The organism is Sandarakinorhabdus limnophila DSM 17366 (assembly GCF_000420765.1).
GTDB classification, from domain to species: Bacteria; Pseudomonadota; Alphaproteobacteria; order Sphingomonadales; family Sphingomonadaceae; genus Sandarakinorhabdus; species Sandarakinorhabdus limnophila.
Genome location: NZ_ATVO01000008.1, coordinates 1 through 112,506, shown reverse-complemented (window position 1 = coordinate 112,506; position 112,506 = coordinate 1). Strand labels below are relative to the sequence as shown.

Sequence of the window (112,506 nt, the reverse complement as noted above, 5' to 3'; positions counted from 1 at the left end):
CGACCGAGGCCTTTGCCGCCGATGTGGCGCACGAACTCAAGAACCCGCTGGCCTCCCTGCGCTCTGCCGTGGAAGTGCTGGACCGCGTGGAGAAGCCCGAACTGCGCGCCCAGTTGCTGGCGGTGATCCGCGACGATGTTGGCCGCATCGATCGGCTGATCACCGATATCGCCGATGCCAGCCGGCTGGATGCGGAACTGTCGCGCACCGGCTTTCAGCCCATCGACGTCGCCGCGCTCGCCGATGGCCTGGTGGCGGCCTATGGTATTGCGGCCACCGCCTCCAACCGGTCGCGCACGGTCAGTGTCGAGCGCGCCGGCCTGGCCGGGCCGGTGCTGATCGAAGGGGACGCCAACCGCTTGGCGCAGGTGCTGCGCAACCTGATCGACAACGCCATCAGCTTTTCCCCCGATGGCGGCCGGGTGACGCTGGCGCTGGCCAGCCGCGGCGATCAGGTCGAGCTGGCGGTGAGCGATCAGGGCCCCGGCGTGCCGGCCGCCAACCGCCGCGACATTTTCCGCCGTTTCTATTCCGAACGCCCGGAAGGCGAGGATTTTGGCCGCCATTCCGGCCTGGGCCTGTCCATCGCCGGCGCCATTGTGGTCGCGCACGGCGGCCAGATCATCGTGGAGGATGCGCCCGGCGGCGGCGCGGCCTTCCGTGTGCTGCTGCCGGCGGCCTGAGCCGTGGAGACGATCCACGCCACTGCCGTTGCCCTCGATGGCCGGGCGGTGCTGTTGCTCGGGCCGTCGGGTGCCGGCAAATCCGATCTGGCGCTGCGGCTGGTGGCGGCCGGCTGGCGGCTGGTGGCGGATGATCGGGTGGTCGTCACACCGGAGGGTGGGCGCATCATTGCCAGCGCGCCGCCGCGCCTGGCTGGCCTGCTGGAAGTGCGCGGGGTGGGCATCGTGCCCGAACCGACCGCGCCGGCCCCGGTTGCACTGGCGCTTGATCTGGCGGCCACAGCTGATCGCCTGCCCGATCCCGATCTTTTGGTACTCGCCGGGCAGACAGTGCCGCGGCTTGCGTTTGATCCGTTCGGGGAATCTGCGCCGCAGCGTGCCGAACGGGCTCTGGAAGTCCATGGCTTGGCAATGCACGGCCTTCCCGGCACAGAAGGCGCGATGAATCCGCCGATTTTGATCATCTCCGGCCTGTCCGGTGCCGGAAAATCGACCGTGCTGCGCGCGCTCGAAGATGCCGGTCATGAAGTGGTGGACAATCTGCCGCTGTCCCTGTTCGACGCGCTGATCGCTGGCGCCACCAGCCGCCCGCTGGCGCTCGGCATCGACAGCCGCACCCGCGCCTTCGATGCCGCCGCCTTGGGCCAGCGCGTCGCTGCCCTGCGTGATTCGGGCCGCGATGCCCGGCTCATCACGTTGGAATGCAGCGATGATGTGCTGATCCGGCGCTTTTCCGAAACCCGCCGCCGCCACCCGCTGGCACTGGACCGACCGGCCATCGATGGCATCCGCGCCGAACGCGAATTGCTCAGCCCTTTGCAACGCTGGGCTGATCTGGTCATCGACACCACCGAATTGTCGGTCACCGATCTGCGGATGCGCATCGCCGAACGCTTTGGCGGTGGCTTCTCGCCTGGCCTCACCGTTACCGTGCTCAGCTTCGGTTTTTCCGCCGGCCTGCCGCGCGATGCGGATCTGGTGTTCGACATGCGGTTCCTGAGCAATCCGCATTGGGACATCACGTTGCGCCCGCTGACCGGCGAGGATGAACGCGTTGCGGCGCATGTTGCGGCCGATCCGCTTTATGCTCCTACGCTCGACAAGATCGACGATCTGGTGACCAGCCTGCTCCCCGGCTATGCCCGCGAGGGCAAGGCCTATCTGACCATCGCCATCGGCTGCACCGGCGGCCGCCATCGCAGCGTGGCCGTGGCCCGCGCACTGGCCGCGCGGCTGCAAGCGGCTGGCCAGAATGTGGCCTTGGTGCATCGCGATGTCGCTAAACAGGCGGGCGATGCGGCCGTGGTCGCAGGCGACCCATTGACAGAATCGGCAAAAAGGCGTGACGGCGGCGGGCAATGATTGGACTGGTGTTGGTAACGCATGGGCGTCTCGCGGCCGAGTTTGTCGCGGCGATGGAGCATGTCGTCGGCGCACAGGACCGTGTCGAACCGATTTGCATTGCCGCCGATGACGACATGGAGCTGCGCCGCGCCGATATCGCGGCCGCCGTCGCCCGCTGCAACGCCGGCCAGGGTGTCATCATCCTCACCGACATGTTTGGCGGCACGCCGTCCAATCTCGCCATCTCGCTGCTCGGGCCGCAGGTGGAAGTGATCGCCGGCGTGAACCTGCCGATGCTGATCAAGCTGGCCAGCGTCCGCAAGACCGGCACGGTGGAAGCCGCCGTGCAGGCCGCGCAGGATGCTGGGCGCAAATATATCGCGGTGGCCAGCCGCATGCTGGGCGAGGCCGCTTGAGCGAGACGGCCGGTCCTGTCGAGGTCCCGATCACCAACCGGCGCGGGCTGCATGCGCGCGCCAGTGCCAAGTTTGTGACGGTGGCCTCCAGCTTCGATGCCGAAGTGACGGTTTCGCATGATGGCTCATCGGTCACCGGCACCTCGATCATGGGCCTGATGATGCTTGCGGCCGCCATGGGCGAAAGCATCACCATCAGCGCCACCGGCCCGGAAGCCGAAGCCGCTGTGTCCAAGCTGGCCGGGCTGGTGCTCGACAAGTTCGGCGAGGATTGACCGACTACACGTTCGGGTCTCTTCTGCCCCAATGCGCCACATCCTCCTCGCCGCCGCCGTCCTTGCCGCCCCGGCGCTCGCCAAACCTGATGCCGACACCAAGGCATGGCTGGCCCGCACCGCCGAACTCAGCAGCGATGCGATGGAAGGCCGCGATGCCGGCAGCCCGGGACATGCCCGCGCCATCACCCTGGTGGAAGGCTGGTTCAAGGCCGCGAAACTGCAACCGGCGGGGGATAACGGCACATTCCGCCAGACCGTGCCGCTGCACGAAGTGGCGGTGACGGCGGCCGATATGCGCGTGGTGGCACCAGATGGCAGCGCCGCTCCACTGAAGTTCCTGCACGACATCACGCCGCGCCCGGCCACCGATCTGCCGGCCAGCCTGTCGGCCCCGATGCGTTTCGCCGGCTATTGCAGCAAGGCGGAAGCCGGCCCCGAACTGAAGGGCAAGATCGCCGTGTGCTACGGCAGCCGCCGCGCTGGCCGCGCCCAAGGCGCCGAACGGCTGGCGGCGGTGACGGCGGCGGGCGCGGTGGCGCTGCTCACCATCGATGATGTCGGTTTCACGGTGGAACCGCCGCGCTGGCCCGATGCCTATGCCCGCGCCGTGGCGCATGAAGGCACGGCGCTACCAGGCGATGCCCCCGCCGGCCTGCCGCAATTCCGGCTGAACGGCGCAGCGCTGGAACGGCTGATGGCCGGCACCGGCCGACTGGCCGCCACGCTGCTGACCGAAGCGACCTATCACCGCGATCTGGAGGCTTTTGATCTTCCCGGCCGCTTCGAGGCAAAGCTGACCACGGCGCAGCGCCGCTTCACCAGCCAGCAGGTACTCGGCCTCCTGCCCGGCACCGACAAGAGCAAGGCCGGCCAGGTGATGCTGCTTGGCGCCCATATCGATGGCTATGGCTTTGGCGAACCGGTGAACGGCGATGGGCTGTATAATGGCACGCTGGACGACGCCGGCTATGTGGCGCTGATCAGCCAGTTGGCGGCACGACGCAAGGGCAAGGGCTTTGCCCGGCCAGTGTTGTTCGCCGCGTGGACGGCGGAGGAAAAGGGCCTGCTCGGCGCGCGCTGGTGGCTGCAGCACCCAACGGTGCCCAAGGAGCAGCTGGTGGGCGTGATCAACCTCGATCAGTTGCGCCCACTGTTCCCGCTGAAGGCGCTCACCCTGCACGGGCTGGACCAGAACACGCTGGCCGATACGGCGAAATCCGTCGCGCAAAGCCTGAAGATCGAGATCCGCCCCGATCGCGAGCCGGAACGCAACTTGATCCGCCGGGTCGACTCATGGCCGTTCATGGAAGCCGGCATCCCGGCGGTGAACTTCGTCTTCGCCTATAACCCGCGCACCGAGGAAGAGCGCATCTACCGTGACTGGTACCAGCGCCGTTACCACCGCCCGCAGGATGATATTTCGACGCCGATGGACCTCGACGCGGCGCGGGATTTCAATCGGTTTTTCTCCACGCTGGTGGAGACGGCGGCGAATGCGACGGCTAAGCCGGTGATGAAGGCAAAGCCCACCCAGCCGTAAGCAGTCTCACTCCCCCGGCCGGTACATCTTCTCCACATGCCCCTGCAGCTGCGCATCGGTGAAATAGACCTTGCGAAAATCATGCGTCCGATACCGCTCCGCCTGGTCGCGGAAGTGCGGGCTGGCCGGGTTGCTGGAGAGGCCGCCGGCGTGGACGGCGCGGGCTTCCGGGCCATCCTTGCCGAAGCGGACGACGGCGACGAAGCTGTTGCCGTAATCGCCATACCAGCGCTTGGTGCCCTCACGCTGGCGGGCGCCGAAGCTGGCGAGGCTGCCCCAGTTGCCGCTGGCAAAACCGATCGGGGTTGAGGGCAGCTTGTCGTCATAGGACTGGTTGATGTTGGCGGTCAGGCGCTGGAATCGGTTGATATGGCCCCACGGCACATCCCAGCCGCCGAAATCGCCGGCCAGTTTGCCAACGGCGGCATCGAGTGCGGCCAGGCGTTCGGCATCGGGCACCTTGGCGCTGGCCAGATAGGGAACGATGGCTTCCTCATCCAGCTTGGCGACCGGGCCGAAGCGTTTGACCATGTCATCACCCCAAAGCATCGCCAGAGACGTGGGGATCGAGGTTTCACTGGCGCGATAATCCCAGGCCTTCAGCGCGGCGACGGGCGCTGCCAGCCGCACCTTTTGCGGCCCATCCGCCAGCGCGTCCCACGCCTTCACCAGCGGCGGGATGGTATCGGCAAAGCCCTGCAGGAACGGATCATAGGCGGTGGTGAGCAGGGCGGAGAGATCAAACTTCCGGTCGCCGCTCAACAGGCGCAGCGCGTTGGGGCCGCGCGGGTTTTCGCCGGCGGCGTCCATGTACTTGGCGAACGCGGCCTGCTTCGGGCTGTCCGGGCCCGCAGCAGTCCACGGCCAGTTGTTGACGTTGAAGGCAAAGCCGCTGCCCGGGTTCATCACGCTGGGCAGTTGATCAAGGCTGTGTTCGCCCTGCCAATCGGTGGCGGGATCGCTGCCGTCCACTGGCTTGCGCCAATCGAACTTGGCATCACGGATCGGCACGAACTGCGGGTGGAGATAGGCGATCTCGCCCTTGCTGCTGGCAAACAGCGTGGCGTTGGACGAATTGGCGCGGCGTGTCGCGACCTTCAGATAACTGGCCAGATCGGTCGTCTTGGTGCGCAGGAAGCTCTGCTCCAGCGCGGCAACCGGCCGGTGCATCAGGGCGACCGCGATCCACTTGCCGTTTTCAGCGCGGATCACCGGGCCGTGGTGAGAGCGCCACGTGGTGAAGCTGCGGCTCTTCATGCTGCCATCGGCTGCGCGGTAGGGCACAGTGATGCTCTTCTCGGCCAGCGGGCGCCAATTGGTGCCGTGTAGATAATGATATTTGCCGCCCTTCTTCTCCACGGTCAGCGCGAACTCATCGATATTGTCGACGCCCGACGACGTGTGCATCCAGCCGGTGTTCCGGTTGAAGCCCTGATAGACGAAGAACTGCCCCCAAGTGCTGGCGCCATAGGCATCAAGGCCCTGGCCGCTTTCGACCTTGGCTTCGCTGCGGAAGTAGAAGCTGGTGTGCGGGTTGATGAGCAGCAGGGCGTCGCCCGACGTGCTGCGGCTTGGCGCCAGCGCCATGCCGTTGGAGCCGGCGGGTTCGAGCAGTTCGCTGCCCAACTCTACCGCCGTGAGTTTCACGGCCTGACCGGTGTAGAAGGACTCCAGCTTGCCGAGGTTGATGCTCTCGATATCGCCGCCGATGCTGCCTTCGGAGAAGCTGAGCGCCATCCACGGTTCGAAGCGGGTGATGACGCGGGGTTTCACCGCCGAGTGGCTGGCGAGATACGCGTTCAGCGCGTCGGCCCAGGCGGTGCACAGCGATTTCAGCCAGGCGGGGCTGGCGACATATTGCGCCTTCAGTTCCGCCGGATCGATGAACAGCTTCATGCGCAGATCGCGCCAGATGGCGCTTTCGCCTTCGGTTTCGGCGAGACGGCCTTGCGCGTTGATGAAGTTGGTTTCGACGCGGTTGAAGTCGTCTTCGGCCTGGGCGTAGATCATGCCGAACACGGCGTCGGCGTCGGTCTTGCCCTTGATGTGCGGGATGCCGAAATCATCGCGGGTGATGGTGACGGCGGCCTTGTGCTTGTCCCAACGGTCAGTCTCTGGGGAGGCCAGGGCCGAGGTGGAGATGAGGGCGGCGAGGAGGGTGAGGCGCAGGATCATGCGCCAACGCTAGAACCCGCTCCCTCCTTCGGCAAGAGCGCCAACCCTATCACAGAGACCAGCGCGGCGCCGGCCAGATACCAGCCGACCGCGCCGATGCCATAGCGCGCCGAGAGCGCCGCGCCGATGACGGGCGTAAGGCCGCCGCCGATGATGCCGCCCAGATTGAAGGCGACCGACGCGCCAGTGTAGCGCACGCGCGCCGGAAACAGACCGGGCAGGAAGGCCCCCAATGGCCCGTAGACAAAGCCCATCACGAACAGGCCCAGCGACAGGAAGGCGAACACGCCGCCAGTGCCGGCCTGCATGAGCGGGCCCATGGTGGCGCCGAGCACAACGCTGGACAGGCTGCCCAGCATCAGCACGCGCTGCGGGCTGGTGCGGTCAGAAAGCCAGCCGGCAATGAGAATGCCGGCGGCGAGAAACAATATGGCGCCCAGTTGCAGTTGCAGGAAGGCTTCGCGGCTGTAGCCCAAAGCGGTGGTGCCATAGCCGAGCGCGAAAGCGGTCGCGATGTAAAAGATGGCAAAGCAGGTGACGGCGGTCGCGATGCCGCAAAGCGTGGCGCGGCCATGATCGCGTACCAATTCGGCCAGCGGCACCGCCGGCGGCTTTTCATGCTTGACCATGGCGGCGAAGGCCGGGGTTTCGAGGATGGTGAGCCGCACCCACAGGCCGATGCCGACCAGCAGGATCGAGCCGGCAAACGGCAGGCGCCAGCCCCAGTTGAGGAATTCGCCATCGTCGAGCCACAGCCCGAGCGCCAGGAACAGGCCATTGGCGGCGATGAAACCGACCGGTGCACCCAATTGCGGGAACATGCCATAACGGCCGCGCCAGCCGGGCGGGGCGTTCTCCACCGCCAGCAGCGCCGCGCCGCCCCATTCGCCGCCCAGGCCAAAGCCCTGGCCGAAGCGGAGCAGGCACAGGATTGCCGGCGCGGCGACGCCGATGGCGGCATAGGTGGGCAGGAAGGTGATGGCGAAGGTGGAGCCGCCCATCAGCAGCAGCGAAGCGACGAGCGTGGATTTGCGGCCCAGCCGGTCGCCATAATGGCCGAACACCAGCGCACCGATTGGTCGGGCGACGAAGGCGACGGCGAAGCTGGCGAAGCTGAGCAGCAATTGCAGATCGGCATTGTCGGACGGGAAGAACAGAGGCCCGAACACCAACGCCGCGGCGGTGGCGTAGATGTAGAAATCATAGAATTCCACCGCCGTGCCGACGAGGCTGGCGGTGAGGATGCGGCTGGCGGAGGGTGGCTTTAAAGCCACGGTGCCTTCGCATCCAGCGCCAGCATCGCGGCGGGCTGGTTGCGCTGGGAAACGATAGCCCAGTCATCGCCCTTCACCATCACTTCGGGCACCAGCGGCCGGGAATTGTAGGTGCTGGCCATGGTGGCGCCATAGGCACCGGCGGTCATGAAGGCGACGAGATCGCCAGACTGCACATCTTCGATCTCGCGGTCCTCGGCGAAGGTATCGCCGGTCTCGCAGATCGGGCCCACAACTGTTGCGACGGTGCGCGCATCCTTGGGCCGCACCGCAAGAATATCGTGCCACGCGCCATAAAGCGACGGGCGCAGCAGATCGTTCATCGCGGCATCGACCACCACGAAATGCTTGGAGGCGCCGTCCTTGGTCAGGATCACTTCGCTCACCAGCACGCCGGCATTGCCCACGATCATGCGGCCGGGTTCGAACATCAGCTGCCACGGCCAACCGGCGGTGGCGCGGGCAACCATGGCGGCATAGTCGGCCGGGCTGGGCGGCGCCGGCTGGTCACGGCGATAAGGCACGCCCAAGCCGCCGCCGACATCAACGCGCTTGATCTTGTGGCCCAGCGCTTCCAGCTCGCGCGCCAGATCGCCCAGCTTGCGAATGGCGTCTTCCACCGGGCCTAGATCGGTCAACTGGCTGCCAATGTGCGCGGCGAGGCCCACGGGGCGCAGATTGGGATGGGCGGCGGCCTGCGCGAAGGCGGCGGGCAGGCGTTCCCATGGGATGCCGAACTTGGCGTCAGCACCGCCGGTGCTGATCTTGCCATGCGTTTTTGGATCGACCGCCGGATTGATGCGGATAGCGATCTCGACGGTCGCGCCTTTGGCGGCAGCGACTTGCGCCAGCATGTCGATCTCGGCTTCGGATTCGACGTTGAACTGCAGGATGCCGGCTTCGACACCCGCGGCCAGTTCGGCGCGGGTCTTGCCGACGCCGGAGAACACGATGCGTTCTGCCAGCACGCCGGCAGCAAGCGCGCGCGCCATCTCGCCGCCCGACACCACGTCGGCCCCGGCACCCAGTCGCGCCAGCGTCGCCAGAACGGCAAGGTTGGGATTGGCTTTTACCGCAAAGGCCACCAGCGGCGTGCCGTTGCCGAGACCGGCGACAGCGTCGCGGAACACGGTGAAATGCCGCTCCATGGTGGCGCTGCTGTAGCAATAGAAGGGCGTGCCAACCGCTGCGGCCAGCATTTCAAGGTTGATGCCCTCGGCGTGCATCACGCCGCCCTTGAACTGGAAATGGTCCATTCGTCAGTTCCTGGGGGGCGGCAGGTTGAACGGATCGTTGCCGCGTTCGGGAAGCGGGCCCTGGTTGTCGTCCACCCGCGTCGGCACGGCCTGCGGATCGAGCTTCAGCATTTCCTGCGGGGTGGCGGCGCGGGTCTGCGTTTCACTGCGCACCGGTGCGGGGCGGCCGGCCTTCGGCTCCAGCGCGCCCTGCTTGCCGCAGGATGCGAGCAGCAGCAGCAGCGCGGCCAAGGCAATCGCCCGCGTCACAGTGCCTTCCGAGCCGCCGTAATGGCAGCGCGCACATTGGCGGGGGCGGTGCCGCCAAAGCTGGTGCGGCTGGCAACGCTGGCTTCGACGGAGAGCACGTCGCGCACAGCCTTGGTGATGCGCTTGTCGATGGCGCTCAATTCCGCGTCGGTCAGGCCATTGAGATCAGTACCCTTGGCTTCGGCGGCCTTCACGCATTTGCCGGTGATCTCGTGGGCCTCGCGGAACGGAACACCGCCGGCGCGCACCAGCCAATCGGCCAGATCGGTGGCGGTGGAGAAGCCACTGTTGGCCGCTGCGCGCATCTTCGCCTTGTTGAAGGTGATGGTCTGCACCATGCCCATCATGCTGGCGAGGCACAGGCCCAGATCGTCATGCGCGGCAAACACCGTCACCTTGTCGTCCTGCATGTCCTTGGAATAGGCCAGCGGCAGACCCTTCATCACCACACTCAGGCGCGTGAACGCCGCCAGGAACTGGCCGGCCTTGGCGCGCACCAGTTCGGCGGCATCCGGGTTGCGCTTTTGCGGCATGATGCTGCTGCCGGTGGACCAGGCATCGGGCAGGGTGATGAAGCCGAACGGCTGGCTGGCCCAGATGATCATTTCCTCGGCCAGACGCGACAAATGGAGCCCGGTCATGTGGGTGGCGCTGAGATACTCCAGCGCGAAATCGCGATCCGACACGCTGTCGAGGCTGTTGCGCGTCGGCCCGCCGGCAAAGCCCAGCGCCTTGGCGGTCATCTGGCGGTCGATGGGGAAACTGGTGCCGGCCAGCGCGGCGGCGCCCAGCGGGCATTCGTCCATGCGCTTCATCGCATCGGCAAAGCGGCTGCGATCGCGGTTCAGCATCTCGACATAGGCCATCAGATGGTGGCCTAGCGTCACCGGCTGCGCCACCTGCAGGTGGGTGAAGCCCGGCATGATCGTATCGGCATGTTCCTCGGCGCGGGCCAGCAGCGCGGTGATCAGGCCCTTCAACGCCAGATCGGCTTCGGCACAGGCAGCCTTCACCCACAGGCGGAAATCCACCGCCACCTGATCGTTGCGGCTGCGCGCGGTGTGCAGCCGGCCAGCAGCCGGGCCAATGATCTCTTTCAGGCGGGTTTCGACATGGAGGTGGATATCCTCCAGCGCCAGATTCTCGACCAGCTTGCCGGCCTCATATTCGGCGGCGATCTGCTGGAGGCCCTTGTCGATGGCGGCGACATCTTCGGCCGAAACGATGCCCTGCTTGCCCAGCATGGCGACATGCGCGCGGCTGCCCTGGATGTCCTGGCGCCACAGCCGTTTGTCGACGCCGATGGAGGCGTTGATTTCTTGCATGATCGCCGAAGGGCCGGCGCCGAAGCGGCCGCCCCACAGGCTGTTTGCGGTGCCGGCTGGCGTTGTCGGGTCGCTGCTCATGGTGGTGGCCGATAGTGGATTGCTGCCGCCCCCGCAACCAGCCGCGACCGCGCCGCCCAGTGCTGCCAACTTGATCGCGTCACGCCGTGAAACCGTCATCGTCTTGTCCCCTTTGCGGGGCTTGGTGCCACAGTGGGTTGGCAGTCGCCACTGCGCTGTTTATCGGGGCGACAACGAATGAAGGACTTTGACATGCGCAAGACCCTGCTGCTGCTTACCACGCTGGCGCTGGCCGGCTGCAACCAGGCCGCCCCCACGGCGCCCGAAAAGCCCGCTGCCACCGCTGCAAAGCCGGGCGAAGCGCCGATCAACACCATCGATCGCAGCCACGCCGGCGAACCCGGCCCGGCGGCGGTGACGTGGGAAATGAAGGGTGGGACGAAGCAGAAGCTGGCTGACCACAAGGGCATGAAGATGCTGGTCAATCTGTGGGCGACGTGGTGCGCGCCGTGCATCGCCGAGATGCCGGCGCTCGACAAGCTGGCCGGCGAAGTGCCGGTGATGGTGCTGCCGATTTCCGAAGACATGGAAGGCTGGCAGGCGGTCGACAAATTCTGGGGCAAGGACAAGTTCAAGAATATCGAATCTGGCCTGGACCAGCCGGGCAGCTATGCCGAGGCGATCAAGGCCAAGGGGCTGCCGGTGACGATCCTGTATGATGAAGAGGGCAAGGAGATCTGGCGGGTATCGGGGACGCTGGATTGGGGATCGGCTGAGGTGCGGAAGGCCATCACTGGCTGATTGTGTGCTGGCTGGCGCGGCCGGCGGCGGAGCCGCCGAGTCCGCTTGGGGTGCCGAAGTAAGTGGAAGGAAGTGCGTGGCGGAGCCACGCCGTCAGACGAATCAAAAAGGGCGGCCTGTTGGGGCCGCCCTTTTCGTTCGCTGGCCGAAGTTCGGCGAGTCTGGAAATAGCGCCGCTATTTCCAGCCGCCTCACTTGTTCATCGCATTGAAGAAATCCGCGTTCGTCACCGAATCCTTCATCTTGTCCATCAGGAACTCGATCGCATCGGTCGAGCCCATCTGCATCAGGATGCGGCGCAGCACCCACATCTTGGACAGCGTCTCCTTGTCCACCAGCAGCTCTTCCTTGCGGGTGCCGCTCTTGCCGATGTCGATGGCCGGGAAGACGCGCTTGTCGGCGATCTTGCGGTCAAGGACGATTTCGGCGTTGCCGGTGCCCTTGAACTCTTCGAAGATCACTTCATCCATGCGGCTGCCGGTATCGATCAGCGCGGTGGAGATGATGGTGAGGCTGCCGCCTTCCTCGATGTTGCGCGCGGCGCCGAAAAATCGCTTGGGGCGCTGCAGGGCGTTGGCGTCGACACCGCCGGTCAGCACCTTGCCGGACGACGGCACCACCGTGTTGTAGGCGCGGCCCAGGCGGGTGATGTTGTCGAGCAGGATGACCACGTCGCGCTTGTGTTCCACCAGGCGCTTGGCCTTCTCGATCGCCATTTCGGCGACCTGCACGTGGCGGGTGGCGGGCTCGTCGAAGGTGGAGGAGATCACCTCGCCCTTCACCGTGCGCTGCATGTCGGTGACTTCTTCGGGGCGCTCGTCGATCAGCAGCACCATCAGGAAACATTCCGGATGGTTGGCGCTGATCGCCTTCGCGATGTTCTGCATCATGATCGTCTTGCCGACGCGCGGCGGGGCGACGATCAGGCAGCGCTGGCCCTTGCCGAGCGGCGCGACGATGTCGATCACCCGGCCGGTCTTGTCCTTCGACGTCGGATCGCCGAGTTCGAGGTTCAACTTCTCATCGGGATACAGCGGGGTGAGATTGTCGAAATTCACCCGGTGGCGCACGGCCTCGGGATCGTCGAAATTGATCGCCGTCACCTTGTTGAGGCCGAAATAGCGTTCGCCGTTCTTGGGCGAGCTGATCTCGCCTTCCACCGTGTCACCGGTGCGCAGGCCATAGCGGCGCACGATCTGCGGGTTGACATAGATGTCGTCGGGCCCGGCGAGATAGCTGGCATCGGCCGAGCGCATGAAGCCGAAACCATCGGGCATCACCTCGATGGTGCCAGCGCCTATCACTTCGGTGCCGGCTTCGGCGGCGGCCTTCAGGATGCCGAAAATGATGTCCTGCTTGCGCAGGGTGGAGGCGTTCTCGACGCCCATTTCCTCAGCCATGGCCACCAGTTCGGCGGGCGGAGTTTTCTTGAGTTCTTGGAGGTGCATGTCAGTCTTTCGGCTTCGCGGCGACGAGCGCGTGGCTCAGATACGCGGCGATGATGTGGTGAAGCCTGCCGCACGCCAGGACGGGTGCGAGCGAGAGGTGAATAAGCCCGCAGCTGCGCGGACGCAAGAAATCTCTGATCAGCGCTTCTTGACGAACTCGGCGCGCAGCACGAGGCCCTTGATGCCGTCGAACTTGCAGTCGATCTCCTGTGGGTCGCCGGTGAGGCGGATCGACTTGATCAGCGTGCCGCGACGCAGCGTCTGGCCGGCGCCCTTCACGTCGAGATCCTTGATCAAGGTCACCTGGTCGCCATCGGCGAGCAGATTGCCGACGGAATCGCGCACTTCCACCACGTCGGGATCGGCCGCCGGCGCCCGCGCCCGCAGTTCGGCGGCGGGCAGCCATTCGCCGCTGACCTCGTCATAGACATAATCTTCGTCGCTGGAATCGGCAGACATGGTGTTGATCCTTGCAGGCAGGTCTTGCCGGTTGCGGCAGTGGTGATACGAACAGGCGGAAATCGCGTGGGAGCCTTTAACATGCCGGTCGAAGCCTTGGGCAGTTATGACGAAAATAACATCTTCGCCCGCATCCTGCGCGGCGAGATCCCGTGCAAGCGCGTGCACGAAACCCCGCACGCGCTGGCCTTTCACGACATCAACCCGCAGGCGCCCATCCATGTGCTGGTGATCCCCAAGGGGCCGTATCGCAGCTGGGCGGATTTTTCGGCCACCGCGAGCGAGGCGGAAATCGCCGGGTTCGTGCGCGCGGTGGGGGAAGTGGCCAAGCTGCTGGGGCTGGAAGAGCCGGGCTATCGTCTGCTCGCCAACGCCGGGGTGAATGCCCACCAGGAAGTGCCGCATCTGCATGTGCACATCTTCGGCGGCAAGGCGCTGGGACCGATGCTGGCGCGCTAACTCTGCGCGTGCGCCTCGCCCATGCGCCTGATCGCGGCGATCTTGGTGTGGAGCGGTGCCCAGTCGTCACGCTCGGCGATGGGTGCCCACAGGGCTTCCACCTCGTCGATCAGCATGGTGCAGGGGGCTTCGTCTGACCAGTAAGTGTGTGACGGCGCGCCGGCCGCGAAATCGGGGATGAGCGCCAGGAAATCCGTGAAGCCGTCGTGGCTGTAGTGCGGGTCGGCCACGGATGCCCCGCGCCGCACGCCGCCGCGCCAATCGAAGAAGAAGCGATCCGGGTCCATCTGGGTTGTGACCAGTGCCTTCTGGATGGCTTCCACTAGCACTTCGTCCTCACTCGGCCCCAGCCGCTTGACCCCCAGCCGGCCCAGCACCGCGTCCGACAGCGCCGCGCGATAGCGTAGGGGATAGGTTTCAAGCGGGCCTTTCAGCTCGTCGGTCTCGGCGATCAGCCGCAACGCGCTGCCCAGCTGATACAGGTTCCACTGCAGGGCTTCGGCCTGGCGGCCAAAGGCATAAAGGCCGGAATGGTCGAAATAGGCGGCGGTGAAGCCGGCATCCCAGGCCGGGGCAAAGCGCCAGGGGCCGTAATCGAAGCTTTCGCCCGTGATGTTGATATTGTCAGTGTTGAGAACGCCATGGACAAAGCCGGCGGCCATGAACTGCGCCGCCATGCGCGCCGCGCCTTTCACCGCATGATCGATCAGCGCTGCGACCGGCGTGGGGCCGGTGGCGTCCGGGGCGAGGTGGGTGAGGCCGTAATCGACCAGTTTTGTCAGCCCCTCGCGGTTCTGGTGGAAGGCCTGGCGCTGGAAGCTGCCATAGCGCACGTGGCTGTGATTGAGGCGGACCAAGACGGCGGCGCGGGTGGGCGATGGTTCGTCGCTGCGGATCAGCTTTTCGCCGGTTTCGATGACGCTGAACGTGCGGCTGGTGGCGACGCCCAGCGCCTCCAGCATTTCGGTGGCAAGGATTTCGCGCACTGCGCCTTTCAGGGTCAGGCGGCCATCGCCCATCCGGCTCCATGGCGTGGTACCGCTGCCCTTGGTGCCAAGGTCCATCAACCGGCCTTGATCATCGCGGCACTGCGCGAACAGGAAGCCGCGGCCGTCGCCAAGATCGGGGTTATAGGTGCGGAACTGGTGGCCGTGATAGCGCAGCGCCAGCGGCCCGGTCAGGCTGCCGGGCAGGGGGGCGAAGCGGCCGAAATGCTGCAGCCACTGCTCGTCACTCAGCCCGGCCAGCCCCACCTGTTCGGCGGCGCGGTCGTTGCGGAACCGCAGGATGGTCTGGGGAAACGGGGCGGCTTCGACCGGATCGAAAAACTCTGCGCCCAGTTCGAGGATGGTGGTTTCAGGGGTGAATTCGGCCATGGCGCAAATCTATGGCCGCAGCCGGCACCTCAATCCAGTGGATATCCGCTGGCGGCGCGGATGTAGCGCACGGTCTCGCGCTCGACGCGGTCCGCCTCTTCCGGGGAAGCAGCGCACAGCCAGCGATCAATGGCATCGCCAACGACATGGTGGGTGAAGCTGGCGGCGATCTCGATGTCCACACCGGTCACGCCGCGCTTGCCCAGGGCCGCCTGCATGTGGCGCTTGATCCAGTCGGTCGTCACCGCCTTGGCGGCATGATAGAAGGGTTCGGCATCGGGGTTGGAGGCCATCGCTGCCTTTGGCCCGCAATCGGCGCATTCGGCTTCCGCGCCTTCCCAGATCATGTTGTCGCGCACGAAACGCAACACGCGCGGGACGGTGATGCCAGGTTCCAGATCTTCGAGTGTGTAGCCCTCTTCCATGGCGGCGATCATCGCTTCGCCATGGCGTCGGCCCAATTCCTGGAGCAACGCCTTTTTGGAGCCGAAATGATAGAAGATCGAGCCTTCCGAAACGTCGGCTTCGCGGGCAATGTCGGCGGTGCCGGTGGCGGCAAAGCCCTGGCGGGAAAACAGCATGTGGGCCGCAGCCAGCACCCGTGCCTTGGTTTCGGTCGGGTCATACCGGCGGGCCCGCATGTCGGCCACGCCTGATGCGGCACGCGGGGAAGCGCGGCCACCGGTGCGGGCCGTGCTGGCATTGGAACCACGAGAATCGAGCGCGCGCGTTGCCACTTTAGCTGTTCTTCCTTACCCCCACGGTAATGGCTTCCTATAACAAGAGAGTTGAGTCAGAGTCAAAATATGGCCGTCGCCCCCCTCTCTGCTCCGGCTTCACGGCCCGAACCGGCGCCCGGCTGGCAGAAAGGCTATGCGTTCACGGGCGATAGCGTGCGGCTGTGCTGGCACGAACATCATGATCCTCGCGTCCCGGTCGATCGCCCGGCGCTGCTGTGCCTGGCCGGCCTCACCCGCAACGGCGCCGATTTTGCCCCGCTCGCCGAATCGCTGGGAGCCGATTGGCGCCTGATCGCGCCCGATCTGCGCGGTCGCGGCGAATCGGGCTGGGCGCGCGATTCGCTCACCTATGTCTCGCTCACCTATCTGCGCGATCTGTCGCTGGTGCTGGATGCGGCCGGGGTGGATCGCTTCGTGGTGATCGGCGCCTCGATGGGCGGGCTGCTTGCCTTGCGGATGACCACCGCACACCGCGCCCGCATGGCCGGCGTGGTGCTGAACGACATCGGCCCCGCGATCGAGCCGGCGGGCCTCAAGCGCTTGCAGGCCAATGTGGGGCGCGGCGGCAACTGGATGACCTGGGTGCATGCCGCCCGCGAACTGGGGGTGCGCAACGCGGCCATCCACCCCGATTGGGGGCTGCATCAGTGGCTGGCCTTTGCCAAGCGCCTGTGCCGGGTGGGGCCGCAGGGCCGTATCATCTTCGATTATGATCCACGCATCGCCGAACCGTTCCGATTGCCGCACGGCGATGCCGGCGCCGATGATTGGGCCGCGTTCGACAGTCTCAAGGGCCTGCCGGTATTGTCCTTGCGCGCCGAATTGTCGGACGTGTTTTCGGCGGCGACACAAGCCCAGATGCAGCGCCGCCTGCCCGGTGCGACGGCGGTGACGGTGCCGGGCGTCGGCCATGCGCCCACGCTGATGGAGTCGGTGGCAGCCGCCGCACTTCGGGATTTTCTGGACGACATCAAACGGGGAGAGGCATGATGATACGCAAGGTATGGAAACTGGCGCGCCGGCCGGTGGGCGATATCGCCGACAGCGATCTGGAACTGGTGAACGAAGCTCTTCCGGAGTTGGCCGATGGCCAGTTCCTCCTTGCCGTCATCTACATGTCGCTCGATCCCACCAACCGCATCTGGATGAGCGATCAGGAACAGTATATGCCGCCTGTGGAACTGGGCGCCCCGATGCGCGCCGGCGTGTGCGGGCGGGTTGTGGCCAGTCGCAAGTCCGGGGTCGAACCGGGCCAGATCATGGCGGGCCTGGGCGAATGGGCCGATCACATCATTTCCGATGGCAGTTTCATGTCGCCGCTTCTGCAATTGCCGGGCGTGCCGCTGGCGGCCAGTTACGGCACGTTGGCGCTGGTTGGCCCCACGGCCTATTTCGGCCTGCTCGATATCGGCCAGCCCAAGCCGGGCGAGACGCTGGTCGTTTCCGCTGCGGCTGGCGGTGTGGGCCAGATCGTCGGCCAGATCGGCAAGATCAAGGGCTGCCGCGTCATCGGCATCGCCGGCGGCAAGGCCAAGTGCGATTATGTCGTGAACGAACTCGGCTTTGATGCCTGCATCGATTACAAGAACGAAGATGTCGGCGCCGCGCTCGATCGGCTGGCACCAGGCGGCATCGACATCAATTTCGAACAGGTCGGCGGGCCGATCATGGTCGAAGTGATGAAGCGCATGAAGCTGTTTGGCCGCATTTCGCTGTGCGGGATGATCTCCAGCTACAACGACGTGACGCCCACCGAACCGCCGGGTTTCTGGACGATGATCCTGATGCGGCGACTGCTGATCCGCGGCTTCATTGTCACCGATTTCGCGCCGCGCTTTGGCGAAAGCGGCATGGCGCTGGCCGGCTGGATGCTGGGCGGCCAGCTAAAAACGCGTCAGGACATTCGCCCTGGCCTCGAAAACGCCGTAAGCGCGGTGAAAGAGCTCTACACTGGCGGCAATTTCGGCAAGCTGCTCATCGAGGTATCGAAGCCATGACGATCAATCGCACCCTGGACGAGGCCGAACTGGCCGTCGCCCGCACCCTGTTGGCCGAATTCAGGGCGCGCATTGACGAAGCGGCGGGAGAGGACGAGCGGCTGCGCTTTGCCCTCAACCGCAAGATCTACAAGGAATTGACCTATGACGAGCGCGGCAAGCCCAACGCCCGCCAGTCGCTGAAGGCACGCACGGCCAAGGCGCAGAACGGCCAATGCGCCATCTGCGCCAAGCCGTTGCCGGAGCATGACACCGTGCTTGACCGTCTGGCCTCCGAGAAGGGCGATGTTGATGGCAATGTGCGGGTGCTGTGCCGGCCGTGCGACCTGACCATCCAGCGCGAGCGCGGCTACGCCTGACGGGCTCTATCCCCAGCCGGGAAAGGGCAGGATCGGCGCGAGCCGCGCCAGCGTTTCGTCGTCGTTCCTGGCCCGCGCCCGGAAGGCATGTTCAACGATGCAGGCCTGTTGTTCGATGCCGTAGCGGTGGAACGGCTTGCCCGGCGTGATGGCATAGCCATAGCGCGCAAAGGGCGGCCGGCGCAGCGCCAGGTGCCCGCCGGTCTGAACCTGCCAGACATGCACCAGTTCGTGGATGAGATGCGCCTGGGCCGAAACCGGCTCGGCTGCATAATCGGCTGCCCAGTTGAAACCATTGGGATGGCACCAGACATGGCCATCGGGCGCCATCGTCACCCACCACGGGTGCAGCGCCCAGAACTTGGCGCGCCGCACAGTGACCGCAGCCACATCCAGCGCCGGCCCGAACACGCTGGCGGCCAGTTCAATCTCGGCGCTGGTCAGCGCGCGGATGGTCGCAGGGTGGGGATTCGACATCACCTGTGCAGTTAATCGCATCGCCGCCGTCTTGCAGCCCCGGAATCGCTTCCTATATCGCCGTTACGACATTCATCGGTCGGGGCACCGGCCAACAGCATCAACCGGGGACGGACCGTGCCGCGCTGCCTTCATGGGGCGCTTGGGGTTCGGGCCCACAGAACAGGAAGTGACAGACCATGGCGAAAGTTATCGGGATCGATTTGGGCACCACCAACAGCTGCGTGGCCGTGATGGAAGGCTCTGCGCCGAAGGTGATCGAAAATGCCGAAGGCGCGCGCACCACGCCGTCGCAGGTCGCGTTCACCAAGGATGGTGAGCGCCTTGTGGGCCAGCCGGCCAAGCGCCAGGCCGTCACCAACCCGTCCAACACCGTCTTTGCCGTGAAGCGTCTGATCGGCCGCCGTTTTGACGATCCGCTGACCACCAAGGATTCTGGCCTGGTGCCCTACACCATCGCGCGCGGCACCAATGGCGATGCCTGGGTGAATGCCGGCGGCCAGGATTATAGCCCGTCGCAGATTTCCGCCTTCATCCTGCAAAAGATGAAGGAAACGGCTGAAGCCTATCTGGGCGAAACCGTGACCCAGGCCGTGATCACCGTGCCGGCCTATTTCAACGACGCCCAACGCCAGGCCACCAAGGACGCCGGCAAGATCGCCGGCCTTGAAGTGCTGCGCATCATCAACGAGCCGACCGCCGCTGCGCTGGCTTATGGCCTCGACAAGAAGAACGACGCCAAGACCATCGCCGTCTATGACCTTGGTGGCGGTACCTTCGATATCTCCATCCTCGAACTGGGCGATGGCGTGTTCGAAGTGAAGTCGACCTCCGGTGACACCTTCCTGGGCGGCGAAGACTTTGACGCCAAGCTGGTGGAATTCCTGTCGGCCGATTTCAAGAAGGCCGAAGGCATCGACCTGACCAAGGACAAGCTGGCTCTGCAGCGCCTGAAGGAAGCCGCGGAAAAGGCCAAGATCGAGCTGTCGTCCTCGGCCGCGACCGAAGTGAACCTGCCCTTCATCACCGCCGATCAGAACGGGCCGAAGCACCTCGTCAAGAACATCACCCGCACCGATCTGGAAAAGCTGGTGCTCGACCTGATCGAGCGCACCCGGAAGCCGTGCCTGGATGCCATCAAGGAAGCCGGCGTGAAGGCCGGTGATCTGGATGAAGTCATCCTGGTGGGCGGCATGACCCGCATGCCGCGCGTGCGCCAGTTCGTGAAGGACTTGTTCGGCAAGGAGCCCAACACCAGCGTCAACCCGGATGAAGTGGTGGCCATGGGCGCCGCCATCCAGGCCGGCGTGCTGCAGGGCGACGTGAAGGATGTGCTGCTGCTCGATGTGACCCCGCTGTCGCTGGGCATCGAAACGCTGGGCGGCGTGTTCACCCGCATGATCGATCGCAACACCACGATCCCGACCAAGAAGAGCCAGGTCTATTCCACCGCCGACGACAATCAGTCGGCCGTGACCATCCGGGTGTTCCAGGGTGAGCGCGAAATGGCGGCGGACAACAAGATCCTTGGCCAGTTCGATCTGGTTGGCATTCCGCCCGCCCCGCGCGGTGTGCCGCAGATCGAAGTGACCTTCGACATCGATGCCAACGGCCTTGTTTCGGTCAACGCCAAGGACAAGGGCACCGGCAAGGAACAGCAGATCCGCATCCAGCCGTCGGGCGGCCTTTCCAAGGACGATATCGACAAGATGGTGCGCGATGCCGAGGCCTTTGCCGAGGAAGACAAGAAGCGCCGCGCCGCCGCCGAAGCCCGCAACCAGGCCGACAGCCTTGTGCACTCGACGGAACGCCAGCTGGTCGAGCACGGCGACAAGGTTGGCCCGGATGTGAAGGCCAGCATCGAAGCCGCCGTCGCTGATGTGAAGGCGGTGCTGGATTCGGGCGATGCCGATGCCATCAACGCCAAGGTGCAGGCGCTGGGCCAGGTCGCCATGAAGCTGGGCGAGGCCGTGTATCAGGCCGAGCAGGCAAATGCCGACCCCGCCGGCAGCGAAGCCAAGCCGTCCAGCGACGACGTGGTGGACGCTGAGTTCACCGACGTGGACGAGAACAAGAAGTAAGTCAGTCGCCGGAGTGCGCCCGCAGCGATGCGGGCGCACTTCTGCGTTTGTTGTGGGGCGACTGAAGCATGGCCACCGAAATCGACTTTTATGAACTCCTGGAGGTGGAACGCGGTGCCGACGAGGCGGTGCTGAAATCCGCCTATCGCCGGCTGGCGATGAAATGGCATCCGGACAAGAACCCCGGCGATGCCACCGCCGAGCAGAAGTTCAAATCGATCAGCGAAGCCTATGACGTGCTGAAGGATCCGCAGAAGCGGGCCGCGTACGATCGCTTTGGCCATGCTGCTTTCCGGCAAGGTGGGGGCGGCGGTGGCGGCGCTCAGGATTTCGGCGGTTTTGCCGATATCTTCGAAAGCGTGTTCGGCGAATTCATGGGCGGCGGCGGTGGCCGTGGCAGGCGTGGTGGGCCGACGCGCGGCAGCGATCTGCGCTACGATCTCGAAATGTCGCTGGAGGAGGCCTATAATGGCCGTCAGGCGACACTGACCATCGATGTCGCTGCAGCCTGCAAGCCCTGCGGCGGCAATGGCGCCAAGCCCGGCACCTCGGCCCGCGCCTGCACCACCTGTGGCGGCAATGGCCGCGTTGGTATGCGCCAGGGCCTGTTCATGGTGGAACGCACCTGCCCAGCCTGCCACGGCCAGGGCCAGGTGATCGCCGATCCGTGCGACAGCTGCGGCGGCGCCGGCCGGGTGGAACAGCAGAAGACCATCAACGTCAACGTGCCAAAGGGCGTGGACGACGGCACCCGCATCCGGGTGGCGGGTGAAGGCGAGGCCGGTACGCGCGGTGGCCCGGCGGGCGATCTCTATATCTTTGTCCACCTGAAATCGCATGACGTGTTCAAGCGCGACGGCACCACGCTTTATGCCATCGCGCCGCTGTCGATTACCCTGGCCGCACTGGGCGGCGAGATTGATGTGCCCAGCCTTGACAAGCAGCAGACGACGATCAAGATCCCCGCCGGTACCCAGACCGCCAAGCAGTTCCGCGTGCGCGGCAAGGGCATGCCCAGTCTGAACGGCGGCGGCGCCGGCGATCTGGTCATCCAGGTCGAAGTGGAAACCCCGGTCAAGCTCACCGCCCGGCAACGCGAACTGCTGGAAGAATTCCGCGCCATCGAAGGCACCGAAGGCGGCCGCAACACGCCGAAGAGTCAGGGCTTCTTCGACAAGCTCAAGGGCGTGTGGAGCGAACTGACCGAATAGGGCTGGCCGTCACGCCGCTGGCTGCGCTAAGCCGCCAGCATGAGCCATCGACTTTCTGACCGCCGCTATCTCATCACCGGGGCCGCCCGCGGCATCGGCCTCGCCATCGCCACGCGGCTGGTCGCCGAAGGCGCGCGGGTGATGCTGGCCGATGTGCTGGCAGAAGGCGGGGAGCGGGCTGCCGAGCTGGGCGAGGCGGCCGCCTTCATCCATTGCGACGTGACCAGCCGCGATCAGATCGAAGCGGCCATCACCGCCACCGTGGAGCGCTGGGGCGGCCTTGATGGCCTGATCAACAATGCCGGCATCGCGGTGAAGGGCGACATCCTCACCGAAACGCCCGAGCAGTTCGACCGCGTCATCGCCACCAATCTCACGGCCGCCTTCCACGCCACGCAACTGGCCGCACCGCACCTGATCGCGGCCGGCGGCGGCGTGGTCGTCAACATGTCCAGTGTGAATGCCGTGCTCACCATCCCGGCGCTGCTGGCCTACAACGTCGCCAAGGGCGGGCTGAACCAGTTGACGAAGAACACCGCCATCGCGCTGGCGCCGCACAATATTCGCGTGGTCGGCATCGGGCCGGGCACCATCCTTACTGATCTCGCCAAACAGGCGGTGATGGCCAGCGAAGAAGCTCGCCGCCAGATCATGTCGCGCACGCCAATGGGCCGCGCCGGTGAGCCGGAAGAAATCGCCGCCATCGCCGCCTTCCTGTTGAGCGACGACGCCAGTTACATTACCGGCGAGACCATCTATGCGGACGGCGGCCGGCTCGGCCTCAACTACACCGTGCCCGTTTCTGGAGAATGATGCGTGATTGATGCCGAATGGTGGGAATATGACGACGCCGACGAGATGGCCGAGGCCGTAGCCGGCGACATCGCCTATATCATCGGCCAGGCGCTGGAAGCCCGAGGCCGGGCGCTGGTCGCGTTTCCCGGTGGTGCCACCCCGCTGCCGGCGCTGAAGCTGCTGGCCGACATGAAGATCGAATGGGCTGATGTGACCATCCTGCCCACCGATGACCGGCTGGTACCGGTGACCGATCCAATGTCCAATGCCGGCGCGCTGGCACGCCTGTTCCTTCCGAAAAAGGCCCGCGTGGTGCCGTTGACGGCTGGCGAGAAGGATCCGGTCGCCGCTGGTCGCGCAGCGGACGAACGCATCGCCGAATTCGATTGGCCGCTCGATGTGGCATGGCTGGGTATGGGTGAAGACGGCCACACCGCCTCCATCTTCCCCGGCCCGGATTTCGATGCCGCCATTGCTGGTCCCAAGGCGCGTCGTGCGCTGGGCGTGCGCCCCGATCCGCTGCCCGCTAACGCCCCGGTGAATCGCGTGACTCTTACGGGCCCCACATTGGTGACGGCCCGCACCGTCACGTTGGTGCTACAGGGCAAGGCCAAGCGCAAGGTCGTGGAACAGGCGCTGAAGCAAGGCGCGAGCAGCACGCTCCCGATCGGCCGCCTGCTGGCCGAGCTGGACATGGACATCGACATCCACTGGTGCCCCTAACGGCGCTCACCGCACCGTCACCCGCACCCGGTCATAGGTTGTCCGCCCGTCGGTCAGACTGATTTCGTGCCGGCCCGGCACCGGTGCCGAGCGCGCCTTTTTCCTGTCACGCTGGCCGGCTAGGGGTTAGGAATGATGCGCATGATCCTTGCTCCGCTAATGGTGTTGCTGATGGCTGCTGCCCCCTTGAAACCCGCGCCCGTTCCGGTTGGGCCGCCAGCCCCGCCGATCATCATCGCGCATCGCGGCGCCAGTGCCGAGCGGCCGGAACACACGCTGGCCGCCTATGAACGCGCCATCGAACAGGGCGCCGATTTCATCGAACCGGACCTTGTGCCGACCAAGGATCATCAGCTGGTGGCCCGGCACGAGAACGAGATCAGTGGCACCACCGATGTGGCCACCCGGGCGGAGTTTGCTGCCCGCAAGGCGACCAAGACCATCGATGGCGAAGCGATGACCGGCTGGTTCACCGAGGATTTCACCTTGGCCGAACTGAAGACGCTGCGGGCGAAAGAACGCCTGCCGCAGTTGCGCCCGGCCAATGCGGCGTTTGATGGCCAGTTCGAAATCCCCACGCTGGCCGAGATCATCGCGCTGGCCAAATCCGCTTCATCTCGCACTGGGCGGACGATCGGCATCTATCCGGAAACCAAGCATCCGACTTATTTCCGCGCTATTGGCCTGCCGCTGGAGCCGGTGCTGCTGCGCGAACTGGCCGCGGCCGGCTGGACCACGCGCGAGGCGCCCGTGTTCATCCAGAGCTTTGAAGTCGACAATCTGAAGGCCCTGAAAGGCCAGACCGGCGTGCGGCTGATCCAGCTGATGGGATCAACCGGCAAATCAGCTGATGGCTATGACTATGCCGCGCTGGCCAGTGCCGAAGGGCTGAAGGCAGTTGCGGCTTATGCCGCTGGCATCGGCCCGGAACGGGTGATGATCATCCCGCGCGGGCCCGACGGCCGGCTGGCCCAGCCCACAAGCCTGGTGCGCGATGCCCATGCGGTGGGGCTGGAAGTGCATCCCTGGACGTTCCGTCCGGAGAATTATTTCCTGCCCGAAGGCCTGAAATCCGGCCCCGATCCGCGCGCAGCGGGCGATGTGGACAGTGAAATCCGCACCTATCTCGCCACCGGTATCGATGGCCTGTTCAGCGATTCAACCGCAGCGGCGGTCAAGGCACTGGCCCAGCCTCAACGCTGACCAAACGAAGGTGGGTGCAGGGGCTCAGCCCCTGCCCGCCGGAGGCCTTCTTCTTCTGATTGGTCAGCGCTCCGGCCAATCCAGCACGAAATTGATGTGCGCCGCCGCGATCGGCTTGTCGCGGCTGCCCTGCCAGGCTTGCGCATGCACATTCACCACGCGGCGGCCCAGCTTGGTGATGCTGGCGGCCGCGCGGGTTTCCACGCAAGCGCCTTCGCGCATGAAATCAACGGTGACGGTGACAGGGCGCACGCGCGGCAGGGCTTCGCCTTCCGGCTGGGCGGCGATCACGGTGAGCAGACCCGCCAGTTCCAGCAGGCCGCCGATGGAGCCGCCGTGCAGGCGGCCGGGTGATCCGATCAGGGTTTCGGCAAAGGGCATCACCAGCTGCAATTCCTCGCCCACCCGTTCGAACGACAGATCGAGCAGGGCGGCATAGGGCAGCAGATCGAGCCGGCCGCTCGGCAGACGGAGCAATGTGGCAAGCGCGGGGCTGGTCATTGCCAGCCTCCGGTCAGTTTCGAGGCGGCAAACATGAAGGTGCCTGTTACGTGCGCGATCGGATCAGCCAGGTCGCCATCATGGGCCAAGCCGCGCACGAAGGCGATCTGGCGGGTCATCCGGTAACATTCGCCGCGCGCCGTCACCGTGGCTTCGGCCTTGGGGCTGCGCACATAATCGGTACGCAGATCGAGCGTGGCGTGCGGTTCAAAGGCGCCGCGGGTGAGCATGGAGGCCATGCCGACGCACGTATCCATCAGCGTGATGATCGGGCCGGATGCCCAGATGCCGTGATCAGGATCGACCAGCAGATGCGGCGCATAGGGCAGTTGCAACTCCACCCAATTGTTGCCGTTGGCCATGAAGCGCAGGCCCAGTTGCTTGTTGTGCGGCACGCGGCCCAGGAACGGCCCCATGAACTGGCTCACCTGATCGGCAAATTCGCTCATGCGGCTTCCCCAAGAGCCTGCTTCGCCAGCGCGTCGATGCGACCGATCATGGAGGCGAGGCCCTGCGTGCGGTTGGAGGAGAGATGCTTCGACAGGCCGAGGCCATCCAGCCGCGCCTTGATTTCGGCGGCATCAATCGCGGCCGGGCGGCGTCCATCGGCCAGCATCAGCACCAGCGCCACAAGACCCTTTACGATTGCGGCATCGCTGTCGGCGGCAAAGCGCAGCAGGTCGCCTTCACGGCTGGGGTGCAGCCACACCTGGCTGGCACAACCGCGCACCTTGTTGGCGTCGGTCTTCAAGGCCGGGTCCATCGCCGGCAGGGCTTGGCCCAGCGCGATGATCAGCCGATAGCGGTCGTCCCAATCGTCGAAGGCTTCGAATTCCGCCTCGACATCATCGAAAGTGGTGATTGCCATGACCGCAGCCCATGAAGGGGCAAATGGGCTGCGGTCAAGGTTACAAATCAACGCCTGCGGCGATGGCTTCCAGCTTGCGGATGCGTTCCTTCAGGTCGGCAAGGTCGATGCGCTGGCCAACGGCGGGCAGTTCGGACTGCTGCGGCCGGGCTTCGATCTCGCGCAGCTTCAGGCGCAGCCAGCCCGACCAGCCCCAGGCGGCAAGGCCACCGATGAGGGCCAGGCCGGTGAGGGCGGCAGTGGACAGGATCAGGAGGGAATCAGCCGGGGGCATGGTGTGTCTCCTCTCGCTCAATCGTTCTTCAGGGATTCGATTTCATCGGAAAGCCGCTTGGCCGGATCGGTGGCCAGGCGCTCCAGCACGCGGATGCGGTCGTTCAGCCGGGCGACTTCGGATTGCAGGCGCATATTCTCACCGCTGTCGGCCGCCGGCAGCTCGCCCTTGGAGGCGCGGCGCTGATCCTTGCCGCCGTAGCGATTGGAAAGAACTCTCCCAATCGTGACGATGGCCACGATCAACACCACCATTTCAAACGGATTCATCTTTGTTTTCCTCCCAAAACCAGCTGGGGGCGTGGCTGGTGTCGTTTAACTCAATTCAATTGCTTGGTTTTCAGGCCGTCGATTTCGGCGGCCAGCATGCTGGGCTTGTCGGTGGCGATGCGTTCCAGCACCGCCATGCGATCCTTCAGGCTGCCCAGTTCGGCGCGCAGCTGGGCGTTTTCCTGGCTGATCAGCCGGATGCGCTCCATCGCTTCGCCGCCGCCGTTGGGATACATCGGCTTGCCCCAGCTGTTTTCCAGCGGATAGCCGTTCTTCACCTTCAACCAGGTAGTGACCACCCATGCGCCCATGCCGGCGAGCACGGCAGCCACGCCCACCGGTGCAATTGCTTCGATAACAGAGGGGTCGAGAGCCATGCTATTCAGCCTTTCAATTCAGCTTCTTGGGTTCATCGCGCAGCGCTTCGATCTGCACGGCGAGGCCCTCGTTACGATCAGTGACGATGCGATTCAGCACCGCCACCCGTTCTTCCAGCACCGCGATCCGCCCTGCATACTGAGCGGCCTGTTCGGCGGTGGCCGAAGCGGTGTTCTGCAGCTGCTTTTCCTTCAGATCGGCCCAACGCCGGAAACCGGTGAGCAGGATGCCGAAGATCGGGATGGAAATGCCCAGGATCGGGATCAGGGCAAAAATGGCGTTTTCGCTCATCGATTGATCCTCAACGCAGCTTTTCGATTTCGTCAGCCAGTTGCCGGCTGTCGCTGGTCAGGTGATATTCCAGATCGCGCAAGCGGCGATCGGCGTCGCGGAACTGGGCGTTCACATCGCGCAGGGTGCGCTTGGGCGCCACCCGCACGTCGCGCCAGAATTCCACGCGTTCCGGGCTTTGATCATACAGCGTGTTCGGCTTGGCATTGGCGATCCAGCCGATGGCCAGATAGGCCAGGATGGTGGAACCGCCGCCCATGATGGCGCCGATGGCAAAGCCGATGCGGACGAGCGTGACATCCCAGCCGAAATAATCGGCGATGCCGGCGCAAACGCCCATGATCTTGCCGTTGCGTTTGTCGAGGTAGAAGCGGGTGCGGCTTTCAGACATTTCGATTTTCCCTGTTGGCCGGCGCTGACGAAGGCGCCGGGGAGGCGGGTCAATAGGTTGACGGCGCGATCAGCGCGATCAGCAGGTACAGGATCACCGGCGAGCCAAAGCCGAACACGGCGGCAGCGACAAAGCCAATGCGAACTATCGTGGCATCCCAGCCGAAATAATTGGCGATGCCGGCGCACACACCGAGGAACTTGCCTTCGGTTTTGTTGACGAGAAACTGGCGGCTCATTTTCTTGGCCCTCCTCAGGGGGAATATTGGGGGTCCGGTTGCTGGTTCAGCGCAGCTGGCGGCGTTGATCGGACATGTCGGTGATCCGGCTGTCCTTCCAATTGGGGTTCTCGGCGGCCATGATGCGTTCGACGGTTTCGATACGCTGGTCGAGCCGGCGGGCGAGATCGTGGAGTTCATCGAGCAGGGCTTCGTCCTGCTGGCTGATGCCGGTCTGGCTCTTCCACTTGGTGACATAGTGCATGATCAGCCAGGGCAGGCCGATGACCGGCAAACCGATGCCGAGGCAGAGGGCAATGACTCCGGTGACATCCATGAGATCAGCCCTCCGTCTTGCCGAGACGCGCCTTCATGGCGGCGATTTCGGCATCCACTTCATCATTGTCCTGCAACGCGGCGAATTCGTCGGCCAGGTTGCGGGTGCCGGTGCCATCGGCCAGGCCCAGCGCGTCGGCGCGGCCTTCGGCCATGTCGGCACGGCGTTCCAGCACTTCGAAACGGCTGAAGGCCTCTTCCACACGCGGCCCGCGGATCATCTCGCGCAGCTTCGAACGCTGGGTGGCGCTCTCGATGCGGTTGATCAGGGCGTTCTGGCGGTTGCGGGCTTCGCGCAGCTTGCTTTCCAGCTTGGCGATGTCCGCTTCGTTCAGGGCGAGCGTTTCGCCCAGCAGATCAATCTCCACCTGGGTGGTGTCGATGAAGCCCTTGGCCTTGTTCTTTTCGACCAGCGCGGCCTTGGCCAGGTCTTCGCGACCCTTGGACAGCGCCAGTTCGGCCTTGTCCTGCCAATCCTGCACGGCCTGGGTGGCCTTGATCATGGCGCGCTTCATTTCCTTCTGATCAGCGATGGTGCGGGCCGCAGACGCGCGCACTTCCACCAGCGTTTCCTCCATCTCCATGATGATCATGCGGATCATCTTGGCCGGGTCTTCAGCCCGGTCGAGCAGGTCGGTCACGTTGGCAGCGATGATGTCGCGGGTGCGGGAAAAAATGCCCATTGGTCTGATCTCCAGAAATTCGAACTTGGTCTTCGTCAGCGTGTGGGCTGATGTTTTGACTGGGGCCGGTTCCACCAAGAGGGGGCGGGCGAGGGGAACCAGGGCCCCAGTCATTATCGCTTTGTTCACGCAATGATATCGTTGTTCACGGCCGGCGTCACCATGGCAGGGCCAGTGGCGGCGGCGACGAAGGTGGTGCCGATCAGCAGGGCGGCCATCAGGGCCATCACGTTGCGACCGAAGCTGTTGTAAAGGGTGCTCATTGTGTTTCTCCTGTTGTGTGGCGGCAGGGGGTGCCGCTCATGCCAGTTGTATTGCATGGGTCGTGCCAAGTGCCGATGTCGCTCCAACATATTGAAATTATTCAATTCCAAGTGGCCGCGCAATTTTTTTGATAGCCAAGAATTGCCAAACATTGGGGAAATGTGCCAACTCATCGCATGGCCGCGCCAGCCCAGATGATCGGCTCTTCGTTGAGCTTCCTCGATGCCGTCGAACGCGCCTCGGCAGCGGCGGCGTTGAACCGCCCGGTGCTGGTGATCGGGGAGCGCGGCACCGGCAAGGAACTGATCGCCGATCGCCTGCACCGCCTGTCTCCGCGCTGGTCGCAAACTCTGGTCAGCCTCAATTGCGCGGCGCTGCCGGAAAATCTGATCGATGCCGAATTGTTCGGTTATGAACCCGGCGCCTTCACCGGTGCGCAGCGGGCGCGGGCTGGCCGATTCGAGGATGCCGATGGCGGCACGCTGTTCCTGGATGAAATCGGCACCCTCTCATCACAGGCACAGGAACGCCTGCTCAGGGTGGTGGAATATGGCGAGCTGACCCGGCTGGGATCGAACAAGCCGATCAGTGTCGATGTGCGGCTGGTTGGCGCCACCAATGAGGATCTGCCCGGTCTGGTGGCGCGCGGGCGTTTCCGCGCCGATCTGCTCGACCGGTTGAGCTTCGAGGTCATTACCCTGCCGCCGCTCAGAGAGCGCGCCGAGGATATCGACATATTGGCACTGCATTTTGCCCGCCGCATGGCTGCCGAACTGGGCTGGCCACGCTTCCCTGGCTTCACGTCGAAGGTGCAGGAACAGCTGGCCACCTGGGCCTGGCCGGGCAATGTGCGCGAGTTGAAGAATGTGGTCGAACGCGCGCTCTATCGCTGGGGCGATGCCGAAACGGCGGTGGGGCAATTGGTGATCGATCCGTTCGAATCGCCGTGGCGGCCAACCTCCAGCCATGTTCTGCCTCACGCGATGCCCGCACCGAGCCCCGCGCCCAGCATCAGCCCCGTGGACACTGCCGCCGCCATGCCGGCACCGCGACTGGAGAGCATCACCGATCTGCGCGGCGCCGTTTCGGCCTATGAAAAGGAAATCTTGGAGTGCGCGCTTGAAAAGCACCGCCATAACCAGCGCCGCACCGCCCCCGCGCTCAACCTCACCTATGACCAGTTGCGCCATGCCCTGAAGCGGCACGGGTTGTTGGGGGAATGACGATCAATCCAGTTTCAGGCCATGTTTGGCCAGCAGTGGCCCCTGGGCGAGGGTGAATACGAAGATCGCCACGGTGACGCCCCACACCTTGAAGCTGAGCCAGTCATCATAGCCGAGCATGCGCCGCGCCGTTTCGTTGGCGATCAGCAGCGCGATGAAGAAGATCGCCCAGTTGCGGGTGAGCAGGCGCCAGCCCGTGTCGGTCAGGCCGGGCAGCGCATCTTCCATCACCAGCTGCAGGGTCGGCCGGCCGCTGGCGAGGCCGCCGAACAGCAGCAGGGCGAACACGCCGTAGATGATGGTGGGCTTCAGCTGGATGAAGGCCTTGTCCTGCAGCCAGATGGTGAGTCCGCCGAACAGCACGACAATCACCGTTGTGAAGATCATCGCGGCCGGCAGATGGCGCGTCTTGCCCCAATGCCACAGCGCCGCGATCAATGTGGCGACCACGAACACCGCCGTGCCAACAACGGCACTGGCCACTTCGGCATCGGCCAGACCGGGCAACTGGCCGCGTTCGTGCAGCGCCTTGCCCAATTTGCTGGCGCCGAAGAACAGCAGCAGGGGCCCAAAATTGATGGCCATGCGGGCGGTGGTTGAAAGTTGCGGGCGGTCGGGGGTGGGGGGCATGGCGGCAGTGATAGCCAAGAACCGGGCATACGTCACCTCTTGGGGGTGACGAAGCCCGACGGAGCCATTAAGCCGGGGCCGTGGTGGATGCGCTCGTGATCGATAATCTGGCCTGCCGGCGCGGCGGGCGGCTGTTGTTCGAGGCTGTCTCGGCGCAGGTGGCGCCGGGCGGCGCGTTGCTGCTGACCGGGCCGAACGGCGCCGGCAAATCATCCTTGCTGCGGCTGCTGGCCGGGTTGCTGCGCGCCGAAGCCGGCAGTGTGAGCGGCGGCGGTCGCCGCGCCTTTGCCGGGCATGACGTGGCGCTGAAACCGCGCCAGAGTCTGGGCGCGGAGCTGGACTATTGGGCGCGGCTGGATGGCGGGCGGGATCGCCTGCAAGGCGCGCTGGCGGCGATGAACCTGGCCGGGCTGGTGGATGTGCCGTGCCGGCATCTTTCATCGGGCCAGAAGCGCCGTGCCGCCATCGCCCGGGTGATTGCTGCAGGCGCGGAATGCTGGTTGCTGGACGAGCCCACCGCCGGGCTCGATGCGGCATCCGCCGGCCTGCTGGCGGCCGCAATGGGCCAGCATCGGGCAGCAGGCGGCCTCATTGTGGCAGCGGTTCACGGCGATATCGGCCTGGCTGATGCGGCGACCTTGCGGCTCGGCTGATGTTCGTCACGCTCCTCCTCCGCGATCTTTCGCTCATCGCCCGCTCCCCAGCACTGTGGCTGCCGGTGATGTTCTTCGTGCTGGCCGCCGCCCTTTTTCCCTTCGCCGTCGGTCCCGATGCCCGCCTGCTGGCCCGCATCGCGCCCGGCATTATCTGGGTTTCCGCCTTGTTGGCCAGCCTGTTGCCGGTGGAAACCCTGCTGGCCCCCGACGTGGAGGATGGCAGCATCGATCAGTTGATCGCGCGCGGCATCGCGCTGGAACTCGTGTGTGCAGCGCGCATCATGGCCCACTGGGTGGGCTTTGCGGTGCCGTTGCTGGCAGCGCTGCCAGCGGCGGGCGTGTTGCTTGGCCTTTCAGCGGACGATGGCACCCGCATCGCCATCGCCTTGGCGCTCGGCACCCCGGCGCTGGCCAGCCTCGCCGTGGTGGCCGCTGCGCTCACGGCGGGCCTGAAGGGCGGGGGCGCGTTGGCCGGGCTGATCGTCCTGCCGCTAGCGCTGCCGGTGCTGATATTTGGCGTGGGCAGCGATGTGGCGGGTGCGTTCCGGCTGCTGGCAGCGGCCAGCCTCGTGGCGCTGGCAGTGTCGCCATTCGCGGCGGCGGCGGCGCTCCGTCCCGAATAGGCGGCTGCTGGTCGCCATTCATTAGCTAGAAACATGACGTTGTGGTAATCTACTGCTCCCTGCATTTTGCAAAGGAGCATTGCCCCATGCGCGTCTTCACCCTGTCCGGTTTCACTCTGGTGGCCCTGCTCACGACGGCCTGCGGCGGCGCTGACAAGCCCGCTGAAACGCCGGCCGCCGAGACGCCGGTGGTGGCAGCACCGGTTGCACCGGCAGCAGAAGCCCCGGCGCCGGCAGCAGAGCCTGCCACTGTTGCTGCAGCCGCTCCTGCTCCGGCGGCCGTTACCTACGCCTCGCTCACCGGCGATGCCGCCAAGGGTGAAAAGCTCTTTGCCCAGTGCAAGGCCTGCCATGTCGCCGAGGCTGGCAAGAACCGTGTCGGCCCGTCGCTGTGGGCCGTGGTCGGTCGCACTGCCGGCAGTATCGCCGGTTTCAATTACAGCAAGGCCAACAAGGAAAGCGGCGTGACCTGGAGCGAGGACGTGTTGTTCACCTATCTCGAAGCCCCGGCCAAGTTCATGCCCGGCACCCGCATGGCGTTCGGCGGCCTGAAGAACCCGCAAGACCGCGCAGATGTGATTGCCTATCTGAAGACAAAGGCCTGAGCCTTCTGGCGGCGGTCCCGCGCTGGGGCCGCCGTCTCAGAACGGCCCGTTCAGTTCCACGATCGCCCGGTTCAGCATTGCAGCAAAACTCACCCACGCCAGATAGGGCAGCAGCAGCGCCGCCGCAGGGCGGGAGATGCGCCACAGCACCACGATCAGCGCGGCGATGCTGCTCCACAAGATGCCGACTTCCAGCGCCGCATAATCAGGGCGGTGCAGACGGAAAAACAGGAAGCTCCACAACAGGTTGAGGAAGCCGTTGAGGGCAAACAAGCCAATGATGGCTTCGAACGCACCGGTGCTGCGTGCCGCCAGCCAGGCTGTGGTGCCGGAAAACGTGCACAGCATGAAAATGATTGTCCACGCCGGACCAAACAACCAGATGGGCGGCGCCCACTCGGGCTGCTTCAACGCCAGATACCACGGGCCGATATCGGTGATGGTGGCCCCCACGGCCGCCGTGAAGGTCGCGGCCACCGCAGCGATGGCGGCGGGCAGTACCCAAGGGGACTCGGCAAATCGCGACATCGCTCTCGTTCTTCCTGGGCCGCCCTTGGCGTTGCGGCCGGTCAGACCTGCGCCCGCTTGCCGGCGCTGTCACCTTCACGCACACCGCCGCCCGACAGGATGCCGGTGATCAGCTGCACGCTGTCCTTCAGGAAGATCTTCACATGGGCCAGCGGCTTCTTGCGCGCCAGTTCCTTGTTCATATAGGCTTCCCAGGTCAGCTGCTGGATGTCCTTGTCCATGCACAGCTTCACGAACTTTTCGCGCATCGTGTCGCTGCGGTACCACCACCATTGCATGATGCCGAGCACGCGGAAAACGGTGCCGTGCGCCTTCAGGAAACGCTTGCGGGCCAGGCCCAGCTTGGCCGGATTACCGCTGGCCAGCGCTTCGGCGGCGGCCTTGGCAGCTTCGCGGCCGGCGGTCATCGCATAGAAAATGCCTTCACCGCTGGCCGGGGCGACGCAACCGGCGGCGTCACCCGCCACCACGACATCCTTGCCATTGTCCCACTTCTTGCGCGGGCGCAGCGGGATGGGGGCGCCTTCCACCCGCACCGTCTTGCAGGTGTCCTCGGTCATGCCCAGTTCTTCGCGCAACTTGCCGACGGCCTTGCGCAATTCAAAGCCCTGCACGGCGCTGCCGGTGCCGATGCTGGTTTTGGATCCATGCGGGAACACCCAGGCATAGAAATCCGGGCTGTGCTTGCCTTGGTAGAACACGTCGCAGCGATCACCGGCAAAGCCCTTGAAGCCTTCGGGTGGACTGTCCACCACTTCGTGATAAGCGGCAACGAAGGGCAGTTTCTCGTCGGGCAGGGCCGCGCGGGCCACGGCCGAATTGCAGCCATCGCAGCCGATCAGCATCTTCGTCATCACCCGCACCGGCTCGGAACCACGTGAAGCGCCCTTGGGGCGATACGTCACGACGGCGGTGCCATCGGGTTCACGCTCCAGCGCTTCGAAGGTGCCGTCGCGGCGATCGGCGCCGTTCTTGGCGGCGCGGGCGCGCAGCCATTCATCGAACATGTCGCGATCGACCATGCCGACCCAGCCGCCTTCGCCTACCGGCATGTCCACTTCCCGGCCAGCCGGGCTGATCATGCGCGCGCTGTTCGCGGTGGTGCACAGCTGTTCGATCGGCACGTCAAAGTCTTTCAGCAACCGCGGCGGCACGGCACCGCCGCATGGCTTGATGCGGCCCATGCGATCCAACAACATCACCTTGTGCCCGGCCAGCGCCAGATCATTGGCGGCCGTCGCTCCCGACGGGCCGCCACCCACCACCACAAAGTCGAACATCTCGGTCATGCGACTGCCTCTTCCAAATTCCGCCTGCCCGCCGGGTTGCTTTCCATCCGGTCATTCAACCGGAAAGCGATGATCGCCGCCAGCAAAAACAGCACAGCTTCCGCAGCAAACACCAATTCAAAGGCCGGCGCATCGGCGCGCAGGGTGGCGCGCAGCCGATCCACGGCAAAAGCGCCAGCAAATCCACCAATGCCAAAGGCAGCGGCTTGGCTCGCGCCCCACAGGCCCATGCGGATGCCTTCATGCCCCGGCCCGCCGCGGCCGGCCAGTTCCAGCATCGATCCGATGGCGGCCACGGCAAACATGCCATTGGCAAACCCCAACAGGGCAACATTGATGGCCAGCGGCCAACCCGGCCCGGCCCGCGCTGCCAGCGCCAGACTGGCCAGCGCCACGGCCGAAGCCAAGCAGCCGGCAACGATCCAGCGCTTCAATTTCATGCCCGCGCGCCCGCCAAAGGCATGGCCGCCCACGCCCACCAGGATCATGCCGGCCAGCACGCCCTGGTGCTGCACGCCGGACAGGCTGGTGGATTGGCCCGGCGTCATGCCGAACACAAGGCCGGCGAACGGCTCAAGGATGAGATCCTGCATGGAATAGGCCAGCATCGAGAAGAACACGAAGATGCTGAACAGGCGGGTGAGCGGATCGCCCCAGATGCCTTTCAAAGCTTCGCCAAATGGAGCCGCTTCGCGCTTGGCTTCGGACTGTGGCCCGCCTTCAATGCCCCACACAGCGAGGCAGGTGACACAGAAGGCCACCGCCACCACGCCGGCCGCCACCGCGATCAGTCGTTGCGGTGAGAAGGGATCGAGCAGCGCGCCGGCTGTGCCCGCCGAAATGACGATGCCAACGATCATCATGATCCACGTCAGGCTGGCCGCTGCCGGACGCCGCGCCTCAGCCGTTCGGGTGGCAAGCAAGGCCAGCAGCGAAGTGCCGGCTGCGCCAACACCAATGCCGATCATCGCATAGGCCAGCACCAGGGCCGCAAACACCGGCCAGAACGGCCCGGCCAACAATGTGGTGGCAAAGGTTGCGAGGATACCGCCGCCGCCCAGGACGGCCATGCCGCCGATGATCCACGGCGTGCGGCGCCAGCCTTCGTCACTGCCATGGCCCCATTTCGGGCGGGAAAGCTGCACGCCATAATGGAAGGCGACCAGCCCGGCCGGCAGCGCGGCGGCCATGGCGTATTCCACGACCATGATGCGGTTGAGCAGCGAGGAGGCCAGCATGACAATAGCGCCCAGTGCGCTCTGCACCAGGCCCAGCCGCGCGATGCCGGGCCAGCTGAGTGGGGCCTGCGTGGTCACAAAATCACCGACAGACCGAAGGCGCTGGTGAGCATGCCCAGCACATAAAGTGTGGTGCCGGTCGCGTTGTAGAAGGGCGCATTGGCTGCGGGCGCGGCCAGCACGCGCTGCATCAGCACCACCTGCATGGCGAGCGAAAACGCCACCATCGCCGACGGCCAGTGCAGGCCCCAGCGCGCCAGCAGGATGATCACCACCACTTGCGGCAGCGCCATCGTCCAGCAGGCGATTTCGGCGGCATTGCGCTCGCCCAGCTGCACCGGCAGCGAATTGACGCCGGACTGGGCATCACCCTTCACCGCCTTGAAATCATTGAGCACCATGATGCCGTGCGCGCCCAGCGCGTACATGCACAGTACCCAGATGATGCGGCTGTCGGGCACGCCGCCGGCCATCACCGCGGCACCGGTGAACCAGCTCACCCCTTCATAGGCAGCAGCGCAGACAAGCGGCCCGAGCCAGCCATCAGCCTTGAAGCGCAGCGGGGGCGCCGAATAGGCCCACGCCATGGCGACGCCAACGATGGTGGCAACGCCCACCACCGGGCCAATGAGAAAACCGACTGCGAGGCTGATAATGGTGCCGATGCAGGCGATGTAGAGCCCCCAGCGGCCGGGAATGCGGCCCGACGGGATCGGGCGCTGCGGCTCATTGATGGCATCCACATGGCGATCAAACCAGTCGTTGATGGCCTGACTGTTGCCGCACACCAGTGGCCCGGCAAGTATCATGCCGGCGATCAGCAACCCCCAGCGGTCACTGAGCGGCACGCCCGACGAAACCACCCCGCACATGAACGCCCACATCGGCGGGAACCAGGTGACGGGCTTCAGTAATTCCAGCACGTCACGCGGGCGCAACACGGCGCGCGCCGGCACGGCGGGTGGGAGGACATGTTCCATTGTTCCAACCTAGTCGTGCCACTGCCGGCCCGTCAACGCAGGCGTGGCGCCAGCGTTACAGTTTCGTCACTTCGCCGCGCGTGCGCAGTTGACAGAAGGGGGCCGGATGATAGGGTTTTTTGCGTAATGTCCGAGGGGTCTGAAGGCTTGTCTGCATCGTTGTCACCGCCTGCGCCGCGGCCGCTGTACACCCCGGAAGAGCGGGTGCGGCGTGACAATTCGAAATGGACGCTGGTGCAGGGCCTGTTGGCGCCGGTGCAATTCCTGATCTTTGGCGTCAGCCTGTATCTGGTGATCGATTATCTCAACACCGGCAGCAACTATGACTGGGCAGTGTGGTCGGTTGTCGTCAAGACGGTCGCGCTCTACACGATCATGATCACCGGCGCCATTTGGGAAAAGGTGGTTTTCGGCCAGTATCTGTTCCACGACAGCTTCTTCTGGGAAGATGTGTTCTCGATGTTGGTGATCGTGCTGCACAGCCTGTATGTGTTCGGCCTGTTTACCGGCATCGCCGATGAAGGCGTGCTGTTTGCCACGGCATTGGCGGCCTATGTCGCCTATGTGATCAACGCCGGGCAGTTCGTGTGGAAATTGCGCCAGGCAAGGCTGTCGGCGCCGGCGGCGCAGCCGGCAGCGGCAACCGAATCGGATGCGGAAATGGTTGAAAATATGGTGGCACAGGCAGCATGAGCAGCGCCAGCCCTGCTTCAGGCTGCGATGCGCCGCCGGTTGGCGTCGATGGCATCCTGCGTGAACGTGGCCAGCGCGAGGTTTTCTGTGGGCTGACCGGCATCATCTGGCTGCACCGCAAGATTCAGGATGCCTTCTTCCTTGTCGTCGGCAGCCGCACCTGCGCGCACCTGCTGCAATCGGCCGCCGGCGTGATGGTGTTCGCCGAACCGCGTTTCGGCACGGCCATCATCGAGGAAAAGGATCTCGCCGGTCTTGCCGACGCAAACGAGGAACTCGATCGCGTCGTCAACCGCCTGCTGGCTCGGCGGCCCGATATCAAGTTGCTGTTCCTGGTTGGCTCCTGCCCGTCCGAAGTGATCAAGCTTGATCTGTCACGCGCGGCGCAGCGGCTGAACGGCCGCTTTTCGCCCAATGTGCGCGTGCTCAACTATTCGGGCAGCGGTATCGAGACCACGTTCACGCAAGGCGAAGACGCCTGCCTGTCCGCGTTGGTGCCTGATCTGGCGTTCAGCGACGAAAAGCAGCTCATGATCGTCGGCAGTCTGCCCGACATCGTGGAAGATCAGCTTACCCGTCTGCTCGGTGATCTTGGCATCAGCAAGGTCGTGTCGCTTCCAGCCCGCAAGGCCGGGCAGATGCCGGGCGTTGGTCCCAATACCAAATATCTGTTGGCGCAGCCGTTTCTGGCCGAAACCGGCACCGCGCTCGACAAGCGCGGGGCGGAGCATCTGCCGGCGCTGTTCCCGTTCGGCGCCGAAGGCACCACGGCCTGGCTGCATGCCGCGGCGCAGGCCTTCGGTGTGCCGGAGGCCCGCTTCGAGCAAGTGATCGCCGGTCCGCGTGAACGCGCCCGCAAGGGGTTGGCGCTCTATCGCGAGAAGCTGGCCGGCAAGCGCATCTTCTTCATGCCTGACAGCCAGTTGGAAGTGCCGCTGGCGCGCTTTCTGGCCGGCGAACTCGGCATGGAATTGGTCGAAGTCGGGACGCCCTATCTGCACAAGGGCCATCTGATCGACGAGTTGGCTGCGCTGCCGCCGGGCACGATGATTTCCGAAGGCCAGGATGTGGATAAGCAGCTTGACCGCGTGCGCGCCGCCCGACCCGATCTGACGGTTTGCGGGCTGGGGTTGGCCAATCCGCTGGAGAAGGAAGGCCTGTCGACGAAGTGGGCGATCGAACTCGTCTTCTCGCCGATCCACGGCTACGAACAGGCCGGTGATCTCGCTGAACTGTTCTCGCGACCACTCCATCGTCGTGATCTGTTGAGGGTCTGACCGATGCAATTGACGGTCTGGACATATGAAGGCCCGCCCCACGTCGGGGCAATGCGCGTCGCCACCGGCATGCGCGATCTGCATTATGTGTTGCATGCGCCGCAGGGCGATACCTATGCCGATCTGCTCTTCACGATGATCGAGCGGCGGGATCATCGCCCGCCCGTCACCTACACCACCTTTCAGGCCCGCGATCTGGGCAAGGACACCGCTGAACTGTTCAAGACGGCGGCGCGCGACGCCTATGATCGGTTCCAGCCGCAGGCGATGATCGTCGGTTCCAGCTGCACGGCTGAACTGATCCAGGATGATCCGCACGGCCTGTCGCTGACGATGGGGCTGCCTTGCCCGGTCATCCCGCTCGAATTGCCCAGCTACAGCCGCAAGGAAAATTGGGGCGCGTCGGAAACCTTCTACCAGATCGTGCGGACGCTGGCGGACAAGGAGCGCAAGCCGCTGCCGGCGGTGGGCGAGAACGGCCCGCGCCGGCCCCGCGCCAACCTGCTGGGCCCCACTGCGCTCGGCTTCCGCCACCGCGATGATGTTGCCGAAATCACCCGCCTGCTCGGCGATCTTGGCATCGACGTGAATCTGGTGGCGCCCATGGGTTCCAGTCCGGCCGACATTGCCGGCATCGGCGAGGCGGATTTCAATATCTGCCTCTATCCCGAAATTGCGGCGCAGGCCTGTTCGTGGTTGGAGCGCACATACCGTCAGAAGACCGTGAAAACCGTGCCGATCGGCCTGCTCGCAACCCGCGAATTCGTCAGCGAAGTGTGCGCCGTGGCGGGGCTGCCCGTGCCCACCGATCTTGATCAAGGTCGCATGGGCTGGTGGTCGCGCTCGATCGATTCGACCTATCTCACCGGCAAGCGCGTCTTCATTTTTGGCGACGGCACCCATGCCGTCGCTGCCGCACGCGTGGCCAGCGAAGAACTGGGTTTCAAGGTTGTCGGCCTCGGTTGTTACAATCGCGAATTTGCCCGTGAAGTGCGCGCTGCGGCCGAGAAATATGGCGTCGAACCGCTGATCAGCGATGACTATCTGGCGGTGGAAGAAGCCATTGAAGCGGCTGCGCCGGAACTGGTGCTCGGCACGCAAATGGAGCGCCACATCGCCAAGCGCCTGCGCCTTCCGTGCGCGGTGATTTCGGCGCCCGTCCATGTTCAGGATTTCCCCGCCCGACACAGCCCGCAGATGGGCTTCGAAGGCGCCAACGTGTTGTTTGATACCTGGGTCCACCCGCTGGTGATGGGGCTGGAGGAGCATCTGCTCACCATGTTCCGCGAGGATTTCGAGTTCTCCGATGCGGCCGGGCCGAGCCACTTGGGCCACGCGTCGGCGCCGGCTGCTCACCCCGCACCGGCTGCCGAACAGGCTGAAGGAGAAGTTGCCACCATCACCGCGCCGGCACCCGCGCCTGCCGAAGAAGGCGGCTGGACACCGGAAGCCCTTGCGGAATTGGGAAAAATCCCGTTCTTTGTGCGCGGCAAGGCCCGCCGCAACACCGAACGCTATGCTGCCGAGCATGGTGTGACCACCATCACCCGCGATACGCTGTACGAGGCAAAATCCCATTATGCGCGCTGATACCCCGCCATCGAAACAGGATCGGCCGGATCATTGCCATGTCGTGATTGTCACGCTCGATAACCATCTGTCAGGCGCGGTCGACCGGGCGCGCGTGCGTTTCCAGAAAATGGGCCTGCCGGTCTCCATCGGTTTCCATGCCGCCGCCGATTGGGACAAGGACGGCAAGCTGGACGCCACGCGCGCCGACATCGCGCGCGCCGATATCGTCATCGTCACCATGCTGTTCCTTGATGAGCAGATCCGCATGATCAAGGACGCGCTCACCGCGCGCCGCGAGGAATGCGACGCGATGGTGTGCCTGATGAGCCAGTCCGACGTCGTGAAGATGACGCGGATGGGCGATTATCGCATGGATGCGCCGCCCAAGGGCCCGCTCGGCTGGCTGAAGAAGCTGCGGGGCTCTTCCAAGGAAGGCGCGCCCAACAGCGGCGCCGCCCAGTTGGCCGTTCTGCGCCGCCTGCCTAAACTGCTGAAGTTCGTGCCCGGCACCGCGCAGGACGTGCGCGCCTATTTCCTCACCCTGCAATACTGGCTGGCCGGCAGCGACGACAACGCCTTCCAGATGATCCAGGCGCTGGTCGATCGCTATGCCGATGGCCCGCGCAAGGGCCTGCGCGGCAAGGCCAAGGTGGAGGCGCCGCAGGAATATCCGGAAGTTGGCGTTTATCACCCCGATCTGCCGCAGCGCATGTCGGAGAAATTGACTGACCTGCCCTGGAAGCAGGATGCGGTTGGTACCGTTGGCGTGCTGATGTTGCGGTCGTACGTGCTCGGCAAGGACAGCAATCATTATGACGGCGTCATCCGCGCGCTGGAATCGCGCGGCCTGAACGTCATTCCGGCGTTTGCGGGTGGTCTTGACCAGCGCCCGGCCATCGAAACGCTGATGATGAAGGACGGCAAGGCGACGGTTGATGCCGTCATCAATCTGACCGGCTTCTCCCTGGTCGGCGGCCCGGCGTACAGCGATGCCAAGGCGGCCGAGGAAATCCTCACCAGGCTGGACCGGCCCTATATTTCGGCGCACCCGGTGGAGTTCCAAACGCTGCAGCAATGGGGCGCAAACCGCCAGGGCCTGCTGCCGCTGGAGGCGACCATCATGATCGCCATTCCGGAACTGGATGGCGGCACCCAGCCGATGGTGTTCGGCGGCCGCAGCGATGCGGGCGGCGACGCCTGCACCGGTTGTTCACGTGCCTGCACCTGGGCGGCGTCGGACGGCGTGCGCGCCATGCAATCCTGCCCGGAACGCGCCGAGGCGATGGCCGACAAGATGCTGAAGCTGGTGCAACTGCGCTGCGCGGCCAACAAGGACCGCAAGCTCGCCGTCGTGCTGTTCAACTTCCCACCCAACGGCGGCGCGGCCGGCACGGCGCAATTCCTTGCGGTGTTCGATTCGTTGCACCGCACGCTCGTTCGGCTGAAGGCCGAAGGCTATGACGTGGAAGTGCCGGAGAATTCGGATGAGGTGCGCCGCCGCGTGATCGAAGGCAATGCCATGCAATATGGCCAGGAAGCCAATGTTCACGCCTTCGTGCCTGCCGATCGCATTGTCGCGACCGAGCCTTATCTGGCCGAGATCGAGCAGGAATGGGGCCCGGCACCGGGCAAGTTCCAGTCTGACGGCAAGAATGTGCTGATCACCGGCGCACAGTTCGGCAACATGTTTGTCGGCATCCAACCGGCCAACGGTTACGAAAGCGACCCGATGCGGCTGCTGTTCGATGGCCGCTTCGCACCGACCCATGCCTTCATGGCCTTCTATCGCTGGATCCGGAATGATTTCGGCGCGCACGCCGTCGTCCATTGGGGCACGCACGGCAGCCTGGAATTCATGCCCGGCAAGCAGACCGGTATGACCATGAGCTGCTGGCCGGAGCGCATCATCCAGGATCTGCCCAACATCTATCTTTATGCCGCCAACAACCCGTCCGAAGGCGTGCTGGCCAAGCGGCGTTCAGGCGCCACTTTGGTGTCATACCTCACCCCGGCGTTGACCAATTCGGGCCTTTACAAAGGGCTTTCGGATATCAAGGCGAGCGTTGACCGCTGGCGCGCGACCGAGCCGGGCAGTTCAGACTTGCCGGGGCTGGAAGAGATCATCCGCGAACAGGCCGAGGCGATGGACCTTGATGGAAGCGATGTGTCCAAGCTGGCCGCCAAGCTGTATGAGATCGAGCAGGAACTGATCCCGCAGGGCCTGCACGTGTTCGGTGACGCCGAGAGCGAAGAGGCCCGCATCGACATGCTGGCCGCCAGCGCCCAGGCGCGCGGCGAGATCATCGACCGCGACACCATCGAGAAATTGATCCACGGCCGCATCGTGCCCAACACGCCAGTATTGCGCGAACTGGCCAATCTCAACGCCGCGTTGTCGGTCAATCACGAGATGAACGGCCTGATCCGGGCGCTCGATGGCCGGTACGTGCCCCCGGTGGCGGGTGGTGACATCCTGCGTGATCCGGAAATCCTGCCGACCGGCCGCAACATCCACGGTTTCGATCCGTTCCGTCTGCCGTCGGCCTATGCCTGCAAGGATGGCACGGCCCAGGCCCAGCGTATCCTTGATCGCGCCCTGGAAGACGCCGGCAAACTGCCGGAAACCGTTGCCATGGTGCTGTGGGGTACCGATAACCTCAAGAGCGAAGGCGCGCAGGTCGCCCAGGCGATGGCGCTGATGGGTGCCAAGCCGCGCTTTGACAGTTACAACCGCCTTGCTGGTGCCGAACTCATTCCACTTGAGCAACTCGGCCGTCCGCGGGTGGACGTGCTGGTGACTCTGTCGGGCGTGTTCCGCGATCTCTTGCCGCTGCAGACCAAGATGCTCGCCGAAGCCGCGCTGCTGGCATCCGAAGCCGAAGAGCCGCTGGAACTGAACTTCATTCGCAAGCACAGCCTTTCTTATCTGGAAGAACATGGCTGTGACATGGCCACCGCCAGTTTGCGCGTCTATTCCAACGCCGAAGGCAGCTATGGTGCCAACGTCAACCTGTTGATCGACAGCGGCGGCTGGAGTGATCCCAACGAATTGGCCGACACCTACGAGAAGCAGAAGGGCTATGCCTACGGCGTCGACGGCAAGCCCAAGCGTCAGCCCGGCCTGCTCGCCAGTGCACTGAAGACGGTCGATTGCGCCTACCAGAACCTGGAATCGGTTGAGCTGGGGATCACCACGATCGACCAGTACGTCGACACGCTGGGTGGGATCAGCCGCGCCATCACCCGGGCCAAGGGCGGCGAATCGGCGCCGGTCTATATCGGTGACCAGACGCAAGGATCTGGCAAGGTGCGCTCTCTGCAGGAACAGGTTGCGCTTGAAACCCGCACCCGTACCCTCAATCCTGTGTGGATCGAGGCGCAGCTGAAGTACGGCTATGAAGGTGTGCGCCAGGTTGAAGCGGCGGTGACCACCACTACTGGTTGGTCGGCGACCACCGGTCAGGTCGACTCCTGGGTGTATCAGCGCATCAGCGAGACCTATGTGCTTGATGAAACCATGCGCCAGCGCATTGCCGAGATGAACCCGCGCGCTGCGGCCAAGATCGCCAACCGGCTGATCGAAGCGGCGGACCGCAATTTCTGGCAGCCGGATGCCGAGACAATGGCCGCCCTTCAGGCCGCCACCGACGCGATTGAAGACCAACTCGAAGGCGTAGCCCCCGCCGGTTCCCTGGCGGCGTAAGGAGAAGCGCAATGACGCTCATCATCGACAAGACCCGCAAACTGGGCCCCGGCGACGGCGAAGGCAGCGTGCAGGTCGCGCTTGATCCGAGCCAGAAGATCGAGGGCGCCAAGGTGTTCGCCGTTTACGGCAAGGGCGGCATCGGCAAGTCCACCACCTCGTCCAACCTGTCGGCGGCCTTCTCGCTGCTCGGCCAGCGCGTGCTGCAGATCGGTTGCGATCCCAAGCACGACAGCACCTTCACGCTGACCAAAAAACTGATGCCGACGGTGATCGACGTGCTGGAACAGCATGAGTTCCACCACGAGGAACTGCGGCCCGAGGATTATATGTTCGAAGGCTTCAACGGCGTGATGTGCGTCGAAGCCGGCGGGCCGCCGGCGGGCACCGGCTGCGGCGGATATGTCGTTGGCCAGACGGTGAAATTGTTGAAGCAGCACCATCTGCTGGAAGACACCGATGTGGTGATCTTCGACGTGCTGGGCGACGTGGTGTGCGGCGGCTTTGCAGCGCCCTTGCAACACGCCGAACGCGCCATCGTCGTGACCGCCAATGATTTCGACAGCATCTTCGCGATGAACCGGATCATGGCCGCCATCCAGGCCAAATCGAAGAATTATGAAGTGCGGCTGGCTGGCTGCATCGCCAATCGTTCGGCCAACACCGACGAGATCGACCGGTTCAGCGCAGCCACCGGGATTGATCGGCTGGCGCAATTCCCCGATCTGGATGCCATCCGCCGCAGCCGGCTGAAAAAATGCACCATCTTCGAAATGGACGAGTCGCCGGAAATCCTGGCCGTGCAGAATGAATACAAGCGCCTTGCTGCGCTGCTCTGGGCCGGCGTGGAGCCGTGCAAGGCCGTGCCGATGAAGGATCGCGAAATCTTTGACTTCCTGGGGTTTGAATGAACGCCCACACGCCGAAGCAGGCTGCCGGCTGGGACGCCAAGCGCGCCAGGCTGGAAACCTATTTCGACCGTACGGCGCTGGATGCCTGGGCGGCGATGACCAGCGATGCGCCGGTGTCGAAAATCCGGGCCACGGTGCGGGCCGGCCGGCAGGAAATGCGTGACACGCTGCTGAGCTGGCTGCCGCAGGACTTGAGCGGTCGCCGTATCCTTGATGCTGGCTGCGGCACCGGCATGCTGGCCATCGAGGTTGCAAGAAGGGGTGGCGACGTGGTGGGCATCGACGTTTCGCCGCAGTTGATCGAAATCGCCAAGGAGCGGCTGCCCGAAGATGTGAAGGACAAGATTTCGTTGCACGCCGGCGACATGCTCGACGCGGGCTTTGGCGATTTTGATCACATCGTCTCGATGGACGTGCTGATCCATTATGAAAGCGATCAGATCGCCGCTGCCACTGCCAAGCTGGCTGAACGCACCCGCCATTCGATGCTGTTCACCTTCGCGCCCGGCACGCCGCTGCTGCGCACGGCGCGGGCCATCGGCCAGTTCTTTCCCAAGAGCGACCGCTCGCCCAGTATCATCCCGGTGGCCCATGATCTGTTGAAGGCCCGGCTTTCGCGCAGTGTGCCGCAGGCCAAGCTGGGCCGCGATCAGCGCATCAGCCGGGGTTTTTACACCAGCCACGCCCAGGAGGTGCTGCTGGGATGAGCGACCTGGGCAAGAGCAGGGCGAAACTTCCTGCCTGGACAACGGCAAATCATTTCATTGCTGTTAGCTTCTGCTCTACCCACGGCCGTGGCCGGCATGCTATGACACTCTTTCGGGAGTCATTTTCCAACCCGCAGGCGCGGCGGGGTTCGGTTTTCTTGTTTCGCGCCAGTTCGCCGCAGATGGGGCATCTTGTGACGAACAGCATCTTTGAGGGGAGACGCCTCGCATGACGAATGTGCATCTGGTTGGTGGCCTGGATATCGCAGAGCTCACCTTTTTCGCCTTCTTCCTGTTTTTCCTTGGGCTCGTTTGGTATCTGCGTGGCGAAGACCGCCGCGAAGGCTATCCGGTCGAGGATGATCTGACCGGCGCAGCCCATGGCGGCACCGAACCGCTGTTCTTCAAGCCGCCGAAAAGCTTTACGCTGCCGCACGGCCTGGGTGTGGTGACCACGCCGACAGCCAACGATCGCGACGAACTGCCGAGCAATGTGCTGCCGCGGGTTTGGCCAGGTGAACCGCTCGACGTGACCGGGGACAAGCTCACCTCCGGTCTTGGCCCGGCCTCGATCGCCCAGCGCGCCGATCGCCCCGATCTCGACATGCATGGCGAGCCGCGCATCGTGCCGCTGCGCATGATCAAGCACCCGGTCGACGTGCACGCCAACGACGTCGATCCGCGTGGCCTGCCGGTTTATGGCCTCGATTCCGGCAAGGCCGGCACGGTCAAGGAACTGTGGATGGACCGCGCCGAATCCTGCCTGCGCTATCTGGAAGTGGATCTGGCTGGCGGCGCCGGCACTGTGCTGATGCCGATCACCATGGCCCGCGTGTCACGCGGCGGTGTCGTGACCGATGCCATCACTGGCCAGCAGATTGCCGGCGTGCCGCGCACCAAGTCGGCCGATCAGGTTACCCTGCTCGAAGAAGAAAAGATCCAAGCCTATTATGGCGCTGGCTATCTGTGGGCGACCCCCGATCGGGCCGAACCGCTGATCTGATCCGGTTCCCGGCAGAACCAGCGGTAAGGCTGGGGGGCTGGGCCGGCACTGGAGCGGAAAGACGGAGCTTTTTTTCGTGTCGATGGAATATGAGAACGAGCCAATCCCGGGTCTGCCCGGGCGGCTGCCGCCAGGGGAAACGATCCTGTGGCAGGGCACGCCTGATTGGCGCGGTGTGGCGCGTGGCGTTTTCCACACGCGCCTCGTTGCCGTCTGGTTCGTGATTGTTGCCAGCCTGGCCTTCGTGGCCGGCGGCACCGGTGTGGTGGGCGCGGCCACCACCTTGGCAGTTGCCTTGCTTGGCCTGGGCGTGCTGGCGGTGCTGGCAAGGGCGCAGGCGAAATCCACCATCTACACGCTCACCAACAAGCGCGTGGTGCTCCGCTTTGGCGTGGCGCTGCCGAAATGCGTGAACGTGCCGCTGTCACTGGTCGGCAAAGCCGATGTCAAGCCGGCCGGCACCGGCATGGTGGATGTCTCGCTCACGCCCACGGTGCGGTTCCCGTTGGCCTATCTGCAGATGTGGCCGCACGTGCGGCCGTGGAAATTCGGTTCGCCGCAGCCGATGTTGCGATCCGTCCCGGAAAACTTCGTGCCACAGCTCGCCGATGCGCTGGCCAAGGCCGATCCGGACCGCGTTGCGGCAAACACGGATGCTGTGCCGGCCCCCGCCATGGTAGGGGCAGCAGCATGAGTGGTGAATTCACCAACGAACGCTTCCCCAAATCGGCGCTCTATGCCGCCGGTGCCTTGATTGCCATTTCGATCGTTACGGTGGGCAGCATCCGGCTGGGTGTGCTGCCGGCCCCAGAAACCGCGCCGCAATCGCGGGAACGGCGGCAAGTGGCGGTGCAGGTCGCCCGCGAGTTCCGTTTCGAAGACCGCGCTGATGGCGCGTTGCTGGTCACCGATGTGGCGGCCGGCAGATTGGTGTTCATCTTCCCGCCGGGCAGCAACACCGGTTTCATTCGCGGCGTCATGCGCGGCATGATGCGCGAACGCCGCCTGAAGCAGGTTGATCGCGCCGGATCGGTGACCGTGGCGCAATGGGCCGATGGCGCCCTGACGCTAACCGACACCTCCACCGGGCGCATCCTTGAACTGGGAAGTTTTGGTAGCACCAACCGCGCCGCCTTCGCGCAATTGCTTGTCCCCTATCAGCCTGGTGGCAGCGGCGCGCCGGATCAGCCGATCATTCCGAAAGCACCGGTGCAATCGTCGATGCCGTTTCTGGCGGGAGGTGCCTGATGGGCCTGTTCACCCGCGATCGTCTTGATACCCAGTGCACGATCGAGATCGAGCACACGTTCGACAACCTGCACGCGCATGTCGAACTGGATGGTGATATCGAACTGGGCCCGGGTGATCAGGTGAAGGTGCACGGTGCCGCGGTGAAGCTGCCATTTGGTGAGCGCCTCACCCTGCGCCGCCCGGTAACGGTGTGGAAAGCCACCCCCTTTGGCCGGCTGTGGACCAGGATGAAGGCCCAGTTGGAATTGACCGAACTCTACGAAATCACCTTCAGCTCGGAGAAGTCGTGATGAACGCAATCACCCCCATCAAGGCCGGCGGTGAAATCACCAAGGACGATGCGCTGGCGATTGCACGCCAGGATACCGTGCTGAGCCCGCGTTTTTACACCACCGATTATGACGCGATGGAAAAGATCGACGTATCGGGTGTGCGCGCCGAGTGGGACAGCCTGATCGACGAGATGAACGCCGATCCCAACAAGAAGCATTTCAAGCGCACGCCGGAATTTGATGGCGTGATCGCCGCAATGGACCCGGAACTGAAGCCGGAGTTCATTGATTTCCTGGTCTCGTCGATGACGTCGGAATTTTCCGGCTGCATCCTGTACGCCGAGATCACCAAGCGCATGAAGAACCCGGATGCCAAGGCGCTGTTCAAGCTGATGGCTCGTGACGAAAGCCGCCACGCGGGTTTCATCAACGACAGCCTGAAGGACGCCGGTATCGGTATCGATCTCGGGTTCCTGACCAAGACCAAGAAATATACCTATTTCCGGCCGAAGTTCATCTTCTACGCCACCTATCTGTCTGAAAAGATTGGCTACGCCCGGTACATCACCATCCACCGCCACTTGGAGGCCCATCCGGAAAAGCGCTTCCACCCGATCTTCAAGTGGTTCCAGGAATGGTGCAACGACGAGTATCGCCACGGTGAGGCCTTTGCGCTGCTAATGCGGTCCGATCCCAAGCTCACCTCTGGTCTCAACGTGCTGTGGATCCGCTTCTTCCTGAACGCGGTCTATGCCACCATGTATGTACGCGATCACAAGCGGCCGGCGCTGTACAACGCCTTCGGCATCAATCCGACAGACTTCGGCTTCAAGGTCTTTCGTATCACCACTGACATTACCCGCCAGGTTTTCCCGATCGGCGTGCAGAGCGATGCACCGACCTATCGCGCCCTGCTGGAATCCATGCGCGAGACCAGCGACGCTATTGACGCCGCCGTTGCGCAGGGTGGCCTGATGGGCAGCATCAAGCGCGTCGGCCTGTCGCTGAAGGCAGCTGCCACCTTCGCCCGCCTCTATCTCCACCCGGTGGACAAGATGGCGGTCACCCCCAACGTGCGCATGGCGCCGGTCTGGTAAGCGCGGGCGGGTCGTGACCGAGTTTGCACTGCCTCTGCTGTTTGCGACCGTGCTGTGGTTCGTGGCCACCGGCTTCGTGCTGTGGCTGGATAAGCTGCCCAGCCACACCTGGCCGGTAAGTATCACGCTGGCTTCGGTCGCGTCGGGCTTTGCCATGGGCGGCATCATTGCCACGGCCGAGGAGACCAGCGCCTGGGCGGCCTATGTCGCCTTTGCCTGTGCGCTGGTGTTGTGGGGCTGGCACGAATTGTCGTTCCTGATGGGCTTTGTCACTGGACCTAACCGCAATCCCTGCCCACCCGATGCGCGCGGCTGGCGGCGCTTCCGGCTGGCGGCCAGCACTCTCATCTATCATGAAGTGGCAATGTTCGTGTGTCTGCTGGTGATGGCGGCGGCCACCTGGGGCAAGCCGAACCAGACTGCGACGCTCACCTTCCTGCTGCTGTTCGTCATGCGGCTTTCGGCCAAGTTCAATATTTTCGCCGGTGTGCCCCATCTGTCGACCGAGATGATGCCGGATCACATGCGCTATCTGGCCAGCTATTTCCGCATCGCGCCGCCGCGCTGGTTCTTCATCCTGTCGGTGTCGGGCATTGCCGTGCTGGCGGCGTGGCTGGCCGATCTGGCGCTCAGCAGCCGCGGCGGTATTGCCACTGGCTATGCGCTGGCCTTTGCCCTAGTGGCGCTGGCCTTCCTTGAACATGGGTTCCTGGTGGTGCCGTGGCAGGACACGGCAATCTTCCGCTGGGCGATGCCCGAACAGGCGAGACAGCGCCTGCAGAAATCGGCTAACGAAACTGTCACAATGTCGGCCCAAACCGACACGAATCCGCTTGCGGTGCGACAAAACGCCGTGCAATGAACGGCGCCGGGAGAAGATGAATGGACTTTGAAGCTCACTTCCAGGCGGCGCTGGACGGCTTGAAAGAACGCGGCAATTACCGCGTGTTTGCCGAATTGCAGCGGCACCAGGGTGATTACCCGCATGCCACCCGTTATCTGGAGGACGGCCGCACCCAGGATGTGACGGTGTGGTGCTCAAACGATTATCTCGGCATGGGCCAGCACCCGGATGTGCTTGCCGCTATGCATGAAGAACTGGACCGGTCGGGCGCCGGCGCTGGCGGCACCCGCAACATCTCAGGCACCATGCACGTGCACCGCCAGCTCGAACTGGAATTGGCGGATCTGCACGGCAAGGAAGATGCGCTGCTGTTCACATCGGGTTATGTCTCGAACTGGGCTGCGCTGTCCACGCTGGCCTCCAAGATCCCCGGCTGCGTTGTCTTCTCCGACGCGCTGAACCATGCCTCCATGATCGAAGGCATCCGCCACAGCCGCGCCAAGTGCCATGTGTTCAAGCACAATGACGCGGAAGATCTGGACCGGCTGCTGAGCCAGTATGGTCCGGACGTGCCCAAGCTGGTGGCGTTTGAAAGTGTCTATTCGATGGATGGCGACATCGCGCCCATCAAGGAAATCTGCGACGTGGCCAAGAAGCATGGCGCTATGACCTATATCGACGAAGTCCATGCCGTTGGCATGTATGGCCCGCGCGGCGGCGGCGTTGCCGAACGCGAAGGCCTGATGGACGAACTGACCGTGATCGAAGGCACGCTGGCCAAGGCCTATGGTGTCGTTGGTGGCTATATCGCGGCGTCCAAGGCGCTGTGCGATTTCGTGCGCAGCTTCGCCTCCGGTTTCATCTTCACCACGGCGCTGCCCCCGTCGATTGCCGCCGGTGCGCTGGCTTCGGTCAAGCACCTCAAGGAAAGCCCGTTCGAGCGCAAGCGTCAGCAGGAGCGCGTGGCCAAGGTGCGTGCCGCCTTGCGTGCCACCGGCATTCCGCAGCTCGACAATCCCAGCCACATCATCCCGGTGATGGTGGGCGACGCCAAGAAGGCCAAGATGATCAGCGACTGGCTGATGGAACATCACGGCATCTATGTGCAGCCGATCAATTATCCGACCGTCCCCGTTGGCACGGAACGTCTGCGCATCACGCCCAGCCCTGTGCATAGCGATGACGACATCGAGCAGCTGGTGAAGGCGCTTTCCGATATCTGGGGCCAGTGCGCCCTGCACCGGGTTGAAGCAGCCGCCTGAGGCGCCGCAGTCCGCAAGGATGACAAGGGCCCGGCAGCCAAACTGCCGGGCCCTTTGCTTTCAGGCATGGCTTTCGCCCTGTTGCCTGGCGGACACGTCACCAATCTGCCATCTGACTGCAACCGTGCCGCCACCCAATTGGCATCGCGGCGCAACATTCACCTGTCACGGGCTGCCCGGCAACCAACAACCGGGAAACCCAGATCATGCGCCGTTCGCTCCACCGTTTCGCCCTTCTCGCCAGCGCCGCCCTCGCCGGGCCGGTGTTTGCCCAACCCGTCATTGTCACCGCCGCTGCCGAGGCTGCTGAGGCCGCCGGTGCTGATGCCGTGGTCGAAGATGCCGAGATCGTCGTGTACGGCAAGGGTGAAGTGCGTCAGGTCACCGAGATCAAGGCCGATGACATCAAGCTGACCGTTCCGGGCGGCAGCCCGTTTGTCGCCATCCAGAAGCTGCCGGGCGTCAATTTCCAGTCGGCCGATCCGTTCGGCGTCTATGAATGGTCGACCCGCATCACGCTGCGCGGTTTTAACCAGAACCAGCTCGGCTTCACGCTGGATGGCGTGCCGCTGGGCGACATGAGCTATGGCAACACCAACGGCCTTCACATCAGCCGCGCCATCATCGCCGACAATATCGGCACCACCCGCGTCAGCCAGGGCGCCGGCGCGCTCGGCACCGCCTCCACCTCCAACCTGGGCGGCACCATCGAATTCTTCAGCCGCGCGCCGCAGCAGGAACTGGGCATTGCCGGCAACGCGACCTATGGCGACAGCAACACGTTCCGCGTTTATGGCACGCTCGACACCGGTGATCTCGGCGGCGTGTCGGCCTACATCAGCGGCGCGCACATCAGTGCCGACAAGTGGAAGGGCTTTGGTCCGCAGCGCTCGACCCAGATCAACGCCAAGATCGCAACCGATGCGACCGCCTCGACCCGCTTCAGCGCCTTCCTGAACTTCAGCGACCGCAAGGAAAGCGATTACCAGGATTTCAACCAGGAAATGCTGGGTCGTCTCGGTCCGTTCTTTGACAATATCGCCAATGATTGGCCGACCGCCGTGCGCATCGCCTTTGTTGGTGCCAACCGCCGCGACACCGGCGTGGTGGTCGCGCCCAACAGTTTCGGCACCACCTATCCGGCGCCGATCCGATTTGTCGATGATACCTATTATGATGCTGCCGGCCTGCGCCGCGATTGGCTGGCCGGTGGCCGCGTCGAACATGATTTCACCGACAAGGTGAAGGGCGGCATCCAGGCCTATTACCACAGCAACAAGGGCCAGGGTTCGTGGATCACGCCGTATCGCGCCAGCCCGGGTGGCCTGCCGCTCAGCTTTCGGACCACCGAATATGAAATCGCGCGCATCGGCGTGATCGGCGATCTGACGGCCGAGTTCGGCAGCAACACGCTGCGCCTGAATGTCTGGTACGAAAACAACGATTTCGAACAGGCCCGCCGCTTCTACGACATGGGCACCAGCCAGACCGTGCCGCTGACCAGCGCCCTGACGTATCAATCGAACCCGTTCTTCACGCAGTGGAACAACGATTACAACACCCGCACCTTCCAGTTCGCGGTTCAAGATCAGTGGGAAGTGACCGAGGATTTCACCGTCACCGCCGGTTTCAAGGGCCAGAGCGTGAAGCTGCGCGCCGAAGCCATCAATCCGGTGCCAGGCCCGCTGGCGCTGGGCCGCATCAAGGCAGAGGATCTGTTCCTTCCGCAGGTCGGCCTGCTCTACAAATTGGGCGGCGGCAACGAACTGTTCGCCAGCTTCACCCAGAACCAGCGCGCCTTCACCGCGGCGGCCACCACCGGGCCGTTTGCCACCTCTGCAGCCGGCTTTGGTGTGATCTCCAGCCAGTTGCGCCCGGAAAAGACCAACACCTTCGAAGGCGGCTTCCGCTTTGGCGAAGGCAAGGTGAACGGCGTGATCGCCGCTTACCTGGTCAATTTCTCCAACCGGCTGCTCTCCATCCCGCAGGGTCCGGGCATTGTCGGCAACGCGTCCTTGCTGTCCAACGTCGGCGATGTGCGCTCGCTGGGTGTGGAAATCGGCCTGCAATGGCAGCCGGTGAAGGCGTTCACCGTCACAGCGAGCTATGCCTACAACGAAAACACCTACCGCGATGACGTTCGCAATGCCGCCGGCGCCGTGGTGCAGGCAATTCGCGGCAAGACTGTGGTCGACAGCCCGCGCAGCATCGCCAACCTGGAACTGGCCTATGACGATGGCGCCTTTTACGGTCGCGCCAATGCCAACGCCATGTCGGGCCGGTTCTTCACCTTCTCCAACGATCGCGAAGTCTCCGGCCGCGTCGTGGTCGATGGCAAGCTCGGTTATCGCTTCACCAGCGACAATCGCTGGCTGAACAATCTGGCGATCGAAGGCACGGTCACCAACTTGTTCGATCGCCGTTATGTCGCCACCATCGGTTCCAACGGCTTCGGCTTCTCTGGCGACAACCAGACGCTGCTGCCGGCCGCGCCGCGCCAGTTTTTCGTGACGCTCCGCAAGGATTTCTGATCCGTCAGGATTTCTGAAAAGTGGGGGCGTCGCCGGCCTGGCGGCGCCCCCTCTTGCTTTTATGACTCAAGCTGCGAGGTTTGGGTGATGATCGATCTTCGCCCGAACCGCCGCCGCTTCGCTGCCACCGCCCTTGGTCTTGCCGGGTTGGCTGCCCTGCCGGGACCTTTGCGCGCTGCCGCCGTCGACACCAGCGGGCTCACGCCAATCACAAGCGGCCTCAAGCCGATCGACGCGGCCGAACGCGCCGCTCGCATCGCCCGGGCGCAGGCGTTGATGGCCAAGGCGGGCATGGCGGCGATCGTCGTTGAGCCCGGATCGAGCCTGGACTATTTCACCGGCATCAAGTGGTGGCGCAGCGAGCGGGTGACAGCGGCCATCATCCCGGCCAGCGGCCAGCCAGTGATCGTTACGCCCTTTTTCGAAGAGCCCTCGATCCGCCAGAGTCTGGGCGTTCCGGCCGATGTGCGCGTGTGGCAGGAGGACGAGGACCCTCTGGCACTTGTCGCCGAAGCGTTGCGCCAGGCCGGCGGCGCCACGTCCGCCATCGGCATCGAGGAGACGGTGCGCTTCTTTATCAGTGATGGCCTTGCGCGGCGTCTGCCGCAGGCGCGGATCGCGTCGGCCAACCCGGTGGTGCGCGCCTGCCGCATGGTGAAGACCGCGACCGAAATCGCATTGATGCAGGCGGCCAGTGACGTGACGCTGACGGCCCAGCGTTGGGCCTGGCAGCGCATCCGCGCCGGTATGACCCCGGGTGACATCGCCGCGTTGATCGATGCCGCAACTGCGGCGTTGGGCGGCAAGGCGAGCGACGGGCTGGTACTGCTGGGCGAGGCGTCGGCCTATCCGCACGGCTCGGCCAAGCCGCAGGCCGTGCGCGAGGGCGAGGTGGTGCTGATCGATTGCGGCTGCAGCGTCGGCGGCTATGCCTCTGACATCTCGCGCAGCTTCGTGTTCGGCCGCGTGCCCGACGACGTGCGACGGGTGTGGGATGTCGTGGCGGAAGGCCAGCAACGTGCGCTAGCTGCCGCTCAGTTGGGCACGCCGGCGGGAGCCGTGGACGACGCCGTGCGCGCCTTCTATGAATCGAAAGGCTTCGGGCCGCGTTACCAGTTGCCCGGCCTGTCGCATCGCACCGGACATGGCATCGGCATGGACGGGCATGAACCGGTAAACCTGGTGCATAACGAGGCAACGCCGCTGGCACCGGGCATGTGCTTTTCCAACGAGCCGGGCCTCTATCTGCCCGGTCGGTTCGGCATCCGGCTGGAAGATTGTTTCCACATGACCGAAACCGGGCCGCAGTGGTTCACACCGCCATCGCGCAGTCTGGATGCGCCATTCGGCTGAGCTGTGGTTCTGCGTGCCCTGGCAAACAGAAACCCCGCAGGCCATTTAGCGTTGCGGGGTTTCTTTTGTCAGCCAGCGGCGTGAAGAATCAAGCGGAAACCACCGTGGCGCGATGCGAACGGCGGCGCATCAGGCCGATCAGGCCAAAGCCGGCCAGCAGCATCGCCCAACTCTCCGGTTCCGGCACCGAGCCCACATAAACGCGGTCGATCACGATGTCTTTCGACGGATTGAGGTTGGTGTCGAACTGGAAGTTCACCGTTTACAGGCCAGCGGTCTGGATCGTAGTCTGGCCGGTGAAGGCCTGCCATGTGCGCACTGGGCCAGTCGACACCAGATAATTGGCGACCGTGGTGCCCAAAATGGTGGCCTGGAAGCGGGCATCGCCGGCGTTGTTGTAGCCATTCTGCGGCGCGAAGGCCGAGAAGCCGAATTCATAACGGCCCGGCGTCAGGAAGATGGTTTGCGATAGCGACTGGGCACGCGCCAGATCGGTGACGAAATAGGCGGCGCGCTGGCCAACGGCGTCCGGGCTGTTCGAAGCGCTATTGTCGGGCGGAACAGATTCGCCGAAGGCACCAATCGGATAGGCCGATGCGCTGTTGTAGAAGATGGCGACTGGCGGGAAATTCTGGCCGTCGCTGCCACCGATTGTCCAGTTGGCGAGACCGTTCTCGAAACTGCCGTTGCTCACCAGATTGGTGATCGCCAGCGCCGGCGATGCCGCCAGCAGTGTGGCGCTCACGGCCAAACCCAAAATCTTACTCATGCTACATACCCCCGACTCAACACTGCGAAGAATTTAACTTAATAGTAACGAATTGTAAAGTTAAACGGGAGTACTGTCAGGCGCGACACATCGCCGACCGACTTGCAGCAAGGCGGCCTGCCGCTTAAGGCAACGGGCATGGCAACGCCCGCGCGCACTCCCTTTCCGTTCACCGCCATTGTTGGCCAGGCCGAGATGAAGCAGGCGCTGCTGCTGGCGGCAGTGGAACCGCGGCTGGGCGGTGTCATGGTGTTCGGCGATCGTGGCACCGGCAAATCCACCGCCGTGCGCGCGCTGGCCGGCCTGCTGCCGCCAATGAAGGTTGTGCCCGGCTGCCGGTACAAATGCGCCCCCGATGATCGCAGCCCGTGCATCGAAGGATGCCGCGAGCGCGCCGGCAAGCAGACGGAAGAAAGCGCCGTGCCATTCGTGGATCTGCCGCTGGGCGCCACAGAAGACCGCGTCGTCGGCAGCCTCGATCTCGAACGGGCATTGGCCACGGGCGAAAAGCGCTTTGAACCCGGCCTGCTCGCCAAGGCCAATCGCGGTTTTCTTTATATCGACGAAATCAACCTGCTCGAAGATCATCTTGTCGATCTGCTGCTCGATGTCGCGGTGTCGGGCACCAACGTTGTCGAGCGCGAAGGGCTTTCCATCCGTCACCCGGCGCGTTTCATTCTGGTCGGCAGCGGCAACCCGGAAGAAGGCGAACTGCGCCCGCAGTTGCTGGACCGGTTCGGCCTCAGCGTCGATGTGCGCACCCCGACCGATATCGGCGACCGGATCGAGATCGTGAAACGCTGCGACCGCTTCGACCGTGACCCGGCAGGCTTTGTGGCCGAGTTCGAGGACAGCGAGCAGCACACGCTGGAAGCCATCGCCAAGGCGCGCAAGCTGCTGCCCAAGGTGCAAGTGGAAGACGAGATGCTGGGCCTTGGTGCCCAGCTCTGCTCGGCGGTGGGTGCTGATGGCCTTCGCGGCGAGCTGACCCTGCTGCGTGCCGCCCGCGCCCAGGCGGCATTGGCCGGCAAGAAGCATGTGAAGCCGCATCATCTGGCCGAAGTCGCCACCATGGCACTGCGCCACCGCCTGCGCCGCAATGTGCTGGACGACACCGGCTCCACCGCCCGCATCACCCGCGCCATTGCGGAACTTGTCCCGGCATGACCCCTGAAGGGGAGAGTGACACGTCGGGAGAACGCTGGGCGCTGGCGCTGGCGGCGATCGACGTGTTGGTGGCGGCCGGCAATGCAGTTGGAGGCATCCTGCTGCGCGCCCGCCCCGGCCCGGTACGCGATGCCTGGGCCGATGCACTGAATCTGGTCGTCCCCACCCGCCGCTTGCCGGCCAGCGCCGATGCCGAAGCCATGGATGGCGGGCTGGACCTGACGGCGACATTGGCCAGCGGCAAACCCGTGCACCGCGCCGGCATATTGGCCGATGCCCAAGGCAAGGCGTTGGTGGTGCCGATGGCGGAGCGACTCAATCCGGCGCTGGCGGCGCGGCTGGCCACGGCGATCGACGATGGCGCGCCGCCGCTGGTGCTGTTCGACGAAGGCGATCCCGAGGATGCGGATCGGGAACGGATTCCGCAGGGCCTGGCTGACCGACTGGCCATTCATATCGATCTGAACAGCGTGCGGCTGGACATGGCGTCCCTGATCGCCGGTGAAGCGCCGCCACCACCGCTGGAAATGCTGGCCGAGCCCGGCGCGATCGCCAAGGACCCGGAGACCGCACTGGCCGTGGCGGCTGCAGCGCTGGGCATCGCGTCGGTGCGCGCGCCGATCATGGCGGTGCGCGTCGCCCGTGCCCATGCCCGTGCCGATGACCGGCCAGATGATATCGAGCAGCTGCGTGAGGCGGACATGGCCGCTGCCGCCGCGCTGGTGCTTGGGCCGCGGGCCACTCGCCTGCCGCCGCCGCCTGAGCAGGAACCACCGCCCCCGGAGGAACAGCCCGACGACCAGCCGCCGCCAGAAGAGCCGCCGCCTCCACCGCCGCCCAGCGACGACATCCAGGGCGACGATCAGGATCAGCCGGAACCGCCGCCGTTTGATCCGACCGACATGATCCTGGATGCGGCACAAACCGCGCTGCCGCCGGGCCTGCTCGATGCGCTGGCGGCTGGCACCATGGGCAAGGCGCCCAAGGCCAGCGGTTCATCCGGCGCCAAGCAGAAAAGCATCACCAGCGGGCGCACGGCTGGCGTGCGGCCTGGAATGCCGGGCCGCGGCGCGCGGCTTGCGCTGATTGAAACCATCAAGACCGCTGCCCCTTGGCAGAAGATCCGCCCCGTCCGCGAAGACGGCCGCCTCGCCATTCGCACCGACGATTTGCGCATCCGTCGCTTCATCGCGCAGACGCAATCCACCACCATTTTTGCCGTTGATGCCAGTGGCTCGGCGGCGTTCGCGCGCCTGGCTGAGGCCAAGGGCGCGGTCGAATTGCTGCTCGCCGAAGCCTATGTGAAACGCGCTGAAGTGGCGCTGGTTGCCTTCCGCGGCACGGAAGCCGCATTGGCGCTGCCGCCCACGCGCAGCCTGCCGCGCGCCAAGAAGGAACTGGCCGGGCTGGCCGGTGGTGGCGGCACGCCGATTGCAGCCGGGCTTGATCTCGCCCGCAAGGTGGCCGAAGCCGAGAAGGGCAGGGGCCGCACGCCGTTGGTCGTGGTGCTTACCGATGGCAGGGCCAATGTTGGCGGCAACGCCGGCCAAAGCCCGCAGGACGCGGCGCTGGCTTCGGCACGCGCCTATCGCGCCAGCGGGATCGCGTGCGTTTTTATTGATTGCAGCCCGCGTCCGCGCCCGCAGGGAACGGAACTGGCAAATGCGATGGGTGCCCGACTGGTGACACTGCCGCGGGTTGATGCCAAGTCAGTGGTAGCGGCGGTGAAGGCCGCGAGTGGTGGGGCGGTCTGATGCGTTGGGATATTGATGGCCGTCATGTGCCGAATAAGGAATGGAGCCAGTTCGTCACCGCCGGTGGTGTGAAATATCACGTGCAGATCACCGGGCCAGAGGATGCACCGGTCCTGCTGCTGATCCACGGCACCGGGGCGACCACGCACAGTTTCGCCGGCCTGGCGCCGCTGTTGGCGCCGCATTTCCGGTTGGTCATTCCCGATCTGCCCGGTCACGGTTTTACCCAGAAGCTCTATTCGCCGGATCCGGACAATGTCGCCAAGGCGCTGGCTGCGTTGCTGGCCGAATTGGGCGTGCAACCGGCGCTGATCCTGGGCCATAGCGTAGGAGCGGCAATTGCGTTCATGCTGGCGGCGGGCGGCCATCTGCAGCCGCAAGCCATCGTCTCGCTGGGTGGAGCGCTGCTGCCGTTCGAGGGTATGGGCAAGGCCTATCCCAGTCTGGCCAAGGCGCTGTTCGTCAACCCGTTCATGCCGTCGATCTTCTCGTTCACCACCCGCTTCCAGTCGATGCCTGATCTGCTCAAGCGCTGGACCGGCTCGCACTCCAGCCGCGAGCAGGTCGCCTATTACGAACGCCTGTTCCGCAATCCCGGCCACACCGGCGGTGCGCTGTCGTTGATGGCGCACTGGGATCTGGACACGATCGAGCGCAGCATCGCTCATATCAAATGCCCGGTGCTGCTGCTGCACGGTGAGCGCGACAAGACGGTGCCGCCGTCCACAAGCCACATCGTCGCGCAGCGCCTTGCCCATCACGGCACCACCGCCGAGCATCACGGCCTGCCCGGCCTAGGCCACCTTGCGCATGAGGAAGCGCCGGAGCGGCATGCGCAAATGGTAGCGGACTTTGCCCGCAAGCTGGGAATGTTGGCCTAACGCCCCCGGAACACCGGCGCGCGCTTTTCGACGAACGCCTTCGCTGCGTCCTTGTGATCCTCGGTCAGGCCGCAATGGACATGGTGGGTGGCCTCCAGATCCAGGCAATCATCCATGTCTCCGCCGGAGAAGGCGCGGTTGAGGTTTTCTTTCATGTAGCGATAGGCCACGCGTGGGCCCGCGGCCAATCGCGTGGCCAGCGCTTGGGCTTCGGTGAGAAGGGCGTCGGCCGGCACCACGCGGTTGGCCAGCCCCAGTCGCAGCGCCTCGGCAGCATCGACCCGGTCGGAGAGAAAATACATCTCCCGCGCCTTGGCCGCGCCCACCAATTGGGTGAGGAAATAGGTGCCGCCATAATCGCCGGAAAAGCCGACCTTGGCGAAGGCGGTCGTCATGAAGGCCGTGTCGGCCATCACGCGCAGATCGCAGGCCAGCGCCATGCTGAGACCAGCGCCGGCCGCCGCGCCGGGGATGGCGGCAATGGTGGGTTTCGGCATGGCATGCAGGCGCCCGGCGGTTTCGCGCTGGTTGCGGCGCTGGCGGGCGATGGCGACATCGATGGGTTCAGGCTCGCCGCTTTCATTGCGCGCCGCCATGCCCTTCACGTCGCCGCCGGCGCAGAACGCGCCGCCCGCACCGGTGATCACAATGGCGCCGATGGTGGGATCGGCTTCGGCTTCGCCTAGCAGGCGAGCCAGCCCGTCGAGCATGGCGCGCGACAACGCATTGCGCGCCGCCGGGCGGTTCAAGGTGAGTGTGAGTACGCCGTCAACGACGCGGGCCAGCAGGTCTTCGGTACCGGTTTCGTAGCTCATTGGTTGGTCTCCGGAAGAAAATCGAGGCCGCAACTGCGGGCCGGGATGGTGAGGCCGGCGACGCGGATCGCCGCCAGCCCTTCGCCGGCCGGGCCATTGTTTGGCATGAAATCCAGCGCAGCATTATCCAGGGTGACACGCCAGCCAGCGCCATGCGGCACGGCAGGCCGTTCAAGAATATGGCTCCAGCGCGACGCGGTGGCGGCCGGGTCATCGCAGGTCATCATCGCGCCGCTGATGGCAAGGCTGGCGTTGGCATAGGGCTGCCAGGCGCTGCCGGCCCACATGTAACTGCCCATCATGCCGCCGTCTGGCCCGTGATGATCGATGGAGAGCAGGCAGCCGCCGGTATCACGCGGGTGCAGGTGCAGTGCGGTGGCGTGCAGTGCGGCGTCGCCGACGGTGAGATCCTCCACGATGCGCGTGCCTTGTGCGGCTAGCCGGTCGCGCACGGGAGCAAGGTCATCGGTGTCGAGAATCACCATGTAACCCGTCGCACCGCCACGCCGGGCCATGTAGCGGCCAGCGGTGGTGTTTTCCTGCAAGGGCGCCAGCGCCTCCAGAAATGTACCGCCCAGCGCCCACAGCGCATTGTGCAGGCCGTATTTGCCCACACCGGGGTCGCGGTAGCAAACTTCGGCAGCCAGCATCTGGCCAACCACTTCCTCCACCGGCGCCAGATCTGGCGCAACCATCGCAATCTGGCGCAAGCGCAGCATGTGTCCTCCCCAAAGCAGTCGTTGCTGCTCCCAAGTCTCCGGCGCAGCATGGCCAGGCAAGGGAGGCGATGATGGCGCAAGATGGGCTGACTGTCAGCAACGAAGCCGGGGTGATGACGATCACACTTGATCGGCCGGAGAAATTGAACGCCTATACCGATGCGATGGGCCGGGCGCTGGCTCGTGCGGTGCGCGCTGCGAGTGATGATGACGCCATCCGCGCCATCATCATCACCGGGGCCGGCCGCGCCTTTTGCGCCGGGGCGGACGTGTCGGCCGGAGCGGAAAGCTTTGACATGGCCGGCGAAGGCGCCGGCAATTTCGGCGGCCGCGACGAACGGCGCGGCAAGCAGGACAGTTTCATCCTTCGATGTAGGAGAAACGATTATGCTTGACGCTTTGGAGATGGACTATGCGTATTAATTTTAGCGAAAGATCGGAAGTTGAAAAATTATCTTTATCACTGAAGGGGTGGTTTTTATTTGAATAGAAAGCTGTGACATTGTTTATAACGACAAGATTCGCCCTCACACCTTCCGCGGCATCCGCCAAGGCAGCATCCACTGCACCGCGCCCGTATCGAACCGCCGCATGTTGAGCGATTCATGCACGGCCACCACATCCTCCCCCCACAGGCGGGTGGCCAGCGCGGTGCGGCTGTAGAAGGGGGTGTCTTCCCAGGTGGCGCGGATGCGGGCGGTGTAGCCGGCGTCGGCGCGGGTCATGCGGTCAAGGCGCCAGGCGGTTTTCGGCAGCACCACCGGGGCGGGCATTTCCATCACTTCGGCCTGGCCATCGGGCGTGATGCGCAGGGCCATGCCGAAATCGGCGCCGTCTTTCAGCTGGCCTTCGTACATCACCGCGGTGGAGCCATCCTTCAGATGGGCCCGGCTCCACTGCCAATCGGCAAAGCCGTCTTCCAGTGATTCAGCTCCGTGGTTGGCATCCAGATATCCGGTGCCGGCCCATTTGATATCGGGGTTGGTAAAGGTGGCTTCCACCCGCGCGCACGGGCCGATCGGTTCCCACACATGCTTGCCGCCGGGATCAAGCCGGAAACGGCGCTGGCCATACACCTGCGGCGTCACCCGCACCTGGCCGCGCACTTTCATCGGCAGCACGGCGCATTCTTCCTCGATATCGATGACCAGCGTGGCGCCATCCCAGCGCAGCTGGCTGGGGCCGATGCGCAGCGTGGCGCGATCACGGAACAGGGCGCCGGTGCCGCGTTCGGTCATCGCCCAGCGGCGACAGCCCTTGCCATAGAGTGCGACGTTCAGGGAAACATGATCTTCCGGGGCATCGCGGCCGGCGGCCTTGTAATAGGGGGAGAAGACCGAGCCGATGAAGGCGATGATCGTCAGGCCATATTGTCCGCAGTCGCTTTCGGCGTCGACATACCACCAGCGGTAGCCACCGGGTGCAACGTCCTGATCGAAGCGCGGGCCTGCAGGATCGCTGCGCTCGCCAAGCGGCCGGACAAGGCCGCCATCGGCACGCCCGCTCCCGGGTGCGCCGAACCACTGGCGACCCAGAGCCCGGGCAGCTTCGTCTTGCTGCCAGGCCGGCGGAAGCTGGCCTGCCACCCGTGCGAGGCCCGACCATAAAGGGCCCCACCGCTCGAAGGGAAAAGCGCCTCGAACATCGCTGGGCCCACTGGCACCATCGCTGTTGGTTTCAGTGTCAGCCCGCACCGGGCGAGGACCGCCAGCGTTGCTGTCTGACATTGTTCCATCTCCTCTGGCGTTGGTGGGGAGCCGTCGCCAGTGGGCGGGGCGTTGACGATGAGTTGCAGGCGTTCGGGGCCATCGGGCGGTTTGCCGATGCCACGATCCTGCGCGCAGATATAGATGCTGGGTTCGGCGGGCAGGCGGTGCTCACCGAAGATGTGCCGGAATTCGGCGGCATAATCGGTGGAGAAGAAGACGTTGTGCCGGTCCATCTCGAAGCCGGAGCACTCAGCCGTCATCATGGTGACAAGGCCGGAAAGCGAGCGTTCGTGGGGTTTGACGCCGGTGACAGCGCGGGAGGCGGCAGCGCCGAAGCGACCATCGGCGAGAGCGGAAATATCGCTGTTGGACAGGATGTCGTGGGCGGGGAGTTCTTCGCCGCTGGCAAGGCGAACCCCGGCGGCGCGGCCGTTCCGTACCATGATTTCGGAAACGTGGGCGTTGTAATGGAATTTCGCGCCCAGCCGCTCGGCCAGCAGCGCCATCTGGCGGGCGACTTCGTGCATGCCGCCTTCCACCAGCCAGACGCCGCGCGCCTCCAGATGGGCGATCAGCATCAGCGTGGCGGTGGCCTGGAAGGGATCGGCGCCGGTGTAGGTGGCATAGCGGCCGTATAGCTGGTGCAGGCGCGGATCGCGGAAATATTTGCCCAATGTGTTCCACAGGGTCGCGAACGGGTTGATCGCGAACATCTCGTGCAGGTGGAAGGGGGCGTATTTCAGCGTGAGGCCAACGGGGCCCATCGCCGGGCTTTCCATGAAGCGGGATTCCAGCGCGTTCCAGATGCGGGCGGATTCGGCCTGAAAGCGCGTCCAGCCCTCGGCCTCACGCGGGCCGGCAAAGGCCGCGACGGCATCGCGGCTGCGGGCGTGATCGGCCCACAGATCAAGGCTGCTGCCATCCTGCCAGGCGTGGCGGGCGAGGCGATCGGATTTGTGCAGGGTGAGATGCGCGTCGAGCGTGGTGCCGGCATCGGCAAAGATGCGTTCGAACACCGGGCGATGGGTGAAAACAGTGGGGCCGGCATCCACCGGCACGCCGCCGACATTGACCGTGCGCAGCTTGCCGCCGGGGGCGCCCATGCGCTCCACCACGGTCACCGGCACGCCGCGCGCCGCCAGCAGCACGGCCGCCGACAGGCCCGCCATGCCGGCTCCGATGATGACAACGCTGTCAGGGCCTGCCAAATCGCACTTCCGAATCATCTATCGTTAAGGTCTGGCAGCTAAACCTGACCACAGGGGTCATGATTGACCTTTGGGCAGCGACTGTCCAGACGGTTTGAGACGAGCTTGTGGGGCACATGGCTGAAAACACGGCCTCTTACGCGTGGAAATTGCGCTGGCTGAACGCGCGCAACCGGATGCTGGCCAATCCGGCGTTCCAGCGCTTTGCCATGCGCAACCCGTTGATGCGGCGCACGGCGCGGTACCACGCCAATGCCATGTTCGCGGTGATCACCGGTTTCGTGCAGACCAAGGCGCTGACCGCGACCGTGGATGCCGGCGTGATTCGCCGCCTGGGCGAGGGGCCGGCCAGCACCGCCGAACTGGCGCAGGGCGCGGGCCTTGCCCAAGAGGCGATGCAGCGGCTGCTGGGCGCGGCGAAGGCGATTGACCTGGTGGAACTGGCGGCGCCCGATCTGTGGGTGCTGGGCCAGCGCGGCGCGGCGCTTTCCACCAACCAGGGCGCGCTGGCGATGATCGAGCATCACAAGATCTTCTATGATGATCTGGCCGATCCCATCGCCATGCTGAAAGGCGGGCGCGGCCAGGGCAAGCTGGCGGCGTTCTGGACCTATGCACCGGCCGCCGGGCAGGGGCTGCCGGCAGCCACCGATGCGGCGAGCTGGCAGGGCGGCGGCCAAGGAGCAGTGGCGCCTTATTCGGCGCTGATGGCGGCCAGCCAGCCGATGGTGGCCGAACAGGTGCTGGATGCCTATGATTTCAGCCGGCACACTTGTCTGATGGATGTGGGTGGCGGGCATGGCGCCTTCCTGGCCGAAGTGGCGCAGCGCCACCCGCGCCTGAGCCTGAAATTGTTCGATCTGCCCGCCGTGGTGGAGGGCGCGAAAGCCAAGCTGGCGGCGCGGGGGCTTTCCCACGTCTCGCTGCACGGCGGCAGTTTCCGCGATGATCCGCTGCCGCAGGGCGCTGATGTGATCAGCCTGGTGCGCATCTGCCATGATCATGATGATGATGTGGTGCGCGCACTGCTGCGCAAGGCGCATGCCGCGCTGCCGCCCGGCGGCCGCCTGCTGCTGGCCGAACCGATGGCCGGTACGATGGGCGCCGAAGTGATGGGCGATGCCTATTTCGGCCTCTATCTGTGGGCGATGGGATCGGGCCGGCCCCGCACGGTGGCGGCTTATCTGGCGCTGCTGGCCGAAGCCGGATTCGGCAGCGCCCGCGAGGTGGCCACGGCGCTGCCAATGGTCACACGGTTGATCGTTGCACAGCGCTGAGCTGCGGAACGGCGTTTGCCGGTTTCGTCAAGCCTAAAGACGACCAAGCCCGTCCAATTTTTTGCTTTCCGATCTGTCATGTGCGCTTTACAGCCGCAGGGCGCTTTGGATATTAGCCATTGCATTGGGACGGCTCAGCGGGGCAAAACTGGCCGGTTTCCTTATGGGGTTGTTTGAATGGAAACACTGGCCGTTGTGGTGGAAGAGCCTGAGCGCGTTACCTTGCGCTCGCTGACGCTCACGCCCTGCCAAGCCGATGACGTGGTGGTGTCGATCGACTTTTCAGGCATTTCCATGGGTACGGAAAAGCTGATGTACAATGGATCCATGCCCATGTTCCCCGGCATGGGATATCCGTTGGTTCCCGGATATGAAGCAGTCGGCACGGTGGTGGACGCCGGCGAGAATGCGACCGCGATGATCGGCAAGACTGTGTTCGTGCCGGGATCCTCCAAATTCGAAGGCGCACGCGGGCTGTTTGGCGGCCAGGCCAAGACGTTGATTACTGGTGCGGCGCGGGTGATTCCGCTGCCGGCCGAACTCCACGAAAAGGCCGTGCTGATGAGCCTAGCGGCCACTGCCCAGCATGCGGTGGCGGGCGGCGAGATGCCGGATCTGATCATCGGCCACGGCGTGCTCGGCCGCCTGCTGGCGCGCATCGCGCTGGCGGCTGGTGTGGAGCCGACGGTGTGGGAAATCAATGACGCCCGCATGGCGGGCGCAGAGGGATATCGGGTGGTCAGGCCCGAGACCGACGAGCGGCGGGATTACCGCTCGGTCTACGACGCCAGCGGTGACCACCGCGTGATCGACCAGACCGTCATGCACATGGCGCGTGGGGGCGAGATCGTGTTGGCCGGCTTCTACAGCGATCCGCTGTCGTTCAACTTCGCGCCAGCATTCCGGCGTGAACTTCGCATCCGCATCGCCACAGAGTTCCAGCCTGACGACCTCGCGACTTCGCTCGCGCTGGTGGGCAGCGGTAGGCTGTCACTCGAGGGCCTTGTGACGCACAAGGTACCGGCAACAGAAGCCCCGACCGCTTATGGTCAGGCCTTTTCGGACCCCAATTGTCTCAAGATGGTCTTCGACTGGAGAGATATCGCATGAGCATCAATAATCTTCTCGATCAGGTTGCCGCGCTTCGCGAGGAGGCTGAACTGGAACCTGATCCCGTTCACACCGGCGAAATCACCAAGGAAACCCAGATCATTGCCATTTACGGCAAGGGCGGTTCCGGCAAGAGCTTCGCGCTCGCCAACCTCTCCTACATGATGGCGCAGCAGGGCAAGCGCGTGCTGCTGATCGGCTGCGATCCCAAGAGCGACACCACCAGCCTGCTGTTTGGCGGCAAGGCGACGCCAACGATCATCGAAACCTCGTCCAAGAAGAAGCTTTCGGGCGAAGAACTGTCGATTGAAGACGTCTGCTTCCAGCGCGACGGCGTGTTCGCCATGGAACTGGGCGGGCCCGAGGTTGGCCGTGGCTGCGGCGGTCGTGGCATCATCCACGGCTTTGAAACCCTGGAAAAATTGGGCTTCCACGATTGGGGCTTCGATTACGTCCTGCTCGATTTCCTGGGCGACGTGGTGTGCGGCGGCTTTGGCCTGCCGATCGCCCGCGACATGTGCCAGAAAGTGATCGTGGTCGGTTCGAACGATCTGCAATCGCTGTATGTCGCCAACAATGTCTGCAAGGCGGTGGAATATTTCCGCAAGATGGGCGGCAATGTTGGCGTCGCCGGCATCCTGATCAACAAGGATGATGGTTCGGGCGAGGCCCAGGCCTTTGCCAAGGCGGTCGGCATCCCGGTGCTCGTCAGCATCCCGGCGCATGAAGATATCCGCAAGAAATCCGCCAATTATCAGATCATCGGCACGTCAGACAGCCAGTGGGGCCCGTTGTTCGCCGAACTGGCAGAAGCCGTTGCAACCGCGCCGCCGGTTCGGCCGACCCCACTCGATCAGGATGGCCTGCTCGGCCTGTTCAAGCCGGAAGATACCGGTGGCAACTTCACCTTGAAACCGGCTTCTCAGGCCGACATGCGCGGCGGCGTCTATGAGACGAAGCCGAGCCTGGAAGTGGTGTACGACAATGTCTGAAGACTTGGCGGTTCCGCCCGCGGAAGGGGCCGGCTGCCACGCCGGCGCCGACACGATGCGCGATGCAGCGGCCAAGGCAGGCAAGTCTGAAGTGCTGGATCGCTATGCGGCCGATTATCCCAAGGGCCCGCACGACCAGCCGCAATCCATGTGCCCGGCCTTCGGTTCCCTGCGCGTTGGCCTGCGCATGCGCCGCACCGCTACCATCCTGTCGGGCTCGGCCTGCTGCGTTTATGGCCTCACCTTCACGTCGCACTTCTACGGAGCGCGGCGCACGGTGGGCTATGTGCCGTTCAATTCGGAAACATTGGTTACCGGCAAGTTGTTCGAGGATATCCGCGACGCTGTGCACGACATGGCCGACCCGGAAAAATACGACACGATCGTGGTGACCAATTTGTGCGTGCCGACCGCTTCGGGTGTGCCGCTGCAGTTGCTGCCCGATGCGATCAACGGTGTGCGCATCATCGGCATCGACGTGCCGGGCTTTGGCGTGCCGACCCATGCCGAAGCCAAGGACGTGCTGGCCGGCGCGATGCTGAATTATGCGCGCAATGAAATCATGGCCGGCCCGGTCGCGGCGCCCGCCGTGATGCCTGACAAGCCGACCGTGACCCTGCTTGGCGAAATGTTCCCGGCCGATCCGGTGGGCATTTCGATGCTGCTGGAGCCGATGGGCCTGACAGCTGGGCCAGTGGTGCCCACCCGCGAATGGCGGGAACTTTATGCCGCGCTGGCCTCGCCGGTGGTGGCGGCCATCCACCCGTTCTACACGGCGGCCGTGCGTGAATTCGAAGCCGCCGGCCGCACCGTCGTTGGTTCGGCCCCGGTGGGCCGGGATGGCACGGCCGCCTGGTTGGCTGCCATCGGCGACGCGTTCGGGCTGCCCGCTGACAAGGTGGCCGCCGCGCAGAACAAGTGGCTGCCGGCGATCACCGGCGCGCTTTCGGCCAAGCCGATCAAGGGCCGTATCACGGTTTCGGGTTACGAGGGCTCGGAACTGCTGGTGGCGCGGCTGCTGATCGAATCCGGTGCCGATGTGCCCTATGTGGGCACCGCCTGCCCGCGCACCAAATGGTCTGATCCCGATCGCGAATGGCTGGAAGCCAAGGGCGTGCGCATCCAGTATCGCGCCAGCCTGGAACAGGACATCGCGGCGGTGGAGGAATATCACCCCGATCTGGCCATTGGCACCACGCCGGTGGTGCAGCACGCCAAGACGCGCGCCATCCCCGGCCTGTATTTCACCAACCTCATCTCGGCACGGCCGCTGATGGGGCCGGCCGGCGCCGGCAGCCTGGCGCAGGTGATCAACGGCGCGCTTGGCAACAAGGGCCGGTTCGACATGATGAAGGACTTTTTCCAGGGCGTTGGCGAAGGCCATGCCGCCGGCATCTGGGAAGAGGTCCCTCGTGACCGGCCCGAGTTCAAGAAGAAATACGCTGGTAAGATGATCGCTGCCGCCAAGGCGAGCGAAGCGATCGGGGACTGACGCCATGCTCGTGCTCGATCATGATAGGGCCGGCGGCTATTGGGGCGCCGTGTACAGCTTCACCTCGGTGAAGGGCCTGCAGGTTGTCATTGATGGCCCGGTGGGCTGCGAAAACCTTCCGGTCACTTCGGTGCTGCACTACACTGACGGCCTGCCGCCGCACGAACTGCCCATCGTTGTTACCGGCCTGGGCGAGGATGAACTGGCAAAGACCGGCACCGAGGGCGCCATGAAGCGCGCCTGGCGCACGCTCGATCCGGCGCTTCCTGCGGTGGTCGTCACCGGCTCCATCGCCGAAATGATCGGTGGCGGCGTGACGCCGGAAGGCACCAGCATCGTCCGCTTCCTGCCGCGCACCATCGATGAGGATCAATGGCAGGCCGCCGACCGCGCGCTGACCTGGCTGTGGAAGGAATTCGGCCCGAAGAAGATGCCGGCGCCCAAGGTGCGGAAAGAGGGCGAAAAGCCGCTCGTCAACATCATCGGGCCGCAATATGGCACCTTCAACATGCCGTCGGACCTGGCGGAGATCCGCCGCCTGATCGAAGGCATGGGCTGCGAGGTGAACATGGTGTTCCCGCTGGGCACGCACCTTGCCGATATCCGCCGCCTTGCCGATGCGTCGGTGAACGTGTGCATGTACCGCGAATGGGGCCGCAACCTGTGCGAGACGCTGGAGCGGCCCTATCTCCAGGCCCCCATCGGTCTGGCCAGCACCACCGCCTTCCTGCGCAAGCTGGGTGAGCTCACCGGTGTGGACCCGGAACCCTTCATCGAGAAGGAAAAGCACACCACCATCAAGCCGCTGTGGGATCTGTGGCGTTCGGTCACCCAGGATTTCTTTGCCACCGCCAGCTTTGGCATCGTGGCGACGGAAACCTATGCCCGCGGCATGAAGGTATTCCTGGAAGATGACATGGGCATGCCCTGCGTGTTCGACTTCCAGCGCAACGCCGGCGTGAAGCCCGACAATGAAGCCGTGAAACAGGCCATCGCCACGTCGAGCCCGCTGATCGTGTTCGGCAGCTACAACGAACGCATGTACATGGCCGAATCGAACAGCCGGTCGATCTACATCAACGCCAGCTTCCCCGGTGCCGCTATCCGCCGCCACACCGGTACGCCCTTCATGGGCTACGCCGGCTGCACCTGGATCATGCAGGAAGTGTGCAACGCCCTGTTCGATGCGCTGTTCTTCATCCTGCCGCTGTCCACCATGATGGACAAGGCCGATGCGACGCCGTCGCGCCTGCTGGAAGCGGTGGGCTGGGAAGACGAGGCCCGTTCAGAGCTCGACCGGATTGTCGACAAGGAGCCGGTTTTGGTGCGGATCTCTGCGGCCAAGCGTTTGCGTGATGCGGCAGAGCGTGCGGCCCGCGACGCGGGTGAAAAATTGGTAACCGTGGACCGTTTGCGCTCCGCTGTGCGCCTTTATGAGGCCCAGGCGGCATGATCGGCGCTATCGCCCTCAATTCAAGCTGTAATTCACTTGCCTTGCTGGCAAGGTCAGGCATAGACTGTCGCAGAGACAATCTGACACAGTCTCAATCTCTTTGCGGTGGAATCATCCTACGCCGCAAAGCCGCCGGTCGGGCGATGCCATATTGGCAGCGTGCGGCGGAACCATCGGAGGAAAAGGCATGAGTGACAACAAGATTGGTCCGGGTACCTACCTGACCGACGCCGAAGCGCGGGAGTTCCACAAGGGCTTCGTCGTGTCGATGGCGTTCTTCGTGATCGTGGCTGTGATCGCCCACTGGCTCGTTTGGGTTTGGCGCCCCTGGTTCGGTTCGAAGCGTCCGTACGCGGCCGTGGAAATCCACCAGATCCAGCAGGCTGACGCTTCCAGCGTCGCTGCGCCCCACGCTTAAGGAGCGACGACAATGTGGAAGATCTGGCAAACTTTCAATCCGCAGCGCATCCTGACCGCCCTGGCGGTCTTCCTGTTCACGCTGGCCGTGCTGATCCATTTCATCCTGCTCAGCACCGAGCGGTACAATTGGTTGGACGGCGCCGAACCGGCGAAGGCTGCAGCCATCACGGAAACTACCCAGGCCGCCTGACATCCGTCAGGCTGCCCGGGCTGTTCCGGTCAAGCGTGCGATGGGCGGGCCGGTTCCGCCGCCCGCCCATCCACACCCTTGCAACGGGCCCGTTCCGCTGGCTGCTGACCGTTGGTCAGCCAAGCTTCCGCGGTAACATGGGGGAGGTGCGCCATGGCAGTGTTGAGTTTTGAACGAAAATATCGAGTTCGCGGAGGCACGCTGATTGGCGGCGACCTCTTCGACTTCTGGGTTGGTCCCTTTTACGTTGGCTTCTTCGGAGTCACGACGGCCTTCTTCGCTGCCCTGGGTACGGCACTGATCATCTATGGTGCTGCCATCGGCGACACCTGGAACCCCTGGCTTATCAACATCGCACCGCCAGACATCAGCTATGGGCTGAAGCTGGCGCCGCTGAAGGAAGGCGGCCTCTGGCAGATCGTCACGATCTGCGCTGTTGGCGCGTTTGTCAGTTGGGCGCTGCGTGAAGTGGAAATCTGCCGCAAGCTCGGCATCGGCTATCATGTGCCGGCCGCGTTCGGCATGGCGATCTTTGCCTATGTCACGCTGGTAGTGTTCCGCCCGCTGCTCATGGGTGCCTGGGGCTATGGTTTCCCCTACGGCATCTTCCCGCACCTCGATTGGGTGTCGAACACCGGCTATCAATATCTGCATTTCCATTACAACCCGGCGCACATGCTGGCGGTGAGCTTCTTCTTCACCACCACCCTGGCGCTTGGTTTGCATGGCGCGCTGGTGTTGTCGGCGGTCAACCCGGCCAAGGGCGAAACGGTCAAGTCGCCAGAGTATGAAGATACATTTTTCCGCGATCTGATCGGTTATTCCGTCGGTACGCTGGGCATCCACCGCGTGGGCCTGCTGCTGGCAATGAATGCCGGTTTCTGGAGCGCGGTGTGCATCATCATCTCGGGTCCCTTCTGGTCACGCGGCTGGCCGGAGTGGTGGACGTGGTGGCTCAATCTGCCGATCTGGAGCTGAGGACAGGGACGCGCCATGGCATATCAAAACATCTTCACGCAGGTACAGCTCCGTGGTGAGCTGGAAGCCGGCGTTCCGCTTGGTCCTCACAACGATGAGCGCTTTGGTCCGTTCGGCACGTCGTGGCTGATGGGCAAGCTGGGCGGCGCCCAGCTTGGTCCCGTCTACCTCGGCAAGCTCGGCATCGCCTCTCTGCTGAGTGGCTTCATCGCCATCGAGATCATGGGTCTCAACATGGCGGCATCGGTGAACTGGGATCCGATCCAGTTCGTGCGCCAGTTCTTCTGGCTCGCGCTTGAACCGCCGGCCGCCAAATATGGCTTCACCGTTGGCGTGCCGTTGAACGAAGGCGGCTGGTGGATTGCCGCCGGCTTCTTCCTCACGGCGTCCATCTTGCTGTGGTGGGCCCGCACTTATGTGCGCGCCAAGGAACTGGGCATGGGCACGCACGTGGCCTGGGCCTTCGGCTCGGCGATCTGGCTCTACCTCGTGCTCGGCTTCATCCGCCCGATGATGATGGGCAGCTGGGCCGAAGCGGTGCCGTTCGGCATCTTCCCGCACCTGGATTGGACCGCGGCCTTCTCGATCCGCTACGGCAATCTGTTCTACAATCCGTTCCACGCGCTCAGCATCGCCTTCCTTTATGGATCGACCCTGCTGTTCGCCATGCACGGCGCGACCATCCTCGCGGTGGGCCGTTATGGCGGCGAACGCGAAATCGAACAGATCACCGATCGCGGTACTGCCTCTGAACGTGCAGCGCTGTTCTGGCGCTGGACCATGGGCTGGAACGCCACGATGGAATCCATCCACCGTTGGGCTTGGTGGTTTGCAGTGCTGACGACGCTCACGGGCGGCATCGGCATCCTGCTCACCGGCACGGTTGTCGACAACTGGTTCCTGTGGGCGGTCGATCACGGCTTTGCCCGCGAATATCCGGCCACCGGTGTCGTTGATCCCGCCACCCTTCCGGGAGCACCGCAATGAAGACGCTGAACAAGCTTGTCGCCATCGCTTTGCCGGCCCTGCTGCTGGCGGGTTGTGAACTCGGCTCGAAAGAGCAGGAGCAGGTTGGCTTCCGCGGCACCGCCATGGTCCAGATCAGCGATCCTGACAGCAAGGCCAAGGTTGGGGACATTCCAGCCCCACCCTATGAGCTGACCGCTGAGATGATCGCTGGCGACCGGGCGAGCACGGCCTATGAGAATGTGCCCGTGCTGGGCAACGTCTCGGTGGACGAGTTCAACTATCTGATGCAGGCGATGACCACATGGATCGCGCCCGACGGTTCCAACGTCAAGGATGCTGGCTGCACCTACTGCCACAATCCGGAAAACATGGCCTCGGACGAGAAATACACCAAGGTCGTAGCCCGCAAGATGTTGCTGATGACCCAGAACATCAACGCCAACTGGAAGCCGCACTTCGCAGGCCAGGGCGCTGATCAGGAAAACGCCGGTGTCACCTGCTGGACCTGCCACCGCGGCAATCCGGTGCCGGTGAACAACTGGTCTTCCGCTGTTCCGGATCCGAGCACCATCACCGGCAACAAGCGGGGCGGCAACACCCCGGCGCAAACGGTGGCCTACGCCTCGCTGAACTCTGATCCGTTCACGGATTATCTGGCCGGCAAGGAAACCATCCGGGTGGGCGGCAAGGAATTCCCGACCGCCGCCAGCAAGGCTGCCATCCAGTCCACCGAAAAGACCTATGGCCTCATGATGCACATGAGCCAGGGCCTGGGCGTGAACTGCACCTTCTGCCACAACTCGAATAACTTCGCGAAGTGGGAAGACAGCCGGCCGCAGCGTGTGAATGCCTGGTATGGCATCCGCATGGTGCGTGACACCAACAACAACTACATCAGCGCTCTGGGCGATGTGTGGCCAGCCAACGGCAAGGGTGCCTATGGCAACCGCCGTGGCCCGCACGGCGATCCGCTGAAGGTGAACTGCGCCACCTGCCACCAGGGCGTGAACAAGCCGCTGGGCGGATACAAGATGCTGAAAGACTATCCGGCGCTGAAGGGCGCTGCTCCGGTTGCCGCTCCGGCACCCGTGGTGGCTGCCACTCCGGCACCGGCAGAGACCGCTGCGGCGGCGGAGGCTGTGAAGCCCGCCGCTTGAGTTACAGCGCAGCAGGTATGGGCAGGCCCCGGCGTTCACAGACGCCGGGGCCTGTTTCATTTCCGGGGAAGGCCTGTCGCACCTAATATTCCCAGCTTTGCCCCAGTTCGGGCCGTGGTAGCGTGCGGTGGTCATGCCCCTGGGGAGGGGCCGCAAGATTGGGGAGAAGATCATGGCAGACCGTCTGGATGTGCTGATTGTGGGGGCCGGATTTTCCGGCATGTACATGCTGCTGAAATGCCGGGAGCAGGGCCTGAAGACCCGCGTGATCGAGGCCGGCAGCGGCGTTGGCGGCACCTGGTACTGGAATCGCTATCCCGGCGCCCGCGTCGATATCCAGAGCCTGGAATACAGCTTCGGCTTTGATGAGAAACTTGAACAGGAATGGCGCTGGTCGGAGCGCTATGCGCCGCAGCCCGAACTGCTGGCCTATGCAAACCATGTCGCCGAACGTTTCGACCTGAAACCCGACATCAGCTTCAACACCCGCGTGACCGCCGCCCACTGGGATGCCAAGGCCGATGGCTGGAACGTCACGCTCGACAGCGGCGAGGTGATCCCGGCCCGCTTTGTGGTGATGGCCACCGGCTGCCTGTCCGTGCCCACCGATGTCACCTTCCCCGGCATCGAGGATTATCAGGGCACCATCTATCGCACCTCGCGCTGGCCGCATGAGGGCGTGGATTTCAGCGGGCAGCGCGTCGGCATCATCGGCACCGGATCGTCGGCCATCCAGTCGATCCCGATCATCGCCGAAACCGCCGCGCACCTCACCGTGTTCCAGCGCACGCCCAATTATTCGATGCCGGCCCACAATGGCCCGATTCCAGACGATGATTTCCAGGAATGGCTGAAGGACCCCCGCGCTTATCGCGCCCGCAGCCGCGCCACAGTGGGCGGTTTCTGGAACGAGGCCCGCGAAGACGTGATCGCCATCCACACGCCACCGGAAGAGATCAAGGCCGAACTGGAACGGCGCTGGGCTTGGGGCGGGTTCCGGCTGCTCAGCGGCTTTGCCGATCAGGGCATTGATGCCGAAGCCAACAAGATCATCGCCGATTTCGTCGCCGCCAAGATCCGCGAACAGGTGAAGGATCCCAAGGTCGCCGAACTGCTCACGCCCAAGGATCACCCGTTCGGCACCAAGCGGCCGTGCGTCGATACCGGCTATTACGCGACCTACAATCGCGACAACGTCTCGCTGATCGATCTGCGCGCTGATCCGCTTCAACATTTCACCGCCACCGGCATCAAGACGAAGCACAACAGCTTCGATTTCGATGCCGTGGTGCTGGCCACTGGATTCGACGCGATGACCGGCGCCATCGAGCGCATCGATATCCGGGGCGTGGGCGGCGAGACCATCAAGGAGCATTGGGCCGCCGGCCCGGAAACCTATCTTGGCTTGATGGTCGCCGGCTTCCCCAATCTGTTCCTGATCACCGGACCGGGCAGCCCATCGGTGCTGACCAACATGATCCACAGCATCGAACAGCATGTGGAATATGTGGCCAGCATCATCGGATCATTGAACGCTGCCCAAGCCGCTCGCATCGAGGCCAGCCGTGAGGCCGAACAGGCGTGGACCGATCATTGCGACCAGACTGCCGCAATGACGCTGCTGCCGCAGGCCAACAGCTGGTACATGGGCGCCAACGTGCCGGGCAAGCCGCGCCGTTTCATGGCCTATGCCGGCGGGCTGCACACCTATACCGATATCTGCAATGCGGTGCGGGACAAGGGTTGGCAGGGCTTTGTGATCGCCCGCGGCGATCAGGTGCTCAGCGAGAGCCGGGTGTTCGACAGCCTGCCGCCGCCGCCCGAAAACATGGCGCCGCACTTGATGGAAATGGCGATGGGCCGGGTGATGAACTGGATGCAGGAGCACGGCCGGGTTTAAAGTCGGGACGGGATGCCTCCGGCGGCCAGGGCCTGAGGCCCTGGACCCACTTTCGTGGGCGTGTGCCCTGTGACGAACGTGAGCCAAAAAATTCAAATGGGTGCAGGCCTCAGGCCTGCCCGCCGGAGGCAATTGTCTCTGATACTTCTTTCCGCGCCAATCGATGGCCGCAGAAGGTAACAACCAGCCGCCCTCAGGCGCGCGCTGTCCCTGCACTCGCCCACAGCCGGGCGATGACGCCGGCCAGCGTGGGGTGGTTGCCGCCATGATAGCTGCTGTCGGCCGGCAGTTCCGCCACCAGCCGGCGGTGTGCGGCGGGCAGGGCGTGATAGGGAACGCTGGGCAGCAGATGGTGCAGCGCGTGATAGCGCAGGCCCACCGGTGCCCACAGTTCGGGCAGCAGCGCCGGCGGCGGCACATTCACGCTGTCGAGATACTGATCGGTGATGCTCATTACCTTGCCGTCATTCTCCCACAGATGCGCTGCCAGCGTGCGGATCTGGTTGATCACCATGCTGGCCGACAGCACGGCCAGCCAGATGCCGAAGGCGCGCAGCGGGATGAAGCCGGTGGCGACGGCCGCCAGCACGGCGATGACGAACAGTGACGTCGCCACTTCCATGACGTTCCAGCGTTTGGCGGCCGGGCCAGCCGGCGGATCGCGGCGGAAATCCGGGTTGATCGACAGCGCCGAGAAGCGCGCCCGCACGAAATCGCGCACCGGCCTCAGCAGCGACAGCGGCGCCAGCAGGCCCCAGCGAATGATCAGGCCAATCGGGCCAAGCGCGGCCACCATGACGAACAGCGGTACACTGATCTTGGGCTTCAGCGCGAGGGCCATATACTCAGGATCGCGCACCGTGCCGTACCGGTTGCGGGCATGGTGCAGATTGTGCACGCCTTCATACATGAAGCTGGGGATCATAAGCGGGATGCCAGCCACCAGGTTCCAGCCCAGGCGGTAGCCCGGCACCGAATCATCTTTCATGTGGGTGATTTCGTGGATGAAGCTGCCCAGCCGGTACAGCGCCAGCACCGCGACCGCTGCCAGTGCGGCAGTCGCGGCCACCGGCAGACCCGGTACAAGGATCAACGCCGCCAGCGCGCCCCAGCCCAGCGCGGCGCTGCCCAGCGTATCCACCCAGTAGACGGCCGGCTTGTACGCGCCCAGTTCGCGGCCAAGCGTGGCGGCCAGCCTGATCATCGCCACGTCTTCGCCGGCCATCGACCCGGCGTTTTCACGCGGGCTGGGGGCGGTTTCGGCAAAACGGGCGGCAGTTGCAGTCATCATGGCATCGCTTATCGCAGAGGATTGCGACCCGATAAGGGCAGAAACCGGGCAGGGCCAGTCCGGGAATTGCCGCAGTTGGTGCGGGCGCGCCCCCTCACCCGCTCGCCGTTGGCGAGTCGCCCTCTCCCGCGAGGGGAGAGGGGAACAGCCTCAAATCGTGCGGCTCACCACCAGCTTCATGATTTCGCTGGTGCCGCCGTAAATCCGCTGCACGCGCGCGTCGCGCCACAGGCGGGCGATGGGATATTCATTCATGTAACCGGCGCCGCCGTGCAGTTGCAGCGCTTCATCGCACACGCGGCCTTGCAGTTCGGTGTGCCACAGCTTTGCGGCGCTGGCTTCGGCGTCGGTCAGCTTGCCTTCGATCAGCTTCTGCAGGCCCCAATCGATGTGGGCCCAGCCCACCTGCAATTCGGTTTTCAGGCCGGCGAGCACGAACTGGGTGTTCTGGAATTCCCACACCGTCTTGCCGAAGGCCTTGCGTTCCTTCACGAATTTCACCGCTTCATCAAAGGCGCGCTGGGCGCCGGCCTGGGCGGAAATGGCGATGGACAGGCGCTCCTGCGGCAGCTGGCTCATCAGGTAGATGAAACCCTTGTTTTCCTCGCCCAGGCAGTTGGTCATCGGCACGCGCACATCGTTGAAGAACAATTCCGACGTGTCGGCGCTGTTCTGGCCGATCTTGTCCAGGTTGCGGCCGCGGGCAAAGCCTTCACGGTCGGCTTCGACCAGGATCAGGCTGGTGCCCTTGGCGCCCTTTTCCGGATCGGTCTTGGCGACAACGATGATCAGATCGGCGTTCTGGCCGTTGGTGATATAGGTCTTGCTGCCGTTGATGACATAATGATTGCCGTCCTTGCGGGCGGTGGTCTTGATGCCCTGCAGGTCGCTGCCGGCGCCGGGCTCGGTCATGGCGATGGCGGTGATCACCTCGCCGCTGATCATCTTGGGCAGATATTTGGCCTTCTGCTCCGGCGAACCATAGGCGACGAGATAATCGGCGACGATATCGGATTGCAGCGTGATACCGGCCGACGAACCGGCATAGGCCAGTTCTTCATCGATGATGGCATTGTACCGGAAATCCAGACCCAGCCCGCCATACTCCTCCGGTACACCGGGGCACAGCATCCCGGCATCGCCGCAGGCGCGCCAGAAGTCGCGGCTCACCAGCCCCTCATCCTCGAACCGGTCGAGGTTGGGCAGCAGCTCCTTTTCGAACACCTTGCGCACCGTATCACGGAAGGCGGTTTCATCGGGGCCGTAAACGCGGCGATCATTGGCGTCGAGCATGGTTTTCTCCGGCAGTTCGTCGTTGCTGCCCTGTTTATGACGCTTGTGCCATGCGTGCGTCACCTGTCTTGCAAGAGAGGGCGGCGCGGTGTCACACTGCCGCCATGAAAACCGCTCTGTTGCTCATCGGCCTGCTGGCCGCCACCCCGGCCCTGGCGCTGGACGATCCCATGCTGAAACGCGCGGAGGCCGTGCTGAAGCGGCAGCCGATCATCGATGGCCATAATGACTATCCGGGCGCGCTGCGCGGCAGTTTCGGTGAGGGCTGGTGGAGCCAGGACCTGAAGGCTGACAGCCGCACATTCAAACGGCCGCTGATGACCGATATCACCCGCCTGCATCAGGGCCGCGTGGGCGGGCAGTTCTGGAGCGTGTATGTGGCGGCCACCGTTACCGGCCCGGCGGCAGTGAAGCAGACGATCGAGCAGATCGATATCGTGCGCGGATTCGTGGCGAAATATCCGCAGGATCTCGAACTAGCCGGCACCGCGGCCGATATCCGCCGCATCCAGAAAACCGGCAAGGTCGCCAGCCTGATGGGCGTGGAAGGCGGCAGCCAAATCGACAATTCGCTGCCCGTGCTGCGCATGTATCATGCGCTGGGCGTGCGTTACATGACGCTGACCCACACCAAGCACAATGATTGGGCCGACAGCGCCAATGAATCGCCGCGCCCGCAGCCGTTGAGCGACTATGGCAAGGCCGTGATCAAGGAGATGAACCGCATCGGCATGCTGGTTGATCTGTCCCACGTGTCGCCCGGCACGATGAAGGCGGTGCTGGCGGTGACCAAGGCGCCGGTGATCTACAGCCACTCTTCCGCCCGCGGCATCGCCGATCATGTGCGCAATGTGCCCGATGATGTGCTGCCGCTGGTGAAGGCCAATGGCGGCGTGGTGATGGCGACCTATGTGCCCGGCTTCATCAATGCGGCCCGCCAAGTCTGGGAAGCGGCCCGCGCCGGTGAACGGCAGCGGCTGGCCGCGCTGTATATCGGCCAACTGGAACGCCAAGGCGCTGCGATGGCGGAGTGGGATGCAAAGAGCCCGCGCCCGCCGGTCGGCATCGGCGACGTGGCCGATCATATCGATCGGATGGTGAAGCTGGCCGGCGTCGATCATGTCGGCATCGGCGGCGATCTGGATGGCATCGATTCCACCCCCACCGGGCTGGAAGGCGTGGAAACCTATCCGGCGCTGATCGCCGAGCTGCTGCGCCGCGGCTATTCCGAAGCCGATTGCGAGAAGATCGCCGGCGGCAATCTGCTGCGGGCGATGGAAGCAGCGGAAAAGGTGGCAGCGAGCATGGCGGGTGAAGTGCCACCGGATGTGAAGCCGTAACCCACGGTCGCTTTCTGATTGAGGCGGTCGCCGCCCCGGGTTTGACCCGGGGCCCCGCTTCCTTGGCGCCGAAAGAACAGCGGGGCCCCGGATCAAGTCCGGGGCGACGTTTCGATTTTTGTGCAACGGGGCCCAAAAGTAGCCCAAAAACACTAATGGCCGCTGGTGTCGCCACCAGCGGCCACTGTGTCGTGCCCCTCCTTGCGGAGGACATGGGCGGTCCGGTCGGCGCCTGCGCTCACAACCTCGTCGGCTGGAGCTGCGGCGGCTGGCCTCGCGCACTTCCACGGCACTTTTGCATCTGCATCCATCTCGGCCCTTCCGGGCCTGCTTGTCTGCAGTGCCGGACCTTTTCGCTCCACCCGCTCGGCCTTGCGTGTCGGCTTGCGCCTGCCGCCTGGTCTTTGGGTGGGCGCATTGGCCCACGGCTGGTATCCTTGTCCCTCGCCCTTGCGGCCCTGCTTGCGCGGAACCGCTCATGGCTGCGGACTGGCCTTCCATCCGCTTGGCTGCTGCCCTTGCCATTGCACCCAGAACATACCTGTGAAGGTTCGGCCCGGTGGCTTCGGGTGCGGAGATGCTTTGCGGAACCTCCGTTCCCTCCATTTCCGGGCCTGGGGTTGCCCCCGTGCCCGTGGCGCTTTGGCTGGCGTTTCAGCCCTGGCTGGTGGTCGTTTCCGGCGTCGTTCAGGCCTGATTTTCATCAGTCCAGCTCTTCCGCCCTCACGGGGTCTCCAGCCACACCACTTGCCGATTTCAATTCCCACCCGAAGGCAAGAATATACGTCTTCAATGGCGATAACCGCTTCATTTCGTTGGCATTTCTGCCGCCGTCAATTCCCGGCTACAAGTGAATGCTCTCACCTTCTGGGTGAGTCGTCAAAGCAAAATTTTCACCATCCAGCCTGTGGATAACGGGGATAACGGGGATGGAATCGGGCTTAGATCAATTCCACCGCAATCGCCATGGCTTCACCGCCACCGATGCACAGGGCCGCTACTCCGCGCTTGCCGCCCGTCCGCTCCAGCGCCGCCAGCAGGGTCGCCACGATGCGCGCACCCGATGCGCCGATCGGGTGGCCCAGTGCGCAGGCGCCGCCGTGGATATTGAGCTTCTCATGCGGGATGGCCAGATCGTGCATGGCGATCATCGCCACCGCCGCAAACGCTTCGTTCACTTCAAACAGGTCCACATCCGCCACCGTCCATCCCGCCTTGGCCAGCACCTTCTGGATCGCCGGTACCGGCGCCGTGGTGAACTTGGCCGGTTCATGCGCGTGGGCGGCATGGGCGACAATGCGCGCCTTCACGCTCAATCCCTGCGCGTCGGCCACGCTCGCCCGCGTCAGCACCAGTGCGGCGGCACCATCACTGATCGAGGAGGCGTTGGCCGCCGTGATGGTGCCATCCTTGGCAAAGGCTGGCTTTAACGTCGGGATCTTGTCCGGCCGGGCCTTGCCGGGCTGTTCGTCGGTGTCGATCAGCACCTCGCCACCCTTGCCCGGCACCGCCACCGGCACGATCTCGCCGGCAAAGGCGCCGCTGGCAATCGCCGCCTGCGCGCGGCCCAGGCTGGCGATGGCAAAATCATCCTGCGCTTGCCGCGTGAACTGGTAATCGCGCGCGCTCTCCTCTGCGAAACTGCCCATCAACCGGCCGGGGTCATAGGCATCCTCCAGCCCATCCAGATACATCGAGTCTTTAATGGCATCATGGCCAATCCGCGCGCCGCCGCGATGCTTCAACAGCAGATAGGGCGCATTGGTCATGCTCTCCATGCCGCCCGCAATGATCACATTGGCGCTGCCCGCGGCCAACGCATCATGCGCCATGATCATCGCCTGCATGCCGCTGCCACACATCTTGTTGATGGTCACCGCCTCCACATGCAACGGCAACCCGGCCCCCAACGCCGCCTGCCGCGCCGGCGCCTGGCCCAACCCACCCGGCAACACACACCCCATCACGATCTGATCCACCGCCATGGGCGAAACCCCCGCCCGCGCCACCGCCGCCTGCACGGCCGCCGCGCCCAACTCGGTCGCCTTCAAACCCGAAAGCGCGCCGTGGAACCCACCCATCGGCGTGCGGGCATAGCTAGCGATGACGATGGGATCAGACATGGTGGGGACTCCGGTTGCTGTGAGCGCCTTTTACGAGGGTGAGGTTACGGGAGGAAGGGAGAAAGCGGGCCTCCGGCGGGCAGGGTCGTGGACCCTGCACCCGTTCGTTTTCGGCTAAATCGTGGACAAAAAGGTCATATCGACGCTGACCTCTTCTGTTCGCACCTCGCGAACAGTGACGCCAAGTTGCCGCTCCTTAAGGAGGTCGCACAGGAGTTCCCCGTCAACTAGGTCGATTGCAGGAGCGCCGTCTCTTGTCGCCTCACGTCTAGCATCGGCTGTAAAACTACCAGTGGTAATAATTAGCCCTTTATCGGCACGTCCCTACATTGCGCCTCGAAAATCGCGCACGATTGGTGAGGTGACAGCGCCCGCGTACCGCTTGCACTGAAACAAAACCTGGAACGAAATCAGGTTCATGCGAAGAACGCCGACTCCGTCGATTCCGCCATCCGCAGATTTGCCTGTAACTTCCACTTTGACGAAGCCGCTTTCACGAAGAAGCCTCTGGCAGAGCCGCTCGAATGCGGTCGGGTCCATGCCCTTGAGCGCTGAAAGCAACTGATCCCGCCAATCCCCTACGCCTTCAGTCGGAGCTGAGGCTTCAAAGGAAAGCTCGTCTGGCGATATCTCCTCCGCAGCGCTTGCTTCTGATGCCGCCCTACGCCGAGCATTATACTCGCGCATTGCTGACGCGACCCCAGTATGAATGGCCGCTTCACCGTCTGAGAGTGCACGTCGGCCGGATTCAGTCAGCAACCATACCCCCCGGCGCTCATTTGCTAGGAAACCAGCTACTTTTAAGTAGCTGCGCGCCCAAGCCATCTTGTTGAGGATAATCGGCGTCCCGCTCTTTTCGTGGGCTTCGGCGAGATCAGCGTCGTTGAACGCGAACTCGTCAACTAGTCGCTGCTCCATCTCCTCAATTGATGCCGATCCGCCTAACGCTTCAAGCAGGCGAAGGATTGGCAGATAAAAATCGTCTTTGCGGAGTTATTGCACGTTCATCGACAAGAACATCCCATTTTCGTTGCGATTATCAGGATGGCTCGCGTCTTTGCAATCAAAAGACGGGTACCAAATGACCGAAACAAACGCTTATACGGCTGATAGCTGAACCGCTGCTCAACACTTCAATTCCACCACCAAGCGCCGCCCAAAATCAAACGGGTGCAGGGACTGCGTCCCTGCCCGCCGGAGGCTCTACCCCTGACTGAAACCCTTCAGGCCGCCCGCACGCCCTGCACGCCGCTGCCCACGTGCAGCATGGTTTCGGCGCCATCGCGAATATGGAACACCGTGCCTTGCGGCGCATCGGCGGCGACGGGGACGCCTTGCCAATCCTGCCCGCCCACCAGGATGCCGCGCAGCACGCGGGCGGTGATGCCGTGGCTGATCACCAGCAGGGGTCGCGTCATGTCCAGCCCGGCCAGCCAGTCGGTCAGGCGGGCGGCGATTTCGGGGAACCATTCGCCGCCGGGTGGTGGCACGCGGAACAGGCGGCGATCGGGGCAGACGATGTGTTCGCCAAGGTCAGCGACGATATCGGCGTAGTAGCGGCCTTCCCACTGGCCGACGTCGATTTCGAGCAGGCGTGTGTCTTGCCGCCAATCAAAGAAGGGCACGCCCAGATGCTCGCCTACGATGGCGGCGGTTTGCTGGGTGCGGCCGGAGGGGGAGACCCAGAAATCGCGATCCGGCGCTTCGCCCAGGGTTTCGCGCAGGGCGGCGCCCATGGCTTCGGCCTGGGCGATGCCGCTGCGGGTGAGCGGGGTGTGCGCCATGTGGCCCTGCATGCGGGCGGCGGCGTTGAACACGGTTTCGGCGTGGCGGGCGAGAATCAGATCCATCTGCCATTCATAGGCCCATTTCCCCGCACATCGCCACTACCACCGTGCGCGTTTGTGGCTATAGTGCCGCCATCTTCACCATTTCGTTACAGGGATCAGAATGAAGGCCACCGTTGAGCGCGCAACCCTGCTGAAGTGCCTGGGCCATATCCAGTCGGTGGTGGAGCGTCGCAACACCATCCCGATCCTTTCGAACGTGCTGATCGAAGCGCGCGCCGATGGCCTGCGGTTGATGGCGACCGATCTTGATCTGCAGGTGGTGGAAAATATCCCCGCCGCGATCGATCTGAACGGCGCCACCACGGTTTCGGCGCACACGCTGTTCGATATCGTGCGCAAGCTGCCCGAGGGCTCGCAGGTTGAACTCGCCGTTTCGGGTGACCGCATGAGCGTGAATGCCGGCCGCAGCCGGTTCAGCCTGGCGACGTTGAAGCGCGATGATTTCCCGGTGATCGCCGAAACCGATCTGCCGGTGCGCTTCACGCTTTCGGCCGGTGAACTGAAGGAATTGATCGACGCGGTGAAGTTTGCGATCTCCACCGAGGAAACCCGTTATTATCTGAATGGTATCTATCTACATGCCACCACGGGCCCGTCGCCCAAGCTGCGCGGCGTTGCCACCGATGGCCACCGCCTTGCCCGCATCGAGCTGGATCTGCCGGATGGCGCGGCCGACATGCCGGGCGTCATCGTGCCGCGCAAATGCGTGAACGAAGTGCGCAAGCTGCTGGATGAAATGGCCGCTGATGCGCCGGTGGAAATCGGCCTGTCGCCCGCAAAAGTCCGGTTCCGCTTCTCGGCGGATTCGACGCTGACCAGCAAGCTGATCGACGGCACCTTCCCGGATTATACCCGCGTGATCCCGACGGCGAACGACAAGTTGCTGAAGATCGATGCCAAGGTGCTGGCCGAAGGCGTGGACCGCGTGGCCGCCATCGCCACCACCGAAAAGACCCGCGCGGTGAAGCTGGCGCTGGGCCGGGACAAGGTCACGCTGTCGGTCACCAGCCCGGAGAACGGCACCGCTTCGGAAGAAGTGCCGGCCGATTATGCCGCCGCCGACATCGAGGTGGGCTTCAACTATCGCTACCTGCTCGATATCCTCGGCCAGGTTGGCAGCGATCTGGTGGATGTGCACCTGGCTGATGCCTCGGCACCAACGCTGATCCGTGAGAATGACGAGGCCAAGGCGCTTTACGTCCTCATGCCCATGCGTGTGTGAAGCGAGCGAAAGCGAGCGAAAAAAAGGGCGGCCCCAACAGGCCGCCCTTTTTCGTTTCGTTTGACGGCGCGGCTTTGCCACTGGCCGTCCGGCTCACTGCGCCTCGGTGCGCTCTGCCAGGATATGCTGAACCGTCGGCTGCATGCGCGCGTTGTAGCGGGCCAGCACCGGGTGTTCGCCGCCGGCGCAGAAATGGCTGATCAGGTCGCGCCCAGTCCAGTAATGCAGCGCAAAGCCAGGCGGTTCAGCCACGATCATGTCGCGGCCATCGGGATTCTCACCGTCGATCTCGCGAAAATCGATGGCGACTTGCGGCGCCGATGAGGGACACACGGCGAGCGTGGTGCCGTGCCAGCCGGTGACGATGGCGCGATGGAGGTGCCCGGTGATCATGCGGATGATCTGCGGGTGGCGGCGCACCACTTCGGCCAGGCGCTGTACCCAGGGTGCATGCAGATCCTCGGTCATCCAGCCGTTGCCGCTTTCGATTGGCGGGTGATGGAGGACAAGCACGGTCGGCCGATTGTCTTCCAGCAGCGTTTCATCCAGCCACGTGGCCTGTTCGGCGGAAAGCGCGCCGCCGTGGTGCCCTTCCTGCAGCGTGTCGAGCACCACGAAGCGCAGCGGGCCGTGCACGAAGGCATATTGCACATGGCCGGTGCCGCTCACCGGCACATCGGGAAAGACGCTGCGGAAATTGGCCCTGAGATCATGATTGCCCAGCGCGAAATGCACCGGAAACGGCAGACGTTCGGCGATGCTTTTCAGGGTCTCATAAGACGTGATGCTGCCGCTTTCGCTGAGATCGCCGGTGGCCAGCAACAGATCGGGCTGCGGAGTGAGCGCCAGCAGCGATTCCACCACCTCGTCGAAGCGCTTGCGGTTCATTTCCGCCGGATCATCCGGCTGGAAACCAAGGTGGATATCGGTCACCTGGGCAATCAGCATCTCGCGCCTCTATGCGTCGACTCACAACGCGCGGGCTGCCCCCCAGATGGCCGTTGCCTGACCAGATACGGCACGAAGGCAGCAACTGACGCAACGATGCGGCGATGATAAGGGGCGCCGCGCATCAGGCCGGTGTCTGCCGGCTGCGGCCAGCAGCCTGCCGCCCGGCAACCCGGGCGGGTTGGACATGGCCGGCGGGGAGCGCACCTGTGGGCGCAACCCCATCATGAAAGCCATGGCAGGTGTCGCAACTGGCGCCGGCCTTGGCCGTAGTGCTGAGCAGGGTCTTCGCCGGAGCGCCGTGGCATTCGCGGCAATTGGCAACGCCGGGAATGTTCACGTCGGTGGAGACCTTGGATTTCGTCACGCCGGTGTGGCAGGCGACACAGGCGGCCTGGCCGGTCTTGGCGTCATAGCTCTTGTGCTTGCCATGCGGGAACTGGCCCTGCGGCAGATAATGATCGTTGATGCTGACCGGGGCGATGGCGAAACGCCGGGTGAGATCGGCTGCACCGGTATCCGTGACGACATGGCATTCCGTGCACAGGCCCTTGCCGGTAAACACGCTCACCACGGCCGCCTGGGCGCGGGCCGCCGGATTGCCGCCGGGCAGCGGCGGCGGCGCCTTGCCGGGCAGGTGACGATCAAAGCTCAGGCGTTGCACACCAGCGCGCGGCGCAAAGCTTTCGGACAGGGTGAAATCGCGGATGATGCCGGCCACCTGGGCGGGTTTGCCGTGCGGCAGTGTGCGGACGGTGCCGCCATCGCGGGCAAAGGCCAAATCGTGGCAGGCGCCGCAATTGGCTTCCATGTCGATCGGTTTGAACCGCACCTGGTCACTATCGGCCTTGTGGCAGTAGCTGCAGGGCAGGGCGCCATCGGCACCCTGCGGCAGCCGCTGTTTCTGTGCCATGTTGGCAACCGCGTTGGTGGTGGATTGGTGGATGTCGTGCGGGTAGATCAGCCCCGATTTCTCCCGCGCGCCGGCGAGGGCGGTGCGGGTGAAGACCGGCTTGTCCGCCGATGGCGAGGAGACCAGCGTGGCCCGGAAATCCGGGTGCTTGGCCCAGCCCGGCACGTTGGCGACCGCCGTATCGGCAAGGCGCGATTTCAGGCCGCCGTGGCAATCGGTGCAGAAGCTTTCCGCCACGGTCATGACGGTGGCTGCGCCTTCATGTTCCTTGTGGCAGCTGGTGCAGCGGCCCTGCGGCAGATTGAAGGCGCTGTGCGCGGCGCCCATCACGCCGCCGTCGGGCAGCCGGCCCTTGGCCATGCGTGCCGGTGCAGCGTGATCGGGCAGGGCCGAAGCCGTGTGGCACGCCTGGCAGGCGCCATCGGTCACTGAAACAAACGCCTTCTGGTGACAGGCGCTGCAATTGTTGGACAGGCTGGCGTGGGCATCTGAGAGCGTGCCGCTCGACCAGCTTTCATCCGGGGCAAAGCCGCCGGCAGCCGCGGGCCGGGCCGTGGGGACAGACAATTTTCCATCACCAAAGCCCTGGCCGGGGGTGACCGGCCGGGCGGCTTCAGCCACCATCGTCTGGGGCAGTGCGGGTTCGCCTTCACCGATGAAGTGGAACAGCGGCACCAGCAACAGCAGCACCAGCACCGCCAGCCCGCCAATCCACGCCATGCGGCGCTTGGTCGGCATCGCGCCGGAAAGCGAGAAGATGCTGGTTTCATGCGCCGCATCGGCGGCTTCGATCGGCGGCACCACGCGTTCGGCGGTGATGGCAACGGCGCCGTCCTCCCCGGGGGACAGCGACAGCCGGAACGGGCCGATATCGATGGTGGGATTCTCGGCCACGGCCAGATCGGCGCGGGTGACGAACTTGCCGCCCACTTCCACCGGCACACCGCCGGTGGTTTCCACACTTACCTTGCCGGCGGTAATCTGCACCAGCCGGGCGTGGCGCAGCATCACGGCCAGATCGGCCAGCTGGATATCGCAATCCGTGCCTCTGCCAACGGTCAATTCGGCCTGCACCAACGTGCGGGTGCGAATGATGTCCCCACCATCGGCGCGCTTGGCGACCTGGCGAACGATAAAGCTCATGCCCGCCTCCCCCTTACCAGTACAGGAACACGGAAATGATGTGCGCCAGCAATGCTGCCAGCAGCGCGATCGTTACCGGCACATGCACGTAAAGCCACAATTCCAATTGAGTTTTCATACGTATATGGCGGCGGGCCTGGGCCAGCGCCGCCTCCTTCCTTTCCAGCAGGAATTCGATCTGCTCCAGGCGATCATCGACCCGGCCGGTGCGCCGGCCAGTCATCACCTTTTCGATGATGATCGCCAGCGCCCGGGCGTTGCCATCATTGGCGTAATTGCCCGACAAACGCTGGCCCAGCGAACCGGCGATGCGGCAATCTTCCAGGCTCATCCGCACCAGCGCCGCGTCGTCGGCATCCAGCGGCTGTGCGGCTATGTCGAGCTGACGATCGAGGGTGCGGATTGCTTCCAGCATCTGCAACTGCGTGACCTCGCCGCGGTTGGCCGACAAGCGTTCGGGCAGGGTCGCATAGAGGCTGATGCCCCACAGGCCAGACAGGATTACGATCATCATGAGCGCCCACGCCAGCGTGTGCACGTTCCAGCCCAGCTGGAAGCCGGTGTGCAGCGTGCCCACGACGATCAGCGACAGACCCAGATAGACGTGCGCACTGGTCCAGCCCTTCAGGCTGAACGGCTTTGATCCGATCACGCGCTTGCGTACGCCCAGCAGCGACAGCCAGACGATCATGCCGGCGCCGATGCTGCCGAGCAGATAGCCCAGCCAGGTGCCGCCATTGTGGCGCGGCACCGGATCGGTGAGCAGATAAGCGCCGAGGGCCACCACGCTCAGGGTGATCGCCACCTTGGCCCAGCGCCCGCGCTTGTGATTGAGGAAGCCCTCGTGCGCGGTGTCACGCGGCGCGCGAGTGACGGCCTTGCCGGTCATCGCCCGGCTGGCCTGTGTCTTGCTGGCCATCAGCGGTCCTCCCGTTTCATCAGGGCGACACCGAGGAATTGTTCCGGCGAGACACGAATGGCAGCGCCAGTGGGGCAAGAGCGCACGCAGGCCGGGCCGCCTTCTTGGCCCGAACACATGTCGCACTTTATCGCCTTCTTGGCCTTTTCGGCATAGGCGGGATCATGTTTCTTGGCCCATTTGTGGCTGGCTTCGCCGGGGCCGGGGCCGCTGCCGAACATGAACCAGCTGAGCAGCCACGGCTTTTTCGGCGGCGTCTTGTCGAGCCGGATCACGCCATAGGGGCAGTTGCGCTGGCAGTTGCCGCAGCCGATGCAGGTTTCATCAATATAGACTTCGCCGGTGGGCCCGCGGTGGATGGCGTTGGGCGGGCAATCGGCCATGCAGTGCGGATGTTCGCAGTGGCGGCAGCTGGTCGGCACATGCAGATGGGCATAGGTGCGCCCGGCCTCGCGATCCAGCCGCGACAGGCCGTCATGCGTATCGGCGCAGGCCTTCTCGCAATTGTCGCAACCAACGCACAATTTCTCATCGATGAGCAGCACGTCGGTGGCTTCACCCAGGCCCTGTTCCACCAGGAAGTTTGCCACCCCGGTGTACATGTCGACCACGCCGGAGAAGCTGTCCTTCTTGGATTCGACAAAATTGTTGAGCTGGGTGCGGCTGGCCATTTCGCCGCGCAACTTGTCGAGCAATTGCGGCTTGGTGGCGAGCAGCGCGCGGAACGGTTCGCCCGAAAGGCGGATCACGTCGCTCTTCACCGCCGCGCGCACCGTGGCAGAACGCGCACTGCCGTCGATCACGCTCATCTCGCCAACAAAGCTGCCGGCGGGAACATAACTGAGGAACACCGGTTTGCCGCCGATCGACTTTTCCACCACCATCGAGCCGGAGCGGATGATGAAGATGTCGTCGCCGGTTTCGCCTTCCTTGATGATGGCCTGGCCGGAACGGATGGTTTCCACCTTGGCGCCGGCGATCACGTCGACCAGATCGGCGGGCGCGAGGCCTGATTTGAAGATCTGCAGCAAGGTGCGTTCGGTGTTGATGCGGGTGATCTCGCGCGATGCCGATGGCACCTGGCTCATCAGTTTCAGCGCGGCATTGCGGCTGATTTCCACCACGATGGTATCGCGCGCGGCCTTGATGGTCGCCCCGCGCCGCCGGCCGGAAATCAGGCCGACTTCGCCAAAAATCTGCCCGGTGCCGATTGACACGGTTATGGACGGATCGTTTGGATTCACTTCCACCACCACCTCGCCATCGGCAATGCCGAACAGCGATGAACCGGGGGCGTTGCGTTCGAAGATCACCTCACCCTGCGCATAACGCTTCACGCTCGAGTCCAGCATGAATTCGCGTATCTGCAGGCTGCTCATGCCATTCAGGATCGAAACGCTTGTCCGCAAATATTCCAGCCATTCGGCAACGCTGCGCTTGCCGGGCAGGCCGGCAAATTTGGCTTCCAGGATCGGTTCGTCGGCGGGCTTGAGATCGAGATTGCCGTTGATGAACTCCACCACGTCGTGGCCCTGGTTCATGCAGTGCTTGATCAAAGGATAGCCGGCCAGCGCGCCGGTGACATAGATGCCCGGCGCGGTCGATTCGAAGGTGGCGGAAAGCTTGGGGAAGGCGAGCCGGTCGGCGCTGGCAAATTCGATGCCGCAGCCTTCGACAAAGCTGCGCGGCGGTGCCGAACCGATACGGGCGATAATCCGGTCGCAGCGCGCCCGCACTTCGCCATCGCGGGTTTCAACCGTAATGAAGCCGGGTTCCACCGCTGTGGTGTTGGCTTCGGCCATGATGCTGATGCGCCCCGAATCGCGCGCCGCCATCAGCGCCTTGACGTTAGCATCCTTGGCGGTGGGGAAATCGGCAGTACGGTTGATCAGCGTGACCGTGTTGTTCTGCGCCGGATCGGCGCACAGGCCCAGCGCATTTTCGATCCCGGCATCGCCGCCGCCGATCACAAAGATATGTTCGTCGGTATATTCGGTGGGATCGTCGAGCTGGTACTGGACATGAGGCAGGTTGCCACCCGGGCAGCCCATCAGATTGGGGTTGCCCTGGGTGCCGAGCGCCATGATCACGGTTTCGGCCATGATCTCTTCGCCGCTCACCAGCGTCAGGCGATAGGGCGGGGCGTTGCGCTGCAGTTCGGTCGTGCTGGTCGTGCCATCGCGGTTGCGGCTCACGATCGGCATCACCGATCCGGGGATGGGCGCGCCGGTGCCAACGATGTTCTTCACTTCAGCGCCGTGCTTGACGTTCACGCCGGCGGCGGCCGTCTGCTCATTCCAGGTGCCCAGAATAACCTCGCGCTTGCCGGCTTCGAAATCCAGCGGCGAGCGCAGAACCAGTTGCGATGGCGTTGCCATCACATGCTTGCCCTTCTGGTATTTGTAGATCGTATCCGACAGATGGTCGGTCTTTTCGAGCAGGATATGGCTCAGCCCCAACTTGGCAGCATGAGCCGCTGCCGAAAGCCCGGCAGGCCCCGATCCCACAATCGCGATGCGGTACGTCGTCACAATGATCTTGCCCCCCCCGGGCTCACACCCTTCGATTCAAAGCCTGTAGCAGCGCTTTGATTCCAGATAAATCCCTAGCATCTTCATACGTATCGGCTAGAGCAAGAATGCAAGCAGAGGCAATATTTCGCCATTCTGCCGCCGCCAACCGTTGGAGACCACCCGCAGATGCTTGCCGAAATCGGCCATTTCGCCCTGATCCTCACCTTGCTGGTGGCGGTTGCGCAAGCGGTGCTGCCGATGCTGGGCGCGATCCGCGGGGATGCGGCGCTGATGGCGTTCGGGCGCAGCGCGGCGGCCTTGCAGGCTTTGCTGATCGCCATCAGCTTTGGCTGCCTGATGACGCTGTTCGGCCAGGCCGATTTCTCGGTCAAGCTGGTCGCCAATCACAGCGCCCTGTCGCAACCGCTGCCCTACCGGCTGGCGGCGACGTGGGGCAATCACGAAGGCTCCATGCTGCTGTGGGTGCTGGTGCTGTCGATCTATGGTGCTGGCATCGCGCGCTTTGGCGACAATCTGCGCGTCACGCTGCAGGCGCGCATCCTTTCGGTGCAGGCGATGATCAGCGTTGCCTTCCTTGCCTTTGCGTTGTTCACGTCCAACCCGTTTGAGCGCCTGTTCCCGGTGCCGCTCGACGGCGCGGAATTGAACCCGTTGCTCCAGGATCCCGGCCTCGTCTTCCACCCGCCGCTGCTGTACCTGGGATATGTCGGCTTTTCCGTCACCTTCAGCTTTGCCGTCGCTGCCTTGCTGGAAGGCCGTGCCGATCCGGCGTGGGCGCGCTGGATGCGGCCGTGGGTGCTGGCGGCCTGGGTGCCGCTTACATGCGGCATCACGCTGGGCAGTTTCTGGGCCTATTACGAACTGGGCTGGGGCGGCTGGTGGTTCTGGGATCCGGTGGAAAATGCCAGCTTCATGCCATGGCTGATCGGCACGGCGCTGCTGCATTCGGCCATCGTCACCGAAAAGCGCGGCAGCCTCGCCGGTTGGACAATCCTGCTCGCCATTCTCGCCTTCTCGCTGTCGCTGATCGGCACCTTCCTTGTCCGCTCCGGCATTCTCACTTCGGTGCATGCCTTTGCGGTCGATCCGGAACGCGGCGTGTTCATCCTCGCCATGATCATCGGCGCCACCGGCACGGCACTGGCGCTGTTTGCCGCCCGCGCGCCGATGCTGCGTTCCGGCGCCCTGTTTGGCAGCATCAGCCGTGAATCGGGGCTCACCTTCAACAATCTGCTGCTGATGGCGCTCACCGCGGTGGTGTTCCTCGGCACCTTCTATCCGGTGATTATGGAAGCCGTGTCGCCCACCAACAAGATTTCGGTCGGCCCGCCCTATTACAACCTCGTCTTCGTGCCGCTGGTGGCGCCGCTGCTCATCCTCGTCACCATCGGGCCGATGCTGTCATGGAAGCGCGATGATCTGGCGGTGCTGGGCAAGAAACTGCTGGTGCCGGTGGCCGTGATCGCGGCGCTGCTTGCCGGGCTGACTCTATGGCTGGGCGCGGCGCAGGTCGTGGCCGCGTTAGGTCTCGCGCTCGGCGGCTGGCTGGTGCTGGGCGCTGTGCTCGTGCTGGTGCGGCGCTGGTGGGGCGCGGGCGGCTTTTCGTGGCGGCTGGTGCGCACCACGCCGGCGGCGACCGTCGGGCTTGTATTGGCCCACGCTGGTCTGGGTTTCACCACTGCCGGTATCGCGACGATGACGAGTTTTGCCGCTGAAAAGATCCTGGTGATGCGCCCCGGTGAAACGGCCGCAGCCGGACCGGTGAGCGTCACCATGCTGGGCGCCGAGGAAGTGGACGGCGCCAATTATCGTGCCCTGCGCGCCCGCTTCACGGTCAGCCAGAACGGCAACGAACACGCGCTGGTATCCGAACGCCGGATTTACACCGTTTCGGGCAGCCAGACGACGGAAGCCGGCATCGGCGTGTCGCCGCTGGGCAATCAATATGTCGCCATCGGCGATGTGCAGCAGGATGCACGCGGGCAGGGGCTGGTGGTGCGCATCTACTGGCATCCCCTCGTGGGCTGGATCTGGTTTGGCGGGCTCCTCATGGCGATGGGCGGCGCGGCCAGCCTGGCCGATCGCCGCTTCCGCATCGGCGCGCCGCAGGTGCGGTCACCCCTTGCGCCCACTCTGGTTCCGGCGGAATAAGCGGCCCATCATGAAGCGTGTGTTGTTCATCCTGCCGGTCATCGCCTTTGCCGGGCTTGCCGCCTTTCTGGGCTTTGGCCTGACGCAGGACCCCAAGGAACTGCCGAGCCAGTTGATCGACCGGCCGTTGCCCGAATTCGTACTGCCCGGCATCACCGATGCACCGGGCGGTGGTCCGGGCCTGGCCAGCGCCAGCTTCAAGGGCGAACCGCGGCTGCTCAACGTGTGGGCAAGCTGGTGCGCCGCCTGCCCGCAGGAACACCCCGTGCTGGAACGCATTGCCGCCGAAGGCTTCCCCGTTTATGGCATCGCCTGGAAGGACAAGCCGGAAGACAGCCGCGCTTTCCTCGCGCGCTACGGCGATCCCTATTCCGGCATGGGCAGTGATTTCCCCGGTCGCACCGCCATTGATCTGGGCGTGACCGGTGCGCCGGAGACGTTCGTGGTCGACAAGAAGGGCCGGGTCCGCTTCAAGCAGATCGGCCCGATCAGCCCGGAAGTGTGGGAAGGCCAGATCAGGCCGCTGATGCAGAAATTGCGAGCCGAAGCATGAAGCGCGCGTTGCTTGCCCTGGCGCTGATGCTGGCCACCCCGGCGGCTGCCGTGCTGCCCGATGAAATGCTGCCTGATGCAGCGCAGGAAGCCCGCGCCCGCGCCATTTCCAAGGATTTGCGCTGCGTTGTCTGCCAGAACCAGTCCATCGACGACAGCGATGCGCCGCTTGCCCGCGATCTGCGGGTACTGGTGCGCGAACAGATCGCCAGGGGCAGCAGCGATGCCGAAGTGCGCGACTATGTCGTGGCGCGGTACGGCAATTTCGTGCTGCTGAAACCGCCGATGGAAGGCGACACGCTGCTGCTGTGGCTGGGGCCGTTCGCGATCCTGTTGCTGGGCGGCGCCGGCCTGATTTTCTGGCAACGGCGCAAGCCCGTTGCAACGCCTGATGCCACCCCGCTCACCGAGGCTGAACGCGCCGAGCTTGACCGGCTGGCGGGCCCCCAAGACTGAGACCAACATGACACTCTGGATTATCCTCACTGCGCTCACGGCCCTGGCCGCGGCCTGGCTCACCATTCCGCTGGTGCGCCGCCACGAAGCAAGGGTTGACGCCCGTGCCGCCACCATCGCCGTGCTGAAGGATCAGTTGGCCGATGTCGATGTGCAACTGGCCACTGGCAGCATCCAGCCCGGCGAAGCCGAAGGGCTGCGCAACGAGATTCGCCGTCGCCTGCTGGCCGCCGGCCATATCCCGGCCGAACTTGATCGCACCATGGGCCAGAAGGCGCTTTCCGGCCTGGCGCTGGGCCTGGCGGCCATGGTCGCCGTGGCCGGCGCCGCGCTTTATGTCAGCATGGGCCAGCCCGAACTGGCGGGTGCTGCTGCTCCGGCTGGCGCGCCCGCAGCCGCTCCGGCTGCTGGCCCGGTGCCCGATGCCGCCGCGCAGGGCGAGGTGAACCAGCTGGTCACCGGCCTTGAACAGAAGATGCAGGCCAACCCCAACGATCCGGAAGGCTGGCGCATGCTGGGCTGGAGCTATTTCCAGACCGCTCGTTACAGCGATGCTGCCAAGGCCTATGCCCGTGCGATCGCGTTGAAGCCCGATGGCGAAGGCTATCAATCAGCCTATGGCGAGGCGTTGGTGCAGGAAGCCGGCGGCCAGATCACGCCCGCCGCTGCCGCTGCCTTCGAAAAGGCCGCGGCGCAGGATGGTGCTGATGCGCGCGCCCGCTATTTCCTCGCCGTGCGCAAGGCCGAACAAGGTGACCGGAAGGGGGCCATCGAGGACATGTTGCGCCTGGTCGCCGATTCGCCCGCGGATGCGCCCTGGCTGCCGCAGTTGCGTTCCGTGGTTCAGCAGACGGCGCAGGCCGCCGGCATCGACATTGCCGCGCGGTTGGCCGCCACCAAGCCGGTGGGCAACGCCGCCGTGCCCGGCCTGCCTCCGCCCGTGGCCGCCGCAGCCGCCGCCAATGCCGCAGCGCCGGCGGGCGTGATGCCCAGCCCAAGCCGCGAACAGGTGCAGGCCGCGCAAGCGATGAAGCCGTCGGATCGCCAGGCGATGATCCGTTCAATGGTTGATGGCCTTGCCGAAAAGCTGAAGGCCAACCCGAAGGATGAAGCCGGCTGGCTGCGCCTGATGCGCGCCCGGCAGGTGCTGGGTGATGTGCCGGCGGCAAAGACGGCGCGCGATCAGGCACTGGCGGCCTTTGCCGGGGATGCCGGTGCGCAGGGGCGCATCAGGGCGGCTGCGGCGGAAATGGGGCTCTAACCCTCTAGCAATTCCCTCAGCAGCGGATTGGGGAATCGCCGGCGCTGGGTGATGGCGTGAAACTCCTCGGTCAGGCCGGGGATGGTGAACACCTCCACCAGCGTGCCGGCGGCGAGTTCGTCCTTCACCACGATCGGCGGCACCAGGGTGAGCGCGTCAGAGGAGCGGGCGAGCAGGCGCAGCATCGCCATGTCGTCCACTTCGGCCAGGATAATCGGCTGGATGCCGGCCTGATCCAGCAGCTGATCGAACCCGGTGCGGATATCGAGGCCTTTCGCTGGCAACAACACCGGCAGGTTGGTGAGATCCTGCGGAAAGCGCAGCGGGCGGTGCAGCAGGCCCGGCGGGCCGACGAGGCCGAGGCGCTCCCGAGCGACAACCCGTTCCGCGTCAATTCACTTACCCAATCGGATTGGCGTGTGTTGGGTTGGCTGCCGACGAGGTGCTTTCCGACCCTGACCATCCGAAACCGGACCGTCTCGTCCCGGCCCGCCGGAGGCCCTCTTTCTTTCCGCCGCTCACGCGGCCATGATGGCATGGCATGACAACGCCCCCCGCCACTGAACCCCATCACATCCCCGGCCATGGCCCCAGCCCGGATGACAGCGGCCGCTGGTTCCGGCGCACGTTGGCGGTGATGGCCGGCATCGGGCTGGCGTTGGCGGCCTGGCATTTGCAGCAATTGTTGCTGGTGTTGTTTGCCAGCGCGCTGGTGGGGTTGATGCTCAGCGATTTTGCCGCGCTGTTGCAGCGCCGGCTGCGGCTGCCGTTCGCGCTGGCGATTGCGGCGGCGATCTTGATCCCGCTCGCCGCGTTGGCCACCATTTTCGGGTTGTTCGGCACCATGATGGTGGAACAGTTCATCCATCTTTCGGAACGCTTCCCGGCGGCGCTGGCGCAAGTGGAAAGCTGGGTGCGCAGTTATGCCATTGGTGATGATCTCATTTCCCAGCTGACCAATTATGCGCCCAAGATGGAACAGGTGGTGGGCATCGTGCAGGCGACGCTGGCCAATATCGGATCAGCGATCACCGGCTTTGCGGTCGTGCTGGTCGCGGCGCTGTATCTGGCGGCGCAACCGCGGCTGCATATCGATGGCTTGATCGCCCTGCTGCCATCGGAATCGCGGGTGCGTGCCAGTGAAACCGTGGCGGCGGTGCGGGCTTCGCTCACGGCCTGGCTGAAGGTGCAGGCCATTGGCATGGCGTTTGTGGCGGTGGGCACCTCGCTGGGCCTGTGGCTGGTGGGCCTGCCGTCGCCGCTGGCGATCGGGCTGGTGGCCGGGTTGTGCGAATTCGTGCCCTATCTGGGTGTCATTCTGGTGGCGGTGCCCACGGTGATCCTGGGTTTTGGCCAGGGGGCGGATACCGGCATCTTCACCATCATCGCGCTGGTGGTGGTGCAGCAGTTGCAGGGCAATGTGGTGATGCCGATCGCGCAAAGCACCTTTGGCGATCTGCCGCCGGTGCTCACCATCTTCAGCCTGATTGCGGCCGGCACGCTGATGGGCCCGTTGGGCGTGGTGCTGGCGGTGCCGCTCACGGTGGTGGGCATGGCGCTGTTGAAGGTGCGGTTGGCGCGTCTTGGTCGCTCTTCGCCGCTCACCGGCGGCTGACCCTCTTGCCACTCCGCGCCGGCCGTGGTGAAGACCGGCGCACATCATGTCCGATCCTACCGCTCCCAATCCGGCTCTCCTGCTGATCGATCGCACCGCCGTGCTGTTTTGCGGCGTGGCGGCCGGCGTTGCCATTGGCCTGGCCTTTGCGCCGCAACTGAGCGCCTGGATAGCAGAAGGGCCGCCGGTAACGGTGGCGGCCGCCGCTCCGGCGCAGGCGGTGGACGTCGATGGTCTGCCGCAAGCCGTGGCGGCAGCGGCCGACGTGCCGGCTGGCCTGGCCCGCGCCGTTGCTGAAAAGCGCGCGTTCCGCATCGGCGTGTTTGGCGACAGTTTCGGTGATGGCCTGTGGGCGGCGCTCTATAACCAGTTGCCGCGCCGCGAAGCCTTTCAGGTGCTGCGCCATTCCGAACAGGCCACCGGCTTCACCCGTTACGCCCAGAACAATCTGGAAGATCGGCTGGCCGGCATCCTGGCCGAAGGGCCGGTGGATGTGGCGGTGATCAGTTTCGGCGCCAACGACACCCAAGGCATTTATGTGAATGGCAAGGTGGCACCCCTGTTGTCGGCGCGCTGGAAGGCGGAAATCGCGACGCGCATCACCCGTTATGTGAAGGCGCTGCAGGCCCAGGGCGCCAGCGTGGTATGGGTGGGCCTGCCGGTGATGCGCGATCCGAAATATGATGCCCAGGTGCAGGGGCTGAATGCGTTTTACGCGGCGCTGATGGCCGATCTGGGTGTGCCGTTCATCGATACCCGCGCCGCCGCCGTTGATGGCGAGGGCCGCTATGCCTCGCACCTGCCGGGCAAGGATGGCGTGCCGTGGCTCGTGCGTGCCGGCGATGGCATTCACATGAGCATGAAGGGCTATCGCCTGCTGACCGATTCACTGGCCACGCGCCTGCGCGCCTGGGGGCAGACCGCCCGCGCCGGCAAGCCGGTAACGGCAGATCTGGTGCCGCCGCCGGCCGCAAATGTGCCCGTGACGGCGCCTGAACCCGCGCCGGACACCGCCGGCAGCGAACCGCGAGCCGATGTCAGCACGCCGCCAGCGCCCAGCCCGGCGCCGGACACCGCCGCGCCTGTTCCGGACACCGATTCAGCGCCGATGCAACTGCTGCCGCCGCAACCCGCGGCGCCGCCAGAGCAGACGCCGCCGCCGCCAGCCGAACCGCCCCGGCCCTGATGCCGGCGTTGCTTGCATCGCTGGCGCTTGCCGCTGCGCCGTGCCTGGCGGCGCTGTGCGGGGCCGAGCATCTGGCGGGCGTGCCGCTCAGCGCGGCACAGATGCCCACGGATCGCCCCGTGCATATCGTGCAGATCGGCGATTCGCACACGGCGGGCGATGCCATCACCGGCGCCCTGCGCGACGCATTGCAGGCGCGGCTGGGCAATGGCGGGCGCGGCCTGATGCCGGCCGGGCGCCCGCATGCCGGGGTGCGCCTGCGCGGGGTGAGCGTCTCCACGTCCGGGCCGTGGAGCGTACGCGGCCTGTTCGGCAGCGGGGCTGCAGAACCCTGGCCGCCGCGCGGTATCACGGGTTATACGGTCAGCAGCAGCGCGCCGGGGTCGGCGCTGGCGCTCACCGCCGACGCCAGTTTTACCGCCTTTGGCCTGTGTGTGATGGCCAGCCCTGATGGCCCGCGCCTCAATCTCACCCTTGGCACCGACACACAGGAACTGGCCTTTGCTGGCGAAGGCCCGCAGTGCCGCCGCATCGTGCCGGGCGCCGCCACCGACAGCGCGCGGCTGGAACTGGTCGCTGGCGAGGCGATCATCACCGGCTGGTGGCTGGAACGGCCAAGCGGTGTCGTCGTCTCCAATCTGGGAGTGCCGGGATCGCAGCTGCAATTCCTTGGGCGCGCCGATGAGGCGACCATCGCCGCGCAGTTTCAGGCGCTGCCGGCCGATCTGGTGATCCTGGCCTTTGGCACCAACGAAGGCTTTGCGCCCTTTTTCGACTCCACGCGCTTGGAAAGCCAGATTCGCGAACAGGTGGCGCGCATCCGCCGGCTGGCTGGGCCGGTGCCGATCCTGCTGCTTGGTCCGCCCGATGCCGCCAGCCGCAACCGTGAATTGAGGGACAATGTGGTGGGCGGCGCGCCCGGCGGTGCTACTGATTGCAACAGTGCCATTCAGGCTACCCCCGATCGCCTGCCGGTGGACGGTATCGACATCCCGTTGTGGAATGATGAAGGCGGTACGCTGGCGCCCGATCCGGTGACGCTGTCCGGCCCGATGCCGCGTGCCGTGCGGCGCGGGCTGCCGCTGTTCAACCCGCCGGCGCTGGCCGCGGCCAGCGCCGTGCAGCGCCGGGTGGCGGCCGATCTGGGCATCGCCTTCTGGGATTGGCGGGCACGGCAGGGCGGGGCCTGTTCGGCGGTGCGCTGGATGCAGGCCGGGCTGATGGGCCCGGATTTCATCCATTATTCCGCGGCGGGCGGCGTGGAAGTGGCCCGGCTGTTGTTGGCCGATCTGGATGCGGCACGGGTGGGCGGGCTGCACTGATGCTGTTCCCCACGCTGGATTTTGGCTTGTTCTTCCTGCCTGTGCTGCTGCTCGTCTGGACGGTGGGGCTGGCGTCGAACGAATGGCGCAAGATCATCCTGCTGCTGGCCAGCTGGGTGTTCTATGGCTTCTGGGATTGGCGCTTCGTGGCGCTGCTGATCGCGTCGGCGGCGATCAACTGGGGCTGTGCGCAGGCCATTCAGCGCCGGCTGGATGATGGCCGCAGCGCTCAGCCCTGGCTGGGCATCGGCGTGGCGGCCAATCTCGCCATATTGGGGTTCTTCAAATATTTCGGCTTCTTCCTTGAACAGTTGGCCCCCATCCTTGCCCGCGCCGGCTGGGGCCGCGATCTGCCGGTGCTGGAAATCATCCTGCCGGTTGGCATCAGCTTCTTCACCTTCCAGGGCATGAGCTACCTGATCGATATCGCCCGCCGCCAGACAGCCCCGGCCAGCTTCCTCGACATCACGCTGCTGATGAGCTTTTTCCCCCACCTCGTGGCCGGGCCGATCGTGCGCGCCAGCCATCTGGTGCCGCAATTCAAGGCGGTGCCAAGGCTGACACGCGGCATGGTGGCGACTGCGCTGATGCTGATCTGCTGGGGGCTGTTCAAGAAGACGGTTGTGGCCAGCGAGCTCGCCACGGGCCTGGTGGACAAGACCTTCTTCGATCCTTCGGCGCAAACCGGCCTTGATCTCGCGCTGGGTGCCTATGGCTATGCCGTTCAGATCTACTGCGATTTTTCGGCCTATTCCGATATGGCGGTGGGGCTGGCGGCGCTGCTCGGCTATCGCTTCCCGCGCAATTTCGATCAGCCATACAGGGCCACCTCGCTGCAGGATTTCTGGCGGCGCTGGCATATCTCGCTGTCGAGCTGGCTGCGCGACTATCTCTACATCAGCCTGGGTGGCAACCGTGGCGGCGTTTGGTTCATCTGCCGCAACCTGATGATCACCATGCTGCTGGGCGGTTTCTGGCACGGTGCCAAATGGACCTTCCTGATCTGGGGCGCGCTGCACGGCGGCGTGCTGGCGATCGAGCGGCTGTGGCGCGAATGGCGGCCGGAAGGCTTTCCCGCGCTGCCCAAGCCCATCGCCATCCTGATCATCTTCCACATCGTGGTGGCGGGCTGGATCTTCTTCCGCGCCGACACGCTGGAAGGCGCGCTGGCTTATTTCAGCCAGCTTTGGGCCTTCCGCCCTGGCCTGACGTTGGCCAGCCCGCTGCTGTGCGGCCTGATTGCGTTCGGCCTGGCCATTCATTTCACGCCGCCCACCCTGCTGCCTGCACTGGGCCGGCGCGTGGCGGCATGGCCGGCGCCGGTGCTGGGGCTGGCCGTCGGACTGGCGATCTTGCTCACCGACGCGATGCGATTCGAAGGCGTCGCCGCCTTCATTTATTATCAGTTCTGAAAGGTGAGCATGGCCGACCAGTTTGACTCACCGGTGGATGTCGAGGCGGATGATCAGGGCTTGTCCGGCCTCGCGCAGATGGCGGTGGCCGTGGGCATCGCTGTCTTCATGCTGGCCATGCTCAACGCCCACGCGCTTGGTGCCTGGGCCGACGGGCTAGAACCGGACGCCCGCACGGCGCGCATCAGTGCTGTCGCCCACGGCCTCGCAGATCAGGCAGCCACGCACGGACTTGATGGACCGCGTGCGGCGCTGAAACAGCAGTGGGATCGGGTGAAAGCCGCGCGCTGGCCCGATCAGGCCAGCGGCAATCAGGATCAGCGATAGAAATCGTGATCGTCGAGCCGCGCCACCTTGGTGCGGCTGCGGAAAAAGCCGTTGGGCCTGGCCCAGTTGGCGTGGAAATAAAGCGCGCCCCTCGATATGTCGCGGGCTTCGCCGGCCAGCACGTCGCGGGCCACGTCCACCGCTTCGGCCCAGCCGTCACTCTTGCGATCAGGGTGATAGCGATCAATGCGGAAGAATTGGCCGGGCTGCTTGGCCACGGCGCAGACATTGTCGCCAAAGCCCTTCTTCACCCGGTTCAACAGCACATGGGCGACGGCGATCTTGCCTTCGCGCGGCTGGTTGCCAGCCTCGTGGTGGACAACCTTGGCCACGCAATTGACGTGGCGCTCATTCAATTTGGGCTGTTCCGGTTCAGCGGCCACCAGCGCCGTCTGGTCGGGGGCAACAGGATGAGCAGCAGCCTGTGATTCCGGAGTCTGGGCTGCGACATGGCCCAAGGCTAGGCCCGAAGCCAGCAACACGGCTGCGGCAGCAGCCTGCATCTGAAGACGCGGAGTGAATTTCACATTCATTGCCGAATATGCGCCCCTGCGGCAGTTGGCAGCGAAAAACACAAGCCACCAACGCGACAGACACGACCTGCAGGATGTGCCGCCAACGCCAGCGCAATCCTGCCTTCTTGAGGCCGGCGGATACGGCGGCTGTTCACCTTTCGTCAAGCAATCAGCGACGAACTGCGCCCTTGCGGCGACCAGTTGAACCGTTGGGCCGGATTGGGCCTCGGTGCTGCACCGTACGTCGCCGCCCTCGAATCAGACTTCCAGCAGCGCCTTCAACCGATCGTTGACCACGCCCGGTGCCGCCTTGCCGGCCATGGCGCGCATGACCTGACCGACGAAGAAGCCGAACAATTTGTCCTTGCCGCTGCGATATTCGGCAACCTTGTTGGGGTTGGCGTCCATCACGGTCTGGATGGCGGCATCGATGGCGCCGGTGTCGGAAACCTGCTTCAGCCCGCGCTGCTCAACGATGCTGGCAGCGCCTTCGCCGGTTTCCAGCATGGCTTCGAACACCTGCTTCACCAGCGGGCCCGACAAGGTGCCATCGGCGGCCAGCGCCAGCAGTTCGGCCAGCGCATCCGGGGACACCGGACTGTCGCCGATTTCCTTGCCCAACTTCTTTAGCGCGCCGAACAGATCGCTCGAAATGAAATTGGCAACACGCAGCGCCACCTCTGTGACCGGCTGGCCGACTTTCGCAGCCGTGGCGGCTAGCGCGGTTTCGAACCAGTCCGCCGTTTCCTTCTCGGCCGACAGCACGGCAGCCAGATACGGCGACAGGCCCAGCGTGGATTCATAACGGGCGCGCTTGGCGGCCGGCAGTTCCGGCAGGCTCCCGCGGCACTGCGCGATGAATGCATCATCGAACACCAGCGGCAACAGATCGGGATCGGGGAAATAGCGATAATCATGCGCGTCTTCCTTGCCGCGCATCGCTCGGGTGGTGCTGCTGCCGGGATCGAACAGGCGGGTTTCCTGTATTACCGTGCCGCCGCTTTCAATCAGATCAACCTGGCGACGGGCTTCATGTTCCACCGCCTGCATGATGAAGCGCACGCTGTTCACGTTCTTGGTTTCGGTGCGGGTGCCAAAGGGCTGGCCGGCCTTGCGCACCGATACGTTCACATCGGCCCGCATGGAGCCTTCGTCCATATTGCCATCGCAACTGCCGACATAGCGCAGCAACTGGCGCAAGCCGGCCACATAGGCGCCGGCTTCGGCTGGCGAGCGAATATCGGGCCGCGACACGATCTCCATCAGCGCGCACCCGCAGCGGTTGAGATCAACATAGGACATCGACGGATGCAGATCATGGACCGATTTGCCGGCGTCCTGCTCCAGATGAATGCGCTCGATACCGATGCGCTTCTTAGTGCCATCGTCCAGTTCGATGTCCAGATGGCCTTCGCCCACGATCGGGTGATAGAGCTGGCTGATCTGGTAACCCTGCGGCAGATCGGGGTAGAAATAATTCTTGCGATCAAAGCGCGACCATTTGTTGATCTGTGCATCGATGGCGAGGCCCGTCCGCACCGCCTGGCGCACGCATTCGCCGTTGATTACCGGCAGCATGCCCGGCATCGCGGCATCGACCAGGCTCACCTGCGCATTGGGTTCGGCACCAAATTCGGTGCTGGCGCCTGAAAACAGTTTGGCTTTGGCCGTCACCTGAGCATGAACTTCGAGGCCAACCACGATTTCCCAATCGCCGGTGGCGCCCTTAACGATGTAGTTTGGGGCTTCAGACATGTCTGTCGCTATGGCCAGCGTCGTCTGGCTTTGCAAGCCCGCAGCTTGGCGTATCAGTGGCGACGCCCACCAAGCCGAAACGCAGGAACTGCGCCAGCCCTGCGCGCGTTGCCAGTTTTTCTTTGGGAGCGACTGCTTTCATCAGGCCGCGATCACGGGCGGGTGCTGAAGCCCGCCGCCCGTTCGATGGCAAGTCCGGCATCGAGCACGCCCATCTCGTCAAGCGGGCGACCGATGATCTGCAGGCCCAGCGGCAGCCCGGAGGCGGACAGCCCCGCCGGCACGCTCATCGCCGGCAGGCCGGCAAGGCTGGCCGGTACGGTGAAGACATCGTTCAGATACATGGCCAGCGGATCGGCCTTGGCACCAAACGCGAACGCCGGGCTGGGCGCCGTTGGCGTGAGCAGCACGTCACACTTTTCAAAGGCTGCTTCAAAATCGCGCGCTATCAGGGCCCGCACCTTTTGCGCCTGAGTGTAATAGGCGTCGTAAAAGCCGGCCGACAGCACATAGGTGCCGATCATGATGCGGCGCTTCACTTCCTTGCCGAAGCCGGCGGCGCGGGTGGCGGCATACATGTCGTGCACGTTGCCGCCCGCAGGCGTGACGCGGTTGCCGTAACGCACGCCGTCATAGCGGGCGAGGTTGGACGAGGCTTCGGCCGGGGCGACGATATAATAAGTGGGCAGGGCGTATTTCGTGTGCGGCAGCGAGACCGAGACGATCTCGGCGCCCTCGGCTTTCAGCAAGGCAATACCCTGATCCCAAAGCGCGGCGATTTCGGGATCCATGCCGTCGAGCCGATATTCGGCCGGGATGCCGACGCGCTTGCCCTTCATGCCGCCCGTCAGGCCGGCAGCGTAATCCGGAACCGGGATATCGAGGCTGGTCGAATCCTTGGCATCGAACCCGCACATGGAGGTGAGCATGAGCGCACAGTCGGTGACGGTGCGTGCCATCGGCCCGGCCTGATCGAGCGAGGAGGCAAAGGCGATCGTGCCCCAACGCGAAGCCCGGCCATAGGTTGGTTTGATGCCGGCGATGCCGACGAAGGCGGCGGGCTGGCGGATCGAGCCGCCGGTATCGGTGCCGGTGGCGCCGGCACACAGCCGCGCCGAAACGGCTGCCGCCGAACCGCCGGACGAACCGCCTGGCACCAGTTCAGCGTCTGAGCCCTTGGCCTTCCACGGGCTGATGACGCGTCCAAAGGCGCTGGTCTCGTTCGACGAGCCCATGGCGAATTCATCCATATTGAGCTTGCCGAGGAACACGGCGCCATCGCGCAGCAGATTGGCCGTCACGCTCGATTCATAGCGCGGCACGAAACCCTTGAGGATGTTTGAGCCCGCCGTGGTCTGCACGCCTTCAACGGCAAACAGATCCTTGATGCCCAGCGGAATGCCGGCCAGTGGGCCGCTACGTGTGCCGTCGTCAACGGCCTTGGCCTGCGTCAGCGCCAGTTCCGGCGTTTCGACAATGAACGCGTTCAGATGCCGATTGGCTGCCATCGCATCGAGATGCGCCTGCGCCAGTTCAACCGCGCTGAACTGCCTGGCGTCCAGCCCCGCCTTCATCTCGGCCAGCGAAAGATCGGTCAGCGCGCTCATTCGATCACCTTGGGCACAGCAAAGAAGCCGCTGGCCGCATCGGGTGCGTTGGCCAGCACCTTGTCCTGGATGCCGCCGTCGGTCACCACGTCTTCGCGCCAGCGCATGTTACCGGGCATGACGCTGGCCATCGGTTCGACCCCCTTGGTATCGACCTCGCCCAACTGTTCCACCCAGCCAAGGATACCGTTGAGTTGCTCGACAAGGCCGGGCACCTCATCATCGGTGACGGCGATCCGCGCCAGGCGCGCGATCTTGCGTACGGTTTGGCTATCCACAGACATGTCGCTGCCGCTAGCAGGCGAGGCCGTTTGCAACAAGGGGGCGAACGCTTCCCCGACCGCTTGTCACGTCAAGGCCGCGCGCGCCTGCCCCGCAATATGCGCCAGCATCGCCGCGCTCACCATGCCGCTGTCGCGCGCCCGGGTGATGGAGGCCGCGATGCGCGCCACCCGCGCCGCATGGGCTTCCAGCCACAGCGCCAGCACCTGCACCGGGTTGCTGCCCTCCGGCACGATATGGCGCAGCAGATCAAGCCTGATCTGCTCGAAATCACGCACCAGTGCCGCCGTCAGTAGCCGTTCCCACGGATCGGCCGGGTTCAGCGCCGCCGCCGCGCCGCGCGCCCAATCCAGCCCGGCGGTTTCGCCCAGCATTGTATAGGCCCGGGCCGTGGCCGCCACATCAAGCCGGCGTTCGGCCGCCAGCAGCGCAACGCCCACCGCGCCATCAAGCGCTTCGACATGCACGATGCTGCGCGCCAGATCGGCCGGGGCGCCGGCGCTGGCCAGTTCAGCCGCCGAACGGTCGAGCTGGCCGCGCACTTCGGCCTTGACCAGTTGTTCGATGCTGTTGCCCAGCGCCTTCAGGCCCGGTGCGATCGCGGCAACCAGTGCGGAGGCGCTGCGGCCGCCGCCCAGCCGCACCAGATCGGCCATCTGGGCACGCAGCACGCCCTGCGCAGCGCGGTGCAGCGCATTGGCCGCCGTGGCCGGCACTGCCGCCGTATCGATCGCCTGCCACAGCCCGGCAAAGCCGAACAGCTGCCGCGCCGCCACAAAGGCGCGGGCGATATCGGCGATGCCGGCGCCCAGTTCTTCGGCCAGTTCGAAGGGCGCCGAAAGGCCGGCGCGGTTGATCAGTTCATTGGTCAGCTTGGTCGCCACCAGTTCGCGGCGCAGGCGGTGATGCAGGATCGCATCGCGGTGCGTGCCCTGCATGGCAGCCGGGAACGCGGCGATCAGATCAGCTTCCAGCAGCGGATCATCCACCACCGCGCTGGTCACCAGCACGTCATAGGCGGCCATCTTGGCATAGGCCATCACCACCGCGAGTTCCGGCCTGGTCAGGCCTTCGCCGGCCTGCGCACGCTGGCCCAGCACATCGTCACCGGGCAGGCCTTCAACCTTGCGGTCCAGTCCAACACGGCCTTCCAGAGTCTGGATCAGCCGCTGGAGCACCGGCACGGCGGCCGCACCGCCGGTTTCGGCCAGGCTGATGGCCTGGGTTTGCAGGCGATTGTCGCGCAGCACCAGTTCCGAAACGTCGTCGGTCATTACCTTGAGCAGCGCATCGCGATCCGGCCGCGACAGGCGGCCGGCGGCGACCTCGCCGTTCAGAGCGATCTTGATGTTGACTTCGTGGTCGGAGCAATCGACCCCGGCCGAATTGTCGATGAAATCGGTGTTGATGCGGCCGCCGGTGCGCGCGAATTCGATGCGCGCGGCCTGGGTGAGGCCCAAATTGGCACCTTCGCCGATCGCCTTTGCCTTCAACGCGTGTGCGTCCACCCGGATCGCATCATTGGCGCGGTCCCCGGCGTCGGCATTGCTTTCGGTCGACGCCTTCACATACGTTCCGATGCCGCCGAACCAGATCAGATCGACCTGCATCTTCAGGATGGCGCTGAGCAATTCGCCGGGCGCCATTGCGTCCACGCTCACGCCCAGCATGGCCTGCACCTGGGGCGAAAGCGGGATGGATTTCAGGCTTCGCGCAAACACGCCGCCGCCTTCCGAAATCAGCGCCTTGTCATAATCGTCCCAGCTCGATCGCGGCAGCGCGAACATGCGCTGGCGCTCTGCAAAGCCGGCCGGGATATTGGGCGTGGGATCAAGGAAGATGTGGCGATGGTCAAAGGCCGCCACCAGCGCCACGGCGGGCGACAGCAGCAGGCCGTTGCCGAACACATCGCCCGACATGTCGCCCACGCCGGCCACGCGGATGGTCTGGGTCTGCACGTCGGTACCCAGTTCGCGGAAATGCCGCTGCACCGAGATCCACGCACCCTTGGCGGTGATGGCCATCGCCTTGTGGTCATAGCCATTACCGCCACCCGACGCGAAGGCATCGCCCAGCCAGAAGCCTTGGCTCTCGGCAATGCCATTGGCGGTGTCGGAAAAGGTTGCGGTGCCCTTGTCGGCGGCGACCACCAGATACGGATCGGGCGCATCATGGCACACCACGCCGGCTGGCGGCAGGACGGTGCCGGCCACATCCAGATTGTCGGTGATCGACAGCAGCGCGCGGATATAGATGCGATAGGCCTCGGTGCCTTCCGCCAGCCACGCATCACGGTTCGATGCCGGCGGCAGCAGTTTGGGATAGAAACCGCCCTTGGCGCCGGTCGGCACGATCACCGTGTTCTTTACCTTCTGCGCCTTCACCAGGCCCAGCACTTCGGTGCGGAAGTCGTCGCGCCGGTCAGACCAGCGCAGGCCGCCACGCGCAATCGGGCCGCCGCGCAGGTGGATGCCCTCCACGCGCGGAGAGAACACCCAGATCTCGCGATAGGGGATTGGGTGGGGCAATCCGGGCATGGCGGCGGAATCGATCTTGAAGGCCATCGCCTCCGGCCCGCCGGGCACGAAGAAATTGGTCCGCAGCGTGGCAAGCATGGCCGCGCGATAGAGCCGGATGATGCGATCATCATCGATGCTGGACACTTCGGCCAGGCCGGCATCGATGCGGGCCAGCACCTCTTCCTGCGCCATGGCGCGGTTCGCGACATTCAACGCAAAGCGCGCCGTGAACAGCCCCACCAGATCGCGCGTGATATCGGGATAGCGTTTCAGCGCATCCACCGCCGTCATCACGCCGTAGGTGACCCCGGTTTGCCGCAGATAACGGAACCACGCCCGCAGCAGCGAGGCATCACGTGCCTCAAGGCCGCAGCCTGGGATCAGCGCGTTGAAGCCGTCGTTCTCCTGCGTGCCCAGGAGCACGGCGACCAGCGCCGGCTCCAGCCGCACCGCCAGCGACGACAGATCGGCAAGGATGGCCGGATCGGGCACTTCACAGATGAAATCGTTGATGCGGCCCAGCCGGCCATCGTCGAGATCGAACGGATATTCCTCGATCACCTTCAGGCCAAAATTCTCCAGCACCGGCACCGCTTCGGAAAGCGGAATGATCGGGCCGAGGCGATACAGTTTCAGGCGCACCTGGCCGGGTTTAGAGGCGGCCATGATACGCACAGCGCGGTCATTCTCGTCCTCCAGCGTGGCGAGCGCCATGATGTCGGCCGCGGCTTCGGCCGGCTGGTGCTGGGCGCGATAGCTGGCGGAAAAAGCCCGGCCGTGGCTGCGCGCCAGTCGCGCCGCGCGGGTCGGCGTCACCAGCTCAGCCAGGGCAGCTTCCAGATCTTCTTCCCAACCGCGCACCAACTGGCGCAGTCGGCGATCGAGCCCGGCGGCCTGATCGGCGGTGAAGCTCGCAGCCTCGGCCACATCCACCACATAGTGCACGCGCGCCAGGCCCTCTTCGCGCAGTTCCACCTCGTACCGCGCGATGCTGCCCTTCAATTCCTGTGCCAGCATCTGGCCGGCGGCTTCGCGCAGGCGGCTGGTGTAGAGATCGCGCGGCACATAAACGAGCGCGGAGACAAAGCGACCGAACGGATCGGCGCGGGCGAACAGCTTCGGCCGCGGCCGGTCGAGCAGCGAGAGCAGGCCCAGCGCCATCGCCTTCAGCTGATCGGGGCTGGCCTCGAACAATTCCATGCGCGGGAAGCTTTCCAGCACATGCACCAACGCCTTGGCCGAATGGCCGCCCTCGCCAAAGCCGAGCGCATCGATGATCTCGCCCACCTTGCGGCGCAGCAAGGGCACCTGGCGCGGCGAGGTGGAGAGTGCAGCGGACGTGTAGAGCCCCAGGAAGCGCGTTTCGGATACCACGCGGCCCTGGCGGTCGAAGCCCTTCACCGCAACCAGATCGCCGTTCACCCGGCGGTGTACGCTCACCACCGCACCGGCGCGCGTGATCAGCAGGGGTTCCGGACTGGCCAGCAGGGCCTTGAAGGCGCGCGGCGTATCGGCCGGGCCGCGCGTGCCGCTCCACACCGGGTAATCCGGATCGGCGAGCAGACCAAGACCAACATCGCTGGTCACCTCCATCGCCGGATCGTCCAGATCGCCTTCAAGGCGGTAATGGCGGGCGCCCAGCAGGGTGAAGTTGTCGGCCGCCAGCCATTCGAGGAAGGCCATGGCTTCTGCGGTGCGGTGCGGGGCCAGCGGCGGCGGATTGTCCGAAAGGGCGCGAATGCGTTCGCGCAGCAGGGCCAGCATCGCCTGCCAATCGGTCACCGCGGCGCGCACATCGGCCAGCACCTGGGCCAGGCTGGCCTCCAGCGCGGCGCGCGTCTTGTGGCCAACCTGCTCGATCTCCATGTAGATCATGGATTCGCGGGTGTGGCCGGGCAGGGGGGCGCCATTCTTGCCCAGTCCGATCACCTCCAGCAGCGTGCCGTCCGCATCACGGCGCACATCGATGATCGGGTGCAGCAGGCGGTGGATGTCCACCCCAGCGGCAGTGACGGCGGCAGCGGTGGAATCCACCAGGAACGGCCGATCTTCGCCGATGATGGCCAGGCGCAGGCGGCGGGCGCCATCCTCGGCCAGCGGATCGATGTGGATCACTGGCTGATCGGGCGCGCGCCGGGCGGCAGCACCGGCCATGAAGCCGGCCACGGCAGCACGTGCCGCCTCGTCCAGGCCTTCGATTTCGCCGGGCAAGGCGCGGGCAAACAGGCACCCCGCCAGCGCCTGTGCCAATGTAGTGTTTGCAGTGGCCGCAGCAGTGCCGGGCTTGGTCGTTTCAGACACTTCGATCGCTCCCGCGACATTTTTCCCGCAGCTTATGCGCCGCGCTGTCGCGAAAGAAAAGTGTGATTCGAAGCTCACTCTGTAATCTTTGTGCGATTGAACACATCAAGGGCCGCACCGGACCGGGGCCGCCGCGGGAAGGGATCGGCCACCGGCGGCAACCGCTGCACCTGGGCAAAGGCGCTGGCCAGTTCGGCGCGCAGGCGCTTCGCCGCGCTCTTCGACAACACTTCGCGCCAACTCAGCACGATCTGCACCAGCGCCGCCGGATCGCCGGCTTCGGGCAGCGGCAGCGCCAGGCCGCGCACCAGCATCTGTGCGCCCATCGGATCGTTCACGCTGGCTTCGAACGGGATCGGCATCGGTTGCAGCGCCACCAGTTCGCAGGCCGCCATCAGTTCTTCAGACAGGCCGGGATCGCGCAGCAGCGCTACCCCGGCGATGAGGCCAAAACGCGCCGAAACCGGGCCGCCCACGCTTTCGATGATGGCGCGGCCCGCCGGATCGCGCACCACGATGCTGTGATCGAAGAACGGTGCCAGCGCTGGTGCCATCCCATCGTCGTGCGCGCTCTGCCAGGCCGCCAGCGCCCGGTTTGTGAGACGCCGTTCCACCAAGACGCTGCGCGGCACCTGGTCTTCCCGCAGCGGCCCCGGCCGATCGAGGGCCGATCGATCAACGCCTGCATCATGCATGCCCAAGGCGCGGAGCGGGATGACGTAGCCGGGGTTTGCAGGGTTCATGCCCCGGATAACGGCCGGTTCGTCCCCGTATTGAGCCAGCCTGGCCCGCCGCCCCACTCAGGGCGTTCGCACTGCCGCCGCCTTGCCCCTTGCCAGTCCACCCGCTCGCTGATAAATCGCCCACCTTACCGAGATGCCGCTTTAGCTCAGCCGGTAGAGCACCGCATTCGTAATGCGGGGGTCAGGTGTTCGAGTCACCTAAGCGGCACCACCCAGCCCCGCAGCCCGGGATTGGCCGGGATTGTCCGGGATTGCGTGGGATAGCGCGCGCCTTTTCCGGCACTTGCGCTGGCCAGTTTTCGGCCCCCAGGACTAAAGACCTTTCTGGCAGGCCGCAGAACGGCCGCGGGGGCAGTATTCTCCACCCCCCGGTTTTGCTGGCCTCAGATGCGATGCGGATGCGATGCGCGATTGCGCGATGCAGCGGCGTTAGACGAACCCGAGCAGCTGCCGCTGGCCGTCCTGACCTGACCCCCTGATTTTCCTCCACGATCGATTAGAGTCCGGCCCTTGGAGAGGACGGACGATGAAGCGAACGAGGTTCACGGAAGAGCAG

The 112,506-nt window shown here is 64.6% G+C and carries 108 protein-coding genes, 1 tRNA gene and 2 pseudogenes (1 of these 111 only partly in view); 62 read left to right on the top strand and 49 right to left on the bottom strand.

Features of this window, described 5'->3' with window-relative positions; genetic code table 11:
* The 6 genes and pseudogenes from G566_RS0111130 to G566_RS0111110 all read left to right on the top strand — a co-directional run.
* Positions 1-683: the end of an ATP-binding protein gene (locus tag G566_RS0111130; RefSeq protein ID WP_022680749.1), read on the top strand. The gene continues 871 nt to the left of window position 1, outside the view; the window shows 683 of its 1,554 coding nt (coding positions 872-1,554); its start codon lies off the left edge, out of view; the stop codon is at positions 681-683.
* Positions 684-686: 3 nt separating this feature from the next.
* Positions 687-899 (top strand): annotated as a pseudogene (locus G566_RS15945) (HPr kinase/phosphorylase); the annotation flags it as partial.
* Between the two features lie 225 nt (positions 900-1,124).
* On the top strand, positions 1,125-2,045 hold the full coding sequence (rapZ, locus tag G566_RS0111125; protein ID WP_040605628.1) for an RNase adapter RapZ: 921 nt from the start codon (positions 1,125-1,127) through the stop codon (positions 2,043-2,045).
* Complete coding sequence (locus tag G566_RS0111120; RefSeq protein WP_022680747.1) at positions 2,042-2,443, top strand: PTS sugar transporter subunit IIA; 402 nt, start codon at positions 2,042-2,044, stop codon at positions 2,441-2,443. Before rapZ ends, G566_RS0111120 begins: the two co-directional genes overlap by 4 nt.
* On the top strand, positions 2,440-2,718 hold the full coding sequence (locus G566_RS0111115) for an HPr family phosphocarrier protein (protein ID WP_022680746.1): 279 nt from the start codon (positions 2,440-2,442) through the stop codon (positions 2,716-2,718). Before G566_RS0111120 ends, G566_RS0111115 begins: the two co-directional genes overlap by 4 nt.
* A 31-nt stretch (positions 2,719-2,749) precedes the next feature.
* Positions 2,750-4,261: a M28 family peptidase gene (locus G566_RS0111110; RefSeq protein ID WP_022680745.1), complete on the top strand. Its 1,512-nt coding sequence runs from the start codon at positions 2,750-2,752 to the stop codon at positions 4,259-4,261.
* Between the two features lie 6 nt (positions 4,262-4,267).
* On the opposite strand, the gene G566_RS0111105 is transcribed toward G566_RS0111110, so the two are convergent.
* Genes G566_RS0111105 through argH form a run of 5 tightly spaced genes read right to left on the bottom strand, consistent with a single transcriptional unit; the run spans position 4,268 to position 10,621 of the window.
* Positions 4,268-6,436: a penicillin acylase family protein gene (locus G566_RS0111105; protein ID WP_022680744.1), complete on the bottom strand. Its 2,169-nt coding sequence runs from the start codon at positions 6,434-6,436 to the stop codon at positions 4,268-4,270.
* Positions 6,433-7,710 (bottom strand): MFS transporter, encoded by a 1,278-nt coding sequence (locus G566_RS14245; protein WP_022680743.1) that lies wholly within the window; start codon positions 7,708-7,710, stop codon positions 6,433-6,435. Before G566_RS14245 ends, G566_RS0111105 begins: the two co-directional genes overlap by 4 nt.
* Complete coding sequence (gene lysA / locus G566_RS0111095; protein WP_022680742.1) at positions 7,701-8,966, bottom strand: diaminopimelate decarboxylase; 1,266 nt, start codon at positions 8,964-8,966, stop codon at positions 7,701-7,703. Before lysA ends, G566_RS14245 begins: the two co-directional genes overlap by 10 nt.
* Before the next feature lie 3 nt (positions 8,967-8,969).
* The gene (locus tag G566_RS0111090; RefSeq protein ID WP_022680741.1) at positions 8,970-9,215 is read right to left on the bottom strand and encodes a hypothetical protein; all 246 of its coding nucleotides are present in this window, start codon (positions 9,213-9,215) and stop codon (positions 8,970-8,972) included.
* Positions 9,212-10,621, bottom strand: coding sequence for an argininosuccinate lyase (argH, locus tag G566_RS0111085; RefSeq protein WP_022680740.1), 1,410 nt, complete (start codon positions 10,619-10,621; stop codon positions 9,212-9,214). The genes G566_RS0111090 and argH overlap by 4 nt, the downstream gene beginning before the upstream one ends.
* Before the next feature lie 177 nt (positions 10,622-10,798).
* On the opposite strand from argH, the gene G566_RS0111080 reads away from it, so the two are divergent.
* Positions 10,799-11,362: a TlpA family protein disulfide reductase gene (locus G566_RS0111080; protein ID WP_022680738.1), complete on the top strand. Its 564-nt coding sequence runs from the start codon at positions 10,799-10,801 to the stop codon at positions 11,360-11,362.
* A 191-nt stretch (positions 11,363-11,553) separates the two neighbouring features.
* Here the strand turns inward: G566_RS0111080 and rho are convergent, their stop codons facing one another.
* Together rho and G566_RS0111070 are read right to left on the bottom strand one after the other, a co-directional pair.
* On the bottom strand, positions 11,554-12,810 hold the full coding sequence (gene rho / locus G566_RS0111075; protein WP_022680737.1) for a transcription termination factor Rho: 1,257 nt from the start codon (positions 12,808-12,810) through the stop codon (positions 11,554-11,556).
* A gap of 138 nt (positions 12,811-12,948) precedes the next feature.
* On the bottom strand, positions 12,949-13,269 hold the full coding sequence (locus tag G566_RS0111070; protein ID WP_022680736.1) for an alkylphosphonate utilization protein: 321 nt from the start codon (positions 13,267-13,269) through the stop codon (positions 12,949-12,951).
* Positions 13,270-13,350: 81 nt separating this feature from the next.
* Between G566_RS0111070 and G566_RS0111065 the strand changes: the two genes are divergently transcribed.
* Entirely contained in the window at positions 13,351-13,728 is a 378-nt protein-coding gene (locus tag G566_RS0111065; RefSeq protein ID WP_022680735.1) for a histidine triad nucleotide-binding protein, read from the top strand.
* On the opposite strand, the gene G566_RS0111060 is transcribed toward G566_RS0111065, so the two are convergent.
* Together G566_RS0111060 and G566_RS14880 are read right to left on the bottom strand one after the other, a co-directional pair.
* Positions 13,725-15,104 (bottom strand): protein adenylyltransferase SelO family protein, encoded by a 1,380-nt coding sequence (locus G566_RS0111060; protein WP_022680734.1) that lies wholly within the window; start codon positions 15,102-15,104, stop codon positions 13,725-13,727. The genes G566_RS0111065 and G566_RS0111060 overlap by 4 nt on opposite strands.
* A gap of 29 nt (positions 15,105-15,133) precedes the next feature.
* Complete coding sequence (locus G566_RS14880) at positions 15,134-15,841, bottom strand: TetR/AcrR family transcriptional regulator (RefSeq protein ID WP_022680733.1); 708 nt, start codon at positions 15,839-15,841, stop codon at positions 15,134-15,136.
* Between the two features lie 69 nt (positions 15,842-15,910).
* Here G566_RS14880 and G566_RS0111050 point away from each other — a divergent pair, with 69 nt between their 5' ends.
* From G566_RS0111050 to G566_RS14235, 3 genes are read left to right on the top strand one after another with little or no spacing between them, the layout of a single operon-like run.
* Complete coding sequence (locus tag G566_RS0111050; protein WP_022680732.1) at positions 15,911-16,834, top strand: alpha/beta fold hydrolase; 924 nt, start codon at positions 15,911-15,913, stop codon at positions 16,832-16,834.
* A complete protein-coding gene (locus G566_RS0111045) occupies positions 16,831-17,841 on the top strand; it encodes an NADP-dependent oxidoreductase (RefSeq protein WP_022680731.1) in 1,011 nt (336 codons plus the stop codon). Before G566_RS0111050 ends, G566_RS0111045 begins: the two co-directional genes overlap by 4 nt.
* Positions 17,838-18,200 (top strand): hypothetical protein, encoded by a 363-nt coding sequence (locus tag G566_RS14235; protein ID WP_022680730.1) that lies wholly within the window; start codon positions 17,838-17,840, stop codon positions 18,198-18,200. Before G566_RS0111045 ends, G566_RS14235 begins: the two co-directional genes overlap by 4 nt.
* Before the next feature lie 6 nt (positions 18,201-18,206).
* On the opposite strand, the gene G566_RS0111035 is transcribed toward G566_RS14235, so the two are convergent.
* A complete protein-coding gene (locus G566_RS0111035) occupies positions 18,207-18,677 on the bottom strand; it encodes a hypothetical protein (protein WP_022680729.1) in 471 nt (156 codons plus the stop codon).
* A 179-nt stretch (positions 18,678-18,856) separates the two neighbouring features.
* On the opposite strand from G566_RS0111035, the gene dnaK reads away from it, so the two are divergent.
* The 5 genes from dnaK to G566_RS0111010 all read left to right on the top strand — a co-directional run bounded on the left by dnaK (position 18,857) and on the right by G566_RS0111010 (position 24,690).
* Positions 18,857-20,758 carry a molecular chaperone DnaK gene (gene dnaK / locus G566_RS0111030; RefSeq protein ID WP_022680728.1) on the top strand — a complete coding sequence of 634 codons (1,902 nt, stop codon included), beginning with the start codon at positions 18,857-18,859 and terminating at the stop codon, positions 20,756-20,758.
* A gap of 68 nt (positions 20,759-20,826) precedes the next feature.
* Positions 20,827-21,969 (top strand): molecular chaperone DnaJ, encoded by a 1,143-nt coding sequence (gene dnaJ, locus G566_RS0111025; protein WP_022680727.1) that lies wholly within the window; start codon positions 20,827-20,829, stop codon positions 21,967-21,969.
* 39 nt (positions 21,970-22,008) lie between these two features.
* On the top strand, positions 22,009-22,782 hold the full coding sequence (locus G566_RS0111020; RefSeq protein WP_022680726.1) for an SDR family NAD(P)-dependent oxidoreductase: 774 nt from the start codon (positions 22,009-22,011) through the stop codon (positions 22,780-22,782).
* Positions 22,783-22,785: 3 nt separating this feature from the next.
* Positions 22,786-23,487, top strand: a complete 702-nt coding sequence (gene pgl, locus G566_RS0111015) for a 6-phosphogluconolactonase (protein ID WP_022680725.1) — start codon at positions 22,786-22,788, stop codon at positions 23,485-23,487.
* A 132-nt stretch (positions 23,488-23,619) separates the two neighbouring features.
* Positions 23,620-24,690 carry a glycerophosphodiester phosphodiesterase gene (locus tag G566_RS0111010; RefSeq protein ID WP_029131569.1) on the top strand — a complete coding sequence of 357 codons (1,071 nt, stop codon included), beginning with the start codon at positions 23,620-23,622 and terminating at the stop codon, positions 24,688-24,690.
* Positions 24,691-24,753: 63 nt separating this feature from the next.
* Here the strand turns inward: G566_RS0111010 and G566_RS0111005 are convergent, their stop codons facing one another.
* The 12 genes from G566_RS0111005 to G566_RS15460 form a co-directional block, all read right to left on the bottom strand.
* A complete protein-coding gene (locus G566_RS0111005) occupies positions 24,754-25,191 on the bottom strand; it encodes a PaaI family thioesterase (protein ID WP_022680723.1) in 438 nt (145 codons plus the stop codon).
* Positions 25,188-25,640, bottom strand: a complete 453-nt coding sequence (locus tag G566_RS0111000; protein ID WP_022680722.1) for a PaaI family thioesterase — start codon at positions 25,638-25,640, stop codon at positions 25,188-25,190. Before G566_RS0111000 ends, G566_RS0111005 begins: the two co-directional genes overlap by 4 nt.
* The gene (locus tag G566_RS0110995) at positions 25,637-26,059 is read right to left on the bottom strand and encodes a SufE family protein (RefSeq protein ID WP_022680721.1); all 423 of its coding nucleotides are present in this window, start codon (positions 26,057-26,059) and stop codon (positions 25,637-25,639) included. Before G566_RS0110995 ends, G566_RS0111000 begins: the two co-directional genes overlap by 4 nt.
* A 40-nt stretch (positions 26,060-26,099) precedes the next feature.
* The gene (locus G566_RS0110990) at positions 26,100-26,333 is read right to left on the bottom strand and encodes a hypothetical protein (RefSeq protein ID WP_022680720.1); all 234 of its coding nucleotides are present in this window, start codon (positions 26,331-26,333) and stop codon (positions 26,100-26,102) included.
* 17 nt (positions 26,334-26,350) lie between these two features.
* On the bottom strand, positions 26,351-26,602 hold the full coding sequence (locus tag G566_RS0110985; protein WP_022680719.1) for a hypothetical protein: 252 nt from the start codon (positions 26,600-26,602) through the stop codon (positions 26,351-26,353).
* A 50-nt stretch (positions 26,603-26,652) separates the two neighbouring features.
* Positions 26,653-26,979, bottom strand: a complete 327-nt coding sequence (locus G566_RS0110980) for a hypothetical protein (protein WP_029131567.1) — start codon at positions 26,977-26,979, stop codon at positions 26,653-26,655.
* Positions 26,980-26,992: 13 nt separating this feature from the next.
* On the bottom strand, positions 26,993-27,271 hold the full coding sequence (locus tag G566_RS0110975) for a hypothetical protein (RefSeq protein ID WP_022680717.1): 279 nt from the start codon (positions 27,269-27,271) through the stop codon (positions 26,993-26,995).
* Positions 27,272-27,281: 10 nt separating this feature from the next.
* Entirely contained in the window at positions 27,282-27,662 is a 381-nt protein-coding gene (gene pspC, locus G566_RS0110970) for an envelope stress response membrane protein PspC (RefSeq protein WP_022680716.1), read from the bottom strand.
* A 49-nt stretch (positions 27,663-27,711) separates the two neighbouring features.
* Entirely contained in the window at positions 27,712-27,900 is a 189-nt protein-coding gene (locus tag G566_RS0110965; RefSeq protein ID WP_022680715.1) for a PspC domain-containing protein, read from the bottom strand.
* Positions 27,901-27,946: 46 nt separating this feature from the next.
* Entirely contained in the window at positions 27,947-28,216 is a 270-nt protein-coding gene (pspB, locus tag G566_RS0110960) for an envelope stress response membrane protein PspB (RefSeq protein WP_022680714.1), read from the bottom strand.
* 4 nt (positions 28,217-28,220) lie between these two features.
* The gene (pspA, locus tag G566_RS0110955; RefSeq protein ID WP_022680713.1) at positions 28,221-28,898 is read right to left on the bottom strand and encodes a phage shock protein PspA; all 678 of its coding nucleotides are present in this window, start codon (positions 28,896-28,898) and stop codon (positions 28,221-28,223) included.
* 125 nt (positions 28,899-29,023) lie between these two features.
* Positions 29,024-29,161 (bottom strand): hypothetical protein, encoded by a 138-nt coding sequence (locus G566_RS15460; protein ID WP_022680712.1) that lies wholly within the window; start codon positions 29,159-29,161, stop codon positions 29,024-29,026.
* A gap of 177 nt (positions 29,162-29,338) precedes the next feature.
* Here G566_RS15460 and pspF point away from each other — a divergent pair, with 177 nt between their 5' ends.
* Positions 29,339-30,385 (top strand): phage shock protein operon transcriptional activator, encoded by a 1,047-nt coding sequence (pspF, locus tag G566_RS0110945; RefSeq protein ID WP_022680711.1) that lies wholly within the window; start codon positions 29,339-29,341, stop codon positions 30,383-30,385.
* Positions 30,386-30,388: 3 nt separating this feature from the next.
* Here pspF and G566_RS14230 read toward each other — a convergent pair whose 3' ends face one another.
* Positions 30,389-31,015, bottom strand: a complete 627-nt coding sequence (locus tag G566_RS14230; protein WP_040605624.1) for an inner membrane-spanning protein YciB — start codon at positions 31,013-31,015, stop codon at positions 30,389-30,391.
* Between the two features lie 80 nt (positions 31,016-31,095).
* Here G566_RS14230 and ccmA point away from each other — a divergent pair, with 80 nt between their 5' ends.
* From ccmA to G566_RS0110925, 3 genes are all read left to right on the top strand, one after another.
* A complete protein-coding gene (gene ccmA / locus G566_RS0110935) occupies positions 31,096-31,668 on the top strand; it encodes a heme ABC exporter ATP-binding protein CcmA (protein WP_022680709.1) in 573 nt (190 codons plus the stop codon).
* On the top strand, positions 31,668-32,294 hold the full coding sequence (gene ccmB / locus G566_RS0110930) for a heme exporter protein CcmB (RefSeq protein WP_022680708.1): 627 nt from the start codon (positions 31,668-31,670) through the stop codon (positions 32,292-32,294). Before ccmA ends, ccmB begins: the two co-directional genes overlap by 1 nt.
* Before the next feature lie 86 nt (positions 32,295-32,380).
* Positions 32,381-32,899: a c-type cytochrome gene (locus G566_RS0110925; protein ID WP_022680707.1), complete on the top strand. Its 519-nt coding sequence runs from the start codon at positions 32,381-32,383 to the stop codon at positions 32,897-32,899.
* 36 nt (positions 32,900-32,935) lie between these two features.
* On the opposite strand, the gene G566_RS0110920 is transcribed toward G566_RS0110925, so the two are convergent.
* Genes G566_RS0110920 through chlG form a run of 4 tightly spaced genes read right to left on the bottom strand, consistent with a single transcriptional unit; the run spans position 32,936 to position 36,934 of the window.
* On the bottom strand, positions 32,936-33,427 hold the full coding sequence (locus G566_RS0110920) for a TspO/MBR family protein (protein ID WP_022680706.1): 492 nt from the start codon (positions 33,425-33,427) through the stop codon (positions 32,936-32,938).
* A gap of 41 nt (positions 33,428-33,468) precedes the next feature.
* Positions 33,469-34,716 (bottom strand): geranylgeranyl diphosphate reductase, encoded by a 1,248-nt coding sequence (locus G566_RS14225; RefSeq protein WP_022680705.1) that lies wholly within the window; start codon positions 34,714-34,716, stop codon positions 33,469-33,471.
* Positions 34,713-36,032 carry a BCD family MFS transporter gene (locus tag G566_RS0110910; protein WP_022680704.1) on the bottom strand — a complete coding sequence of 440 codons (1,320 nt, stop codon included), beginning with the start codon at positions 36,030-36,032 and terminating at the stop codon, positions 34,713-34,715. Before G566_RS0110910 ends, G566_RS14225 begins: the two co-directional genes overlap by 4 nt.
* Positions 36,029-36,934: a chlorophyll synthase ChlG gene (chlG, locus tag G566_RS0110905; protein WP_022680703.1), complete on the bottom strand. Its 906-nt coding sequence runs from the start codon at positions 36,932-36,934 to the stop codon at positions 36,029-36,031. Before chlG ends, G566_RS0110910 begins: the two co-directional genes overlap by 4 nt.
* A 126-nt stretch (positions 36,935-37,060) precedes the next feature.
* Between chlG and bchF the strand changes: the two genes are divergently transcribed.
* The 15 genes from bchF (at position 37,061) to G566_RS0110830 (ending at position 55,410) form a co-directional block, all read left to right on the top strand.
* Positions 37,061-37,627: a 2-vinyl bacteriochlorophyllide hydratase gene (gene bchF, locus G566_RS0110900; RefSeq protein ID WP_022680702.1), complete on the top strand. Its 567-nt coding sequence runs from the start codon at positions 37,061-37,063 to the stop codon at positions 37,625-37,627.
* Positions 37,624-38,904 (top strand): ferredoxin:protochlorophyllide reductase (ATP-dependent) subunit N, encoded by a 1,281-nt coding sequence (locus G566_RS0110895; protein WP_022680701.1) that lies wholly within the window; start codon positions 37,624-37,626, stop codon positions 38,902-38,904. Before bchF ends, G566_RS0110895 begins: the two co-directional genes overlap by 4 nt.
* 3 nt (positions 38,905-38,907) lie before the next feature.
* The gene (gene bchB / locus G566_RS0110890; RefSeq protein ID WP_022680700.1) at positions 38,908-40,494 is read left to right on the top strand and encodes a ferredoxin:protochlorophyllide reductase (ATP-dependent) subunit B; all 1,587 of its coding nucleotides are present in this window, start codon (positions 38,908-38,910) and stop codon (positions 40,492-40,494) included.
* A complete protein-coding gene (locus G566_RS0110885; protein ID WP_022680699.1) occupies positions 40,484-44,179 on the top strand; it encodes a magnesium chelatase subunit H in 3,696 nt (1,231 codons plus the stop codon). The genes bchB and G566_RS0110885 overlap by 11 nt, the downstream gene beginning before the upstream one ends.
* 11 nt (positions 44,180-44,190) lie before the next feature.
* Positions 44,191-45,090, top strand: coding sequence for a ferredoxin:protochlorophyllide reductase (ATP-dependent) iron-sulfur ATP-binding protein (gene bchL, locus G566_RS0110880; RefSeq protein ID WP_022680698.1), 900 nt, complete (start codon positions 44,191-44,193; stop codon positions 45,088-45,090).
* Positions 45,087-45,797, top strand: coding sequence for a magnesium protoporphyrin IX methyltransferase (gene bchM, locus G566_RS0110875; protein ID WP_022680697.1), 711 nt, complete (start codon positions 45,087-45,089; stop codon positions 45,795-45,797). Before bchL ends, bchM begins: the two co-directional genes overlap by 4 nt.
* A 229-nt stretch (positions 45,798-46,026) precedes the next feature.
* Positions 46,027-46,800, top strand: a complete 774-nt coding sequence (gene puhA / locus G566_RS0110870) for a photosynthetic reaction center subunit H (protein WP_022680696.1) — start codon at positions 46,027-46,029, stop codon at positions 46,798-46,800.
* Positions 46,801-46,882: 82 nt separating this feature from the next.
* Positions 46,883-47,494 (top strand): photosynthetic complex putative assembly protein PuhB, encoded by a 612-nt coding sequence (puhB, locus tag G566_RS0110865; protein WP_022680695.1) that lies wholly within the window; start codon positions 46,883-46,885, stop codon positions 47,492-47,494.
* Complete coding sequence (gene puhC / locus G566_RS14220; protein WP_022680694.1) at positions 47,491-48,048, top strand: photosynthetic complex assembly protein PuhC; 558 nt, start codon at positions 47,491-47,493, stop codon at positions 48,046-48,048. The genes puhB and puhC overlap by 4 nt, the downstream gene beginning before the upstream one ends.
* Positions 48,048-48,341 (top strand): hypothetical protein, encoded by a 294-nt coding sequence (locus G566_RS0110855; protein WP_022680693.1) that lies wholly within the window; start codon positions 48,048-48,050, stop codon positions 48,339-48,341. Before puhC ends, G566_RS0110855 begins: the two co-directional genes overlap by 1 nt.
* Positions 48,341-49,420 (top strand): magnesium-protoporphyrin IX monomethyl ester (oxidative) cyclase, encoded by a 1,080-nt coding sequence (gene acsF / locus G566_RS0110850; protein WP_022680692.1) that lies wholly within the window; start codon positions 48,341-48,343, stop codon positions 49,418-49,420. The genes G566_RS0110855 and acsF overlap by 1 nt, the downstream gene beginning before the upstream one ends.
* A gap of 13 nt (positions 49,421-49,433) precedes the next feature.
* The gene (puhE, locus tag G566_RS14215) at positions 49,434-50,282 is read left to right on the top strand and encodes a putative photosynthetic complex assembly protein PuhE (RefSeq protein ID WP_022680691.1); all 849 of its coding nucleotides are present in this window, start codon (positions 49,434-49,436) and stop codon (positions 50,280-50,282) included.
* 20 nt (positions 50,283-50,302) lie between these two features.
* The gene (gene hemA / locus G566_RS0110840) at positions 50,303-51,526 is read left to right on the top strand and encodes a 5-aminolevulinate synthase (protein WP_022680690.1); all 1,224 of its coding nucleotides are present in this window, start codon (positions 50,303-50,305) and stop codon (positions 51,524-51,526) included.
* A gap of 206 nt (positions 51,527-51,732) precedes the next feature.
* On the top strand, positions 51,733-54,057 hold the full coding sequence (locus G566_RS0110835; RefSeq protein ID WP_022680689.1) for a TonB-dependent receptor: 2,325 nt from the start codon (positions 51,733-51,735) through the stop codon (positions 54,055-54,057).
* An 87-nt stretch (positions 54,058-54,144) separates the two neighbouring features.
* Positions 54,145-55,410 (top strand): M24 family metallopeptidase, encoded by a 1,266-nt coding sequence (locus G566_RS0110830; RefSeq protein WP_022680688.1) that lies wholly within the window; start codon positions 54,145-54,147, stop codon positions 55,408-55,410.
* An 88-nt stretch (positions 55,411-55,498) separates the two neighbouring features.
* Here G566_RS0110830 and G566_RS15165 read toward each other — a convergent pair whose 3' ends face one another.
* Together G566_RS15165 and G566_RS0110820 are read right to left on the bottom strand one after the other, a co-directional pair.
* Positions 55,499-55,669: a PEPxxWA-CTERM sorting domain-containing protein gene (locus G566_RS15165; RefSeq protein WP_022680687.1), complete on the bottom strand. Its 171-nt coding sequence runs from the start codon at positions 55,667-55,669 to the stop codon at positions 55,499-55,501.
* A 3-nt stretch (positions 55,670-55,672) separates the two neighbouring features.
* On the bottom strand, positions 55,673-56,179 hold the full coding sequence (locus tag G566_RS0110820; RefSeq protein ID WP_022680686.1) for a hypothetical protein: 507 nt from the start codon (positions 56,177-56,179) through the stop codon (positions 55,673-55,675).
* Between the two features lie 138 nt (positions 56,180-56,317).
* Between G566_RS0110820 and bchI the strand changes: the two genes are divergently transcribed.
* From bchI to bchO, 3 genes are read left to right on the top strand one after another with little or no spacing between them, the layout of a single operon-like run.
* The gene (gene bchI, locus G566_RS0110815) at positions 56,318-57,346 is read left to right on the top strand and encodes a magnesium chelatase ATPase subunit I (protein WP_022680685.1); all 1,029 of its coding nucleotides are present in this window, start codon (positions 56,318-56,320) and stop codon (positions 57,344-57,346) included.
* Entirely contained in the window at positions 57,343-59,100 is a 1,758-nt protein-coding gene (locus tag G566_RS0110810) for a magnesium chelatase subunit D (protein ID WP_022680684.1), read from the top strand. The genes bchI and G566_RS0110810 overlap by 4 nt, the downstream gene beginning before the upstream one ends.
* Positions 59,100-59,981, top strand: a complete 882-nt coding sequence (gene bchO, locus G566_RS0110805; RefSeq protein ID WP_022680683.1) for an alpha/beta fold hydrolase BchO — start codon at positions 59,100-59,102, stop codon at positions 59,979-59,981. Before G566_RS0110810 ends, bchO begins: the two co-directional genes overlap by 1 nt.
* Here bchO and G566_RS0110800 read toward each other — a convergent pair.
* Both G566_RS0110800 and G566_RS14875 read right to left on the bottom strand, forming a co-directional pair.
* On the bottom strand, positions 59,978-60,796 hold the full coding sequence (locus tag G566_RS0110800) for an enoyl-CoA hydratase-related protein (RefSeq protein ID WP_029131558.1): 819 nt from the start codon (positions 60,794-60,796) through the stop codon (positions 59,978-59,980). The two genes, bchO and G566_RS0110800, sit on opposite strands and share 4 nt — an antisense overlap.
* Positions 60,793-61,515, bottom strand: a complete 723-nt coding sequence (locus tag G566_RS14875) for a VOC family protein (RefSeq protein ID WP_022680681.1) — start codon at positions 61,513-61,515, stop codon at positions 60,793-60,795. The genes G566_RS0110800 and G566_RS14875 overlap by 4 nt, the downstream gene beginning before the upstream one ends.
* A 68-nt stretch (positions 61,516-61,583) precedes the next feature.
* Here G566_RS14875 and G566_RS0110790 point away from each other — a divergent pair, with 68 nt between their 5' ends.
* On the top strand, positions 61,584-61,910 hold the full coding sequence (locus G566_RS0110790) for an enoyl-CoA hydratase/isomerase family protein (RefSeq protein ID WP_022680680.1): 327 nt from the start codon (positions 61,584-61,586) through the stop codon (positions 61,908-61,910).
* A gap of 132 nt (positions 61,911-62,042) precedes the next feature.
* Here G566_RS0110790 and G566_RS0110785 read toward each other — a convergent pair whose 3' ends face one another.
* Together G566_RS0110785 and crtD are read right to left on the bottom strand one after the other, a co-directional pair.
* Complete coding sequence (locus G566_RS0110785; protein ID WP_029131557.1) at positions 62,043-62,753, bottom strand: hydratase; 711 nt, start codon at positions 62,751-62,753, stop codon at positions 62,043-62,045.
* A gap of 122 nt (positions 62,754-62,875) precedes the next feature.
* The gene (crtD, locus tag G566_RS0110780; RefSeq protein ID WP_029131556.1) at positions 62,876-64,432 is read right to left on the bottom strand and encodes a 1-hydroxycarotenoid 3,4-desaturase CrtD; all 1,557 of its coding nucleotides are present in this window, start codon (positions 64,430-64,432) and stop codon (positions 62,876-62,878) included.
* Between the two features lie 116 nt (positions 64,433-64,548).
* Here crtD and G566_RS0110775 point away from each other — a divergent pair, with 116 nt between their 5' ends.
* The 11 genes from G566_RS0110775 (at position 64,549) to G566_RS0110725 (ending at position 76,370) form a co-directional block, all read left to right on the top strand.
* Complete coding sequence (locus G566_RS0110775) at positions 64,549-65,709, top strand: methyltransferase (RefSeq protein ID WP_022680677.1); 1,161 nt, start codon at positions 64,549-64,551, stop codon at positions 65,707-65,709.
* A 177-nt stretch (positions 65,710-65,886) separates the two neighbouring features.
* Positions 65,887-66,819, top strand: coding sequence for a chlorophyll synthesis pathway protein BchC (bchC, locus tag G566_RS0110770; RefSeq protein ID WP_022680676.1), 933 nt, complete (start codon positions 65,887-65,889; stop codon positions 66,817-66,819).
* A complete protein-coding gene (locus tag G566_RS0110765) occupies positions 66,816-67,811 on the top strand; it encodes a chlorophyllide a reductase iron protein subunit X (protein ID WP_022680675.1) in 996 nt (331 codons plus the stop codon). The genes bchC and G566_RS0110765 overlap by 4 nt, the downstream gene beginning before the upstream one ends.
* Positions 67,804-69,303 carry a chlorophyllide a reductase subunit Y gene (gene bchY / locus G566_RS0110760; protein ID WP_022680674.1) on the top strand — a complete coding sequence of 500 codons (1,500 nt, stop codon included), beginning with the start codon at positions 67,804-67,806 and terminating at the stop codon, positions 69,301-69,303. Before G566_RS0110765 ends, bchY begins: the two co-directional genes overlap by 8 nt.
* A 4-nt stretch (positions 69,304-69,307) precedes the next feature.
* The gene (bchZ, locus tag G566_RS0110755) at positions 69,308-70,756 is read left to right on the top strand and encodes a chlorophyllide a reductase subunit Z (RefSeq protein WP_022680673.1); all 1,449 of its coding nucleotides are present in this window, start codon (positions 69,308-69,310) and stop codon (positions 70,754-70,756) included.
* 187 nt (positions 70,757-70,943) lie between these two features.
* Positions 70,944-71,174 carry a light-harvesting antenna LH1, beta subunit gene (pufB, locus tag G566_RS15160; protein ID WP_017667959.1) on the top strand — a complete coding sequence of 77 codons (231 nt, stop codon included), beginning with the start codon at positions 70,944-70,946 and terminating at the stop codon, positions 71,172-71,174.
* Positions 71,175-71,186: 12 nt separating this feature from the next.
* Positions 71,187-71,366, top strand: coding sequence for a light-harvesting antenna LH1, alpha subunit (pufA, locus tag G566_RS0110745; RefSeq protein WP_022680672.1), 180 nt, complete (start codon positions 71,187-71,189; stop codon positions 71,364-71,366).
* A 153-nt stretch (positions 71,367-71,519) separates the two neighbouring features.
* Positions 71,520-72,344 (top strand): photosynthetic reaction center subunit L, encoded by an 825-nt coding sequence (pufL, locus tag G566_RS0110740; RefSeq protein ID WP_022680671.1) that lies wholly within the window; start codon positions 71,520-71,522, stop codon positions 72,342-72,344.
* 15 nt (positions 72,345-72,359) lie between these two features.
* A complete protein-coding gene (gene pufM, locus G566_RS0110735; protein WP_022680670.1) occupies positions 72,360-73,331 on the top strand; it encodes a photosynthetic reaction center subunit M in 972 nt (323 codons plus the stop codon).
* Positions 73,328-74,470, top strand: coding sequence for a photosynthetic reaction center cytochrome PufC (pufC, locus tag G566_RS0110730; protein ID WP_022680669.1), 1,143 nt, complete (start codon positions 73,328-73,330; stop codon positions 74,468-74,470). Before pufM ends, pufC begins: the two co-directional genes overlap by 4 nt.
* Before the next feature lie 172 nt (positions 74,471-74,642).
* The gene (locus tag G566_RS0110725; protein ID WP_040605617.1) at positions 74,643-76,370 is read left to right on the top strand and encodes a flavin-containing monooxygenase; all 1,728 of its coding nucleotides are present in this window, start codon (positions 74,643-74,645) and stop codon (positions 76,368-76,370) included.
* A gap of 193 nt (positions 76,371-76,563) precedes the next feature.
* Here G566_RS0110725 and G566_RS0110720 read toward each other — a convergent pair whose 3' ends face one another.
* Positions 76,564-77,661, bottom strand: coding sequence for a fatty acid desaturase family protein (locus tag G566_RS0110720; RefSeq protein ID WP_022680667.1), 1,098 nt, complete (start codon positions 77,659-77,661; stop codon positions 76,564-76,566).
* Between the two features lie 150 nt (positions 77,662-77,811).
* Positions 77,812-78,954 carry an acyl-CoA dehydrogenase family protein gene (locus tag G566_RS0110715; RefSeq protein WP_029131554.1) on the bottom strand — a complete coding sequence of 381 codons (1,143 nt, stop codon included), beginning with the start codon at positions 78,952-78,954 and terminating at the stop codon, positions 77,812-77,814.
* Positions 78,955-79,058: 104 nt separating this feature from the next.
* Here G566_RS0110715 and G566_RS0110710 point away from each other — a divergent pair, with 104 nt between their 5' ends.
* Complete coding sequence (locus G566_RS0110710) at positions 79,059-80,294, top strand: dipeptidase (RefSeq protein WP_022680665.1); 1,236 nt, start codon at positions 79,059-79,061, stop codon at positions 80,292-80,294.
* A gap of 941 nt (positions 80,295-81,235) precedes the next feature.
* Here the strand turns inward: G566_RS0110710 and G566_RS0110705 are convergent.
* From G566_RS0110705 to G566_RS0110695, 3 genes and pseudogenes are all read right to left on the bottom strand, one after another.
* Positions 81,236-82,417 carry an acetyl-CoA C-acyltransferase gene (locus tag G566_RS0110705; RefSeq protein ID WP_022680664.1) on the bottom strand — a complete coding sequence of 394 codons (1,182 nt, stop codon included), beginning with the start codon at positions 82,415-82,417 and terminating at the stop codon, positions 81,236-81,238.
* A gap of 114 nt (positions 82,418-82,531) precedes the next feature.
* Positions 82,532-83,389 (bottom strand): annotated as a pseudogene (locus G566_RS14205) (restriction endonuclease).
* 251 nt (positions 83,390-83,640) lie between these two features.
* Positions 83,641-84,267, bottom strand: coding sequence for a histidine phosphatase family protein (locus G566_RS0110695; protein ID WP_022680663.1), 627 nt, complete (start codon positions 84,265-84,267; stop codon positions 83,641-83,643).
* A gap of 100 nt (positions 84,268-84,367) precedes the next feature.
* Here G566_RS0110695 and dnaN point away from each other — a divergent pair, with 100 nt between their 5' ends.
* Complete coding sequence (dnaN, locus tag G566_RS0110690) at positions 84,368-85,489, top strand: DNA polymerase III subunit beta (protein WP_022680662.1); 1,122 nt, start codon at positions 84,368-84,370, stop codon at positions 85,487-85,489.
* Positions 85,490-85,582: 93 nt separating this feature from the next.
* Here the strand turns inward: dnaN and G566_RS0110685 are convergent, their stop codons facing one another.
* From G566_RS0110685 to G566_RS0110670, 4 genes are all read right to left on the bottom strand, one after another.
* On the bottom strand, positions 85,583-86,437 hold the full coding sequence (locus G566_RS0110685; RefSeq protein ID WP_022680661.1) for a phosphodiesterase: 855 nt from the start codon (positions 86,435-86,437) through the stop codon (positions 85,583-85,585).
* Positions 86,438-86,561: 124 nt separating this feature from the next.
* Positions 86,562-88,493, bottom strand: coding sequence for a cytochrome c3 family protein (locus G566_RS0110680; protein WP_022680660.1), 1,932 nt, complete (start codon positions 88,491-88,493; stop codon positions 86,562-86,564).
* Between the two features lie 13 nt (positions 88,494-88,506).
* Complete coding sequence (locus G566_RS0110675) at positions 88,507-89,412, bottom strand: hypothetical protein (protein WP_022680659.1); 906 nt, start codon at positions 89,410-89,412, stop codon at positions 88,507-88,509.
* Complete coding sequence (locus tag G566_RS0110670; RefSeq protein ID WP_040605606.1) at positions 89,412-91,946, bottom strand: cyclic nucleotide-binding domain-containing protein; 2,535 nt, start codon at positions 91,944-91,946, stop codon at positions 89,412-89,414. Before G566_RS0110670 ends, G566_RS0110675 begins: the two co-directional genes overlap by 1 nt.
* A 165-nt stretch (positions 91,947-92,111) precedes the next feature.
* Between G566_RS0110670 and G566_RS0110660 the strand changes: the two genes are divergently transcribed.
* The 4 genes from G566_RS0110660 to ccmI are packed head-to-tail and all read left to right on the top strand — an operon-like array spanning position 92,112 to position 96,366.
* Positions 92,112-94,097, top strand: coding sequence for a heme lyase CcmF/NrfE family subunit (locus G566_RS0110660; protein ID WP_022680657.1), 1,986 nt, complete (start codon positions 92,112-92,114; stop codon positions 94,095-94,097).
* 10 nt (positions 94,098-94,107) lie between these two features.
* Positions 94,108-94,650 (top strand): DsbE family thiol:disulfide interchange protein, encoded by a 543-nt coding sequence (locus G566_RS0110655; protein ID WP_022680656.1) that lies wholly within the window; start codon positions 94,108-94,110, stop codon positions 94,648-94,650.
* Positions 94,647-95,105, top strand: coding sequence for a cytochrome c-type biogenesis protein (locus G566_RS0110650; RefSeq protein ID WP_022680655.1), 459 nt, complete (start codon positions 94,647-94,649; stop codon positions 95,103-95,105). Before G566_RS0110655 ends, G566_RS0110650 begins: the two co-directional genes overlap by 4 nt.
* A gap of 7 nt (positions 95,106-95,112) precedes the next feature.
* Positions 95,113-96,366, top strand: coding sequence for a c-type cytochrome biogenesis protein CcmI (gene ccmI, locus G566_RS0110645; protein WP_051136035.1), 1,254 nt, complete (start codon positions 95,113-95,115; stop codon positions 96,364-96,366).
* On the opposite strand, the gene G566_RS14200 is transcribed toward ccmI, so the two are convergent.
* Complete coding sequence (locus G566_RS14200) at positions 96,363-96,761, bottom strand: substrate-binding domain-containing protein (RefSeq protein ID WP_084706857.1); 399 nt, start codon at positions 96,759-96,761, stop codon at positions 96,363-96,365. The genes ccmI and G566_RS14200 overlap by 4 nt on opposite strands.
* A 146-nt stretch (positions 96,762-96,907) precedes the next feature.
* Between G566_RS14200 and G566_RS14195 the strand changes: the two genes are divergently transcribed.
* The 5 genes from G566_RS14195 to G566_RS0110615 are packed head-to-tail and all read left to right on the top strand — an operon-like array spanning position 96,908 to position 102,228.
* Positions 96,908-97,981 (top strand): AI-2E family transporter, encoded by a 1,074-nt coding sequence (locus tag G566_RS14195; protein WP_022680653.1) that lies wholly within the window; start codon positions 96,908-96,910, stop codon positions 97,979-97,981.
* A gap of 46 nt (positions 97,982-98,027) precedes the next feature.
* On the top strand, positions 98,028-99,167 hold the full coding sequence (locus G566_RS14190; RefSeq protein ID WP_022680652.1) for an SGNH/GDSL hydrolase family protein: 1,140 nt from the start codon (positions 98,028-98,030) through the stop codon (positions 99,165-99,167).
* Entirely contained in the window at positions 99,167-100,489 is a 1,323-nt protein-coding gene (locus G566_RS0110625) for a GDSL-type esterase/lipase family protein (RefSeq protein ID WP_022680651.1), read from the top strand. Before G566_RS14190 ends, G566_RS0110625 begins: the two co-directional genes overlap by 1 nt.
* On the top strand, positions 100,489-101,901 hold the full coding sequence (locus tag G566_RS0110620) for an MBOAT family O-acyltransferase (protein ID WP_022680650.1): 1,413 nt from the start codon (positions 100,489-100,491) through the stop codon (positions 101,899-101,901). Before G566_RS0110625 ends, G566_RS0110620 begins: the two co-directional genes overlap by 1 nt.
* A gap of 9 nt (positions 101,902-101,910) precedes the next feature.
* Entirely contained in the window at positions 101,911-102,228 is a 318-nt protein-coding gene (locus tag G566_RS0110615) for a hypothetical protein (protein WP_022680649.1), read from the top strand.
* Here G566_RS0110615 and G566_RS14185 read toward each other — a convergent pair.
* The 6 genes from G566_RS14185 to G566_RS0110580 all read right to left on the bottom strand — a co-directional run bounded on the left by G566_RS14185 (position 102,219) and on the right by G566_RS0110580 (position 111,950).
* Entirely contained in the window at positions 102,219-102,731 is a 513-nt protein-coding gene (locus G566_RS14185) for a cell wall hydrolase (protein WP_169522851.1), read from the bottom strand. The two genes, G566_RS0110615 and G566_RS14185, sit on opposite strands and share 10 nt — an antisense overlap.
* A 270-nt stretch (positions 102,732-103,001) precedes the next feature.
* A complete protein-coding gene (gatB, locus tag G566_RS0110605) occupies positions 103,002-104,498 on the bottom strand; it encodes an Asp-tRNA(Asn)/Glu-tRNA(Gln) amidotransferase subunit GatB (RefSeq protein ID WP_022680647.1) in 1,497 nt (498 codons plus the stop codon).
* A gap of 152 nt (positions 104,499-104,650) precedes the next feature.
* Positions 104,651-106,105 (bottom strand): Asp-tRNA(Asn)/Glu-tRNA(Gln) amidotransferase subunit GatA, encoded by a 1,455-nt coding sequence (gene gatA / locus G566_RS0110595; RefSeq protein WP_022680645.1) that lies wholly within the window; start codon positions 106,103-106,105, stop codon positions 104,651-104,653.
* Positions 106,102-106,389 carry an Asp-tRNA(Asn)/Glu-tRNA(Gln) amidotransferase subunit GatC gene (gatC, locus tag G566_RS0110590; protein WP_022680644.1) on the bottom strand — a complete coding sequence of 96 codons (288 nt, stop codon included), beginning with the start codon at positions 106,387-106,389 and terminating at the stop codon, positions 106,102-106,104. Before gatC ends, gatA begins: the two co-directional genes overlap by 4 nt.
* Positions 106,390-106,452: 63 nt before the next feature.
* The gene (locus G566_RS0110585) at positions 106,453-111,207 is read right to left on the bottom strand and encodes an NAD-glutamate dehydrogenase (protein WP_051136033.1); all 4,755 of its coding nucleotides are present in this window, start codon (positions 111,205-111,207) and stop codon (positions 106,453-106,455) included.
* Positions 111,208-111,281: 74 nt separating this feature from the next.
* Positions 111,282-111,950: a hypothetical protein gene (locus tag G566_RS0110580; RefSeq protein WP_022680642.1), complete on the bottom strand. Its 669-nt coding sequence runs from the start codon at positions 111,948-111,950 to the stop codon at positions 111,282-111,284.
* 135 nt (positions 111,951-112,085) lie between these two features.
* Between G566_RS0110580 and G566_RS0110575 the strand changes: the two genes are divergently transcribed.
* A tRNA-Thr gene (locus G566_RS0110575) sits at positions 112,086-112,161 on the top strand.
* Positions 112,162-112,506 lie beyond the last annotated feature (345 nt).

Excerpts from the sequence above, each read along its gene's own strand:
- rapZ (WP_040605628.1), top strand. The coding sequence starts at position 1,125 with ATGAATCCGCCGATTTTGATCATCTCCGGCCTGTCCGGTGCCGGAAAA.
- G566_RS0111120 (WP_022680747.1), top strand. The coding sequence starts at position 2,042 with ATGATTGGACTGGTGTTGGTAACGCATGGGCGTCTCGCGGCCGAGTTT.
- G566_RS0111110 (WP_022680745.1), top strand. The coding sequence starts at position 2,750 with ATGCGCCACATCCTCCTCGCCGCCGCCGTCCTTGCCGCCCCGGCGCTC.
- G566_RS0111105 (WP_022680744.1), bottom strand. The coding sequence starts at position 6,436 with ATGATCCTGCGCCTCACCCTCCTCGCCGCCCTCATCTCCACCTCGGCC.
- lysA (WP_022680742.1), bottom strand. The coding sequence starts at position 8,966 with ATGGACCATTTCCAGTTCAAGGGCGGCGTGATGCACGCCGAGGGCATC.
- argH (WP_022680740.1), bottom strand. The coding sequence starts at position 10,621 with ATGAGCAGCGACCCGACAACGCCAGCCGGCACCGCAAACAGCCTGTGG.
- G566_RS0111080 (WP_022680738.1), top strand. The coding sequence starts at position 10,799 with ATGAAGGACTTTGACATGCGCAAGACCCTGCTGCTGCTTACCACGCTG.
- rho (WP_022680737.1), bottom strand. The coding sequence starts at position 12,810 with ATGCACCTCCAAGAACTCAAGAAAACTCCGCCCGCCGAACTGGTGGCC.
- G566_RS0111070 (WP_022680736.1), bottom strand. The coding sequence starts at position 13,269 with ATGTCTGCCGATTCCAGCGACGAAGATTATGTCTATGACGAGGTCAGC.
- G566_RS0111065 (WP_022680735.1), top strand. The coding sequence starts at position 13,351 with ATGCCGGTCGAAGCCTTGGGCAGTTATGACGAAAATAACATCTTCGCC.
- G566_RS0111060 (WP_022680734.1), bottom strand. The coding sequence starts at position 15,104 with ATGGCCGAATTCACCCCTGAAACCACCATCCTCGAACTGGGCGCAGAG.
- G566_RS0111050 (WP_022680732.1), top strand. The coding sequence starts at position 15,911 with ATGGCCGTCGCCCCCCTCTCTGCTCCGGCTTCACGGCCCGAACCGGCG.
- G566_RS0111045 (WP_022680731.1), top strand. The coding sequence starts at position 16,831 with ATGATGATACGCAAGGTATGGAAACTGGCGCGCCGGCCGGTGGGCGAT.
- G566_RS14235 (WP_022680730.1), top strand. The coding sequence starts at position 17,838 with ATGACGATCAATCGCACCCTGGACGAGGCCGAACTGGCCGTCGCCCGC.
- G566_RS0111035 (WP_022680729.1), bottom strand. The coding sequence starts at position 18,677 with ATGTCGAATCCCCACCCTGCGACCATCCGCGCGCTGACCAGCGCCGAG.
- dnaK (WP_022680728.1), top strand. The coding sequence starts at position 18,857 with ATGGCGAAAGTTATCGGGATCGATTTGGGCACCACCAACAGCTGCGTG.
- dnaJ (WP_022680727.1), top strand. The coding sequence starts at position 20,827 with ATGGCCACCGAAATCGACTTTTATGAACTCCTGGAGGTGGAACGCGGT.
- G566_RS0111020 (WP_022680726.1), top strand. The coding sequence starts at position 22,009 with ATGAGCCATCGACTTTCTGACCGCCGCTATCTCATCACCGGGGCCGCC.
- G566_RS0111010 (WP_029131569.1), top strand. The coding sequence starts at position 23,620 with ATGATGCGCATGATCCTTGCTCCGCTAATGGTGTTGCTGATGGCTGCT.
- G566_RS0111005 (WP_022680723.1), bottom strand. The coding sequence starts at position 25,191 with ATGACCAGCCCCGCGCTTGCCACATTGCTCCGTCTGCCGAGCGGCCGG.
- G566_RS0111000 (WP_022680722.1), bottom strand. The coding sequence starts at position 25,640 with ATGAGCGAATTTGCCGATCAGGTGAGCCAGTTCATGGGGCCGTTCCTG.
- G566_RS0110995 (WP_022680721.1), bottom strand. The coding sequence starts at position 26,059 with ATGGCAATCACCACTTTCGATGATGTCGAGGCGGAATTCGAAGCCTTC.
- G566_RS0110990 (WP_022680720.1), bottom strand. The coding sequence starts at position 26,333 with ATGCCCCCGGCTGATTCCCTCCTGATCCTGTCCACTGCCGCCCTCACC.
- G566_RS0110985 (WP_022680719.1), bottom strand. The coding sequence starts at position 26,602 with ATGAATCCGTTTGAAATGGTGGTGTTGATCGTGGCCATCGTCACGATT.
- G566_RS0110980 (WP_029131567.1), bottom strand. The coding sequence starts at position 26,979 with ATGGCTCTCGACCCCTCTGTTATCGAAGCAATTGCACCGGTGGGCGTG.
- G566_RS0110975 (WP_022680717.1), bottom strand. The coding sequence starts at position 27,271 with ATGAGCGAAAACGCCATTTTTGCCCTGATCCCGATCCTGGGCATTTCC.
- pspC (WP_022680716.1), bottom strand. The coding sequence starts at position 27,662 with ATGTCTGAAAGCCGCACCCGCTTCTACCTCGACAAACGCAACGGCAAG.
- G566_RS0110965 (WP_022680715.1), bottom strand. The coding sequence starts at position 27,900 with ATGAGCCGCCAGTTTCTCGTCAACAAAACCGAAGGCAAGTTCCTCGGT.
- pspB (WP_022680714.1), bottom strand. The coding sequence starts at position 28,216 with ATGGATGTCACCGGAGTCATTGCCCTCTGCCTCGGCATCGGTTTGCCG.
- pspA (WP_022680713.1), bottom strand. The coding sequence starts at position 28,898 with ATGGGCATTTTTTCCCGCACCCGCGACATCATCGCTGCCAACGTGACC.
- G566_RS15460 (WP_022680712.1), bottom strand. The coding sequence starts at position 29,161 with ATGAGCACCCTTTACAACAGCTTCGGTCGCAACGTGATGGCCCTGATG.
- pspF (WP_022680711.1), top strand. The coding sequence starts at position 29,339 with ATGGCCGCGCCAGCCCAGATGATCGGCTCTTCGTTGAGCTTCCTCGAT.
- G566_RS14230 (WP_040605624.1), bottom strand. The coding sequence starts at position 31,015 with ATGCCCCCCACCCCCGACCGCCCGCAACTTTCAACCACCGCCCGCATG.
- ccmB (WP_022680708.1), top strand. The coding sequence starts at position 31,668 with ATGTTCGTCACGCTCCTCCTCCGCGATCTTTCGCTCATCGCCCGCTCC.
- G566_RS0110925 (WP_022680707.1), top strand. The coding sequence starts at position 32,381 with ATGCGCGTCTTCACCCTGTCCGGTTTCACTCTGGTGGCCCTGCTCACG.
- G566_RS0110920 (WP_022680706.1), bottom strand. The coding sequence starts at position 33,427 with ATGTCGCGATTTGCCGAGTCCCCTTGGGTACTGCCCGCCGCCATCGCT.
- G566_RS14225 (WP_022680705.1), bottom strand. The coding sequence starts at position 34,716 with ATGACCGAGATGTTCGACTTTGTGGTGGTGGGTGGCGGCCCGTCGGGA.
- chlG (WP_022680703.1), bottom strand. The coding sequence starts at position 36,934 with ATGGAACATGTCCTCCCACCCGCCGTGCCGGCGCGCGCCGTGTTGCGC.
- bchF (WP_022680702.1), top strand. The coding sequence starts at position 37,061 with ATGTCCGAGGGGTCTGAAGGCTTGTCTGCATCGTTGTCACCGCCTGCG.
- G566_RS0110895 (WP_022680701.1), top strand. The coding sequence starts at position 37,624 with ATGAGCAGCGCCAGCCCTGCTTCAGGCTGCGATGCGCCGCCGGTTGGC.
- bchB (WP_022680700.1), top strand. The coding sequence starts at position 38,908 with ATGCAATTGACGGTCTGGACATATGAAGGCCCGCCCCACGTCGGGGCA.
- G566_RS0110885 (WP_022680699.1), top strand. The coding sequence starts at position 40,484 with ATGCGCGCTGATACCCCGCCATCGAAACAGGATCGGCCGGATCATTGC.
- bchL (WP_022680698.1), top strand. The coding sequence starts at position 44,191 with ATGACGCTCATCATCGACAAGACCCGCAAACTGGGCCCCGGCGACGGC.
- bchM (WP_022680697.1), top strand. The coding sequence starts at position 45,087 with ATGAACGCCCACACGCCGAAGCAGGCTGCCGGCTGGGACGCCAAGCGC.
- puhA (WP_022680696.1), top strand. The coding sequence starts at position 46,027 with ATGACGAATGTGCATCTGGTTGGTGGCCTGGATATCGCAGAGCTCACC.
- puhB (WP_022680695.1), top strand. The coding sequence starts at position 46,883 with ATGGAATATGAGAACGAGCCAATCCCGGGTCTGCCCGGGCGGCTGCCG.
- puhC (WP_022680694.1), top strand. The coding sequence starts at position 47,491 with ATGAGTGGTGAATTCACCAACGAACGCTTCCCCAAATCGGCGCTCTAT.
- G566_RS0110855 (WP_022680693.1), top strand. The coding sequence starts at position 48,048 with ATGGGCCTGTTCACCCGCGATCGTCTTGATACCCAGTGCACGATCGAG.
- acsF (WP_022680692.1), top strand. The coding sequence starts at position 48,341 with ATGAACGCAATCACCCCCATCAAGGCCGGCGGTGAAATCACCAAGGAC.
- hemA (WP_022680690.1), top strand. The coding sequence starts at position 50,303 with ATGGACTTTGAAGCTCACTTCCAGGCGGCGCTGGACGGCTTGAAAGAA.
- G566_RS0110835 (WP_022680689.1), top strand. The coding sequence starts at position 51,733 with ATGCGCCGTTCGCTCCACCGTTTCGCCCTTCTCGCCAGCGCCGCCCTC.
- G566_RS0110830 (WP_022680688.1), top strand. The coding sequence starts at position 54,145 with ATGATCGATCTTCGCCCGAACCGCCGCCGCTTCGCTGCCACCGCCCTT.
- G566_RS0110820 (WP_022680686.1), bottom strand. The coding sequence starts at position 56,179 with ATGAGTAAGATTTTGGGTTTGGCCGTGAGCGCCACACTGCTGGCGGCA.
- bchI (WP_022680685.1), top strand. The coding sequence starts at position 56,318 with ATGGCAACGCCCGCGCGCACTCCCTTTCCGTTCACCGCCATTGTTGGC.
- G566_RS0110810 (WP_022680684.1), top strand. The coding sequence starts at position 57,343 with ATGACCCCTGAAGGGGAGAGTGACACGTCGGGAGAACGCTGGGCGCTG.
- bchO (WP_022680683.1), top strand. The coding sequence starts at position 59,100 with ATGCGTTGGGATATTGATGGCCGTCATGTGCCGAATAAGGAATGGAGC.
- G566_RS0110800 (WP_029131558.1), bottom strand. The coding sequence starts at position 60,796 with ATGAGCTACGAAACCGGTACCGAAGACCTGCTGGCCCGCGTCGTTGAC.
- G566_RS14875 (WP_022680681.1), bottom strand. The coding sequence starts at position 61,515 with ATGCTGCGCTTGCGCCAGATTGCGATGGTTGCGCCAGATCTGGCGCCG.
- G566_RS0110790 (WP_022680680.1), top strand. The coding sequence starts at position 61,584 with ATGATGGCGCAAGATGGGCTGACTGTCAGCAACGAAGCCGGGGTGATG.
- G566_RS0110785 (WP_029131557.1), bottom strand. The coding sequence starts at position 62,753 with ATGACCGAACGCGGCACCGGCGCCCTGTTCCGTGATCGCGCCACGCTG.
- G566_RS0110775 (WP_022680677.1), top strand. The coding sequence starts at position 64,549 with ATGGCTGAAAACACGGCCTCTTACGCGTGGAAATTGCGCTGGCTGAAC.
- bchC (WP_022680676.1), top strand. The coding sequence starts at position 65,887 with ATGGAAACACTGGCCGTTGTGGTGGAAGAGCCTGAGCGCGTTACCTTG.
- G566_RS0110765 (WP_022680675.1), top strand. The coding sequence starts at position 66,816 with ATGAGCATCAATAATCTTCTCGATCAGGTTGCCGCGCTTCGCGAGGAG.
- bchY (WP_022680674.1), top strand. The coding sequence starts at position 67,804 with ATGTCTGAAGACTTGGCGGTTCCGCCCGCGGAAGGGGCCGGCTGCCAC.
- bchZ (WP_022680673.1), top strand. The coding sequence starts at position 69,308 with ATGCTCGTGCTCGATCATGATAGGGCCGGCGGCTATTGGGGCGCCGTG.
- pufB (WP_017667959.1), top strand. The coding sequence starts at position 70,944 with ATGAGTGACAACAAGATTGGTCCGGGTACCTACCTGACCGACGCCGAA.
- pufA (WP_022680672.1), top strand. The coding sequence starts at position 71,187 with ATGTGGAAGATCTGGCAAACTTTCAATCCGCAGCGCATCCTGACCGCC.
- pufL (WP_022680671.1), top strand. The coding sequence starts at position 71,520 with ATGGCAGTGTTGAGTTTTGAACGAAAATATCGAGTTCGCGGAGGCACG.
- pufM (WP_022680670.1), top strand. The coding sequence starts at position 72,360 with ATGGCATATCAAAACATCTTCACGCAGGTACAGCTCCGTGGTGAGCTG.
- pufC (WP_022680669.1), top strand. The coding sequence starts at position 73,328 with ATGAAGACGCTGAACAAGCTTGTCGCCATCGCTTTGCCGGCCCTGCTG.
- G566_RS0110725 (WP_040605617.1), top strand. The coding sequence starts at position 74,643 with ATGGCAGACCGTCTGGATGTGCTGATTGTGGGGGCCGGATTTTCCGGC.
- G566_RS0110720 (WP_022680667.1), bottom strand. The coding sequence starts at position 77,661 with ATGATGACTGCAACTGCCGCCCGTTTTGCCGAAACCGCCCCCAGCCCG.
- G566_RS0110715 (WP_029131554.1), bottom strand. The coding sequence starts at position 78,954 with ATGCTCGACGCCAATGATCGCCGCGTTTACGGCCCCGATGAAACCGCC.
- G566_RS0110710 (WP_022680665.1), top strand. The coding sequence starts at position 79,059 with ATGAAAACCGCTCTGTTGCTCATCGGCCTGCTGGCCGCCACCCCGGCC.
- G566_RS0110705 (WP_022680664.1), bottom strand. The coding sequence starts at position 82,417 with ATGTCTGATCCCATCGTCATCGCTAGCTATGCCCGCACGCCGATGGGT.
- G566_RS0110695 (WP_022680663.1), bottom strand. The coding sequence starts at position 84,267 with ATGGATCTGATTCTCGCCCGCCACGCCGAAACCGTGTTCAACGCCGCC.
- dnaN (WP_022680662.1), top strand. The coding sequence starts at position 84,368 with ATGAAGGCCACCGTTGAGCGCGCAACCCTGCTGAAGTGCCTGGGCCAT.
- G566_RS0110685 (WP_022680661.1), bottom strand. The coding sequence starts at position 86,437 with ATGCTGATTGCCCAGGTGACCGATATCCACCTTGGTTTCCAGCCGGAT.
- G566_RS0110680 (WP_022680660.1), bottom strand. The coding sequence starts at position 88,493 with ATGAGCTTTATCGTTCGCCAGGTCGCCAAGCGCGCCGATGGTGGGGAC.
- G566_RS0110675 (WP_022680659.1), bottom strand. The coding sequence starts at position 89,412 with ATGGCCAGCAAGACACAGGCCAGCCGGGCGATGACCGGCAAGGCCGTC.
- G566_RS0110660 (WP_022680657.1), top strand. The coding sequence starts at position 92,112 with ATGCTTGCCGAAATCGGCCATTTCGCCCTGATCCTCACCTTGCTGGTG.
- G566_RS0110655 (WP_022680656.1), top strand. The coding sequence starts at position 94,108 with ATGAAGCGTGTGTTGTTCATCCTGCCGGTCATCGCCTTTGCCGGGCTT.
- G566_RS0110650 (WP_022680655.1), top strand. The coding sequence starts at position 94,647 with ATGAAGCGCGCGTTGCTTGCCCTGGCGCTGATGCTGGCCACCCCGGCG.
- ccmI (WP_051136035.1), top strand. The coding sequence starts at position 95,113 with ATGACACTCTGGATTATCCTCACTGCGCTCACGGCCCTGGCCGCGGCC.
- G566_RS14195 (WP_022680653.1), top strand. The coding sequence starts at position 96,908 with ATGACAACGCCCCCCGCCACTGAACCCCATCACATCCCCGGCCATGGC.
- G566_RS14190 (WP_022680652.1), top strand. The coding sequence starts at position 98,028 with ATGTCCGATCCTACCGCTCCCAATCCGGCTCTCCTGCTGATCGATCGC.
- G566_RS0110625 (WP_022680651.1), top strand. The coding sequence starts at position 99,167 with ATGCCGGCGTTGCTTGCATCGCTGGCGCTTGCCGCTGCGCCGTGCCTG.
- G566_RS0110620 (WP_022680650.1), top strand. The coding sequence starts at position 100,489 with ATGCTGTTCCCCACGCTGGATTTTGGCTTGTTCTTCCTGCCTGTGCTG.
- G566_RS0110615 (WP_022680649.1), top strand. The coding sequence starts at position 101,911 with ATGGCCGACCAGTTTGACTCACCGGTGGATGTCGAGGCGGATGATCAG.
- G566_RS14185 (WP_169522851.1), bottom strand. The coding sequence starts at position 102,731 with ATGCAGGCTGCTGCCGCAGCCGTGTTGCTGGCTTCGGGCCTAGCCTTG.
- gatB (WP_022680647.1), bottom strand. The coding sequence starts at position 104,498 with ATGTCTGAAGCCCCAAACTACATCGTTAAGGGCGCCACCGGCGATTGG.
- gatA (WP_022680645.1), bottom strand. The coding sequence starts at position 106,105 with ATGAGCGCGCTGACCGATCTTTCGCTGGCCGAGATGAAGGCGGGGCTG.
- gatC (WP_022680644.1), bottom strand. The coding sequence starts at position 106,389 with ATGTCTGTGGATAGCCAAACCGTACGCAAGATCGCGCGCCTGGCGCGG.
- G566_RS0110580 (WP_022680642.1), bottom strand. The coding sequence starts at position 111,950 with ATGAACCCTGCAAACCCCGGCTACGTCATCCCGCTCCGCGCCTTGGGC.